At 46.8% G+C, this 115,343-nt stretch carries 90 protein-coding genes, 5 tRNA genes, 3 rRNA genes and 2 pseudogenes (1 of these 100 running past the window's edge); 38 read left to right on the top strand and 62 right to left on the bottom strand.

What is annotated here, in order from left to right; translation table 11 throughout:
- The 7 genes from MSMTP_RS00505 to MSMTP_RS18230 form a co-directional block, all read right to left on the bottom strand.
- Nucleotides 1-1,225: the 5' portion of a uroporphyrinogen decarboxylase family protein gene (locus MSMTP_RS00505; protein ID WP_048177073.1), read on the bottom strand. 716 nt of this gene lie to the left of the window's left edge; only the first 1,225 of its 1,941 coding nucleotides appear in the window; it begins with the start codon at nucleotides 1,223-1,225; the stop codon falls past the left edge of the window.
- A 786-nt stretch (nucleotides 1,226-2,011) separates the two neighbouring features.
- Nucleotides 2,012-3,160: a methylcobamide:CoM methyltransferase MtaA gene (gene mtaA, locus MSMTP_RS00500; RefSeq protein ID WP_048177071.1), complete on the bottom strand. Its 1,149-nt coding sequence runs from the start codon at nucleotides 3,158-3,160 to the stop codon at nucleotides 2,012-2,014.
- A 101-nt stretch (nucleotides 3,161-3,261) separates the two neighbouring features.
- Complete coding sequence (locus tag MSMTP_RS00495; protein WP_048177069.1) at nucleotides 3,262-4,053, bottom strand: winged helix-turn-helix domain-containing protein; 792 nt, start codon at nucleotides 4,051-4,053, stop codon at nucleotides 3,262-3,264.
- A gap of 262 nt (nucleotides 4,054-4,315) precedes the next feature.
- The gene (locus tag MSMTP_RS00490; protein WP_048177068.1) at nucleotides 4,316-7,258 is read right to left on the bottom strand and encodes a GAF domain-containing protein; all 2,943 of its coding nucleotides are present in this window, start codon (nucleotides 7,256-7,258) and stop codon (nucleotides 4,316-4,318) included.
- Between the two features lie 75 nt (nucleotides 7,259-7,333).
- The gene (locus MSMTP_RS00485) at nucleotides 7,334-9,289 is read right to left on the bottom strand and encodes a hydantoinase/oxoprolinase family protein (RefSeq protein WP_048182337.1); all 1,956 of its coding nucleotides are present in this window, start codon (nucleotides 9,287-9,289) and stop codon (nucleotides 7,334-7,336) included.
- A 244-nt stretch (nucleotides 9,290-9,533) separates the two neighbouring features.
- Nucleotides 9,534-11,489 (bottom strand): hydantoinase/oxoprolinase family protein, encoded by a 1,956-nt coding sequence (locus MSMTP_RS00480; protein WP_048182334.1) that lies wholly within the window; start codon nucleotides 11,487-11,489, stop codon nucleotides 9,534-9,536.
- Between the two features lie 203 nt (nucleotides 11,490-11,692).
- Entirely contained in the window at nucleotides 11,693-11,974 is a 282-nt protein-coding gene (locus MSMTP_RS18230; RefSeq protein WP_048177066.1) for a metallophosphoesterase, read from the bottom strand.
- A gap of 967 nt (nucleotides 11,975-12,941) precedes the next feature.
- Here MSMTP_RS18230 and MSMTP_RS00470 point away from each other — a divergent pair.
- Nucleotides 12,942-13,262: a pentapeptide repeat-containing protein gene (locus tag MSMTP_RS00470; RefSeq protein ID WP_048177064.1), complete on the top strand. Its 321-nt coding sequence runs from the start codon at nucleotides 12,942-12,944 to the stop codon at nucleotides 13,260-13,262.
- Here MSMTP_RS00470 and MSMTP_RS00465 read toward each other — a convergent pair.
- The 16 genes from MSMTP_RS00465 to MSMTP_RS00390 all read right to left on the bottom strand — a co-directional run bounded on the left by MSMTP_RS00465 (nucleotide 13,250) and on the right by MSMTP_RS00390 (nucleotide 30,972).
- Nucleotides 13,250-13,522, bottom strand: coding sequence for a hypothetical protein (locus MSMTP_RS00465; protein ID WP_048177062.1), 273 nt, complete (start codon nucleotides 13,520-13,522; stop codon nucleotides 13,250-13,252). The two genes, MSMTP_RS00470 and MSMTP_RS00465, sit on opposite strands and share 13 nt — an antisense overlap.
- Nucleotides 13,523-14,122: 600 nt before the next feature.
- Nucleotides 14,123-14,473: a monovalent cation/H(+) antiporter subunit G gene (mnhG, locus tag MSMTP_RS00460; protein WP_048177061.1), complete on the bottom strand. Its 351-nt coding sequence runs from the start codon at nucleotides 14,471-14,473 to the stop codon at nucleotides 14,123-14,125.
- Nucleotides 14,473-14,745 carry a cation:proton antiporter gene (locus MSMTP_RS00455; protein ID WP_048177060.1) on the bottom strand — a complete coding sequence of 91 codons (273 nt, stop codon included), beginning with the start codon at nucleotides 14,743-14,745 and terminating at the stop codon, nucleotides 14,473-14,475. The genes mnhG and MSMTP_RS00455 overlap by 1 nt, the downstream gene beginning before the upstream one ends.
- Complete coding sequence (locus MSMTP_RS00450) at nucleotides 14,742-15,239, bottom strand: Na+/H+ antiporter subunit E (protein WP_048177058.1); 498 nt, start codon at nucleotides 15,237-15,239, stop codon at nucleotides 14,742-14,744. Before MSMTP_RS00450 ends, MSMTP_RS00455 begins: the two co-directional genes overlap by 4 nt.
- The gene (locus MSMTP_RS00445) at nucleotides 15,236-16,804 is read right to left on the bottom strand and encodes a proton-conducting transporter membrane subunit (protein ID WP_048177056.1); all 1,569 of its coding nucleotides are present in this window, start codon (nucleotides 16,802-16,804) and stop codon (nucleotides 15,236-15,238) included. Before MSMTP_RS00445 ends, MSMTP_RS00450 begins: the two co-directional genes overlap by 4 nt.
- A complete protein-coding gene (locus MSMTP_RS00440; RefSeq protein ID WP_048177054.1) occupies nucleotides 16,801-17,226 on the bottom strand; it encodes an NADH-quinone oxidoreductase subunit K in 426 nt (141 codons plus the stop codon). Before MSMTP_RS00440 ends, MSMTP_RS00445 begins: the two co-directional genes overlap by 4 nt.
- A complete protein-coding gene (locus MSMTP_RS00435) occupies nucleotides 17,223-17,675 on the bottom strand; it encodes a monovalent cation/H+ antiporter subunit B (protein WP_048177052.1) in 453 nt (150 codons plus the stop codon). The genes MSMTP_RS00440 and MSMTP_RS00435 overlap by 4 nt, the downstream gene beginning before the upstream one ends.
- Nucleotides 17,672-20,095 carry a hydrogen gas-evolving membrane-bound hydrogenase subunit E gene (gene mbhE, locus MSMTP_RS00430; protein WP_048177050.1) on the bottom strand — a complete coding sequence of 808 codons (2,424 nt, stop codon included), beginning with the start codon at nucleotides 20,093-20,095 and terminating at the stop codon, nucleotides 17,672-17,674. The genes MSMTP_RS00435 and mbhE overlap by 4 nt, the downstream gene beginning before the upstream one ends.
- 1,338 nt (nucleotides 20,096-21,433) lie before the next feature.
- Nucleotides 21,434-21,934, bottom strand: coding sequence for an archaeal heat shock protein Hsp20 (gene hsp20, locus MSMTP_RS00425; protein ID WP_048177049.1), 501 nt, complete (start codon nucleotides 21,932-21,934; stop codon nucleotides 21,434-21,436).
- A gap of 49 nt (nucleotides 21,935-21,983) precedes the next feature.
- On the bottom strand, nucleotides 21,984-22,523 hold the full coding sequence (gene hsp20, locus MSMTP_RS00420; protein WP_082090690.1) for an archaeal heat shock protein Hsp20: 540 nt from the start codon (nucleotides 22,521-22,523) through the stop codon (nucleotides 21,984-21,986).
- A 303-nt stretch (nucleotides 22,524-22,826) separates the two neighbouring features.
- The gene (locus MSMTP_RS00415) at nucleotides 22,827-25,049 is read right to left on the bottom strand and encodes a CDC48 family AAA ATPase (protein WP_048177045.1); all 2,223 of its coding nucleotides are present in this window, start codon (nucleotides 25,047-25,049) and stop codon (nucleotides 22,827-22,829) included.
- Nucleotides 25,046-25,804: an ArsR family transcriptional regulator gene (locus tag MSMTP_RS00410; protein WP_048177044.1), complete on the bottom strand. Its 759-nt coding sequence runs from the start codon at nucleotides 25,802-25,804 to the stop codon at nucleotides 25,046-25,048. The genes MSMTP_RS00415 and MSMTP_RS00410 overlap by 4 nt, the downstream gene beginning before the upstream one ends.
- Nucleotides 25,805-26,388: 584 nt before the next feature.
- Nucleotides 26,389-28,101, bottom strand: a complete 1,713-nt coding sequence (locus tag MSMTP_RS17765) for a nitrous oxide reductase family maturation protein NosD (RefSeq protein WP_052718231.1) — start codon at nucleotides 28,099-28,101, stop codon at nucleotides 26,389-26,391.
- Between the two features lie 130 nt (nucleotides 28,102-28,231).
- Entirely contained in the window at nucleotides 28,232-29,212 is a 981-nt protein-coding gene (locus MSMTP_RS00400) for a hypothetical protein (protein WP_048177042.1), read from the bottom strand.
- 384 nt (nucleotides 29,213-29,596) lie between these two features.
- Entirely contained in the window at nucleotides 29,597-30,061 is a 465-nt protein-coding gene (locus tag MSMTP_RS00395) for a Zn-ribbon domain-containing protein (RefSeq protein WP_048177040.1), read from the bottom strand.
- A gap of 236 nt (nucleotides 30,062-30,297) precedes the next feature.
- Nucleotides 30,298-30,972, bottom strand: a complete 675-nt coding sequence (locus tag MSMTP_RS00390) for a phosphoribosyltransferase (RefSeq protein ID WP_048177037.1) — start codon at nucleotides 30,970-30,972, stop codon at nucleotides 30,298-30,300.
- Between the two features lie 512 nt (nucleotides 30,973-31,484).
- On the opposite strand from MSMTP_RS00390, the gene MSMTP_RS00385 reads away from it, so the two are divergent.
- Nucleotides 31,485-32,300: a winged helix-turn-helix domain-containing protein gene (locus MSMTP_RS00385; protein ID WP_048177034.1), complete on the top strand. Its 816-nt coding sequence runs from the start codon at nucleotides 31,485-31,487 to the stop codon at nucleotides 32,298-32,300.
- Between the two features lie 91 nt (nucleotides 32,301-32,391).
- A complete protein-coding gene (locus MSMTP_RS00380; protein WP_231582853.1) occupies nucleotides 32,392-33,258 on the top strand; it encodes a protease inhibitor I42 family protein in 867 nt (288 codons plus the stop codon).
- Nucleotides 33,259-33,413: 155 nt separating this feature from the next.
- On the opposite strand, the gene MSMTP_RS00375 is transcribed toward MSMTP_RS00380, so the two are convergent.
- Complete coding sequence (locus MSMTP_RS00375; protein ID WP_048182326.1) at nucleotides 33,414-33,605, bottom strand: hypothetical protein; 192 nt, start codon at nucleotides 33,603-33,605, stop codon at nucleotides 33,414-33,416.
- Nucleotides 33,606-33,851: 246 nt separating this feature from the next.
- Between MSMTP_RS00375 and MSMTP_RS00370 the strand changes: the two genes are divergently transcribed.
- From MSMTP_RS00370 to MSMTP_RS00360, 3 genes are all read left to right on the top strand, one after another.
- A tRNA-Met gene (locus MSMTP_RS00370) sits at nucleotides 33,852-33,926 on the top strand.
- A 308-nt stretch (nucleotides 33,927-34,234) separates the two neighbouring features.
- Nucleotides 34,235-34,309 (top strand) — tRNA-Met (locus tag MSMTP_RS00365).
- Between the two features lie 325 nt (nucleotides 34,310-34,634).
- Complete coding sequence (locus MSMTP_RS00360) at nucleotides 34,635-35,957, top strand: signal recognition particle protein Srp54 (protein WP_048177031.1); 1,323 nt, start codon at nucleotides 34,635-34,637, stop codon at nucleotides 35,955-35,957.
- 68 nt (nucleotides 35,958-36,025) lie between these two features.
- Here the strand turns inward: MSMTP_RS00360 and MSMTP_RS00355 are convergent, their stop codons facing one another.
- Nucleotides 36,026-36,595, bottom strand: coding sequence for a GMP synthase subunit A (locus tag MSMTP_RS00355; RefSeq protein ID WP_048182323.1), 570 nt, complete (start codon nucleotides 36,593-36,595; stop codon nucleotides 36,026-36,028).
- A 646-nt stretch (nucleotides 36,596-37,241) separates the two neighbouring features.
- Here MSMTP_RS00355 and MSMTP_RS00350 point away from each other — a divergent pair.
- The 6 genes from MSMTP_RS00350 to MSMTP_RS00325 all read left to right on the top strand — a co-directional run bounded on the left by MSMTP_RS00350 (nucleotide 37,242) and on the right by MSMTP_RS00325 (nucleotide 43,988).
- Entirely contained in the window at nucleotides 37,242-38,039 is a 798-nt protein-coding gene (locus tag MSMTP_RS00350; RefSeq protein ID WP_048177029.1) for a 2-amino-3,7-dideoxy-D-threo-hept-6-ulosonate synthase, read from the top strand.
- 108 nt (nucleotides 38,040-38,147) lie between these two features.
- On the top strand, nucleotides 38,148-39,290 hold the full coding sequence (locus tag MSMTP_RS00345) for a 3-dehydroquinate synthase II (protein WP_048177027.1): 1,143 nt from the start codon (nucleotides 38,148-38,150) through the stop codon (nucleotides 39,288-39,290).
- Between the two features lie 81 nt (nucleotides 39,291-39,371).
- A complete protein-coding gene (aroD, locus tag MSMTP_RS00340) occupies nucleotides 39,372-40,118 on the top strand; it encodes a type I 3-dehydroquinate dehydratase (protein ID WP_048177026.1) in 747 nt (248 codons plus the stop codon).
- Complete coding sequence (locus MSMTP_RS00335; RefSeq protein ID WP_048177024.1) at nucleotides 40,115-40,954, top strand: shikimate dehydrogenase; 840 nt, start codon at nucleotides 40,115-40,117, stop codon at nucleotides 40,952-40,954. The genes aroD and MSMTP_RS00335 overlap by 4 nt, the downstream gene beginning before the upstream one ends.
- Nucleotides 40,951-42,378: a prephenate dehydrogenase gene (locus tag MSMTP_RS00330; protein WP_255350994.1), complete on the top strand. Its 1,428-nt coding sequence runs from the start codon at nucleotides 40,951-40,953 to the stop codon at nucleotides 42,376-42,378. Before MSMTP_RS00335 ends, MSMTP_RS00330 begins: the two co-directional genes overlap by 4 nt.
- Before the next feature lie 62 nt (nucleotides 42,379-42,440).
- Nucleotides 42,441-43,988, top strand: coding sequence for a HEAT repeat domain-containing protein (locus tag MSMTP_RS00325; protein WP_231582852.1), 1,548 nt, complete (start codon nucleotides 42,441-42,443; stop codon nucleotides 43,986-43,988).
- Nucleotides 43,989-44,104: 116 nt separating this feature from the next.
- Here the strand turns inward: MSMTP_RS00325 and MSMTP_RS00320 are convergent, their stop codons facing one another.
- From MSMTP_RS00320 to MSMTP_RS17760, 8 genes are all read right to left on the bottom strand, one after another.
- Nucleotides 44,105-44,887, bottom strand: coding sequence for an ABC transporter ATP-binding protein (locus tag MSMTP_RS00320; protein WP_048177023.1), 783 nt, complete (start codon nucleotides 44,885-44,887; stop codon nucleotides 44,105-44,107).
- Nucleotides 44,880-45,815 carry an ABC transporter ATP-binding protein gene (locus tag MSMTP_RS00315; RefSeq protein WP_048177020.1) on the bottom strand — a complete coding sequence of 312 codons (936 nt, stop codon included), beginning with the start codon at nucleotides 45,813-45,815 and terminating at the stop codon, nucleotides 44,880-44,882. Before MSMTP_RS00315 ends, MSMTP_RS00320 begins: the two co-directional genes overlap by 8 nt.
- A 26-nt stretch (nucleotides 45,816-45,841) precedes the next feature.
- Nucleotides 45,842-46,678 (bottom strand): ABC transporter permease, encoded by an 837-nt coding sequence (locus tag MSMTP_RS00310; protein ID WP_048182315.1) that lies wholly within the window; start codon nucleotides 46,676-46,678, stop codon nucleotides 45,842-45,844.
- Between the two features lie 69 nt (nucleotides 46,679-46,747).
- Complete coding sequence (locus MSMTP_RS00305; RefSeq protein WP_048177019.1) at nucleotides 46,748-47,716, bottom strand: ABC transporter permease; 969 nt, start codon at nucleotides 47,714-47,716, stop codon at nucleotides 46,748-46,750.
- Between the two features lie 72 nt (nucleotides 47,717-47,788).
- Nucleotides 47,789-48,826: a methyltransferase gene (locus MSMTP_RS00300; RefSeq protein ID WP_048177017.1), complete on the bottom strand. Its 1,038-nt coding sequence runs from the start codon at nucleotides 48,824-48,826 to the stop codon at nucleotides 47,789-47,791.
- Nucleotides 48,827-49,591 carry a P-loop NTPase gene (locus tag MSMTP_RS00295; protein WP_048182313.1) on the bottom strand — a complete coding sequence of 255 codons (765 nt, stop codon included), beginning with the start codon at nucleotides 49,589-49,591 and terminating at the stop codon, nucleotides 48,827-48,829.
- Nucleotides 49,592-49,762: 171 nt separating this feature from the next.
- Entirely contained in the window at nucleotides 49,763-51,535 is a 1,773-nt protein-coding gene (locus tag MSMTP_RS00290; protein WP_048177015.1) for an ABC transporter substrate-binding protein, read from the bottom strand.
- On the bottom strand, nucleotides 51,532-52,203 hold the full coding sequence (locus tag MSMTP_RS17760; protein WP_156153617.1) for a hypothetical protein: 672 nt from the start codon (nucleotides 52,201-52,203) through the stop codon (nucleotides 51,532-51,534). Before MSMTP_RS17760 ends, MSMTP_RS00290 begins: the two co-directional genes overlap by 4 nt.
- Before the next feature lie 244 nt (nucleotides 52,204-52,447).
- Between MSMTP_RS17760 and MSMTP_RS00280 the strand changes: the two genes are divergently transcribed.
- From MSMTP_RS00280 to MSMTP_RS00260, 6 genes are all read left to right on the top strand, one after another.
- Entirely contained in the window at nucleotides 52,448-53,497 is a 1,050-nt protein-coding gene (locus MSMTP_RS00280) for a class I SAM-dependent methyltransferase (RefSeq protein ID WP_082090438.1), read from the top strand.
- Nucleotides 53,460-53,642 (top strand): hypothetical protein, encoded by a 183-nt coding sequence (locus MSMTP_RS18770; RefSeq protein WP_156153616.1) that lies wholly within the window; start codon nucleotides 53,460-53,462, stop codon nucleotides 53,640-53,642. Before MSMTP_RS00280 ends, MSMTP_RS18770 begins: the two co-directional genes overlap by 38 nt.
- A 276-nt stretch (nucleotides 53,643-53,918) precedes the next feature.
- Nucleotides 53,919-56,195, top strand: a complete 2,277-nt coding sequence (locus MSMTP_RS18225; RefSeq protein WP_156153615.1) for an ABC transporter substrate-binding protein — start codon at nucleotides 53,919-53,921, stop codon at nucleotides 56,193-56,195.
- 6 nt (nucleotides 56,196-56,201) lie between these two features.
- Nucleotides 56,202-57,272 carry an iron ABC transporter permease gene (locus tag MSMTP_RS00270; protein ID WP_048177011.1) on the top strand — a complete coding sequence of 357 codons (1,071 nt, stop codon included), beginning with the start codon at nucleotides 56,202-56,204 and terminating at the stop codon, nucleotides 57,270-57,272.
- Nucleotides 57,269-58,156 (top strand): ABC transporter ATP-binding protein, encoded by an 888-nt coding sequence (locus MSMTP_RS00265; protein WP_048177009.1) that lies wholly within the window; start codon nucleotides 57,269-57,271, stop codon nucleotides 58,154-58,156. Before MSMTP_RS00270 ends, MSMTP_RS00265 begins: the two co-directional genes overlap by 4 nt.
- A 55-nt stretch (nucleotides 58,157-58,211) precedes the next feature.
- Complete coding sequence (locus tag MSMTP_RS00260) at nucleotides 58,212-60,992, top strand: HEAT repeat domain-containing protein (protein WP_082090435.1); 2,781 nt, start codon at nucleotides 58,212-58,214, stop codon at nucleotides 60,990-60,992.
- A 28-nt stretch (nucleotides 60,993-61,020) separates the two neighbouring features.
- Here the strand turns inward: MSMTP_RS00260 and tpiA are convergent, their stop codons facing one another.
- From tpiA to MSMTP_RS00210, 10 genes are all read right to left on the bottom strand, one after another.
- The gene (gene tpiA, locus MSMTP_RS00255; RefSeq protein ID WP_048177005.1) at nucleotides 61,021-61,689 is read right to left on the bottom strand and encodes a triose-phosphate isomerase; all 669 of its coding nucleotides are present in this window, start codon (nucleotides 61,687-61,689) and stop codon (nucleotides 61,021-61,023) included.
- Nucleotides 61,690-61,800: 111 nt separating this feature from the next.
- Nucleotides 61,801-62,979, bottom strand: coding sequence for a bifunctional 5,6,7,8-tetrahydromethanopterin hydro-lyase/3-hexulose-6-phosphate synthase (locus tag MSMTP_RS00250; RefSeq protein WP_048177003.1), 1,179 nt, complete (start codon nucleotides 62,977-62,979; stop codon nucleotides 61,801-61,803).
- Nucleotides 62,980-63,275: 296 nt separating this feature from the next.
- Nucleotides 63,276-63,890, bottom strand: a complete 615-nt coding sequence (gene nth / locus MSMTP_RS00245) for an endonuclease III (RefSeq protein WP_048177002.1) — start codon at nucleotides 63,888-63,890, stop codon at nucleotides 63,276-63,278.
- A gap of 139 nt (nucleotides 63,891-64,029) precedes the next feature.
- Nucleotides 64,030-64,101, bottom strand: a tRNA-Cys gene (locus tag MSMTP_RS00240).
- Nucleotides 64,102-64,184: 83 nt separating this feature from the next.
- Nucleotides 64,185-64,256: transfer RNA gene (locus MSMTP_RS00235), tRNA-Cys, on the bottom strand.
- A gap of 144 nt (nucleotides 64,257-64,400) precedes the next feature.
- On the bottom strand, nucleotides 64,401-64,940 hold the full coding sequence (locus tag MSMTP_RS00230; RefSeq protein ID WP_048177001.1) for a YIP1 family protein: 540 nt from the start codon (nucleotides 64,938-64,940) through the stop codon (nucleotides 64,401-64,403).
- 504 nt (nucleotides 64,941-65,444) lie between these two features.
- Nucleotides 65,445-65,566 (bottom strand): 5S ribosomal RNA (gene rrf, locus MSMTP_RS00225).
- Between the two features lie 87 nt (nucleotides 65,567-65,653).
- Nucleotides 65,654-68,566, bottom strand: a 23S ribosomal RNA gene (locus tag MSMTP_RS00220).
- A gap of 124 nt (nucleotides 68,567-68,690) precedes the next feature.
- Nucleotides 68,691-68,762 (bottom strand) — tRNA-Ala (locus MSMTP_RS00215).
- Nucleotides 68,763-68,848: 86 nt separating this feature from the next.
- A 16S ribosomal RNA gene (locus tag MSMTP_RS00210) occupies nucleotides 68,849-70,323 on the bottom strand.
- The 16S, 23S and 5S rRNA genes sit together here with 1 tRNA gene alongside, the layout of an rRNA operon.
- 665 nt (nucleotides 70,324-70,988) lie before the next feature.
- Here MSMTP_RS00210 and MSMTP_RS00205 point away from each other — a divergent pair.
- The 4 genes from MSMTP_RS00205 to MSMTP_RS00190 all read left to right on the top strand — a co-directional run bounded on the left by MSMTP_RS00205 (nucleotide 70,989) and on the right by MSMTP_RS00190 (nucleotide 76,282).
- On the top strand, nucleotides 70,989-72,491 hold the full coding sequence (locus tag MSMTP_RS00205) for a 2-isopropylmalate synthase (RefSeq protein ID WP_048177000.1): 1,503 nt from the start codon (nucleotides 70,989-70,991) through the stop codon (nucleotides 72,489-72,491).
- Nucleotides 72,492-72,671: 180 nt separating this feature from the next.
- Nucleotides 72,672-73,430 (top strand): TatD family hydrolase, encoded by a 759-nt coding sequence (locus tag MSMTP_RS00200; RefSeq protein WP_048176998.1) that lies wholly within the window; start codon nucleotides 72,672-72,674, stop codon nucleotides 73,428-73,430.
- A 39-nt stretch (nucleotides 73,431-73,469) separates the two neighbouring features.
- Nucleotides 73,470-74,114, top strand: coding sequence for an MBL fold metallo-hydrolase (locus tag MSMTP_RS00195; RefSeq protein WP_048176996.1), 645 nt, complete (start codon nucleotides 73,470-73,472; stop codon nucleotides 74,112-74,114).
- 239 nt (nucleotides 74,115-74,353) lie between these two features.
- On the top strand, nucleotides 74,354-76,282 hold the full coding sequence (locus MSMTP_RS00190; protein ID WP_048182304.1) for a YgiQ family radical SAM protein: 1,929 nt from the start codon (nucleotides 74,354-74,356) through the stop codon (nucleotides 76,280-76,282).
- A gap of 52 nt (nucleotides 76,283-76,334) precedes the next feature.
- Here the strand turns inward: MSMTP_RS00190 and MSMTP_RS20280 are convergent.
- The 9 genes and pseudogenes from MSMTP_RS20280 to MSMTP_RS00135 form a co-directional block, all read right to left on the bottom strand.
- A pseudogene (locus MSMTP_RS20280) lies at nucleotides 76,335-76,472 on the bottom strand (hypothetical protein); the annotation flags it as partial.
- A gap of 81 nt (nucleotides 76,473-76,553) precedes the next feature.
- On the bottom strand, nucleotides 76,554-76,769 hold the full coding sequence (locus tag MSMTP_RS00185) for a type II toxin-antitoxin system HicB family antitoxin (protein ID WP_048176995.1): 216 nt from the start codon (nucleotides 76,767-76,769) through the stop codon (nucleotides 76,554-76,556).
- A 123-nt stretch (nucleotides 76,770-76,892) separates the two neighbouring features.
- Entirely contained in the window at nucleotides 76,893-77,174 is a 282-nt protein-coding gene (locus tag MSMTP_RS00180; protein WP_048176993.1) for a hypothetical protein, read from the bottom strand.
- Between the two features lie 334 nt (nucleotides 77,175-77,508).
- Nucleotides 77,509-78,096, bottom strand: coding sequence for a hypothetical protein (locus MSMTP_RS00175; protein WP_048176992.1), 588 nt, complete (start codon nucleotides 78,094-78,096; stop codon nucleotides 77,509-77,511).
- A gap of 1,012 nt (nucleotides 78,097-79,108) precedes the next feature.
- Entirely contained in the window at nucleotides 79,109-79,735 is a 627-nt protein-coding gene (locus tag MSMTP_RS00160; RefSeq protein ID WP_156153614.1) for a hypothetical protein, read from the bottom strand.
- 420 nt (nucleotides 79,736-80,155) lie between these two features.
- On the bottom strand, nucleotides 80,156-80,413 hold the full coding sequence (locus MSMTP_RS00155) for a hypothetical protein (protein ID WP_048176985.1): 258 nt from the start codon (nucleotides 80,411-80,413) through the stop codon (nucleotides 80,156-80,158).
- 433 nt (nucleotides 80,414-80,846) lie between these two features.
- The gene (locus MSMTP_RS00145; protein ID WP_048176982.1) at nucleotides 80,847-81,104 is read right to left on the bottom strand and encodes a hypothetical protein; all 258 of its coding nucleotides are present in this window, start codon (nucleotides 81,102-81,104) and stop codon (nucleotides 80,847-80,849) included.
- A 290-nt stretch (nucleotides 81,105-81,394) separates the two neighbouring features.
- A complete protein-coding gene (locus tag MSMTP_RS00140) occupies nucleotides 81,395-82,609 on the bottom strand; it encodes a (Fe-S)-binding protein (protein WP_231582851.1) in 1,215 nt (404 codons plus the stop codon).
- Between the two features lie 5 nt (nucleotides 82,610-82,614).
- A complete protein-coding gene (locus tag MSMTP_RS00135) occupies nucleotides 82,615-83,985 on the bottom strand; it encodes an FAD-binding oxidoreductase (protein ID WP_048176980.1) in 1,371 nt (456 codons plus the stop codon).
- Nucleotides 83,986-84,399: 414 nt separating this feature from the next.
- Here MSMTP_RS00135 and arcS point away from each other — a divergent pair, with 414 nt between their 5' ends.
- A complete protein-coding gene (arcS, locus tag MSMTP_RS00130) occupies nucleotides 84,400-86,298 on the top strand; it encodes an archaeosine synthase subunit alpha (protein WP_048176978.1) in 1,899 nt (632 codons plus the stop codon).
- 352 nt (nucleotides 86,299-86,650) lie between these two features.
- The gene (rimI, locus tag MSMTP_RS00125) at nucleotides 86,651-87,145 is read left to right on the top strand and encodes a ribosomal protein S18-alanine N-acetyltransferase (RefSeq protein WP_231582850.1); all 495 of its coding nucleotides are present in this window, start codon (nucleotides 86,651-86,653) and stop codon (nucleotides 87,143-87,145) included.
- Here the strand turns inward: rimI and MSMTP_RS00120 are convergent.
- Both MSMTP_RS00120 and dnaG read right to left on the bottom strand, forming a co-directional pair.
- The gene (locus MSMTP_RS00120; RefSeq protein WP_048176974.1) at nucleotides 87,129-87,404 is read right to left on the bottom strand and encodes a UPF0058 family protein; all 276 of its coding nucleotides are present in this window, start codon (nucleotides 87,402-87,404) and stop codon (nucleotides 87,129-87,131) included. The genes rimI and MSMTP_RS00120 overlap by 17 nt on opposite strands.
- Before the next feature lie 399 nt (nucleotides 87,405-87,803).
- Entirely contained in the window at nucleotides 87,804-89,282 is a 1,479-nt protein-coding gene (dnaG, locus tag MSMTP_RS00115) for a DNA primase DnaG (RefSeq protein ID WP_048176972.1), read from the bottom strand.
- Between the two features lie 1,897 nt (nucleotides 89,283-91,179).
- Here dnaG and MSMTP_RS00110 point away from each other — a divergent pair.
- Genes MSMTP_RS00110 through rtcA form a run of 3 tightly spaced genes read left to right on the top strand, consistent with a single transcriptional unit; the run spans nucleotide 91,180 to nucleotide 93,869 of the window.
- A complete protein-coding gene (locus MSMTP_RS00110) occupies nucleotides 91,180-92,568 on the top strand; it encodes an FAD-dependent oxidoreductase (RefSeq protein WP_048176969.1) in 1,389 nt (462 codons plus the stop codon).
- 43 nt (nucleotides 92,569-92,611) lie between these two features.
- The gene (locus MSMTP_RS00105) at nucleotides 92,612-92,839 is read left to right on the top strand and encodes a hypothetical protein (RefSeq protein ID WP_048176967.1); all 228 of its coding nucleotides are present in this window, start codon (nucleotides 92,612-92,614) and stop codon (nucleotides 92,837-92,839) included.
- Between the two features lie 22 nt (nucleotides 92,840-92,861).
- The gene (gene rtcA / locus MSMTP_RS00100) at nucleotides 92,862-93,869 is read left to right on the top strand and encodes an RNA 3'-terminal phosphate cyclase (protein ID WP_048182299.1); all 1,008 of its coding nucleotides are present in this window, start codon (nucleotides 92,862-92,864) and stop codon (nucleotides 93,867-93,869) included.
- Between the two features lie 165 nt (nucleotides 93,870-94,034).
- On the opposite strand, the gene MSMTP_RS00095 is transcribed toward rtcA, so the two are convergent.
- Together MSMTP_RS00095 and MSMTP_RS00090 are read right to left on the bottom strand one after the other, a co-directional pair.
- Entirely contained in the window at nucleotides 94,035-94,652 is a 618-nt protein-coding gene (locus MSMTP_RS00095) for an RNA 2'-phosphotransferase (RefSeq protein WP_048176964.1), read from the bottom strand.
- Between the two features lie 88 nt (nucleotides 94,653-94,740).
- Nucleotides 94,741-95,814: an MFS transporter gene (locus MSMTP_RS00090; protein ID WP_052718459.1), complete on the bottom strand. Its 1,074-nt coding sequence runs from the start codon at nucleotides 95,812-95,814 to the stop codon at nucleotides 94,741-94,743.
- A 636-nt stretch (nucleotides 95,815-96,450) separates the two neighbouring features.
- Here MSMTP_RS00090 and MSMTP_RS00085 point away from each other — a divergent pair.
- The 7 genes from MSMTP_RS00085 to MSMTP_RS00060 all read left to right on the top strand — a co-directional run bounded on the left by MSMTP_RS00085 (nucleotide 96,451) and on the right by MSMTP_RS00060 (nucleotide 104,272).
- Nucleotides 96,451-97,905 carry an OB-fold nucleic acid binding domain-containing protein gene (locus MSMTP_RS00085; RefSeq protein WP_048176963.1) on the top strand — a complete coding sequence of 485 codons (1,455 nt, stop codon included), beginning with the start codon at nucleotides 96,451-96,453 and terminating at the stop codon, nucleotides 97,903-97,905.
- A gap of 594 nt (nucleotides 97,906-98,499) precedes the next feature.
- A complete protein-coding gene (locus tag MSMTP_RS18755; RefSeq protein ID WP_156153611.1) occupies nucleotides 98,500-98,715 on the top strand; it encodes a hypothetical protein in 216 nt (71 codons plus the stop codon).
- A 103-nt stretch (nucleotides 98,716-98,818) separates the two neighbouring features.
- Nucleotides 98,819-99,442: a cyclic nucleotide-binding/CBS domain-containing protein gene (locus tag MSMTP_RS00080; protein WP_048176961.1), complete on the top strand. Its 624-nt coding sequence runs from the start codon at nucleotides 98,819-98,821 to the stop codon at nucleotides 99,440-99,442.
- Nucleotides 99,443-99,815: 373 nt separating this feature from the next.
- Complete coding sequence (locus MSMTP_RS00075) at nucleotides 99,816-100,607, top strand: HPP family protein (protein WP_048176959.1); 792 nt, start codon at nucleotides 99,816-99,818, stop codon at nucleotides 100,605-100,607.
- Between the two features lie 356 nt (nucleotides 100,608-100,963).
- Nucleotides 100,964-101,857, top strand: coding sequence for a CBS domain-containing protein (locus MSMTP_RS00070; protein ID WP_231582849.1), 894 nt, complete (start codon nucleotides 100,964-100,966; stop codon nucleotides 101,855-101,857).
- Nucleotides 101,858-102,433: 576 nt separating this feature from the next.
- On the top strand, nucleotides 102,434-103,279 hold the full coding sequence (locus tag MSMTP_RS00065) for a CBS domain-containing protein (protein WP_048176955.1): 846 nt from the start codon (nucleotides 102,434-102,436) through the stop codon (nucleotides 103,277-103,279).
- 216 nt (nucleotides 103,280-103,495) lie between these two features.
- On the top strand, nucleotides 103,496-104,272 hold the full coding sequence (locus MSMTP_RS00060) for a CBS domain-containing protein (RefSeq protein ID WP_197076113.1): 777 nt from the start codon (nucleotides 103,496-103,498) through the stop codon (nucleotides 104,270-104,272).
- Nucleotides 104,273-104,482: 210 nt separating this feature from the next.
- Here the strand turns inward: MSMTP_RS00060 and MSMTP_RS00055 are convergent, their stop codons facing one another.
- Nucleotides 104,483-105,280: a TIGR00266 family protein gene (locus MSMTP_RS00055; RefSeq protein WP_082090433.1), complete on the bottom strand. Its 798-nt coding sequence runs from the start codon at nucleotides 105,278-105,280 to the stop codon at nucleotides 104,483-104,485.
- 508 nt (nucleotides 105,281-105,788) lie between these two features.
- On the opposite strand from MSMTP_RS00055, the gene MSMTP_RS00050 reads away from it, so the two are divergent.
- The 3 genes from MSMTP_RS00050 (at nucleotide 105,789) to MSMTP_RS00040 (ending at nucleotide 108,827) form a co-directional block, all read left to right on the top strand.
- Complete coding sequence (locus MSMTP_RS00050; RefSeq protein ID WP_048176951.1) at nucleotides 105,789-106,964, top strand: RNA ligase; 1,176 nt, start codon at nucleotides 105,789-105,791, stop codon at nucleotides 106,962-106,964.
- Nucleotides 106,965-107,240: 276 nt separating this feature from the next.
- Nucleotides 107,241-108,293, top strand: a complete 1,053-nt coding sequence (locus tag MSMTP_RS00045; protein ID WP_048176949.1) for an elongation factor Tu — start codon at nucleotides 107,241-107,243, stop codon at nucleotides 108,291-108,293.
- A 30-nt stretch (nucleotides 108,294-108,323) separates the two neighbouring features.
- Nucleotides 108,324-108,827 carry a gamma-glutamylcyclotransferase gene (locus MSMTP_RS00040; RefSeq protein WP_048176947.1) on the top strand — a complete coding sequence of 168 codons (504 nt, stop codon included), beginning with the start codon at nucleotides 108,324-108,326 and terminating at the stop codon, nucleotides 108,825-108,827.
- A gap of 82 nt (nucleotides 108,828-108,909) precedes the next feature.
- Here the strand turns inward: MSMTP_RS00040 and MSMTP_RS00035 are convergent, their stop codons facing one another.
- The 5 genes and pseudogenes from MSMTP_RS00035 to MSMTP_RS00005 all read right to left on the bottom strand — a co-directional run bounded on the left by MSMTP_RS00035 (nucleotide 108,910) and on the right by MSMTP_RS00005 (nucleotide 114,384).
- Nucleotides 108,910-109,683: a sugar phosphate isomerase/epimerase family protein gene (locus tag MSMTP_RS00035; protein ID WP_048176945.1), complete on the bottom strand. Its 774-nt coding sequence runs from the start codon at nucleotides 109,681-109,683 to the stop codon at nucleotides 108,910-108,912.
- A gap of 190 nt (nucleotides 109,684-109,873) precedes the next feature.
- Complete coding sequence (locus tag MSMTP_RS00030) at nucleotides 109,874-110,362, bottom strand: RNA-binding domain-containing protein (protein ID WP_048176943.1); 489 nt, start codon at nucleotides 110,360-110,362, stop codon at nucleotides 109,874-109,876.
- A 128-nt stretch (nucleotides 110,363-110,490) separates the two neighbouring features.
- Nucleotides 110,491-111,051: a dephospho-CoA kinase gene (locus tag MSMTP_RS00025; protein WP_048176942.1), complete on the bottom strand. Its 561-nt coding sequence runs from the start codon at nucleotides 111,049-111,051 to the stop codon at nucleotides 110,491-110,493.
- Nucleotides 111,052-111,372: 321 nt separating this feature from the next.
- Nucleotides 111,373-112,965 (bottom strand): annotated as a pseudogene (gene tnpC, locus MSMTP_RS18215) (IS66 family transposase).
- Between the two features lie 174 nt (nucleotides 112,966-113,139).
- Nucleotides 113,140-114,384: an ORC1-type DNA replication protein gene (locus MSMTP_RS00005; protein WP_048176934.1), complete on the bottom strand. Its 1,245-nt coding sequence runs from the start codon at nucleotides 114,382-114,384 to the stop codon at nucleotides 113,140-113,142.
- Nucleotides 114,385-114,605: 221 nt separating this feature from the next.
- Here MSMTP_RS00005 and MSMTP_RS18750 point away from each other — a divergent pair, with 221 nt between their 5' ends.
- Nucleotides 114,606-114,764 carry a hypothetical protein gene (locus MSMTP_RS18750; protein WP_156153610.1) on the top strand — a complete coding sequence of 53 codons (159 nt, stop codon included), beginning with the start codon at nucleotides 114,606-114,608 and terminating at the stop codon, nucleotides 114,762-114,764.
- Nucleotides 114,765-115,343: the final 579 nt, after the last annotated feature.

The following is a 115,343-nucleotide window of genomic DNA, read 5'->3' as shown; positions in this document are numbered from 1 at the left end:
TCAGTTTGGCTTTTCCAAGCTTTGTTGCTTGAATCAGTTCGTAGGCCCGGGTCCCTTCTTTGACTTCGGGGACCTCGATCTTTTCATAGTCTTCAAGGTGGCCCTCGGAGGAAGGAGTATCTTCTTCAGGGAACTTGATCCCGCATCCCAGGTCCGCCGAGGTGATGGAAAGGTCGACCAGCCCAACAAACATATCGAGGTCCAGGTACTTTGATCCAAGGTAAGCGCTCTGGACGAAAGCCTCCTCGTTTGTGGCATACTCCTTGTAGGTCACGGGAGCAAACTTCCTCAGGACTCCGCATGCCAGAGGATAGACAGGCAGACGGTCCACCTTTTTATCAGCAAGGGCAGCGAGAGACCTGTCGGTGTGCGTCATGGATTCCTTTGTCTTTACGCCCACACTCTCGAACTCTTCGATGATAGCCTTTGCAGATTCGAGCCCTATATCCACGGCTTCGACCGTGACCTTCTTTGCAAGCTCTTCCTTGTACTTTACTTTGTTAAGGCTGATCTGTTTCTCACTCCATCTCAGATCAGCATCTGGAAGTTCGGCAATAGCTCCTGTTAACCATTCGGTAGCTTGACTTGCGTCATTTTTTGTTGCGTCAGCCCCTATTTTTTCCGCATAGTCCGCATTGATGGGAGCACCGCCAACCATGACCAGAAGAGAGTCCCTTAACCCTTCTTCCTTGAGCTGTTCAATGACCTTTTCCATGCCGGGCATGGTTGTTGTCATGAGTGTGCTCATGGAAATAGCATCGGCTTGTTGGTCCCTTGCGCTGCTTACAAAACTGCTGAGGGTCACGTCCGAACCCAGGTCGACCATGTCAAAACCAGCTGCGGTCATCATTGTCTTGACAAGGTTCTTGCCGATGTCGTGCACGTCGCCTTCGACTGTCCCGATAATGATCTTCGAAGGCTTGTTTGTTGAATCAGTCTTCAAGTAGGGAGAGAGGATATCCAGCCCTTCGTACATCGCACCTGCGGAAACCATGAGGTTCGGGACGAAGGCTTCCCCGTTCTCATACATGTCACTTACAACGGACATGCCTTTGGTAAGCCCTTCAACGATTGCGGTATATGGGTCAATGTTAAGCTCAAGTACCTTGTTTGCAAGTTCTTCTATGATATCGTCGTCTCCATCAACAACTGCTTCAGCCATCTGCCGGAATATATCTTCTTCAGAGATAGCGTCCGCTCCTTGATTCTCATTTCCGATTGCCATATTAAACCTCCTATATTCAGGAAAAAACGGGCTTTTATAGTTCTTCAGGCAAAAATGCCCTTCAAAGCCACCTGTTTGCGCCCGTCAAACAAAGTCTGAGATTCTATCAGACACCGCGGTTAACAGTAACACACATCCTGTAAAACCGCACTTGCAATTTTTAATATATAATGGCTAATATATAGCATAAGCGATGGCGTTTTTCCCCTAGATCTGATTTTTCCGGGCCTTTTGATAGAAACCTATTTCCCGATATTTTCAAAGCTTTTGATGTTGACAGGACTTCAAGGATTCAAGGGGGTCTCGATATTGACAGCCTGCCAGAATATCTCCTGACCCCTGACACCGACAGGACCACGAGTATAGGAAGAATCCCGGAAATTATCAAACACTTTGATAATATCAATGCCATATTCCGGAACATAATGTTCTCAAAAAGATCTCAAAAAAGGCTCAAACCCCCCTCAAAAATATCAAAAATATCAAAAAAGTCTCAAAAATACAGGAAAACCTCAGCTCCTTTTAAAAGGGAAAATATCTGATTAAGAAGATATTACATCGATGAGGTTATATCAATGAGAAATTCAAATTCAGGTTAAGAAATTAAATTCAAATCATAAACCCACATTTCTAATTATGACATTTTTGTACAAAAGCATGGTACAAATGTGTTACTTTATTGATAATATATTATGTAATTGGCCAATATACATGAATTATGTTCCCCACTTGGCAGGGGGTAGAAATGTGGGATAAAGGAGGATTTAAAGTTAATTAAGTCGGTTATCAGTATTCGGGTTCGTAACATTTAGATTCATAAGATTCAGATTCACGATATTTGGATTCATGACATCCCGACCCATAAGATTTAGATTCGTAACATTTGGACTTGCAGTCTTCAAAACAGGAAAAAACAGAACCGTAATACTCATCTCTGGCTTCTACCAGTGCCTTCATATTTTCAAGAGGAGTCATGGGCGCAATTCCACAGCCCGGAGCAAGGATATCAACCCCTCCTTCCAGGGCTTTTCTTGCTTCCTCTTTTACATCTTCACGGCTGCCGCAAAGGAGAGTCGAAGAACTGGAAACGTTTCCTATAAGGCAGATCCCATTTCCGAGATTTTTCTTTGCACTTTTCAGGTCCCGGACCTTTTCTTCAACACTAATGCCCTCGAAACCGCATTCAGAGAGGGTCCCAAGAAAAGGTGAAGCATCTCCACACATATGCAGTATTTTGGGCCCTTTTACCTTCTTACAAAAACGCCTGTAAGCAGGTTTTATTAAAAGGTCGAAAATCTCCAGGTTCAAAAGGTCAGGGCCCGATATGCCGTCCGGGACACAAACTGCATCCACCCCCTCCTCAAAAAGGGCATTTGCATACTCAATGCAGGCATCAGTATTGATTTCCAGGCATTCCCTGATATAGTCAGGGGATTTAAGAAGCTGTCTCAGGTAGTTGCCCGCCCCCAGAAGCCTGGAACAAAGAGCAGCCGGACTTTCTATTCCCACGATCAGGGGAAGAGTCCCTTCAGTTTTATTCTTCAGGAGAGCAGTTGCTTCCAGAACCGTAGGGATCCTGCCCTTTTCCAGCAAGGAATACGGAATTTCCGGCAATTCCCCTGAGTTTCCAAGGGGAGGAAATGTTACATAGGGCTGGGTCTCCTTTGTTCCCCTGCTAACCTTACACCCCATCGCTTCTGAGAGTACTGTTACGCAGTAAGGATACCTTACAGCCTCCAGTCTCGTAATTTCATGGGCAGCCAGAGAGAGAGCTGCCATTTTTTCAGGGTTGCTGTGGGCTTCAGGCCAGAAAGCCCCGCATTTTTCCATAAGAGAAACAGTTCCTGTCTGGGTAACGGAAAGTACCGGCGCCCTATCCACGGCTTTCCCCTTCAACACATTCAGGAAACGATCTCTTAAATTGTAATCAGTCATGTGTCTCTATAATTTTTTATTGAATTTTTTTTAAATTGCATTATTTTATTGGATTTTTTATTGCATTATTTTTCAATTGTAATTATGTTTCTAATTGGATTTTAGAGTTCCGATTTAGTAATTTGCCGTGAGTTTTTTCTGTAATGAAGAAAAAGGCTCTCCCCCCAGCTTATCGAGCCTTTTTCAACGCTCATCAGTGCATGATTGTGGTATATTCCGTTTTTATAAAAAAAGGAAAGGGCAAGAAAGCGGTCGGTAACAGTGCTCGAGGCAAGCCCTATATTGCAAGCACATACGAACAAATTCGCATTTTCCTTATTGAGGTACTCTTCCAGGAGTTCAACGTATTCATTCCTGAACCTTTCAAAGACAGGCTCGGTAATAATTAAGGAAACGTTGATCCCCTTTCTTATTAGTTTGAGATACAGGGAAGGAAGGGCAGGACTGAAATAAGAGGAAACTTCCATCAGGTACGTTGATTTAAAGAGTTCGGCTTCGATTCGCTTTGGGAGATCGTACATCCGGTCCAGTTCAGGCTCGACAAGTTCGCAGTGCCCCAGAACTTCGATCTGGTTCAGGAGGGAGGAAGGGATGGAATTTACGTTATGGTTTTGCCAGTAATCCCTGTTTTCTTCGTATACGTTCAGGGTGTTCAGGAGGGGCTCCATCTTGTTTACGATCACTTCCCCCATGCTTGAAAGTTTGTACATGTCCCCCTCATGAACGATCAGTCCCTGCCCTATCAGGATCTTGATCTGGGTCATAATCGCACTCGAGCTCCCATTAAGAGTATTCTTGATCTCTTCGATTTCCCTGGGCCTTTCGATCAACAGTAGCAGAAGATCTTTTCTCTTATCAGATAGGAATAAAGTTCCCAACAATTCCAGTTTCATTCCAACTCACTCGCAATTTTCTACACTGAGTTATCCTGCATCCAGTACATGAAATTTTTATATTGACAAAAAGCCCCCCTCCCAGAACTAAATAAGCTATTTTTAATCCTGCTTCTATCCTGTTTGCCTTAATTCCTCCTTCTTTCTAATTACTCACTTCTAATTACTCACTTCTAATTACTCACTTCTAATTCCGGATTTTTTAATTCAAGGCGTTGAAATTCTGGGATTTACCATTAAAGGATTACCATTCAAAGAGTTATCACTTTGGGAGTTTCACATGCATAAGGGTACCCGAAACGTCCTCACTTTCGAACCAGATCTCTCCTTTATGGGCATCGACAATGTCTTTACAGATATAGAGCCCCGATTCAAGCCCCTGGTACCTGCGACTTACGGAGTCGTTGACCTGGTAAAGCCGGTCAAAGAGATAGGGTATAAGTTCTTTACTTATGCCCTTTCCACTGTCCACGATCACTATGTGGACATTATCTGCCTCTTCTTTTACTTCCAATGCCAGCTTTCCTCCCTGCGGAATGAATTTTATGGCATAGTCGACAAGAGCAGTAAAAAGGACTGTCAATTTTTCCCTGTCACCTTTAATTTCAGGCAAACTGGCAGGGACTTCTTTTTCAACCTCCAGGCCTTTTTCATCGATCAGGAAAATATTGTTTAAGAAAGCATCAGAGAGGACGTCCCTTAGCTGTGTCTCTTCAAAGAAATATTCGATCTTTCCTGCCTTTTCCAGGCTCTGGTACAGAAGGGAATCAACAAGGCGGCGCAGCTTTTCTGAATAATGGATAAAGGTGTTAACCGCCTTTTGCTGCTGGCTGTCAATAGCATAAAGCGTCTCAAAATCCATAATTTCCTCATATTCCACTTTTTCCGGGAACATCACTTCTTCCATGAATTCGGTTTTCATCATGTTCATGGAACTGAGTGCCTCATTCGCCCTGGATAGTTCCCCGGAATATGCCCTGAGGGCTTCTTCGAGCTGTTTTCTCTGGATCAGCTGCCACATACCCTGCATTAGCAGAGTTAGCTGCCGAACATCCGATTCGTCATAGTCTTCCCCTTTGTTTCCCACCCCTGCAACGGCAACTATCCGCTTTCCGTCAAAGACCGGGATATTCAGATGCCTGGTCAGATGCACATGGTTTTTCGGACACCCTTTCTTGAGGGGGTTAGGGGCGGGATAATTATTGGTAATGATTGGTTTTCGCTGTCTTGCAGCCTCTCCCCAAAGCCCCATACTCTTTACCGGGTAGATGAACTGCTTATCTTCAATCGAACACTCTTCCATCACACTGTCAGACCAGGAATGCATTACAAGGGTGCTTTCGTATGCGTCCATAAAAGCCAGGTACCCGAGTTTGCTGCCGGTCAGCCGGACCGCTTCTTCCCTGGCAAAGTCCGTGATCTCTTTCAGGGAGGCACCCGCCATCTGTTCAAGTTTTACAAGGGTTTCAAGCCTGGATTCGTTGAGCCTCTGTGCAGCTTCGGCTTTTTTGCGTTCAGTGATGTCCCTGGAGACGGAAAGGATGGTCTTTTTGCCTCCGTAATCAATGATCCTGGCACTCACCTCAAGCGGGATAACGGTCCCGTCTTTGCAAACTGCTCCTGCTTCAAAAATCCTGGAACCTTCGGCCTTTATCTTCTGCATGTTTTCCCTGACCGAAGCCCAGTAATTAGAAGGAATGATCTCTTCGGCTTCCATGTTCAGGATTTCTTCCTTGCTGTAGCCGAGCCTGTTCACAACAGCCTGGTTCACATCCATGTAACTTATTCCATCCGGCTCCCGGATGTAAAGCTGGTCATTGATATTGTCAAAGATTGTCCTGAACCTTTTTTCCGATTCCTTTAGAGCTTCTGCGTCCTGAGCATGTTCGATTGCGATGCCTGCAAGGTATGCATTTGTCCTGATAAACTCAAGTTCCTCTTCGCGGGGCTTCCTTGTTTCACGCAGATAAATCGTGAATACCCCAAGCACCTCACCCCCCGAAGAAAATATGGGTTCTGCCCAGCAGGCCTTCAAGCCTACTTTTTGTGCAATTTCCCGGCACTCCTCACAGAAGGGGTCTTTCATGATGTTTCCTACGATTACACGCTTTCCGGTCCTTGCAGCAGTCCCGGCAGCGGTTCCGGCAGCCCCGTTATTAACCTTTATCTTCATCCCGTTGATAGCCTTAGAATAAAGTTTCGGAAGGCTTGGACATGCCCCGTAGAAAAGACGTTTTTGCTCCCTGTCCAGAAGCATTACCGTGCACAAGAGCCCTGGTTTCATTTCTTCGGCGTAGTTGACAAGGAGCAGGAGCACTTCATCAAGGGAAGCTCCCGAAGCTATCCTTTCAAGTACCCGGTTCTGGCTCAAGATAAGCTCCTCAGCCTGTTTACGTTTGGTAATATCCAGGAGTATACCCTGGTAACAGGTAACTTCGCCTTTTTCATTTCTCCGGATCAGGGTCCTTTCGTCCATATAACGGACCTTTCCGGATTTCATCAGGACCCGGTATTCCTTGCTAAAGTAGTCCCGGCCCTCTTTGGAATTCTTTGAAACTTCTACCTTAACCTTTTCCAGGTCCTCGGGGTGTATAATATCGGTATAAACGATATTCCTTGAGGTGAAATCTTCAGGCGTATATCCGAGTCCAGATACGTTTTCAGAGACAAAATCGACCGGCCAGCCCGGTTCTGCTCTCCAGAGGAAGACAATTGCATGCCCACTGTTAATGATTCTTTTAAATTCTTTTTCCGTATCAAGGGCATTGAGCATTGATTTTTCAGTCTGTTTCCACCGGGAGATGTCAAAGACAGTGATCTGGAAAGAACCTGCATTTCCAACCTCTTTCTTCAAAACCTGAATTTCAGCTTCGACCCATAGCACGTCTCCGGATTTGTTCAGGAGCCTGTATTGCTGGGTAAAGGTGCCGTGCCCTCTGTCTTCCTCTTTGTGTTCTCTGTCCTCACCATTGTACTCTTTTTCTGCATAAGCGGAAAACTGAGAAACAGCCATTTCCAGGTCTGCAGGGTATATAATATCAGCATACCCCAGGCTTCCTTCAACAAAATCTTCCAGGGAATACCCTAACCTGGAAACGTTTTCAGTAACCATTTCCACAGGCCAGCCAGTTTCTGCCCTGCAGAGAAAAATAACTGCAGGGCCGTTATTAACAAGAGTTTCCAGTTTCATATCAATCCGTGTCATTTATTCTTTATCCCTGGGTTTTGATTCTCCTGATAAGGAAAGCCAGGTCCGAAAAAACAAAAAAGAATTTACCCTTCATTTCAGTTTCAAGGGGCTTCCGATTCCAATCCCTAGCAACTTTGTTTCCAGAGGGGATCCCGCTCCTTTCCGGGTATCCTTTCTTTCCAGGTTGAAAAAAACCTGTTCCCGGTCAAGCCCGTAAACCCCCATGTGCTCGGAGATCAGGCGTTCGCTCAGCTCAAGCCCGTAAGCCAGAGCTTCCTGGTAATTCCCGGATATTTTTCTTTCTTTTTCCGAAAATACCAGGTATTTCTCATTTCCGGGCCCTGCCGGGCGGATCAGGACCTCACTTCGCTTGATTATGTTCCCTACAAGGGCTCCAACGGCATTTCCGACCTCATGGTATTCCGGAATCCGGATATCCGCATCAACAAACTCAAGCAATTCATCAACATAAGCCCTGACCGGAGCCCCTATCAGCACCACAGGGACGGTTATCTTAAATTTGGTACAATCCGAACTGTCCATAACTTTTTCAAGATCGCTTTTCCTGAGGTCCCTTACAAAAAAAGCAATTAATTCCAGAGCAATATTCTTTGCAAACTTTTGTTTAATAGCCCTGCAAAAGTCCTCTTCCCCCTGTCCGAGAGCCCTGCCGAGAATTTTTGCACCCAGGCGGGATGCTGCCCCTTCCCAGGCTTCATACTCCCCGAGCACGTGAAGGGCATCGGTAGGGGTAAACCCTATCTGGCTTATGCAGCGTTTCTGGACAAGGGAACGCAGGGTTTTTGTAAAGAGGAGGGGGTGGTCCCCTGTTTTTTCGGAAAGCTCGGCTACAGAGACCGGTTCATCCCCAACAACTCCAAAGATTTTCCTTTCGTACCTGTCCATTTCGAATTCAACCGCGTAATTAGAGGTCGAATAATCTTCGTAAGTTTCGACCAGGTGGCTCCTGACAAAGAAACTTGTAGGCTGCAGGATGTCGTCCATGACCCTTTCACGGAGTTTCCCGGGTCTGGAAAGCTTATCAATAAGGTTCGGGAAACGCTCTGCTGCCAGACAGAGGGGAATAACCCTGTTAGGTCCTATAAAAAACTTATTCCGCATCCAGACATGGCTGTCCCCACCCACTGCCGAGGTCCTCATCCTGATCGCCCGGACCATTGTTTTCCAGTCCCCGACAACCGCCCCGGTCTCACTGATCTCCGGGACTCCGTTTTTGATAAAGGCAATATCGGTACTTGTGCCCCCTACGTCCACGGCTATGCAATCTTTTAGCCCGCTTATATGCGCAGCCCCAACAAGGCTTGCGGCAGGGCCCGAAAAAATGGATTCTACAGGCTTTTCCTCTGCTTCTTCCAGCCTGGCAAGAGAGCCGTCACATTTCATAACCATGAGAGGGGCATTGATATTTCTCGCACGCATTGCAGCCAGAACGGACCGGATAAACAGGGAATTAATAGGAATCAGACGAGAGTTCAGAGTGGCCGTAGCCGCCCTTTCGTAAGCCCCAAGATCCATGGAAAGTTCATGTCCGCATACGACCGGCCTTTCCGTCAGGTCCTGAATACACTGTTTTATGGAAAGTTCATGTTCAGGGTTCCGGGCGGCAAAGTATGAAGAGATTGCATATGAAAAAACCCTGCTTTTTGTAGCGTTAACAAAGTCCCTGACCGTATCCAGATCCAGCAGATCTGCCTCACCCCCGTTAGCATCATGGCCACCGCTAACGGAAACCATATGCTGGACAGGCAGTTCCCTATTAATCGAATACCCTGCAAGGATCAGGCCTGCAGGATGCCCTTTTCCTTCCAGGGTTGAGTTCGTTGCAAGGGTTGTTGAAACAGAAACCAGCCTGATATCTTTCAGGTACCCGGGGTTCAGACCGGAGATTACCCCTTCTATTCCCTGAATGAGGTCCGAATGAGTAGTCAGGGTCTTGTTCGTTTCAAGGACTCTTCCGTCTGAAAGGTCCATTATAACGGCATCAGTGTATGTGCCACCCGTATCGATCCCTAAACCAAACTTCATATTACTCATCATATATTTCGGAGATCTGAATATATAACATAGCTGATGGCGTTTTTTTCCGGGTTTTGATTGAATCAGCCGGTTTCACCTCGACAGAGCCCCCGGGAGAATCAAATGGAAGAAACTAAGCAAAGGGTTTGAGATTATCAAAGCCCGTGACAAAATCAGACCCGGAAACTTCATGAAGAATTAACCGGGGAGGGTAAAAAGAAATGATTTTAAAAAGAAAGTTTTTGCCTGGGGTTTATTTGAGTTTCAGTGGACTTCCTACCCCAAGACCTGACAGGCGGGTCTCTTTCGAGGCTCCGTATCCCGGATTGAAGTCTTTCCTTTCAAGATCGAATCGGACCTGCTCCTTCAGGAGCCCGTGACCGTCCATATGCTCGAAAATAAGCTGTTCCATGAGTTCAAACCCGTAATCCAGGGCTTCCGTGTAGCTGTCCGCGACTTTCCTTTCCTTTTCCGAAAAAACGTGGTATCGGTCAGACCCGGACCCCACCGGACGGACAAGAATTTCACTTCTTTTGATTATGTTTCCTACAAGAGCTCCAACGGCATTGCCCACCTCATGGAACTCGGGGACCCTGATGTCCGCATCGATAAACTCCCGGAGTTCGGACACGTAAGCTTTCACCGGGGCTCCGATCATCACTACAGGCGTCGTGATTTTGTACTTCATAAACCTGGAGCCTTCCATCAATTTTTCAAGGTTCTCCCGCTTGAAGTCCTTTGCAAGAAAGGTCAGCAGATCAAGAGCGACATTCTTTGCAAAGTTTTTCTTTATCTCCCTGGAAAACCCTTCCTCATCCAGGCCCAGATGACGGCCGAGGAGTTCCGCCCCAAGCAAAGAAGCCGCCCTGTCCCAGGCTTCGTAGTCCCCCAGCACATGGAGAGCATCCGTGGGAGTAAACCCAATATGACAGATGCAGTGCTTCTGGACCAGGGAACGCAGGGCTTTTGCAAAGTAAAGGGGATGCTTCCCGATTTTTTCCGAGATGTCATAAACCGAAATCGGCTCATATTCTATCAGGTCAAGGACCCGGCGTTCGTAATCGTTAAGTTCGAACTCGATTACGTAATTAAGAGAATGCAGGTCTTCTTCGGAATCCGGATGCCCGCTCCTGACAAAGAAGCTGGTTGGCTGGAGGATATCGTCCATTATCCTTTCAGAAGGTTTTTCCCCTTCCAGCAGCCGGTCCACAAGGGAAGGATAACGGGAAGCTGCAAGGCAGAGAGGGACGACCCTGTGAGGTCCTATGCAGAGTTTTTTCTGTACCCAGACGTGGCTGTCCCCACCCAGTGCCGAAGTCTGGATCCTGACTGCCCGGACCATTGTCCTCCAGTTCCCTACGATAGCACCGTTTTCACTGATTTCCGGGACCCCGTTCTCGATAAGGGCTATATCGGTACTGGTGCCCCCTATGTCCACTGCAACACAGTTTTTCAGTCCACTGATGTGCGCAGCCCCTACAAGACTTGCTGCAGGCCCTGAAAAAATGGACTCAACCGGCTTTTCAACGGCGTCCTCTATCCTGGCCAGGGAGCCGTCGCATTTCATGACCATCAGGGGAGCTCTGATGTTTCTCACTTCCATTACTGAGAGGACTGCCCGGATGAAATGGGAATTTATAGGGATCAGGCGGGCGTTCAAAGTAGCCGTAACCGCTCTTTCGTAGGCTCCCAGGTCCAGGGAAAGCTCATGCCCGCAGACCACGGGCTTGCTGGTAAGGCGCTCTACGGTTTCCTTTATTGCAAGCTCATGTTCGGGGTTGCGGATGGCAAAATAAGAAGATACTGCGTAGGAAGATAACCTGTTCTTGGTGTTGCTGACAAATTCCTCCACAGCTGCCAGATCCAGTCTACCTATTTCATTTCCTTTTGAATCATGCCCTCCATTTACGGTCACCATATCCCTGGCAGGGACTTCCCCGCTCACAGAGTAGCCGGAAAGGATCAAACCCGCATGGTGGCCTTTTCCTTCAAGCGTAGAGTTGGTGGCAAGAGTCGTAGAAACGGAAACAAGTTTGACGTGCTCCAGATATTCCTGGTCCAGACCTGCAATTACGTTTTCAATTCCTTCAATCAGGTTCGAATGCGTCGTTAATGCTTTATTGGAAGCAAGAACTTTCCCTTCCGAAAGATCCATAATAACGGCATCAGTATATGTGCCTCCGGTATCGATTCCCAGACCGAGTTTCATAGGATTAGGTTTATTTTCAAAAAGATATAACATAGCCCATACTATTTTTCCTGGAGATAGGAATTCCGAAGGAGAGTGCAATATTGGAAAGTGTGGAATATCGCAAGGTGTGAAATATCATAAGGTACGAAATATTAAAGGGGGAAAATATATATAAAAGAAGAGAAGGGAAAATTCCGAATTAGCACTGGAGAAGAGCAAATTCAAGAATACCGGTACATTCGATAGTCCCGCAACTTACTTAAATTATCGTATCCACAGCCAGTTCTTTTTCTCCCCTGCAAACACCCTTTGGACCCGGACATGGCGAAGAGCCCGTTTTCCGTCAGATCCCCCGTAATTACAACAATATCCGGAGAATACCGGTTTATACTTTCAATCATGGCATCCGCAATTTCCGGCAGATAATATGCTTCTGAAAAGTGAATGTCCGAAAGATGCACAATTAGCATGATATCTGATTCCTCTGTCTGGTTTATTTTCATATCATGCTATTTTCCAAAAAGAGGATTTAGGGTACCATATAGTTAGTTATTCGATTTATACTATATACCAACAAAAAAAGTGGAGAAGTCAATATTAAATAGATAGGTATGGGTTTTTGGAATATGAGAAAAAAAGAAGGTGTAGCCCTCATGAGTTATTTCCGGCTCCTGCACCTTTTGGAAAAACCAAAATTGTAGGGTTTGCACACACTTTTATCTGGAATGGCCGGATCACTGAAAGGAGACTCAGGAACCTTAAATAACCCATAAGGATGATTCAGAAGGATAGCTGTCAAAACTATCCTTTTTTACAGAAATAAAGTCCTGTGGAAGGGAACTAACGTTTTTCGAAGTAAATTCCCGAAGGAACTAACGTTTTTTCGGAAATAACTCCAAAAAGAGGCAAGCCGTTTTTTTTTAGATCTCCTCTTTTCAGAGACTGCCGTTTTTTATGGAAGCAAAGCCATTTAAAGGGTTTTCAACCGTTTTTATGGGAGCGGGCTTTGCAGAACCGCTGTTTTTAGGGGAAGAACTCCCATTGAAAAGGTTAATTAACATCCATAACCTGTCAATTTTCAAAGCCATGCATGGGATAAGGGTATGTCACCACGCAAGACACCGTTTTTTACATCCGAGCCGGCAGGACAGGAGCAGGCGGGCCTTCCATGTCCTTCTTGCCGAAAGACCAAATTCTTCCGGACCGACCAAGTAATAACTAAAATAATTCTAAAGTATATAGCATAAACTGTGTTGTTTTTCAACACGTCGTTGATATTCACAGGCCTTTTGATTCTAAACTTCTTCCTGATATATCCGGAAGTCCTGAGTTGACAACCCCCAGAATTAAGTATATTTTAGATAAAAACTGGAATCTGAGACATCAGGAAATTGGCAGAAACTTTGAGAGAATCAATTTCAGACTAAAAAGATTAAATCGGAAAAAGCTGAATTTCAAATTTTCATCCACATGAGTTATCTTCAAGGCTATGCATCTGTTGGGAAACTCAAGATTGCAGGTTCGCTTAATGAAGGTTCGCTTAATGAAGGTTCGCTTAATGAAGGTTCGCTTAATGAAGGTTCGCTTAATGAAGGTTCGCTTAATGTAGGTTCGCTTAATGAAGGTTCGCTTAATGAAGGTTCGCTTAATGAAGGTTCGCTTAATGTAGGTTCGCTTAATGCAGGTTCGCTTAATGAAGGTTCGCTTGCACTTTTTATATGGAAGATTGAACCCCCGCAAGAAGGCACAGAAATTTCCAGAGAACTCATGAGGATGATTCAAAAAGGATAGTCATCAAAGACTATCCTTTTTTTACCGGAATAAGCTTCCATGAAAGCGACTACGTTTTGGAAGTAAATTCCCGAGAGTGGACTATTCGGAAATAAAACCCCGCAAAAGGGGCAAAGCTTTTTTTGTGGAGATGCTTTCATTTCAGAGGCTAATATTTTCATGGAAGCAAAGTCCATTTCGCACTTCAAATTTTTTATGGGAGCGAACTTTGCAGAACCGACGTTTTTCAAAGAGAACTCCCTGAAGAGGTTCACATTCATAATCCGTCAATCCTCAAAGCTTTGCGTGGGATGAGGGATGCTTACCACGCTTGAAACCGTTTTTTCGTATCCAGGCCGGCAGGACAGGAGCAGTCGGGTCTTCCATGTCCTCCTTGCGAAAAACCCAAATTCTTCCGGGCCGTACTGGCAATAAATAATATAACTCAAAAATATATAGCATAACCGATGGTGTTTTTAAAATACAGCTCAATATTTTTCCTGATAGAAAAAAGAACCAACTTCCTGTTTTCAGGAGAAAACGATTTTTACTGAGCAGATAATTCCAGCCTGTAAGGAGAAATTATTTCCCTTCAAATATTTGATCTCAGCAAATTTTAAAGGGGATATATTAAAAAGGTGATTCCACGCAGGGCCCTAAAAATCTTTTCACAAAATCAAGAGAATCCTTCCAAAGAAGGCATGCATGAAATACTAAGTATACGCACCAGTTAAAGATTTACCTTAAAAAAACGGAGATGTTAAAATTATGAAAAAGCAGAGAATACATTGAAAGGATAATTAAGAAATCAGAAAAGAAAATGAAAAGAAAAGAAAACGAAAAAGGAATGAATGTGCTTGGAAAACACACCCATTTTGTCTTCAATCTTTTCTCTGTCCTGCGTACTCATCAATGCAGGTGCCATCACAGAACTTTACTCCCATCCTGTATGCCGCCCGGGCAATCATGTGTCCGGAAATCGGGGAAGTCAGGAGGATGAAAAGCCCTACTGTAAAGGCTTTGATGCCCATGGGGGTAATACCTTCCTGAAACAGGATGCTCAGGAGAACCCCGAAAGCCCCGAGGGTACCGACCTTGGTGGTTGCGTGCAGCCTGTTGTAAACATCAGGCAGACGCAGGAGACCGATCATGCCCACAGAGAGGAAGAAGATCCCTACAAGCAGGCTGATAATGCTAAGGATATCTGCCACGAGTGCCAGTTCAACTGCCATCAGATCACCTCCCCTTTATCGAGATACTTTGCAACCACAATTGTCCCCACAAAGGAGATGATTGCAAGGAGCATGGCGACGTCCATCAGGAAGATCGAGCTCGCCTGAAAAGCGTAGAGCGCGAATATCACCACAAGGGCATTACCCATGGCATCCTCAGCCGCAATCCTGTCCGGAAGGGTCGGACCGTAGAGCACCCTGTAGATACACGGTGCTGTTGCGGCTACCATAATTATCAGAGCCAGGAAGTCTGCTTGTTCCAGAGTAATCATTCGAATGCCTCCAGCACGTATTTTTCTAGGTCGTCACGGATGGATTCACGGAGACCCTGGGGATCTGACGCGTCGATCGAATGCACGAAGAGCGCAGTGTTGTCGTCGGAGATGTCCACCGTAAGCGTCCCGGGAGTCAGGGTAATCGTGTTTGCAATACCGGTAATCCCGATATTGGTCTTGGTTCTTATGGGAACCCTGATAATTCCGGGGTTGATGTCGATTTTTGGGCTAAGAACGATCTTTGCGACCACGATGTTCGCTTTTATGATCTCCTTGATCAGTACATAGAAGTACACCAGTTTCTTGGGGATCTTTGCAAGCCAATCTCCCGTAGGTGTTACAACTTCATCCAGCCGGTAGAGTTTACTGAAAGGCTGGACGACCACCATTCCGAAGATGAAGCCCAGGAAAAGGCTGCCTATGGTCACCTGGCCACTTACCAGACACCATATGACCGGGAGTCCCAGGTAAACAATAAGACGACGCTTCATCTTATCACCCTCACTAATACTGCATCAATATAAGGCTGTGGATCTATGACCTGTGCTGCAATTGTCTGTGCAATATCCAGGACAGGCTCTGCATATATTCCGAAAATCAGCACAAGTGCTGCCAGGAGCAGGATAGGGCCCACCATCAGGAAGGACAATTTGTGATGGGAATATTCCCCGTACTGCGGGTCCCTTTCTCCCCAGAAGATAAGCATCCAGCCTCTGAACATATAGAACAGAGTGAAGACTGCAAACAACAGGGCTATCAAAATCGGTATGTAGAACTCAGACCTGAGACCTGCGTCAAAGAGTGAGAACTTGGCAATGAACCCGCCCATCGGGGGCACCCCTCCAATGGACATTGCTCCCACAAGGAAAGCACCGGCCATTAAAGGATTGCTGTTAATCATGCCACCCATCTTGCGCATATCCCTTGTCCCCGCATGGTGGATGATTCCACCGGAAGTAAGGAACAACATGCTCTTTGCAAGAGCGTGGTTTACCAGATAGACAAAAGACGCTGCAATGATTAAAGTGGCTCCAGCCACCAAACCTTCTGAATATGCGACTGCACCCATTCCAAAACCCAGGAAGACGTATCCGATCTGAGAGACACTGGAATAAGCCAGTAGACGCTTAACATCATTTTGCCCTATGGCAGAGGTTGCTCCAAGTCCTATGGTAATCAGAGCCATCATGAGGAGAATCGGTCCAAAGACCCCTTGAAGGGGAGCAAAGATCACAAAGAGGACCCTAAGTATGCCATAAGCTCCGATCTTAATAATCACACCACTCAGCATTGCACTAATCGGGGACGGAGCTGTGGGGTGCACATCCGGAAGCCAGTAGTGCAGAGGGAAGACTGCTGCCTTTCCTCCGAATACGATGATGAAGAGCAGCCCGATAGCATACATGTGCCAGGGAAGGGTTCCTGCCTCGGCAAGAATCCTGACCTTAATGGCAATGTCAGCCATGTTCAGGGAACCGATGGAAGCGTAGAGAGAAGCTACGGCAATCAACATCACGTTTGACCCGAGCATGTTCAGGACAATGTACTTCATAGTGGCTTCCATCTTGTCCGAGATCTTCGTAACCGTTGAGGTTTCGTTTGCAACGATCAAAGCTCCCGAGGAGAGCAGCATGATCTCGAAGAAGACAAACAGGTTGAAGATATCCCCGGTCAGGAAGATACCGTTGATCCCGGCTAGCATCAGGTTGTACAGGGAATGGTAAGTCAGGTTCAAGGATTTACTTTCGATATAATCGTAGGAGTAAATCAGACCCATACAACCGATTAAGCAGTTGAGACCTACCATCGAAGCACTGAGGAGGTCGGCTACAAGCACGATCCCGTACTTCCCGAATTCTCCAACTTCATAAACCGTAATCCCGCCATTCCAGACCGAAGAGAGCAGGAGCCCGCTTAAAGCCAGCAACCCAACACTTGCCACCATATCCAGTGCCTTTTGCAGCCCCGGAGAAGATTTGGTCAGGATCGTGAGAGGAGCCATTAAAAGGGGAACGGCAATCAGGAGAATTGGAAGATGTTCCATTAAAAAGCTCATCCCCACAACCTCCTGAGTTCCTGAACATCAGTGGTACCGTATTCTTCATAGATACGGTATGCGAGGGTCAGGATAAAGGCAGTTGTCGCAAGCCCGATCACAATGGCTGTGAGCACAAGGGCCTGGACAAGAGGGTCCACAAACTCGGTAAACGGATTGGTCGTTATCGGCCCGATTACCCCGGCTGCCACGTCATCAGCTACGATCAGTCCCTGACCAAGGCCCTCAACCGCTTGATGGTGTTCCAGGATCGGTACGAGGGTACCTTCACTGAAAACCCCGCTTGCAACAATATAGAGGTTTATGGCATGGGAAACGATCCCGAAACCGATAATGACTTTCATCATTTCTCGTCTGAGGATCAGGAAAGTCCCGATTCCAAAGAGCAGAGAGATGGTTAGCGAAAGCATAACATTATTCATTTTCCACCCTCCGGGTCTTTTCCTTTGTCCATACCTACTTGCGTTACGATAAACAGTAGTCCACCAATCACAACAAAGTATACACCAAGGTCAAAGAACATCGATGAGACCAGTTCGAGCTCACCCAGGTGGAAACCTCCCACTATCAGCGGGGATAACTCAAACGCACTTCTGAAATAGTTGTGACCTGCAAGTAAGGGGGAAATGGCCGTTATGCTTGCAAAAAGCAAGCCGTAGCCGAACCAGGTATGCCAGTCCGGGTTCCAGATTTTTTTGATATCTTCGTACCCATATGCTACGTAGATGAGCGCGATTCCGCATGCACAGAGCACACCACCGATGAAACCTCCACCCGGCCGGTTTCCTCCAATCAGCAGAAGGTCGAGTGAGTAGAGCATGTCCACCATCAAACAGATCTTTGCGATTGTTTTGGTTATTATCGTGGTCATTCTTCCTCACCTCCTTCAGCCGCTGATCCGGATCTGCTGAGTATCAAGTTATAGACACCCAGAGCTGCGAGGGACAGCACTGAAATTTCTCCAATGGTATCATAACCTCTGAAGTCGACGACTATCACGTTTACCACATTGAGTCCACCCGTCAGTTGCAGGCTGTATTCCATGAAGTAGTGAGAGAAGGACTCGAAAGGTGCAAGGATCCCAATGCCTGCGTTTACCATAATTGCGAAGACTGAAAACGCAACTGCACCCGAAATTATCAGGTTCACCAGGACTTTGCCTGCTGGCATCGGCTCCTTGAATTTCTGAGGGATCTTGATGATCACCAGGATGAAAATAATGGTGGAAAGCGTTTCCACACAGACCTGGGTCATTGCAAGGTCTGGAGCCTTGAGGTACATGTAGAGCAAAGATACCAGGAAACCGACAGCCGAGAGGGATAGGACTGCAGGCAGGTATCTCGGGATTATCGCAGCACCCAAAGCTGACACAATTATCAGGGCATAGAGCACGATTTCATAGGGCTCCGAAGCGAAGTTCAACCCGCCAGGAAGTATGTCTGCGAAACCGTATCCTAACCCGAAATAAGCCAGGAACGGGGCCACTACCAGGAAGATCATGAAAAGCTGCACGATCTTAATATAGCCTCCCAGGGGACCTGGTTGAGTAACGATTGCAAACTTCTTGCATATACCCTTTGCATTGTTTACGGTTGCATCGTACCAGTAGTTCACGCTGACCCAGGGGAGCTTGGCGTTGAAACTGTTCTGCCAGGCAGCGAGCGGGTCATAGAACTTGTAAAGCACGATACCGATGGCAAAGGTTGCAATCGTCATCAAAAGCGGAGTTGTAACTCCATGCCATAGCGCTACGTGCAGGTGTTCGGCACCTGGAACCTGACCACTGTATGCAGGCTGGATCAGAGTCTCAATCGGGAACTTCGGATAGATACCGAAGAAAATGATCAGACCTACCAGGAAGAAGGCCGGAGTCAGCATAACCCAGGGAGCTTCATGCACATGGTGAGGGATGTCCGGGTCTTTGGTCCTTTCTCCAAGGAAAATCCCATCTATCAACCTGATGGAATACATAAGGGTGAACACACCACCCATCACTGCAACCACCGGGAAGATGATGTTCCAGGGCCCTCCGTAGGTTTCCGTAACCAGCGCACCGATCTCAAGAGATGTTTCATAGAACATTTCCTTGCTCAGGAAACCGTTGAGTGGGGGCACACCTGCCATGGAAGCTGCTGCAATCACGCCGATGATAAATGTTTTTGGCATCTCCTTTCGCAAACCACCCAGTTTTCGTATGTCTCGGGTGGCAGTCTCATGAGCCACAATACCCGCCATCAGGAAGAGCGTAGCTTTAAAGGTAGAGTGGTTTAGCATGTGGAAAGTCGCTGCAGCGAATCCCAGGCCCGGATGTTCGGCCGTACTGTAGCCGTACATGGTCATCAGGTAAGCCAACTGGCTGATTGTCGAATAAGCCAGAATACCTTTGATGTCCGTCTGCCGGAAGGCCATGAAACCCGCCATCACCATGGTGATCATCCCTGTTCCTGAAACAATGATCAGCCATTCGGGAGTTCCCGAAAAGATGGGGTGTAGCCTTGCAACAAGGTAAACACCAGCCTTGACCATTGTAGCCGAGTGCAGGAATGCACTTACAGGAGTCGGAGCTTCCATAGCATTGGGCAGCCAAATATAGAAGGGTCCCTGTGCCGATTTGGAAGCAGCCCCGATAAAGATCAGGATGAGGGTTACAAGGTAAAGCTCACTTCCATGAACTGCCGAGAGCAGTTCAGCACTCTGGGCAACCTCCGATATCCCGTAGGTACCTGAAGCAACCCGAAGCAGCAGGAAACCTAAGAACATGAAAAGTCCGCCACCAGCCGTCACCAGTAGGGCTTTGGTTGCGCCGTATACGGATTCTGGTCTTTCTCTCCAGTATCCGATAAGCATGAACGATGTGATACTAGTCAGTTCCCAAAAAATAAACATCTGGATCGTGTTATCCGTGTAGGCCACGCCCAGCATGGCGCCCATAAAGAGTAAGAGCCACTGGTAGTACCTTGGCAGGTCTTCTTTTGTGGACATATAACCGTTTGAATAGGACATGATGATAACACCAATACCCGAAACGATTAGCGCCAGGAGAACGGCAAGACCGTCCCCATAAATGTCAAAAGAAAGACCCGCTGTCGGCAACCATACCCACGAACCCTTTACGGGAGTACCCGCCATAGCGTAAGGGATAACCTGGACACTCAGTACAAAGCAGACAAACGCAATGCCTGCTGCAATCCAGCCTATCCTTTGCTTAAATACACTATATAATGCGGGTAATGTCCATGCAAGTATAAATGGTAAAAAGACAGCTATTACTATTGCATTAAATGGATCCATGAATCATCAACCCAACCTCTGAAATTGTTTATAGATTCAATTAGTGTTAATAGTCAGGCATAAAAATTTCAATCCAAAATTCAATCCACGTAGAAAATAAAGAGATGTAGTTAGCCTCTATTTTCCTCAGCCTATACTCTTTTGTCATATAGTAAAAATGTTTCGGTTTTTGTTTTAGGCCTCTTCAATATCAAGCAAACTATTTTTTGTCCAAACCTTCATAAGAAACCCTACCCACATATTCCCAAATAACGGTGTGATATCCTCCCATCAAACCCACAAATTTTCCTTAATTCCAATTTAATTGAAATTTTTTAGATATTGTGAAAAGAATTTTAGTTGCGTAATAAAGGAAGTAAATAAATGAGCCCCTCCGACATCAGTAAAAATTATAGCATTCTGTAAATAGATATTTTTTTGAAGGAAAATTTCAAAAACAAAAAGCTAAACATTAAAAATATAAATTTTTTACAATATATTTAAATAACACAATAAAAATAGAATTATGCAATTCGTATGAAAAAATTATATAAATATAATCAAATATAACAAAAAATATTTTGTATATTTCAAAAGGAAAACTCAGAGATATTTTTATGAAATTATAGAAGTTGCCTGGAAAAATTGGTCGAAAAAACGAATATTTATGCAAAAAAAGGAAAAAAAAAGGAAAAATGTTTATTAGACAAAATTTCCAAAAAACCGGAGTAGTTAGAAAACAGATCAGACAGAAAAAAGGAAAAACTATTCGCAATAGTAAATAGTCAGACAAAAAAAATCAAAAGCAAATAAAAAATCTGCCTAAGATGTTTATAAAAAATATGAAAAAAAATCCCAATATGACAGAATTCCTATCAAACAATTCAAATCAAACAATTCAAATCAAACAATTCAAATCAAACAATTCAAATCAAACATAAACGATTTTTATTTTGGGGTACAGACGGAAAAAATATCTGGTCAGCAAGTTAAAAGGCCACTTCAGAAAAGCAAAACGCAAAAGAAAGTTTGCACCTTCTTCTGCTTATTCTCATTTGTTCCCCTGATATAATTTTCTCAATATCTCTTTCACCGGCTCCAGAAGAACCTTCCAGAAGTTTCAAGTATTTTCAGAAAGTTCCCAGAATTTTTAGACTTTTTTGGAGGGGTTGTTATTATTCGAAACCCTTTTGATGGATTTATTTAAGCTTCATTAAAGCACCATTCAAATTTGACAGGGTCTCAATTATCAGGGTTTCTTTCGGGTTTCTGTTCGGATTTTCACTCGGGTTTTTTCAGATTATTTTGTTGATTTCTTTTGGGTTTCTTCAGGTCCATTCGGGATTTCTCTAAATCCCTTTACTCAATATCAATTGTTATGGGGCCTTCTTCCAGATAGCGCCTGAAGGTCACTTCAAGTACACCGTTTTTGTAACTTGCCTTCGCACTCTTAGGGTCTACCGGAACCGGAAGCTCCACATTTTCCGAGTAACTGCCGGAAAGTCCTGAAACCATGATTTCAAGGGAACTGGCTGTTGCCCGCAGGCAGACATCTTCTTTTTCGGCTTCTGGAAACTCTGCAAGTACCTGAACCGTTTCATCAGTTTCGAATACATCGATCAAAGGTTCTTTAGCTTCAGGGGAAACGAAATCCCCTTCCTCCTGGGAAGATTCAGAAACGTTTCCGAACTCCCGGATCTCCGGGTCTTCGCCCGGGCGGTGGATGATGGAAAATCCATAAACAAAGGGAGAGGATTCCCCCATCTCATCCAGGAGGGCATCTATCATCTCTTCTAGATTGTCAAAAAGTTCGGATCCAAAGTCTTCAAAGAAATCTTTTCTTTTTCTTGCGCCCACCATTATTACCTCTGCTTTTCCTTGCGCTCCGGAAAACTTTACTCGGAAAACTTCACTCGATATCGATAGAAGTCCGGGAACTGGATTCCAGCCGCTTAAAGATAACTTCCAGCACACCGTTTTTGTATGTGGCTTTTGCGCTCTGGGGGTCCACCTTTACGGGCAGTTCCACACGTTCGGAATATTTTGGATTCCCATTTACTGTTTCGATTTCAAGTATTAAATCAGTTGCGTTCAACCGGATATTTTCTTTTTTGATTCCCGGCATCTCCGCAATCACATGCACAGTCTCCTCGTCTTCCAGAACATCGATCAGGGGTCTTCGCATGTCAGAGTAGTGCTGCCCCTCGGTTTCATCCCGCCGTTCAAAGGCGGACGGGATATTCCCGAACTCCCGGACCTCAGGTTCTTCCCCCGGCTGCCGGGTTATGGAAAAGCCGTAGACGAAGGGATGTTTCTCGAAATCGTTCATGTTCATGTCCATTCCCATGGCCCTGCTGATACGATCGAACATCTCTTCTATGTCCTGCAGGGGATCGATCCCGAACATTTCATCAAAGAAACTTCTCCTTTTTCTCCAGTCTCTGTCCACCATATTCATCACTCCATATATTAATATCCGGTAGGCATCTATTTTTTCGGATAGTCATCTATGTCAGAAGTCATCATTTTAGCCGGTAGGCATCCATTAGTCGTGAAATCATCTTTAAGTCGTGAAATCAATAAGTCAAAAAGTCATAAGCCGGTTTAATAAAAACCAGCTTTAATCAACATTCAATGGCCCGGAAATGCCCCGGCAGAGAATGTGTCTCCAAACAGCCTTAATGTCTCCAAACAGCCATATCTTCCCCGGAGTCAGGACTGTGTCTGCCTCTTCCACGACTTAAGGTTCCGGTTATTCATTACTAATTTCGCAAACTCCTTCGTCAATCTCGGTGGCATGTTTAGCAAAGAGTTCGGCACTTTGTTCGTAAATCCCGAGCGTCTCCCTTGAGGTTGTGGGTTTCACCCGGCGGACTGCCTGTCCAAAGTGCTTCTTCGTAAGCTTGATGTTCCTTGCCCTTTCCATGAGCTCCTTTCTGCTGATCCCGGAGCAGATCACTTCCCGGAGGGCAAGCATTGCAGCTTCCCTGCAAATACCTTCGATATCGGCTCCCACATAACCCTCGGTTTTCTCTGCAAGTTCGCTAAAGCTTACATCTTCTGCAAGGGGTTTATCTTTCAGGTGGATCCCAAAGATTTTCTCCCTGCTAGCCTTATCGGGAGGCCTTATGTATATGAGCCTGTCGAAACGTCCCGGACGAAGGAGAGCCGGGTCTACCATATCCGGACGGTTCGTGGCAGCCACGATGATAACATCTTTAAGCTCCTCGATCCCGTCAAGTTCGGTCAGGATCTGGCTTACAACCCTTTCGGAAACGTGGGTATCCGAAACGGCACTCCTCTGGGGAGCAATGGAATCGATCTCGTCAAAGAACACCACCGTTGGAGCAGCCTGCTTTGCCTTCCGGAAAGTCTCCCGGATCGCCCGCTCGGATTCCCCAACGTACTTGCTGAGAAGTTCGGGGCCCTTGATGCTGATAAAGTTAGCATCGCTTTCACTGGCAACGGCTTTTGCAAGCAGGGTCTTCCCCGTACCCGGCGGCCCGAAAAGCAGCACTCCCCTGGGAGGCTTTATTTTGACTAACCTGAACATTTCGGGGTACTTGAGAGGCCATTCCACGGCTTCGACAAGTTCCTGTTTTGCTTTTTCAAGCCCTCCGATGTCTCCCCATTCCACATGGGCCACTTCCACAAAGACTTCACGCATTGCAGAGGGTTCGATGTTCTTCAGGGCTTCTCTGAAGTCTTCCTTCTTGACCTCCAGGTTGTCCAGGACCTCCTGAGGGATCTCTTCATCGATATCAATATCGGGAGTGATCCGCCTGAGGGCGTGCATGGCAGCTTCCTTACAAAGGGAAGACAGGTCCGCGCCCACGAAACCGTGGGTCACGTCAGCAATCTCGGAAAGGTTTATGTCTTTTTCAAGAGGCATACCCCTGGTATGGATAAGGAGGACCTGCTTCCTGCCGTTCCGGTCAGGGATCCCAATCTCTATTTCCCGGTCGAACCTCCCGCCTCTCCGGAGGGCTTCGTCGATGGAGTTCGGACGGTTCGTGGCAGCAATCACCACAACCTCACCCCTGGACTGCAGCCCGTCCATCAGGGAAAGCAGCTGGGCAACGACCCTGCGTTCCATTTCCCCGGTGACTTCTTCACGCTTCGGGGCAATGGAATCGATCTCGTCTATGAAGATGATTGAAGGGGCGTCCCTTTCCGCTTCCTCAAAGATTTCCCTTAGTTTATGCTCACTTTCCCCGTAGTATTTTGAGACAATTTCCGGGCCGCTGATGGTAATGAAGTTAGAATCTGTTTCGCTGGCAACAGCTTTTGCAATCAGGGTCTTGCCGGTTCCGGGGGGCCCGTGCAAAAGCACACCTTTCGGAGGTTCGATCCCGAGTTTCTGGAAAAGCTCCGGGTGCCTGAGAGGAAGTTCGATCATTTCCCTGACAAGCTGGATTTCCCGCCTGAGCCCTCCGATATCCTCATAGGAGATACCTTCCGGAGTCTTGATCTCCTCAAGAGACTTTTCCTTGATGACGATCTCGGTATCTTTTGTAACCACAACCGGGCCTGCGGGCTTTGTAGACGTAACCACGAAAGTCAGGGGGTTGTTTACGGTCTCCACCCTGATCTGCTGCCCCTTGTTAAGAGGCCTCCCCTCAATGATCCTGAGGATGTAATGGGCACCCCCGACAAGCCTTACCGACTGGGAAGGAGTCAGGGTGACTCTCTGGGCGTGTTTTGCCCGGACTTTCTGGATCGTAACCTTATCGTCAATCCCTACTTTTGCATTGCTGCGCAGGTTTCCGTCTATCCGAATCCGGTTTTCCTGCCCGGGTCCGCGTTCCACGTTCGGCCAGACAATGGCGTAGGTATTGGCTTTGCCTGAGATCTCAATTATATCCCCGCTCACAAGTCCCATCTGCTGCATCAGGCGGGTGTCGATCCTTGCAATGCCCCTTCCAACATCCTTGTGATAAGCTTCGGCGACTCTCAAGTTTACGTCTTCAGTCATACCTTCTCTTCTCCCTTCTCACGTATTTTCCAGTACTGCTGGTTATTCCTGATCGCGTATTGGATAAAACCCCTCTCTGCAAGGTCAATGAGGTTAGCGTTAATGATGCTCGGGTGCAGGCGCAGGTTGTAGCAAAGTGCGGCTGCAGTGGTTTCGTTCTTCAAAAGCTCAAAGAGGATCTCACACTCCACAGGATTTTTTGCAACCCCCTCGATAGAATCCAGGCAGCTATCCATCAGCCGGGTATAGTCAGCCTGGAGCTGCTGCTGCATCCTCGCAAGCTCTGCATGTCTTGTTTTCAGTTCCCGGAGCCTTCCGCTCAGTTTCAGGAAAACAGCCAAAGGTTCGGGCCTGGAAGGAACTTCTTTCTTACCAGCAGCAGCAGGAGCGTCACCCTGGATCTCACCATTCACTTCCGGGACACTCTCGGCACTTCCTTTCCTCTCCTGACCTCCCCCTTTCCTTCCCTTTTCAAAAGAGATGTCCTGAAGCGACACCGTATAGGCATAAGGGGATACCGACACTTCCAGCCTCATGTTATTGGCGATGTTGAAATATTTCCGCCTCTGCTCGTCCACGCTACATTCTATCAGTCCAGCCTGCTCAAGCAAGCTCAGGTGGTTGATGATAGCCTTTGGCCCAACCCCAAGCCTGCCCGAGATCTCACTGACATAGCAGGGCCTGTTTGCAAGAAGCTGAATAATCTTCCTGCGGTTTTCATTCCCCAGGATGTCAAGTAATTTTGCTGGTTCCATTGTTTTTCCCTTCGATAATTTGTGTAATGGCTAAATGTTGAAAAGCGAGTTTCACCCTATTAGCAGGTAAATTTGTGACTTATGCATTATACATTGAATAAGGAGTTATTTGTGATACCTTAATTTGTGAATGATTTATGTACATTAATTCGCAATTTTCAGGTAAATTGTTACGACGATGTTAAAAACAAACTTTTACCCGGGATTTTAACAACCACTTATCGAGCTTCCTCCAGCTTTTTTTGGTTGCTGCTCCCTGGCTTTTCTGAAATTTTGTGTCCTTAACCCCATAAGTCGTTTTTCCTTTACGGAATTAACGTAAACATCCCCGAAGCAAGGTTTTTTCGTGGTAAATCCCTGTTCGGGATTTTTGAAATGAAATAGCAATGTAGAGAAGTAAAAGTTAGTAACCATTAGTTAGTATTAATAATATATAAAATTATCTTTGTTCAATTTATTTGTAGAGAAATGGAAGAAGTGGGAATTAAATAATCCATAATAAAATATAAAAATCAAAGTTGCGATGGCGCACCCCGCAGCAAGCTGTCGAGGTATTCGACTGAAATAAATAGGTCATTTAGAATTCAGCTTCCACTGTTGTTTTCACTGTAAGGGTCAGACCAGACTTTGACACCAAGCCCTGAAACAGCAATGTTACCTTTCAGGGTGTTATTGCGGGAATTTGCCAGCGTAATCCCGTATTTGTATACGTTTGAATCCACAGTGTTATCCAGAAGTTTATTATTATCGGAATCATCAAGACAGATGCTGAAATAATTCATTGAGATTACGTTTTTGCTCAGCTCGTTATCCGAAGAATTGCTGAGGGATACGGCACTCCAGCTGCTGGACACATCATTGTTGATCAACTTGTTTTTGCAGGAGTCCTCAACCCGAATTCCGTTTCTGTCAACCTCACTCCCCGGATTGGAGATGTTGTTACCAAGCAGCCGGTTATCATCGGAATTTCTTAGGAAAATTCCATACTTACCGTTTGAGTTTGCAAAATTGGATTCCAGGTTGTTGCTTCCGGAGTCTCTAAGATACATCCCATACCAGAAATTGTTGTTTGCTTTATTAGCAACCAGGGTATTCTTGCCGGAGTCACTAAGATAAATTCCGTATTTGCCGTTTGATACGGAATTATTTTTCAGTATCCAGTCCCCTGCATCCTTAAGAAAAATTCCATAATCATTGTACACCAGCCTGTTGTCGGTAATATTCCCATCGGAAGCGTGCAGATATATTCCGGCTTTTCCCCGGTCACCTGCACCGGTTATATTGAATCCGTTAATTGCCACATGGTCCGAACTTACATGGAAAACATGATTTTCTGGATCATCAGCCCGAATAACCGTATCATCCGGATTTCCTGACTGCGAGATTACGGTCAACGGTTTGTCCACAAAAAGGTTTTCCGCATAAGTCCCGGGATAGACAACAATTATGTCCCCGGAAGCAGCCCCGTTTATAGCCTTCTGTATCGAATCCCCGGGATAAACAGCAATCTCATTCCAGGAATCGGTATTGTTAAAGGAACATGGGATTTCTCCGGAACCGGTATAATTTACGGCCTGCTGCATCGAATCCCCTGAATGAACACGGACCCCTTCCCAGGAGAGTGAACCTGTCTTAATCATCAGCACCTCATCCCCATAGTTCGAGGTCAGAGCCGTGAGTTTCCAGGCAGGGTAATACGTGGTTTCCCCTTCGTATCCGTAAGGATAGGTCTCAAACCCATTGAAATAAACAAATTCAACACCTGTAATCCGGGTCCTTCCCAGGGGAGACATCGGGAAATTACCTTCCGGAGTGACAAAATCCCTTTTTCTTACCTGTTGAATCACGTACTTACCCGAAGAATTGACGTCTATCAGTTCTACAATCTGGAGGGAAGCTGCAGGCTGAATGTCAGTTGAATTATCAGTTGTATTGTTGGCTGTATTATCATCCTTGAATTTGCCTTTTACAATTTCATCATTTATGACAAGGAAACAGATGTCTTCAGTGCACTTATCGTAGGCTTCAATCGAGTTTGCAAAACTTACACTAAGCACCCTGGACGGCGATTTCCCCTTATATGCCGGAAGCCGGCAAACCGGCAGTTCGGGAACTTCAGTATCAAGGGCAACCCTTTGATTGGTCAAAATTGCCCACGTCTGTAAGACCCTTTTATAAGGCTGGTCCTCTTCCATTGCAGGGCAGTAATTGAAAGTTTCATAGAAGAGAGGAAGAGCGCAATAGGCTGCTGCCAGGGCAATGAGAACCGCAACTGCAATTTTTGCTTTATTTTGCATGGAAACCTCCTCAAGAAATTACAATTCGCGATTCAAGCTCTTGCATCCAGAACTCTCCCCTCGGGAAACTCTGATTCCTGATTCAATCCTCCGCATACGGAAACTTCCCCTCAAGCAACTTCAAGCAAGCTCAAGCAACCTCAATCCCGATTTCCATGGGATATTCAGGATGGTCTATAAGGTTGATATACAATTTTTCTGATGAACCCAGTTCAGTAGCATAATCAGCTCTTACTTTTTGTTCGAAAGGTGGTTGTCCGTCCAGGGTAATTTCATACCTGTAATTCCCCAGTTCCACATTTATTTCAGGGGAAGCGACCTCATCGCCCGGGTTTAACGAGTATGTTCCATTGAATACGGGCTCATTATGGAAATCAAGGAGCTCGATTCTTATTTCATGGCCTTCTTTATCGCTGTTGCTAAGGAAAAACTGCAGGGGATCTAACGAATATTCCTGCTCCAATTTTTCTTTCATATCCTCATGACGATACACCCACACGAGATGGACTACTTTTCCATCGTACATTTCATCGGTAGCCCTAATCCCGTATGATAATGTGTAGAAGTCCACGACAATAGACCCGGAAATCGAGTCCTCGCCTACTGAGAAAAATACGTTGCTCTGCGGTTTTCCGGTTATGTACCCTGCATAAGTTGTCTTCGAAGTGGGATAATCCGTTTCATGCAGTTTCAGTTCAAAGTCCTCTCCCATAAGGCTCAGGTTTACAGTGCCGTTTGCGGCGGATTTGTTGAATTTTACAGGATTTATGATTATGGCAGCTACATAATCGCAGGATTCGGGGATTTCAAGCAAGCTTTTATCGAACCCTATTACCGGAATTATTCCATCCCCGCCAGTTTCCGAAAGGTTCCCGGGGGAACTCTGGCCAAATCCCGTTTCGTTAAGCTCCGGGTTTGCCTCTAGCGACAAGTTTCCCCCTTCCCCATCTGCACCACCTTCATTTGCCACTCCTTTGTCTTCCGTTCCATTGTCCACATCCCCTACCAGATTTTCATTTCCCAGAGAGATACATCCTGAAAAGTAGACAGAACCGAAAATGACTGAGAGTAGTACAAATATACTGATTGCTGATAAGCTGCTGATCTTCATCCTTTCACATTCCAGAAATAATAAGTTACAGTGATATCGATAAAATAAATAATCACATATTCAATAGAAATATTTTCATATTGATACATAATACTTTCGAATAAAAATTACTTGTTACATAATAAAAAGAAAAGATGATAGAGAATAAGCAAGCGAATAAGCAGTAAATAAGCGAATACAGTGAATAAGCGAATAAACAGAAAAGGAATCAAAGACTAACAACATAAAAGGAGATCAAAGACCAACGGAAAAAACCAGGACAATCAGAAACAAAGAAAAAAGGGCGGAAATCTAAAAGAAAAAAAGTTTCCAGAAACTTTTCCTTAAATTCCATAAAAATTGTATTCCATAAAAGGTCCTAAATTCCATGAAAAGGAATTATTTTTACTTTTTCTTCCCTTTTCCTTTTCCTTTCTCTCTTGCTTTTTCTTCCTCTTTCTGAGAACTGAAGACCGAAGGCAGGTGCAGGGCGTAAGAGCCTTCCTCTTTGATAGCCATCACGAGTTCCTTGCGCCCGAAGAGAGAATCGAGGTTCAGTTCGTAGGAACCGGGCCCCAGGATCCTGACAGACTCCACCCTTTCTTTATCCTCTTTCTCTGCTTCCTTTTCTTTTTCTTCACTTTCTTCTTCGGACGCCAGGGCTTCGTCAATATTCCTGACCACCTCATCAAAGGAGGATTCCAGATCCAGTTTCTGCTCTTCTTCAGCGGGTCTGTCCTGGTTTTCCCGGGTTTCCTCACCCTTTCTTACGTAGAGGAACTTGTTCCAGCCGCAATTAGGACAGCCGCTGAGGATGGCGCCATCACCGTTTTCGAAAACGGTTCCGCATCTGGTACATCTGTGGGGCATGGGTTCACCGATTATAGATAGTGTAAACGTAATTAATTCAAACGTAATTAATTTGAACATAAATTAATTTGAAAGTAAATTAATTTGAACGTAAATAATATGTACGGTGGTATTTACCGTTTGCTTTGTTTACTTCTTTGTTTACTTCTATTTCTTTTACTTCTTTTGACTTTCCAATGGAAAGCAGGGTTTTTAGCCATATCGGTTTGGATAAATTTATAATTAATGTTTCATTTTCATAGAAGTTTCCAGTACTTTTTCCCGTCGAGAAGCTCGGAACTGATTTTTCCTGTCCATTCCATTTCATAAAGGACTTCCGGAAGCCTTCCAGGCTGGGTTATTTCAAAAACTATCGGGTCGAGGGCATGGTTTACGTAAAGACTGTGCCTGAGAGCGGCAAGGTCCCAGCTTTTTCCAGGGTATTTTCTCATAATTTTTGTGATGAGGTTGAGCATAGCCTCCATAAAATTCCAGGGATAAACGATCCAGGCCCAGTCCTCAAGCCTTTCTCCTACATAATCGGGATCAAACTTCGAACTCTTGACGTACTGCAGGGAAGCAGTCCGGATATCCAGAGGTTTTCGCCCTTCCACGTAGGCTCTGGCTCTCAGCATGCTCTCCCCGCTGTCCACGATATCGTCCACAATGAGCACTTTTTTTCCCCTTATAACGTTGTCCGAGAGCGGATACCTGATGTGGGGTTCGCCCGTATCAATGGCAATCTCTCCCACATAGTGTTCAATTTTAAGGCTTGTCAGGTCGTCCAGACCCAGGAAATCACAGAGAACGCGCCCTGCAAACCAGCCTCCCCTGGCAAGTGCTATGATCACGTCCGGCTCGTAGCCCGAACGCTTTATTTCGTTTGACACGTTTCGGCACAGGTTGTAGATATAATCCCAGTTTGTAAGCACACATTTAAATGATTCCGTACAAAGCCCTCCCTGAGCCAGAGCCCGGCATAGGGCCAATCAGCACGTCCACTGCCTCCAAAGCCGGGATGTTTTAAGCTTCCTCCTGAAAACATATATAAATCAGAGCCATATCACTTTAAGGTTTCTTGTTGGGTCTTATCCTGAAGAATTATTAAAAGAAATATTAAGGGAAATATTAAGGGAAATATTAAGGGAAATATTAAGGGAAATATTAAAAGAAATATTAAGGGAAATGGAGATAAATGTTTTAATAGTTTACACTGCCTTTTCGCAAGTTTAATTAAGCGTAATTTCAAGAAACCTTTAAGGCAACTTCCCCAAAAAAATGATCTACAAATATTCTCTAGAAATAATTTGAAAAACCCTTCTCAAAAAATGATCTGAGAATTTCTTGAAGGATTTGTTCCCGAAAAAGGAAAAACGGATATCTTATTCTCCATTAGAAAACAATAAACATCCCCCAGAATGATAAAAAGGGAGAAGTGAGAACAATGGAAAAAACCCTGACTGACCTGCTCTTCATGTCCCAGAAAAGGAAAGACCTCCTGCTCCTTCTAAAAAAAGGAAGTAAAAATATAGATGAAATCGTGGACGAGCTTCACGTCAACCCTACAGGGATGCTGCCCCAGATCAAAAAACTGAAAGAAGAGTACCTGATAATCCAGAATGACAGAGACTACGTGCTTTCTCCCCTCGGAGAGATACTCGTAGAAAAAATGGAACCCTTGCTGGACATCCTGGAAGTGATTGAGGAAAACGAAGATTTCTGGCAGGAACGTGACCTTAGTGGGGTGCCAACTACTTTTCTCGAAAGACTTAACGAATTGAAACCCAGTTCCCTGATCAGACCCAACCCCGACAATATCTTTGAACCTCCAAAAAAATTTATGGAGAATATAAAAAAATCAAAGCATATACTCTCCCTAAGCTCGGTTTTTCATCCATTATACCTCAAAACATTTCTCGAAAAAAAGGATGAGGAAAACGAAATTACTCTAATCGTCACTGAAGGTGTTTTTACAAGATTTGAAAATGACTTCAAAGAAGAACTGGAGAATTTTCTAACTCAGGAGAAAAAAAAGTTGTTCGTGCTTTCAGATGAAATAAAAATAGCAATGCTCACGAAAACGGAATGTTTTATGATGGTCAACTTCCTGACCTATAAGGGCACCTTTGACCAGGAAAACGTCCTGTGTTTCGGACCTGCAGCCCTTCAGTGGGCTGAAGACCTGATCTTGCATTATAAAGAACAGGCAAGGGAAATAAGTGGAAACGAGTTAACTGAGCCGAGAAAACTTCGAACCTGACTGCAGTTTAAGCAAAGGATAAATCCAACCAGAGACATCTTTTCATTCATACGGCACCAGAAGAATCCTGAGGCGATTTAGAATGAAAAGAATGAAAAATAAAAAAAGTCCAAATTTTGTAAAAGCTGTTGCAGCTTTGCTCCTTATTGCCGCAGTCGTGGTTTCCGGCTGCGTGGACGGCGGGGAAGAGAATGATACGGACCTGGAACCAACAGGTCCCACGGCAGGGGTGAATAATACAGGGGGGAATAACACCGTGGACGAAGTCGACAGTGAGGAAGAATTCATCTACAAGACCGCAAATGTAGAGAACATAGAAATCATGACCCTGGAGTCCTTCCCGGTACAGGTAAAGGTATTGGCGTCAGGCAACCTGCCCGACGGCTGCACGGAAATAGATGAAATTCAAACCGAGAGGACAGGAAACACATTTAAGGTCAGCATCAGCACGAAAAGGCCCAGAGATGCGATCTGCACCCAGGCACTTGTGCCCTTTACGGAGACCATCCCCCTCAAAGTGCGGGGCCTGGAAGCCGGGACATATACCGTGGATGTAAACGGGGTTACCGGGACATTTGAACTTGCAACCGATAACGTAATAGAGGAACCTTTCCCGGAAGCAAGAGAAAAAACCTCATTCACCGAAGCCGACAACGGGACAACAGCGATCTTTGAAAACGGAACAGTCTTCTACCTGAAGCTTTCCGAAAACCCGACCACCGGCTATTCCTGGGAACTTGAACTGAGTGAAGGACTCAGCCTGCTTAATGACGAATTCATATCTCCGGAACCTCCGGAAGGAGCCGATGAGCCGCTTGTAGGGGCAGGTGGAGCCCATATATGGGAGATCAAAGCTGTGTCAGACGGAAACCAGCACCTGAAGGGGATTTACAAAAGGCCCTGGGAAAACGAAACAGGAGAAGAAGAAATCTTCGTGCTTGATATTGAAGTGGTCTGATTTCCCCATGAATCTACATAGATATTTTCTTTCATATCAGACCGGGGCAGGGTTTTCCGAAGAGAACCTAACGAAGAGAGCGTACGCTGCCGTAAATCCAGGTTTTCAGCCGATGGAACCAAAATCCAAATCCTCAGAAGGTTCTCAGAATGCCCTCAGGAAACCCCCAGGGCCTCTTTCAGATCTTTCAGGCAACTGTCACATATGTAGGAAGTACCTATCTGAGTACACCCGAGAATATCTGAACTCTCTTCCTCCTCTTTTTTCCCCGAGCTTCCCGGATAACCCTCGCAGTAGACCCCACACTTTACTTCACAATAAGCCCCACAGAACAGACATTTAGTCATAATATAATCTAGGTTTTTAGATTTCAAATAGATGCCCCTGGAAATCCCAGGAAGGGAAAAATAAAAAACAAATAAAAAAAAGCTCAAAAATTGGACATTTCCCGGGAAAAATATGCAATCTGAAGGAAAAATTCACGATTGAATTCCAAAAAAACTGTAAAAAAGGAGCAGTGACCGCAAACTATTTACGTGATCGCCAGTATGTTGTGGTTGCTGATTCAAAGTATATCCCATTAATAACCCAGAAGCGGGGTGGGGTAGCCAGGAGATCCCGACGGGCTCATAACCCGTAGACCGATGGTTCGAATCCATCCCCCGCTATCTACAAATAATCTTTTTTATGATGCTTTTTATATAGCTTTTTTATAAAATTTGTTCTGATTGATCACTGCCTTGTTTACTGATTGGTCACTGCTTTATTTACTGTATGATTTCATAAACGGATATTCGGAAGCTTATTAAGGAAAGATTGACCTTCTTATATAAGGTAGAATAAATTGTGAAGACATAATTTTAAAGCATACATACCTTAGTAATACACTTTAAAAGGACAGTGACCGTAAACTATTTACATGATTGCCAGCATGTTGTGGTTGCTGATTCAAAGTATATCCCATTAATAACCCAGAAGCGGGGTGGGGTAGCCAGGAGATCCCGACGGGCTCATAACCCGTAGACCGATGGTTCGAATCCATCCCCCGCTATCTACAAATAATCTTTTTTATGATGCTTTTTATTCTCAGTCGCGGTGCTATTCCGTAAACGGATATTCAAAAGCTTATTAAGGGAAGATTGCTTTTCTTACACAAGACCAAAAGAATTGTGAAGACATCTTTAAAGCGCACATTTAACGCTTAACCCTAAACACACTACTCTAACAATTCTCCAAACATATTACTTAATATGTTACTCTAAATACTACTCAATATGTTACTTTAAATAAACAAACTACTTAAACAAACTACTTAAACAACTACTTAAACACATTTTTTCATCCATCCTCAAAAAACCAGGCAGGACGATTTTCATATGGTAATGGATAAACTGGGAGACTCCTTACAGGGGGCGCTAAAGAAACTTATCGGTGCGGGACGCATTGACGAGCGCACGGTAAACGAAGTTGTAAAGGATATCCAGCGGGCTCTTCTCCAGGCCGATGTCAACGTAAAACTTGTCATGGGGATGTCCCAGAAGATAAAGGAGCGCGCGATGAAAGAAGACCCTCCTGCGGGTATGAACCCGAGGGAGCATGTAATCCGAATCGTGTATCAGGAACTGCTGGCAATCATCGGCGAGGGAGCTGACATCCAGCTCAAGCACCAGACAATTATGATGGTGGGACTCCAGGGAAGCGGGAAGACCACGAGTACTGCAAAACTCGCCCGCTATTTCCAGCGCAAAGGCCTCAAACCGGCAGTTATTGCTGCGGACACCTTCCGCCCCGGAGCTTACCAGCAGCTAAAGACTCTCTGTGACAACCTCAACGTGGCTTTCTACGGAGAGGACGGAAACCCCGACGCTGTCGAAATCGTTAAAAACGGGCTCATTCACCTGGAAAAATACGAGGTGAAAATCGTGGACACTGCGGGCAGGCACGCCCTCGAAGCGGAACTGATCGAAGAGATGGAGCAGATCCATGCAGTTGCAAAGCCCGACCACAAGTTCATGGTCCTGGACGCGGCCATAGGGCAGCAGGCAAGCCAGCAAGCCCATGCCTTCAATGATTCGGTAGGTATCACCGGAGTTATCATTACAAAACTGGACGGGACAGCAAAAGGTGGTGGAGCCCTTTCTGCAGTTTCCGAAACCAAAGCCCCGATCGCATTTATAGGGGTAGGGGAAACCCCGGAAGACTTCGAGAAGTTTGAAGCCGACAGGTTCATTTCCCGCCTCCTCGGGATGGGGGACATCAAGAGCCTCATGGAAAAAGCCGAGGAAACCCTTTCGGAAGAAGACGTGGACATCGAGTCCCTGATGCAGGGCCGCTTCACCCTGAAAGACATGTACAAACAGCTTGAAGCCATGAACAAGATGGGCCCCCTGAAGCAGATCATGTCAATGCTCCCCATGGGCATGGGCGGCATGAAGTTCTCGGATGACATGTTCGAGGCCACCAGCGGTAAAATGAAGCACTACAAAATCATCATGGATTCAATGACCGAGGACGAAATGGAGGACCCGAAGATGATAGGCAGCTCCAGGATCAAAAGGATTTCAAGGGGTTCCGGCTGCGGCCCGGAGGAAGTCAGGGAACTTCTTAAGTACCACAAGACCATGCAGACAGCCCTGAAAGGGTTCAGGGGTGGAAAATTCAATATCCAGAAAATGATGAAAAAGAAGCTCGGGATGTAAACATCCCGAAACCTGTTTTTAAAGGAAAGGTCCGGTGAAAAAGTTCGGTAAAATGAGCAGGGAAAAAATCAGTACTGCTCACAAACCTCAAAGAAATTCATTAGCAGTTCTTCGCCTTTTTCCGTATGCGAAACTTCAGGGTGCCACTGGACACCGTAGATCGGTTTTATGGGGTGGCGCATAGCCTCAATTTCACAAATATCGGAACGGGCAAGGTGAATAAAACCCTCGGGGAGAACGGAAACCTCATCGACATGGGATGCCCAGACGGTGGTTCTGGGACCAATGCCCCTGAGTATATCGTCTTCCTCGATAACTTCTATTTCTATCTCTGCATACCCGCCTTTTTTTCCGGAACTGACGGAACCTCCATAGGAAAGGGCAATTGCCTGGTGCCCAAGACAGATCCCCAGGATAGGGAGGTCGATTTCTTTTACATAGTCAAAGCATGAGCCTGCCCGGTCCATTTCCGGCCCGCCGCTCAGGATCAGGCCGTCTGGCTCTTCAGCAAGGATGTCCTCGATAGGGGTCGTGTTTGGGATGATACTGGTGTCCATATCAAGGTCTCGGACAGCCCTGTGGATGAGGTGGCAGAACTGCCCGTAGTTGTTTACAACAAGGATTTTCAATTCTCTCATGTTTCCTTCCATGTCATGTTTTACTGATTCTAACTGGTTCTTGAGTTCTGAGTTTACTTTATTAGCCTATGTTCTCCTATTTTAAATCTCGTATCCCTTTCATCCGATTTCAGGGTTTGTCCGACCTTTGGAAATCAGCTTCTTCCAAACCCTGAAGGATCTTTTGTTATCAGCTTCTTCCAAACCCTGAAGGATCTTTTGTTATCAGCTTCTTCCAAATCCCGAAGGATCTTTTGTTTGCAGAGTCATGTGCAGCCAATTATATATTTGACATAATCAGTTAAAATAAAGAGATGAGGCGTAGGGGATATTAAGGCACATAATTGTACAGAAAGGTTCAAGAATATTCATTGTGTAGAGATATATCACATGTATCACACAAAAGAGCTCTCCACATCAGGCATCTTTCTGGCATAACTATAAATACATGGATTGTGTTAGTATGTGACATAGTAGCACAGAGGATTTTCCGGAACCAATTTTTTTCAATAGGGAAGAGGATGACGAAAAATCAAACACCCTGTGAAAACCGAAAGCAACCCTTTGACGAAAATATTTCATTGAATTAAAATCATTGAATTAAATCATTGAATTAAAAAAGTTTGATACATGAAGAAAAAAATCCCACACCTAAAGGGGGATCATAATGTCCGAAATTGGCAAAAAGATACGCATAGAAAGGCTGATGAACCGGGAGAGCAGAAACATGGTCATCATTCCCATGGACCATGGAATCTCCGACGGGCCTATAGAGGGACTGATCAACGTAACTGACACTGTAAATAAGGTGGCGGAAGGGGGAGCCAACGCCGTCCTCATGCAGAAGGGCATGGTAAGGTACGGACACAGGGGATACGGGCATGACATTGGACTAATTGTCCATATCAGTGCATCTTCCTCCCTAAGCCCGGACCCGAACGCCAAGGTCCAGGTCTGCACCGTGGAAGAAGTTATGAAAATGGGAGCAGACGCCGTTTCCATGCACGTCAACATAGGGTCCGAAACCGAAACAGACCAGCTAGAACAGCTGGGAACTATTTCAAGGGACTGTGAAGAGTGGGGAATTCCCCTTCTTGCCATGATGTACCCCAGGGGTAAAAAGGTAACAAATCCACATGACCCTGAAAATGTGGCCCACGCGGCCCGAATAGGGGCCGAACTGGGAGCAGACCTGATAAAGACTGTGTACACGGGAGACATAGACAGTTTCAGGAACGTAGTCCGGGGCTGCCCTATACCGGTGGTAATTGCCGGAGGCCCGAAAACCTCAACAGATAAGGAATTCCTTGAAATGATCGACGGGGCAATGGAAGCAGGTGCTCGCGGGGTTGCAATCGGGAGAAATGTCTTCCAGCATAAGGACCCTATCAGGATTACCCGGGCGATTAGCGAGATCGTACACGGGAGAAGACCGGTTGAAGAAGCCCTGGAAAAGCTGAAATGAAATCCAGCTTAACGAAATAAAGCTTACAAAACCCGAAAATAACAAACCGGGGAAAAACAGAGAAAAAACAAAGAAAGAAAACAGGAAAAAAGACCGGGGTTGAAACTTTTGCAGAAGAAAAGTGTCTGGATAAAAGCCGATGAAGGCGGATGGGAAGAGCAGAAGAACAGGATAACGACCGGCCTGGAATCAGGAGCCGACTGCGTGCTCGTAAACGGAAGCGACGTGGATAAAGTCCGGGAACTTGGAAACATCCAGGTCGCAGCCTTTGCTCGCGATGGAAAAAACGGAGCTGACGTCGTTGTCGTAGGAAAGAGGGGGGAAGGCGACGGGTCAAAACCCCTTCCATCGGAAATTCAGGGTTCTTTTGATGTAAACGCAGCAACCCTGCTAACGGATAAAGGGCTCACTGTGGGGGGATACGTGCTGATAAAGGACAAGCACTACGAGCACTTTGCAACCGAACTCGGGAAGGTCTGCGACTACCTGCTCGTCACGGGCACCGACTGGAAGGTAATCCCTCTCGAAAATCTTATCGCCGACCTTCAGCAGCAGAAAGTAAAAATCATTTTCGGGGTAAAGAGTGCAGAAGAAGCAAGACTCGCTTTCCAGACCCTTGAAAGCGGGGCTGACGGCGTCATCCTGGACAGCGGGGATCCGAATGAGATCAAAGAGACGGTTAAAGCCGCAAGGGAAATAGAAAGCGGAAGCACCGAACTTGAACCCGCAACTATAACAAAAGTCGAGCCTCTCGGGATGGGAGACAGGGTCTGCGTGGACACATGCAACCTGATGCAGCCGGGAGAAGGAATGCTAATCGGCTCCCAGGCAAGCGGGATGTTCCTGGTAAACTCCGAATCCGAAGACAGCCCCTACGTGGCAGCCAGGCCTTTCAGGGTAAACGCAGGTGCCGTACACTCCTACCTCAAGATAGGAGAAAAGACCCGCTACCTCTCGGAACTAAAGGCAGGGGACCCGGTTACTATCGTGAACTCGAAAGGAGAACAGCGGGAAGGCATCGTTGGCAGGGTCAAAATCGAAAGCCGTCCCATGATGCTTATCGAAGCGAAAGCCAGGGACAGAACCCTGAGCGCAATTCTGCAAAATGCCGAGACCATCAAGCTGGTCGGAAAGGACGGAACCCCGATTTCCGTTGCCAAACTTAAAGAAGGCGATGAAGTCCTGGTCCGCCTGGAAGAAGGAGCCAGACATTTCGGGAAGAAAATCGAAGAAACGATTATTGAAAAGTAAAAATTCCGGTTCTCAAATCATCCCGTTATTAAATCATTTCGATCCCCGAAAGCCGTATTACCTATAATTCAAAATTTATCCATGACACGCATAGGAAACTTCGACCTGGAAAAAAAAGCCGCAGTTGTAGCGGTAATCAACGATAGCCTCTCCCCTCTCGAAAGTTCCAGGAAGGCAGCTGAAATGGGAGCCGATGTCCTGGAGATAAGGCTGGATCTCCTGGGAATCCGGGATTCCGGACTTGCAGTGGAAATAACCGGAAAAATCAAAGCCGAAAACGGCCTGCCCCTGATACTTACAAACCGTTCCAGTGCCGAGGGAGGAAAATGGGAAGGAAGCGAAAAAGAAAGGATTGAAATCCTGAAAGAACTTCTTACCTCTTTTTCCAGGGAAGGCGGCGTAGATACCGCAGATGCCGTAGATATCGAACTTTCTGCCGGGGAAAAGGAAAGATCAGAGCTTATAAGCACTGCAAAAAAGCAGGGAAAAACCGTAATAGTTTCCTTTCACGACTTCTCAAAAACTCCTTCTTTTCAGGAAATGGAGAAAATCATTGAAGAGGCATTCCGGGCAGGTGCAGACATTGCCAAACTGGCAGTCATGCCCGGGTCCCTGCAGGACATACTTGACCTGCTCCGGCTTACCCTGAACGCCAGGGAAGCAAGGAGGCCTGTGTGTACAATTGCAATGGGAAAGCTCGGGAAACACACAAGGGTCATTGCTCCCCTCTACGGTTCGGTCCTCAGTTACGCCTCTGTGGAAAGCAGCGCAGCCCCGGGACAGCTACAGGCGAATGAAGTAAAGAAAATGATGGAGCTGCTCGAATGAAAAAGGTATTCGGCGTATTCGGAGACCCTATCGAACATTCCCTTTCCCCTGCCATGCACAACGCCGCCTTTTCCGCTCTCGGGATGGACTGCATTTACCATGCCTTCAGGGTGAAGCCGGAAAAGCTGGAAAAGGCTATCCTCGGGGCCGAAGCCATGGGTTTCGGAGGCCTCAACCTGACCGTGCCCCTGAAAGAGGCAGCCCTGAAACTGAACTGCGTCAAACCGGACCCCCTTGCAGCAGGAATAGGAGCCTTGAACACAATGGTGTTCAGGAACGGGGAAATCCTGGGCTACAACACCGACGGGCTCGGGGCCAGACAGGCACTCCTTGAAACTGCAGTGGAAATAAAGGGGTATAAAGTCTTAATCACAGGAGCCGGGGGCGCAGCAAGGGCCATAGCCTTCCAGCTTGCAGCCGACGGAGCAGAAGTCCTAATCGCAAACCGGACCGAAGCCAGGGCAGTTGAACTTGCGGAGGACATCTCGGCAGCGAAACTTCCGGGAAAAGTTAAAGGTACTGGGCTGCTTGAGCTGGGAACCCTCATCCGGGAAACAGATATCCTGATTAACACCACAACCCTCGGGATGCACCCCCACAGGGATGCGAGCATCGTGGAAGCAGAAGATCTCCATCCGGACCTTACCGTTTTTGATATCGTTTACAACCCCCTGGAGACAAAGCTTCTGAAGGAGGCAAAAGCCGCCGGAGCAAAAACCGTTAGCGGAGCCCTGATGCTCGTGTACCAGGGTGCTGAGGCTTTCAGGCTCTGGACAGGAACGGAACCACCGGTGGAACTTATGAAAAAGACGGTCATGGAGGCTCTGAAGGTTTGAAACGGGAGCAGGAAGTAAAACCGGAAAAAACAAAGATCCTGATCCTCGGCGGGACAGGGGAAATGGGACAATGGTTTACCCGCTTTTTCAGGGAAAGAGGGTACGAGCTTACTGTCTGGGGCAAAGGGGGCAAGGTGGAAATTGCCAGGAAAATGGGAGTTCCTTTTGCAACTGACCTGGATTCCGCAATTTCCGAGAGCGACATAGTGATCGTGTCCGTGCCTATCAACGTAACGGAAGAGACGATCGCGGAAACCGCCCCGAAGATGAAAGCAGGAAGCCTCCTCATGGACTTCACCTCCACCAAGGTTAAACCCGTGGAAGCCATGAAGAAATTCGCCCCTCCGGATGTTGAAGTCCTGGGGACTCACCCGATGTTCGGGCCGACAATTCCAGGCCTCAGAGGGCAAACCGTGATTCTGGTACCTGTGGAAGGACGCTCGAAGAAATGGTTCCCGGTCATCAGGGAACTCTTTGAAGAAGGTGGAGCCCATGTGGAGGTCACAACGGCAGCGGAACACGACCGGCTGGTCTCCGTAGTGCAGGGCCTTACCCATTTTGCATATATCAGTATCGGAACTACCATTGACAGGCTTGATTTCGATGTCAGGAAGTCCAGGAAATTCGTCAGTCCCGTCTACGACATCATGCTGGACTTCGTGGGCAGGATCCTGGGCCAGAACCCTTACCTCTACGCCCTGATCCAGATGGAAAACCCTAGTGTGATCGAGGTGCACGACGCGTTCCTGGAGGAATGCAAAAACCTTTCGGAAATGGTAAGGAAACACGACGAAGAAGGTTTTGTCAGGAAAATGAAAGCAGCCTCCCTGAAATACGGAGACACCTCTCATGCCCTGCGCAGGTCCGACAAATTGATCAACTCCCGGATAGCGGAATACGAGACAATCCTGAACTCCATCGGAAAAGTCTGCGGCTTTTACCATGTCTACTCCGGAAAGACCCATGTAGGCCTGCTCGAAAAAGTCAGGCCTGACGAAGTGGTCCTCTCAAAACTGGTCTCAAAAGGGACTTCCCCACACATCAAAAACAAATACATCCGGCTCAAGCTTGAAAACCTTCACCTCCTTTCCGAAATGGAACTTAGGGAATGGAGAAAAGAAAACCTGGAACACCCGGTAAGGGACATTGCAGTCCTCATCCCCGCAGGAGCAAAACCTGAAATTATCCTCGGTGTGATTTGCACAAACGAACACCTTGCAGTTTGCGAAATAAGCGACATCTATACCGGGACCAGGGAAGCGGAAATAGAAAAAGAAGGACAGGGGACGGAAAGAACCGGCGTGACCTACAGGATAACTATTTTTGGTGATTGCAATGCCGATGAAGTAGAAAAAGAGACCACGAAACGGCTGCGTGGACTGGGCTGCCTGATCAGGGAGAAAAACCTGAAGCTCAAAAAATAAAAGGAACTGACCCCTTACATCTTTAAAGGAATAAATCAATATAAACAGTAAAGAAGAGGGGTATGATGCCTGAAGATAGATGGATAATTTATCTTATGTTTGCCCTTCTCACCCTCATTATCTCTGTTTCATTTTTTTCAGATGGGGATAAGTTTGCGGAGGGGAGTGCAAACGAAATATACAACCAGACAGGAACTAATGTTTCAAACGAAGGGCCGATTGTAAATCTCATAAGCAGGCTGGAAACCGGCAGCCATGAAAGCCAACTGGACGCCGCGGCCGAGCTGGGACAGATGGGGCAGCCTGCAGCCGATACCCTTATTGAAAAAATTGAAAACAAAGCTGCAGGACCGGGGAAAATAAACAATTACATGCTTCTCGCACTCCTTGAAACCGGCGACAAAAGAGCAGAAGATGTCCTTTTGAGGAGCCTTCAAGAAAAAGAGGCTGGCTGGAAGGCAGTCAACAGTAAGGCTAAAGAAGATGAACGTGGAGAAATTTCGGAAGATATGCTGCAGGCCATAGAGGCAAAGGATAAAGCCCTGAGAAAGCACATTGCCAGTTCCCTTAATATCGATTACAGGGAAAAAACCGATGAGCTTGAAGAGGCCCTGACCTCCGAAGAACAGGACTACAATGCTTATGCTTCTATCGCCCTTTCGGAATCCGGAGCTCAGGAACCAGGAAATGAAACCGAGAAACTTCTAAAGGCTCTTAAAAGCAAAGACGGAAACATAAGGCTGGCAGCTATAATGGCCCTTGGGGAGGGAGGAGAAGAAGCTGCAGTCGAACCCATTAACCAGATCCTGACCCGGGATTATCCACTTATCAGAAAAAGTGCAGCCTTTGCCCTCGGAAAAATAGGAAGTGACCGTGCAGTAGAAGTGCTGCTGAAAGAAATGAAATCCAGTGAAGAGGAGAAGATCAGGAGCAGCGCTGCAATCTCTCTTGGGAAAATGGGATCTGAAGAATCCGTACCCTACCTGATCGAGAGGCTCAGGGAAGGGAAAGTGGATGTAAGGAGCAGCGCAGCCCTTGCCCTGGGAATGGTCGGAGACGAAACGGCAGTGGAACCACTGATAGAAGTCCTTGAAAGCGGAAAAGCCGAAGACGGAAGGCTAAAGAGTGCTCTGAATACAAAACCGGAAGTCCGAAAAAGTGTCGTCCTGGCCCTGGGAGAAATCGGAAGCAAGGAAGCCACAGAGACACTTATCGACGTACTTCTAGATGAAGAAGAAGATCAGGAAGTTAGAAAAGCCGCAGCCGCAGCCCTGGGGAAAATAGGAGATCCGGAAGTAGTTGATACCCTTTCAAGAGTGCTTAACGACGCAGAAACGCCTTTGAGCATTAAAACCGAAGTCATTCCAGCCCTTGGGAAGATAGAGGATAGAAAAGCTGCAGAAACCCTGATCGTAAGGCTGGATGATGAGAAATTCGCAAGTTCTGCCAGAAATGCCCTTGCAGGCATGGGAGAAGCGGCAGTGGAACCACTGATTGAATGCCTCTCATGCAGGGATGAGACGCTCAAAACCGAAGCAGCACTGCTTCTGATTGAAATAGGGGATGAGAGAGCTGTTGAGCCTCTAATCCAGGCATATCGGCAACTCTAAAAATGCGGTTAAGAAAAAAACCGCATTCTTTATTTTTTCTTTTACAGAAGCTTTCAAGTTATCCATTAGCAAGATCTGTAAGTATCAAGACTTTGCCAATTACCGATACCAGTTTATTAAAAATAGGGCTGCTGGAAATCTTCACCCTCAGGGAAAAGCAGAGTTTTTGTGTACGGATTTTCCGGTTTTTCAAATACATCGTCTGCAGTCCCGATTTCCACAATCTTTCCCTGATGCATAACAGCTATTCTGTCGCTCATGTGCCGGACAACCTCAAGGTCGTGGGAGATGAAAAGTAAAGTTAGCGAGTATTCCTTTTTCAGTTCTTTTAACAAATTTAAGATTTGAGCCTGAACGGAAATATCCAGAGCTGATGTGGGTTCATCAGCTACAATAAACTCGGGTTCAAGAGCAAGTACCCTTGAAAGAACAATTCTCTGGTTCTGCCCGCCGCTAAGCTGGTAAGGATAACGGTCCAGCAGTTCGGAATTTAAACCAACTGTGGACAAAAGGTCCTGAATTTTGATTGAACGTTCTCTTTTATCAGCATAGCCCCGAACCTTCAAGGATTCTTCAATGCTTTTCCTGACTTTCATCCTGGGATCGAGTGAGGACTGAGGATCCTGAAAGATCATTTGCATTCTGGGACGCATCTGTTTCAGTTCTCCTCTTTTTAACTTCGTGAGCTCAGTACCCTTGAAGCATATAGTCCCGGCACTCGGCCTGACGAGTTGCAAAAGAGCTTTTCCCAAGGTAGTTTTCCCTGAGCCACTTTCTCCCACAAGTCCGAATGTTTCCCCTTTTCTAATTTGAAAGCTTACGTCATCTACTGCCCTTGTACAGCTTTTCTTCACCATTCCCCTAGAAAAGGATACTTCCAGATTTTTTACCTCAAGCATAAAGCAAACACCTCACAGAATGTGTATTCTCAAGATTAACCATATCAGGGTGCTCACACCTGCACCTCTCCTCAACAAATTCACATCTGGGATGGAACCTGCATCCTGAAGGCAGTTCAATGAGGGAAGGGCTCATGCCTGGAATAGGCTTCAGACCCCTTCCTGGAAGCGAATCCAGAAAAGCCCTTGTATAGGGATGAAGAGGATTTTCAAAGACATCTTCAGTTCTTCCGGACTCTACAATTTCTCCTGCGTACATAACCGCAACCCTTCCGCAAAGTTCAAAAGCAGCATCAAGATCGTGTGTTATAAAAAGCATAGCCTTATCTTCAGAAACAGTCTTCAGGAGCTTTATAATTGTTCTTTTTACGGACAGATCCAGCCCCTTTGTCGGCTCGTCGGCAATGATCAGGGAAGGACTACAGGCAAGGGCCATTGCGATCATTGCTCTTTCTTTCATTCCCCCGCTAAACTCGTGGGGATACGAATCCACTGCCTTTTCAGGAAAGGGGAACCTGAGTTCGTTGAGAAGTTCCCTTGACATATCTCTGGCTTTCCTTTTATCCAATCCCCTGTGCAACCTGAAAGATTCTCCGATCTGTATTCCGATTTTAAGCACCGGATTTAAGGAAGCTGTAGGATTCTGGAGGATCATAGCAATTTCTCCCCCTCTTATTCGCCGCATTTCCGAATCAGAAAGTTCAAGAATGTTTTTTCCATTGTAAAGAATCTCCCCTTCAAGTTCTGCTCCAGGAGGCAAAAGTCGGGTAATGGAACTTCCGAGGATCGATTTTCCACATCCTGTCTCCCCAATGAGCCCAAGGGATTCTCCAGGCTCAATTTCAAGGTATACCGTATTAACTGCCTTTACAAAACCCATCCCTGTAGGTAGCCATGTCTTCAGATTCCGGATAGCAAGCAGACTCATCTAAACAACCTTTTAAAGAAAGATAATTAGAGGAACACACCCTCCAATCTTGGATTTATTTTCTCTTCAAAACTATACCCGAAAAGTGCAAAGGATACGGAAAGCACTGTAACCGACAAACCCGGAGGGAGAAGCCACCACCAGAGCCCCAGGGCGAATCCTCCACTGGAATAAGCCCTGTTAATCATCTGTCCCCAGTCAATGACTGAAGGGTCAACAATTCCGAGAAAACCGAGACCAACTCCCATCAGCATGTATTTCTGGGCCGAAAATACCAGTTGAACAAGAACAAGAGGTAGAATATTCGGGAAGACATGCACCAGTATTATGTAAAAATCCCCTACCCCAAGCGCCCGGGTACCATAGATGAAATTAGACTCTGATAGGGAAAGCACCTGAGACCTTATTACCCGGATGCCATGAGTCCCCCCGAGGACTCCCATTAAAAAGCTCAGCGTATATATCCCCGGGTTAAGGAAAATGCTTAAAACAAGCAGAAGTGGGAAGGTAGGAACCGTCATAATTACATCAATAAACCGGCAGATACACTCATCAAGAAAACCCCCATAATATCCTGCAAGCATCCCGATACCTGTCGCAATGACGCCTGAAACCAGAGCTCCCAGAAAACCGATTATTAGAGTTGCTCTTGTACCATATACAAGCCTGCTGAACAGATCCTGCCCAAGGTCATTTGTCCCGAGCAGATGAGTAGCCCCCGGTCTTTCAAGGGGAGATCCCGAAAACTCATCAGGAGGATAGAAAGCAATCCAGGGAGCAAAAAAAGCCGCAAGAAAGGAAATGGAGAGTATGCTAAGGCTGATAATCAGAGTAATTTTTCGAAAATTTATTCTGCGAGTCATTTTACTATTTTTTTCAGAGGATTCCAAGGCTTCATCTCCTTCCCGGTTTAAATCATTCTGACATCGTTTTTAGCCCAGCTCGATCCTGGGGTCCACCCAGGAATAAAGAACATCTGCCGTAAAATTAGCAAATATCACCATGAGGGCATCCATCAAAAAAATCCCCTGTAGCAGTGGGAGATCCCGGGCTTCCAGGGCCTCAAAAGTTAAAAGCCCGAGCCCGGGCCAGGAAAACATACTTTCAATAAAGATGCTTCCCGTAAGCATGCCCGCACACTCGAGGGTGATCATGGTCAGCATTGGGAGCATTGCGTTTTTTAGGGCATGTCCAAAAAGGATATTTTTTTCAGACACACCTTTGGCTCTTGCTGCCCTGATATATTCCTCTCCTGCAGTCAGGAGCATGGAGTTCCTCATAAGGTAGTAGTTGCCCGGAAGAGAGCAGAGTGTAAGAGTGCAGATGGGAAGTAAGGCGTGGTGCATAACATCATAAAAATCGATACCGTTCTCAAGAGCATGTATTCCGATGAAGCCTCCTAACGGGAACATTTTTAGATAAAATCCGAAGATAAGTATACCTGTTATTGCCCACCAGTATGAAGGAATTGCTCCGATGAAGATCATAAAATTCAGCATGGAGAGATCCAGACTCGAACCCTGCTTCCAGCCGGAATAAGCTCCTATCAGAATTCCTATAGAAATGGACAGGAAGGTTGCAGGCAGCAAAAGAATCAACGTCCAGTAAAGTTTCTCTGCTATCAGTTCAAAGACCGGAGCACAATACTGGTACGAATGCCCCCAATTGCCCTGAAAAACATTTACCAGATAGAGGAAATACTGCTCGGAAAGAGATCTGTCCAGCCCGAACTGCTGCCTGAAAAGCGCGGAAAGTTCCGGATTCAGGTCTGCCACATATGGCATCAGGTGCTGTATATAATCCCCGGGCATCAACCTGAGAAGGGTAAAACTTATGCTCGCACTGGTAAGGAAAGCCAGAAAGCTGAAAGCAAACCTTCTGGCAAAGTATTCTGCTTTCATTTTCTGAACTTCCCCTTCACCGAATCATTATTCTACATCAGGTCTCGGATTTTTTTATATTGCTTGCACTTTTCAGGCACCCTTCCTTGCAACCACAAGCCGCATGGGCATTGTACAGCTTTCGGACATATCAATAACTTTTATCCCTGAGAGCCCTGCCCCGGCAAGGGTTTCAAAGAGTTCCGAGTTAGTCTTGAGGTGCATATGCCCGCTCCCGGTTATCTTCTCCTTTAAAGCCCAGATCAGGGAAGATAAAGGAGCTGTCCTGTCATCGTCAAGAGTGAACGTTTGTGTTATGAATAAACCGCCCTCATTCAGGGAATCTGCAACTCTCCTGTAAAAGTTTCTTGCCTGTTCGGTATTCCCTCCAAAAGAACAGGCTTCAAAAGCTATATCATACCCGGACCCGAGATCGTCCTTAAGGTAATCTCCGGTCATTGTCCGAACTCTTTCCTGTATCAGGTACTTATTGATATATTTCTCCGTAACGTCAGTTATTCCGGGCTGGTCAAAGATAAGAACCTCAAGTTCCGGGTTTTCCTGGGCAAAACCTATCCCGAAAAGCCCATGCCCACCTCCGAGATCGATTATCTTTTTTGCCTTTGCAAACTCCGGAAGCTCTCTTACTGCTTTAAGAGTCGCCTGCAGCCTGCCAAGCATCGTTCCACGTGCGATCCAGTCGATTGATTCTGGAGTGTAATCATGCTTGTGATGGCTCTCTTCCCCATTTCCCGAGGGCCCGTTTTTCAAAAAATTTCCAAGATTTGTCCAGGTGTCCCGGTCTTCCTTTGAAAATTTCAAATATTTGGCTGAATAAGGACCTTCATCCAGGAGGAAGGGAGCAAGTGACGGAGCCGTACAGTAAGTATCATCCTTTTTTACCAGGACATCGAGAGCTGTCAGCACGTCCAGAAAACGCGCTGTAAGTTCGGGGTTGGTCTCAAGCTCCTCTGCAAGGGTCTCTGCACTTTTTGGCTCCATTAATTTGGAAAAAATGTCAAGGTCCAGGGCAGTAAGAAAAATCTGCCCCTTTTCAAAGCCCATTGCAATTTCCCGGAGAAAACTTCCCCTATCTTCAAGAGGAGGAGCCATTTCTGCCAGTCGTTCCATTCAGTTCCCCCTGGCAGAAATCAAAAAATCAGACAGAAATTCGATTTCCGGTAGAGCAACATCAAACTCCTTACCGGCAAGGCCTGCCTGGAAAACCGTTTCATTAGGAGGAATGGATGTAAGAACACGGTCTGCTGCTACTGCATCAAGCATTGCGTTTCTGGCCATTTCATCCGCCCTGTTAAAAACAAAATAAATCTCCTTTCCGGCCTTTTCGGAAAGCTCTTTTATTTTTTCAGAAAGCCGGACAGATTCGTATGAGGGATCAAGCACCATCAAAACAAGGTCGCATCCTTCCTCAACTCCCCTGCCAAAGTGTTCCACACCTGCTTCGGTATCCACAATTACAAAATCCCTTTCTCCGACCTCAATGTTTTTCAGGAAGTATTTTGCGAGAGCTCCCATGGGACAGGCGCAACCTTCCCCGAAATCATGGATCTTTCCAATAGCCATCAGGCTTACACCTTCGTTCCGACCAACAAAAGCTTCAGGGACATCAGCAATTCCCCAGCTGTTTTCAAAGAGCCTGAACTCTTTCCCGTTAAGAAATGCCTCTCTCATCTTCTCTCCGAGCGCTCTTTTTCCTCCCATGAAATTCATGAAATCATCGGGCAGTTCAACCCCGAGCTGCCTGTGCAACCCAAAATTTGACTCGTCACTGTCGATCACAAGGACATTATAACCTTTCTTTGCCATGTACTTCGCGAGCAGAGCAGTAACTGTACTCTTGCCGCTTCCACCTTTTCCGCAAACCAGAACTTTCATTTTTTTCACCTCATTTTCAAATGTAAATTCATAGATTCATATTCCAGGTCAACGATTAACATTCCAATTCAATGATTCAAATTTCAAGTTAAGAATCGAATCTCAAGTTAAGAATCGAATCTCAAGTCAACAATCGAATCTCAAGTCAATCATTCAAATTCCAAATTAAGCTCATTCTCGTTCCTCAACATCTGGAGACACGGGTTTTATGTTCGATAGGAGTTTTATGTCCACAACATTCCAGTACATAGGAGCGACATCTTCCCAACCTGCAAAGCGGTCAGTACGGTATGCTATCAGGGTATTGGCACTGCAAATTGGAACAGTGGGGACGTCTTCTTCGAGGATTTCCTGCATTTCATACCCGATCTGTTTTCTTTCCTCCCTGTCCGGCGTATTTCGGATATCTTCAACGAGCTGGTCATATTCCGGATTACTGTAATCATACCAGTTTGCCTTCCCGAAAAAGGAACCAGAACCGAAATGGCACAGATCGTCGGCATCATCATGCATGAGGTACGGCATTGCAACAGTAAACATTGGATTTTCATGGACTTCTTTTTGCCACTGGTCGGACTTTATCTGGACATTGACGACCATACCCAGTTCATCCTCCCATTCCTGCTTCAAAACGGTAGCAAGGTTTGTTTCTGCCAGAGAATTACCTGCAAGGATTGTTACTGAAAGATCCTCTCCATCGGCATCTTCCAAAATCCCATCTCCATCAATATCTTCAAAACCTGCCTCAGCAAGCAGTTCTCTTGCTTTACCCAAGTTATACTCACATCCCCGGGCATCGGGATTTACGAAATCATGGGCTGAAGAAGGCATAAGGAAAGTTGTTTCAGTTGACCTTGCATGTCCGCTGAAAACGATACTGCAGATATTTTCCCTGTCAACGGAATGAGCAATTGCCTTTCTAAATTCCGGAATACTCGCAGGATAGGTATTTACATTGAATCCAAGCTCGTAACCCCGGGTATCCTCAACGGCATAGACCTTGATATCCTCGCTACCCTCCAGTCCTCTGGCAACTGCAGGCAGGATATCTCCGACAACATCGATTTCTCCAGATTGAAGAGCTACGACTTCGGAATCCTTGTTCTTGAATACCTTAAAAATCACATTTTCGGTATAAGGAATATTTCCGTGATATCCCGTGTTTGCCTCCATTTCAAAGTAGCCAGGAACCCTGTTTTTGAATTTGAAAGGCCCGGAGCCGACGAATTCTTCATCCACGTAGCCTGTCGGGGAATCTATATTTTCCCAGATGTGTTTGGGTATAATTGGAACGCCAGGGCAATGGGAAAGGCTGTCCGAAAAGAGAGCATATGCACTTGAAAGGTAAAAAACTGCAGTCGAATCATCCGGGCATTCCACATGATCCACTCTTGAAAGCTGAGAAGAAAGCCAAAGTTTCTTTCCCTTTATGTAGTCATGGGTAAACTTTACATCTTCCGAGCTTACGGGAACCCCGTCATGCCAGCACGCTCCATCCGCCATATGAAAAGTCCAGACATTTGCATCTTCGGACATTTCCCAGTCCCCTGCAAGCCAGCAGTCATAACAGTTCTCTCTGCTGTCCCGGGTGATAAGCCCCTCATACATGACAGAACTGGTAGGAGCTCCTCCACCGTTTAAGACGTTCCCGGACATTGGCTCGGATTCCACAGGAATTACAACCTTTCCGAAGGGAACGTGCAGGCAGTTGTGAGCCGCTACTTTCAGTTCAGTTTTTTGGAGATGGGACACATCCTCATCAAGGTATTCGGCTTCCATGTAGGCTAAAATTGCCTCTACAAGTTCTTCTTCCGAAACCAGAGTGTCTCCGTTTCCATCCGCAGGAACAAAACTCTGCGCAAAAGCCGGACCTGAAACTCCGAAAAGAAGGATGAGTACGGATAGTACAGATGCAGCAAAAAAGGCTCTATTAAATGTATTCATTGAGTCTCCCCCTTTTTATTTGTTAGCGCTATGCACGTAGCACCAAGGAAACTTACAGCCAGATGAAGAACCCCTACAGGGCTTTTTTCAGCATCCTGTCCTGCTTCCTGAGCCTCCGAACTTTCTTTTTCAGGCAGGCCTTTCGTATCTCCACTCCTGAGGCGGGAAGCGATTTCGGAATTTTCAACGTTTTGACTTTTTCCGATATCAGAGATCGCATCGTGTTCAGCTTCCTGGCTTCCCAAAGGCTTTTGCTCCTCTACAGGAATGACAATACTCGCACCTGCACTTTTTCCAGATTTTGATCCGACCGAAACCGAAGAATCATTGATTTCCCCATGACTTTCGGTTAAAAAATCTTCCCAGGACCCTTCAAAAATTCCGCTTCCCGAAGAAGGAGCTTCTACACGATAACGAATTGTTTCTGAATCCACAACCGCAAAAACAATTTCATTTCCTGAAAGATACACATGGTTTTCAGGGTAATCAGTCCTTACGAAGGTAAAACCCTCTGGAACTTTTTCAACTATACCGCCTGCTTCAAGCCCGCTAATCCTCAACGTCACGGTAAACTCCGAACCGGCGGAAGGGGACTCGGTTGAAAAAGTCCTCTGGACACCGAGCTCTTTTCCCGCCGAAGGAGATATAAGCAGGCATATAAAAATCAAAATGCAAAAATATCTTATGAGATTATATTTTTTAATCATATATTCTCCATATATACCACAATTATGAATAGAAATCATAATTAGTATTATTTATTTTTAATTTGTTATTAATAAGTAGAGAGAAAGTTACTCATATTGATAAAGATTTCGAAAAAAACTTAATCATGTGTGTATAAATAAATGCTATCTAAAAACAATAAGTTATGACAAAATGTTAAATTATTGAATAAAAATAGTAATAAACATGACCAGACTAATTGACCTTAACCCGCCGGTCAAATACATGGAAGAATTTCTCCGGGAAATTGCGATGGGGTTCGAAAGAGCTCAGGTCCTGTTTACCGCATTTGAACTGGGTATATTTACAAAACTGGAAAAGCCAATGACTTCAGAAGCTCTTATGAGGGAAATGGGGCTTAATTCGGAAATTACAGTCCGCTTCATGGACGTACTGACGGCGATGAACCTGCTTTGTAAAAAAGGCGAACACTACCAGACAGCCCCTGAACTTGTACCCTTTCTTGTTGAAAGCGAACCCTATTTCTCGCGTTATCTGAAATCTGCCGTAAGAGAGCGCAAAATCTGGATGAACCTGACAGAAGCGCTTGTAGAGGAGCCCCTTTCAAACCCGGAAAAAGAAAAATTCGCCTATACCCAGGATTCGCTTGAATGGACTGCAAGGGACTGCATGCACGGGAGACTTCAAAAAACCCTCAAACTGGTTTCTGACCTCCCCGAGTTTAAAAAAGCCAGAAGCCTGATCGATCTTGGGGGAGGACACGGACTTTTTGCCATTGGCTTTGCTCAGGAAAACTCCGATCTGGAGGCTTTTGTGTATGACCGGCCTGAAATCACCGAACTCACCCGGCAGTATGTCGAAAAATACGGCGTCCAGGAAAGGGTCAAAGTTCTCTCCGGCGACTATCTACATGAGGACTTCGGGAACGGATATGACATTGTCTTTGAAGCCCTTTCCCTGGAAGGAGGTCCCGAAGAAGCAAAAATCCTCTACCAGAAAGTTGCCGAAGCCCTGAAGCCGGGAGGACTTTTTATTACCCAGCTTTTCATCCTGGACAATTCCGAGACCTCTCCTCTTCCCACCCTCACCCTCGACCTCAGAGAAAAAATCACGGGACACAGGCGGTTGCACCTCATGACCAATGCCGCGCTTTTCGAGCTCTTCAACAAAGTGGGGCTTTCCGGGGAACAGGTTCTTGATATTTCCATGGGAGCTAACCTCCCAATGAGGATGGTAATTGCAAGAAAAATTCAGGAGAGAATGGAAAAAACCTGAGGGAAATTCACTTCTCTGGAGAAGTGAACATGGTTCGAAAGAAAAAAAACCGTTTTTTATGAACCTTATAACCGGTAAGCAGCATGAAAAATTATGCACTTATTTGAAAAATGCAAGACATGGTAATGATCGGGAAAAATGCTGAAAAAATAAGCGCGGGCGATAGAAACAGACGGTAGGATCTGAAACAGCATATAAATTTATTTATTTTAAGAAATTGCAACAAGCTTAAGTAAGTTAAATTATTATTTTTTTCTAAAAAAGTAACATTTAATTAGGTTTATTTTTTTTATTTTACAAATTAATATTACCTAATTAATTTTAGATATTATTAATTATTATTTTTTGTAAAAAAGATAATAAATAGAGCTGCGGAAAAGGGATCATATTCACAAGCAGCAAAAAAGGTGAAATGATGAACATGAAAATAAAAGTTCTCTTCATAACTATCATATTCATGGTCTCAGTCGTTTTAAGCGGCTGTGTGGATAATTCAGCAGATGAAGGAAATGCAGATGCTGACCAGATTACAGAAAAGGCTAATCCGGTCAATGAAAAGGAAGACGATAAGGATAAGAGTAAAAGGATAGTTCCAAAAGAAGTTAGAGAAGTGCGTGAAGAAACCCCTGAACAAACCGCTCCTGTGGAAAAGAAGGTCATTTCTGCCGGTAGTTCCGGAAGCGGTGGAAGTTCTTCCGAAAAAAAGAGTAGTGAACCCGATACAGTAACAATAACGGTTACTGATGACAGGGGCAGAGAGATAACGGTTCCCTACCCCTGTGAAAGAACAGTGTTTCTGGTTGAAAATGCTATGAACTCAATGTACGCCGTGGGTGGTGCTGATAATATTGTCGGGATCGGAGGAATCTGGAAAGAAGACCTGAAAGCTCCTTTCTTCAAGGCAGTGGACCCGGACTTTGACGACATGGTCCGGATCTCCCGGAACGAGGGAATGGTAGACCTTGAAGCCCTGGCAGTTGCAGACCCGGAGCTTGTGGTGCTCTGGTCAGCGGACCCTGAAGATGCCAACACAAAGGCAATCGAAGAAAGCCTTGGCGTGCCAGTCTACGGAGCCTTTATTGACAGCCTGGAAGACCTCAAAAGGCAGATGGAAGTCTTCGGAAAAATAATCGGCGAAGAAGAAAGAGGAGAGGAAGTAGTTGAAATCATGGAAGATAACATCGAAAAGGTCACTGACGTAACTGACCCGCTTCTCCCCGTCGAGAAACCCACTGTGTACTGGATGTGGGGAGATATCTACGGCACTGCAGGCGTGGATAGCACGGCCAACGACCTTATTGAAATGGGAGGAGGCGTAAATGTCCTGGACCAGTGGAATAACGAGACAAAGTACGTGGAACACCCCCTCCTGAACCTCGAGACCCTGCTCACGCTTGATCCCGAAGTCATATACATATGGTACAACGAAAACCTTGACCCTGAAGACATCCTCTCGGGAGAGACTGTCACCGTCGGCGGAAACCCCGTGAACTTTGAAGATTGGCAGGAACTCTCAGCAGTACAGAACGGGAGAGTATACGAGATCTCCGACCCCTTCGTGTACGACTTCCATTCCCCGAGGCTGCCCCTCACCCTTATGCATATTGCAAAGGACCTTCAACCGGAGAAATACGAAGACCTGGACCTTGCTGAAGAAACGGATGACTTTTTCGTGGATGTGTACGGGGTTCATTATCCGGGGTACGAATCGGCTGAAATAACTGTAACCGATGATAATGGTAGGGAAATCACCGTGCCGTACCCCTGTGAAAGGGCAGTGTTCCTGGTCGAAAACGCCATGAACTCCATGTACGCTGTTGGAGGAGCCGACAACATTGTAGGAATCGGCGCTGTCTGGTGGGAAGAGGAGAAAGCCCCATTCTTCAGGGCAATTGACCCGAACTACGACAAAAAAAGGCTTTCTGAAGGAAGTACCCAGCCTACCGACGAAACCATAGCAAGCGTGAACCCTGAACTCGTATTCCTCTGGATAGCAGACTGGGATGAAAGTGCCATAAGGTCAAAAGAAGAGACCCTCGGTGTGCCGGTCTACGGGGTATTTATTGACAGCCTGGATGACCTGCAAAGACAGATGGAGACCTTCAGCAAGCTCATAGGCAAAGAAGAGCATGGAGCAGAAGTCCTCACGATCATGGATGAAAACATGGAAAAGGTAACTGATGTGACAGGCTCTCTTCCTGCCGAAGAGAAGCCCACCGTGTACTGGATGTGGGGAGACATCTACGGTACTGCCGGCCTGGGAAGTACCGCAACTGACCTGATGGAAAGGGCAGGCGGAGTAAACGTCCTGAATAACTGGGAAGAAAGTACTGAGAATATAGAACACCCGAAACTGAACCTCGAGACCCTCCTGGAACTGAATCCTGATGTCATATACATGTGGTACAATGAAAAGATTGATCCGGAAGACATCATTGAAGGCAGGACCATTGATGACGTGAACTTTGCAGACTGGCAGGAAATAGAGGCGGTCAAAAACGGAAGAGTGTACGAGATCTCGGACCCCTTCGTATACGACTTCCACTCCCCGAGGCTGCCCCTTGCAATGATACACATCGCAAAGGACCTTCACCCGGACAGGTTCGCAGACCTGAACCTCACGGAAGAAACTGACCAGTTCTACGTTGACGTATACGAAGTCCACTATCCGGGCTTCGAACCTGCATCAGGGACATGATCGAGCATGACGCTATCGGAAACTGAAAAAAATCATGGGTACCCGGCCTGGAGGCCGGAAATCCCCTCCTTTTTAGAATGGAGAAATCTGGCATTTTTAGTCTTTTTACTCCTTCCGGTACCTGTGTTCTTCTTCTCGATGTTTCTCGGGACCTATCCATTAAGCCCCACGGAAATAATCAGGGTGATTCTGGCCCATTTTACAGCATATGAATATAGCTATCCGTCGGTTTATGATACGGTCATCTTCAATATCCGGTTCCCGAGAGTTCTCCTTGCCATGATGGTAGGAGCAGCACTTTCAACATCAGGAGCCACATTTCAGGGTATTTTCAGAAACCCCCTCGTAAGTCCTTACATCCTCGGGCTCTCTTCGGGAGCTGCTTTCGGGGCAGCACTTTCCATAGCCATTATCCCGGAAATCCCTGTCCAGGTAGGCGCTTTTGTATTCAGCCTTGTAGCACTCGGATTTTCCTACACAATGGCCCGGACCGGAAGGCAGACTTCAACTGTAGCCCTTGTGCTCGCAGGAGTGATTACGTCATCCATTTTCGGAGCGCTGCTTGCCATAATTCAGTTTACGGTTGATGAAAAAGCCCTGCAGAGCATCGTCTACTGGAATATGGGCTGCCTGAACACCTCCTGCTGGTCCAAGTTTTTTGACTCATTCCCGCTTGTTGCAGTCGGCTGCCTGGTCATCTTTCTTTTGCGCTGGAAACTCAACGTCCTTGCCCTGGGGGAAGAGGAGGCAAAAGCCGTGGGAATGAACGTCGAGCGGTACAAAGCAATATTTATAATAGCTTCATCCCTTGCCGCGTCGGCAGCTGTGGCTGTTGCAGGCATCATAGGGCTTGCAGGCCTGATTGTCCCCCACATGCTGAGAATGATTTTCGGACCGGACCATAAGAAACTCATACCCCTGTCAATAACTTTTGGAGCAACCTTCCTGGTCCTGGTAGACGACGTGGCAAGATCTGCATTCAGCTTTGAAATTCCGGTGGGAATCATTACTACTCTCCTTGGGGCACCCTTTTTCCTCTATCTTCTGAGAAGCACGAAAGCAGGAGGCTGGGAATGACTGAAAATGTTTTCCAGGAAAAAGGCGGCATCTCCATACAGGACATAAGCTTGAGCTATGAAAAGGAACTTGTATTGAACAGGATCAACTTTTCAATAAAAAAAGGGTCGGTAGTTACCCTGGTAGGCCCTAATGGCTGTGGCAAGACAACCCTCCTGAAGATCATAAACGGCTTTCTCAGGCAGAATGAAGGAACCGTCTACATCGACAGCCGAAATCTGGAAGAGATAGCAGACCGAGAACTTGCAAAGATTTTAGGTCACGTATCCCAGCTGCACAAATCTTCTTTTCCCTTCTCCGTGCTGGACGTTGTGCTCACAGGCCGGATGCCCTATATCTCCATGTTTTCAACACCCGGAAAAGAAGATATTGAAAAAGCCCACAGGGTCCTGGAATTCATGGGAATAGCACATTTTGCTCATAAACCCTATACCCAGATAAGCGGGGGAGAAAGGCAACTGGTTATGATTGCAAAAGCCCTTGCACAGGAACCGGACTTTCTTCTGCTTGACGAGCCAACCTCTTTCCTTGACCTGAAAAACCAGATACATGTCCTGAAAACCATCATCAACCTTTCCAGGACCAGGAACATTACCGTGCTTATGACCCTGCATGAGCCCAACCATGCCCTTTTGTTTTCGGATGAAATCATTTTGCTGAGAAAACTGGAAGCCACAGGAAAAGGGAAATTTTCCGGCTCCGGAGAATATAGCTACAAAGCTTCACCCGAAAAAGAGGTAGAAACTACCTTTTCGGTAGAGAATATAGTAGTTTCGGGAGCACCTGAAGCGGTAATGACTCCTGAAAAAATAAAAGAAGCATACGGAATACACGTGGATGTTCTGGAACATAAAGGGAAAAAGATGATCATCCCTGCTATTTGAAAATTGCATTAAAAATTAAGCTGGTCCCACTAACAGGAAAAATGGGTGACACTTTATGAATCACTCAATGCCAAAAATCGTAATTCTACTGGTCATGCTGCTGACCGCAGGAATTGCCGGCGCTCTGGTCGAAGGTGGCAAGGAAAACCCCGATAATCCGGCATCCGATGTTTTTGAATCTGAAAATCAAAAGGCAACAGAGTCTCTGATCCAAGCATTGGGAGACGACGACGCATATGATAGGAAGGAAGCAAGGCTTGCCCTGGAAGAAATGGGAGAAGAGGCTATTGGTCCTCTAATAGGCACCCTGGACTCCGGGACCCCAAAAGCAAGATCTGAGGCAGCCCTAGCTCTGGGAAACCTCGGCGGTCCGAAGGCAGAAAAAGCCCTTTTCAGACTTTTAAAGGACAAAAACCCGGAAGTCAGAAGCAATGCGGCCCTTGCACTGGGAAAATCCGGAAATGAAAAGGCAAAAAAGGAACTCTTAGAAGCCCTTTCAGATGAAGATCGTCTGGTACGTTCCAATGCAGCCTGGGCTCTCGGGGAAATCAAGAAAAAAAAACCTCCTCTTTCAACAGGAGAAAGCTGGGAACAAAACCTTGTTTCAGGGACCGTGGAAGACGAAAAAATTGTTGAAGCCCTCTGCCAGGCTCTCGAAGATGACAGCCGTGAAGTCAGGGCAAGCGCTGCAGGAGCTCTCGGGAACTTCAAAAATAAGAAGGTAGAAGAGGTTTTGATACGGGCTCTCTCCGATGAAGATAGAAAAGTCAGAATACGCGCTGTTGAAGCCCTTGGAGAGATTGAGAGCAAAGAAGCAACAGAAGTCTTTATACAGGCATTGGGTGACGAAGACAGGGAAGTGAGAAGGAGAGCTGCTGAGTCTCTCGGGGAAGCCCGGGAAGAAGAAGCAACAGAAGCCCTCATTAAGGCTCTTTCCGATGAAGACAGGGACCTGCGCTGCACTGCAGCCATGTCTCTGGGGGAAATAGGAGACGAAAGAGCCGAAGAAGCCCTAATAAAAGTCCTTTCCGACGAAGATGCGGATGTAAGAGGCTTTGCTGTAGAAGCTCTCGGGAAAATAGGAGGAGAAAAAGCGATAGAAGCCCTTATCCAGCAGTTAAAAGATCCAGATGAGGATGTAAGAGAACTTGTAATGGAGACACTTGTGGAAACAGGAGACCGGAGTGCAGAACCGCTTGTAATTGCGTTGAAAGATAAAAATAAAGATGTCAGGTGGTATGCCGGCGACATACTTGTTGAAATAGGAAACCCGGCAGTTGAATTCCTGATGGAAGCCCTTTCAGATAACGATGAATACGTACGCTGTACTGCAGCCTGGGCTCTCGGGCAAATTGGAGATGAAAGGGCAGCGGAACCTCTGGTCCGAACCCTATCGGATAAAAGTGAAGACGTCAGGATGAGCGGCGCCTGGGCTCTTGGAGAACTCGGGGAGCCTGCAGTCCCTGCTTTGATAGAAGCCCTCGAGAGTGAAGATAAAAATGTTAGAAAATATGCTGCGTTTTCTCTTGTTGATATAGGAGACGAAAGAGCAATTCCAGCACTTATTGAACTATTCCATGAAAATACCGATGAAACGGAGATGAGCTCTGAATCATTCAATGAAAATACCTGTGAAATGGTGACAGGCTCTGTCTTTGCCAGAATGGCAGTTGATGAAAACCGGGAAGAAGTCCCCCTGAAAGCAGTGGAATCAAAAGACCTGGAACTCCGGGAAGGGCTCGTAGAAGCCCTGGAAGAAATCGAAGATCCGGAGGCAAAAGACCTTATTGAGGTTCTGGAAGCCGAGGAGCAAGATTTGGAAAAATATGCTAAGATTACGGGAGTGGATATCAGGGACGAAAAAGCCGGAGAAAATCTTTTGCTGGCTCTGAAGCATGAAAATGGCTACGTGAGAGTCAGTGCAGTCCTCGTACTTGGAGAAATAGAAGAGGAAGGCGCTACAGGAGCCCTTATTGAAGTGTTGCACAAAGATTGCAACGAAATCAGAGCCTGTGCTGCTTTTGCTCTGGGAGAAATCGAAAGCAAAAGAGCCGTGGAGCCCCTGACCCTTGCCCTGAAAATGGACGATTATGATAGAGTGAAAGGATGCAGTGCAATTGCTCTTGGGAAAATAAGAGACAGGAGGACGGTGGAACCCCTGAGCCAGGCCCTCAATGAAAAAGATGGATACGTGAGGAGCTGTGCAGCCCTGGCTCTGGGAGAAATAGGAGATGGGAAAGCTGTAGAGCCTCTTCTCCAGAGCTTATCCGATGAAGATCCGGAAGTGAGAAGTTGTGCAGCCCTGGCTCTGGGAGAAATTGGGGATGAGAAAGCAGTAGAAGCTTTACTGCAAGCATTAAATGATGAAAATGAAGCTGTCAGGAGCTCTGCAGCCTGGGCTCTTGGAAGGATAGGAGAAAACGGTGCCCTTGAAGGACTTAGCCAGGCACTGGAAGATGAAAAAGAGGAAGTCCGATGTGCTGCTGCAGAAGCGCTTGGAGAAGTAGGCAGTGCAAAAGCAACAGAAGCTCTTAGCCTGGCGATGGATGATAAAAGTGAAGAAGTTCGGGCCTGTGCTGCTTCTGCCCTTGGAAAAATAGAGAATGAAAAAGCAAGGGAAACTCTTGTCCGGGCTTTGAGCGATGATAGCAAAAAAGTAAGAAACTGCGCCTCAAAGGCCCTGATTGAAGATGGGAAAGACTCCGTAGAACCCCTTATACGGGGCCTGAGCGATGAAAACCTGGATATTCAAACAAACTCTGCCCTGCTGTTAATTGAAATTGAGGATGAGAGGTCTTTAGAACCTCTCATCCATTCCCTTGGCGGGAAATACTGAAGACCGAAAAACGAGAATGTAAAAAAATTCAGACCAAGCTGATCAGGTCTTCAAGTGCAGCTTTCGGGTCTTTTGCTTTCACAATCCCGGAGGCCAGGAGTACCCCTTCAGAACCGAGATCAAGGGCCGCTTTGAGGTCCTCTCCTTTTGAGATCCCAGCGCCGCAAAGTACCTTTACCCCGGGTTTAAGGCCAGCCACCGCTTCAACGGAGCCGCTCACGACTTCAGGGTCAGCTTTTGAAACGGGGATCCCGGTCCCGATCAGTTCTGGGGGTTCGATTGCAACGTAATCCGGTTCGAGGACTGCAGCCGCGGCTGTGGTAGGGACGTTGTTGGTGCAGATCACGGTCCGGAGCCCGGACTCTTTTGCTGCCCTCAGGGAGGCTTCGATTTCCGCAAGGGTAAGGCGGCGCTCGGAGTGGTTGATAAGAGTGCCGACAGCTCCTGCTTCTTTTATGCAGTTCCCGAAAACATGCCCCGTAAAGCTCCCTGCCCCGATTCCGTCCAGATGCTGGGAAAAGACCGGAAGCTCAACTTCCGAGGCTACCCTGTATATATCCGGAAGCTGGGGAGCTACTGCTATTTCAATGCCTGATTCTTCGGACACGGCCCTGCAGGCTTTTGCAATTTCAACTGCACCCTGGCCTGTACCCTGAAGGTAGGTTTTGTAATTCAGTAAGATGAATGGAGAACCCAAGGAATATCCCCTCCTTAAAAATGAACAGAAAATGAAAAAGAAAAAGCGTGGAAACCCACGCTGTTTTTTTGTTTATGTACTCTGTAATATTCCATCCTGGAAAATCCGAACTCAGAAGTCCGTCATAACCCTGAACTGGTCGATTTCCGGCTTGTTAAGGGCGTTGATAAACTGTTCGGCTGCTTCCCTTATATCCCTTGCACCTGCAATGGCTCTTCCGACCACCAGGATATCGGCTCCCTGGTTCAGGGCTACCGGTACCTTGTCAAGGCGGACTCCACCTGCAACCGCAACCAGAGCCTTGGGAGCGACCTTCTTGATATCGGCAATGTTGCCCCAGGCGTGTTCGGTACCTTCGATGTCGATTCCGCGGTGAAGTTCGATTACATCAGGCATGACTTCAAGCTGCTTCAAGACGGATATCGGGTCAGGCTGGTTAAGGGTGTCCATGACCGCGTAGATGCCGGTCTTGTGGGCTTCCTCGATCAGTTTATTGATGGTGTTTATCGGGGCAAGGGCAGAAACAACAATGGCGTCCCCTGCAGCATCCGCAACCATCCTGGCTTCGAGGTTCCCGGTATCCAGGGTCTTTAAGTCAGCGACGATAAAGGCATCGGGCCTGACATCCCTGATCTTCGAGATAACGTCCACGCCGTAGCGTTTGATAAGGGGCGTGCCTGCCTCGATGATGACATGATCGCTCTTCGGGATCTGGGAAATTGCAGCCAGCACGAATTCGAGGTTCGGGTTGTCAAAGGCAACCTGCAGGTATGGCGGGTTCCAGAGCCTGGTAACCTTGAAGCCCATAATGGCGTGGGTGGACTTGTTAGCTTCCTCAAGCACGGTATCAATGTCCGGGAAGCCGGTCATTGCACGCTGGATTGCAAGCTTGGTGGCTCCGTAATTGTACCTGTAGATCTTGTTGTAGTCCGTAGCATCAGGGTGGATGAAAACGCTTGCCACGACGACAATATCTTCAGTCTGGTCCTTTGGAATTATGCCCTCTTCCACGGCGTCGGCAACTGCCTTGGCAACCGCTGCCTGGGCAGGCCCGAAAATCTTTGCTGCTTCATCCATATTCTTCACAGTGACCTTCGGAATGATCAGGGTCGAAGGTTTGGGAGGCAGGTTGGGACGGATAACGGACAGAAGCGGGGTGTGCCCGGCCGAAAGCTGGGTCAGACCTGTCGCAAATGCCTGCCCTACAGGGCCTGTCTTGTCTCCAATCATCAAGTCAACGTGGGCAAGTTCGGAACCCTGCCCTATAAGTGCTTCTCCTATCTGAAACATATTTGACCTCGTAAATGTGATAACCGTAATAGATGGGGTTTTAATCAAGTAATATTTTCTGAGAATGTAGTACTTTGATAATGAATTTGCCGCTGAATTCAGGAATTGGAATCAGCCTTTTGCCTGCTTGAATGCTAGCCTTTATATAAATAATCTCGTATCGCCTCTAATATTTTTTTCAGACCCCTCGCAGGCTCTCAGGAATCCGATTCCGTGTAATCTTTTACTCCGAAATTTCCGGAAACTTTTATACTGCAGGATAATTTTCCCTCTGTTGCAGGAGAATTTACCCGATATTACCGGAGGATCTTCGGGCAGATATCATTCAGGGTGCAGATTTCACACCTGGGAGAAATGGGCCGGCAGATATTTTGCCCTAACTTTACGAGCAAGAGATTTATATGTTTCCAGTACCACCGCGGAAAGACCTTTTTTAGCTCAATTTCGGTCTCCTCCGGGCTTTTTGTCCGGACCAGCCCCATCCTGTTAGAAAGCCGGTAGACATGGGTATCAACTGCCAGAGCGTCCTGGAAAAATGCATGAGCAAGCACACAGTTTGCTGTCTTTCTACCCACCCCCGGAAACTTCAAAAGAGATTCCATATCATCCGGAACCCGGCCTTCATACTCCTCAAGCAAGATCCGGGAAATCACCTTTATCCGACCGGCTTTGACCCTGTAAAAACCCACATCCCTGATCAGAGTCTCGATCTCCTCCACATCAGCCTCTGCCATCTCTTCAGGTGTTGAAAATGTTTCAAAAAGCTTAACAGCTGTCGGATAAGTAACCTCGTCCCGGGTCCGATGAGACATAACAGTTGAGATCAGTACGAAAAAAGGGTCTCTCGAACCGTTTGTATACCCTTCAGGGTAGAGTTCGAAAAGCCGCTTCATGAGTTCATCGATGTCCATGCCCCGAACTTAGCACCCTATTCGTAATAAACCCTCAGGGTCCGGCAAAAACTGAGACAAAAAATAAAGGTGAAAAAATATAATAAAACAAAGGCAAAACGACGATAAGAGCAAAGGTAAAAAGATAATAAAAAGGAAAAGCCAAGATCCGGATTCGAACCGGAATGGAATCGCTCTGCAGGCGATTGCGTAGCCGCTCCGCCATCTTGGCACTTTGTGGAAGTGCTTAAGGTACGTCATTATATATAAATATTCAGATTATAAATTTTTACATTGATCCGAAGAGAGAATAGAAGCCAAGGTCCGGATTCGAACCGGAATGGAATCGCTCTGCAGGCGATTGCGTAGCCGCTCCGCCACCTTGGCATATCGGTAATGCAGACTGCTTTAAGCACTCAATCATATATAAGTTTTTAGCTTGGGTAACCTGTTTTTTTTCAAGGAAATTAACGATGTCGAGACAGCTAAAAATTAAAAAGAAAAATCCCCTGAAAAGGAGACCGGCTTTCCTCAAATAAAAAACTGGGAAAAGGCTAACGCCCCCATCAGAATAACCAGCAGGATGAACAGGATGGTGGGCAAGATAACTGCTATTATAGACCTTCCCATACCGACATCATGGACGTACATACCTCCTACGATATACAGGTATATCCCGTAAAGCCCCACGAGCCAGCCGATGAAAGGGATCCAGGACAGGAGCAGTACGGCAGTTGCGTAAGATATGAACCGAACCGTACCCTCATAAGTTCCGCTTCCCCCTAACAACCTGTAAATGACGTAAAGAATCACCCCTTCAATAAAGATGGAAATGATCCCAAAGATAGGGGTCATGATCAAGGACCCGAACACAATGAAGAAGCCAAACTCTCTTCCACTGTAAATTCCGCCGTACATTCCACGGTTGAACAGTGCTGTCATAAGTCCGAATACTACAAAGTTTATTGCCGCAAAGATAAGAGGGTCAGCGTATCCTCCGGTTTTCGGCATTTTCCGATAAAATTCTGAAGGACTCTGCATGACACTTTTCCATGTATCGATATAATCCATAGGACAACCCCATATAGAGATAAGCCGGATTATTATTTAAGATAATTTATAAAAAGAAGATGGAAAGTTAGAGATTAACATCCAGCACATCCATTGAAAAACGCCTTGAATAAAGAATTTTAAGCCCAAGATAAAAAAGAATTTTCCAATTAAACAGGATGAGATTCAGTTCGAAATTCTTCATTTATTTATCTTTGGGGCATAGCCGCCCGCCTCGGCGGGCGGGGACGGACCTCCGGTAAATTTTCCAAGAGGCACGATTAAACCCGAGTCCGGAAAGAATCGAAGTGATTATCAAAAAAGCAGAGCAGTCTAGCTGCCTTCTATTAGCTTCACTGTCAAAAGCCGGACTAAAAAGTGAAAAAAAAGAGCAAACTAAGAAAACAAAGAAGCTTTGAAGTAAAGCATTAAGCTAAGAAAACAAACTGAGAAAAAACAAAGAGAGAATAAACTCTTCAAAAAAACATTAGAAAAACATTAGAAAAAGGGAGTAGATTAAGGTGAGCATGGCAGCGTGCCAGAGTTCCCGAAGGCTCGCGCACTTCAGTACAGTGTGGAACGCAGGCAGGCTTATCTTCTGTGTTCGGAAAGGGTACAGGAGTTGCCCTGCCGCTATGGCCGCCATACTCAACCTGTGAAATGGATTGGAAAATGTGAATGAATAGTCATGTATAACAGTGCTGCATACTGGATTTCGCCTGGATCTGGAAAATGGTAAACCGGAACGGATGGTTAGTGAACGCGGACTGAACACCTCGTTGCCTTGGTGCTTACATCCCGTTTCTATTAAACCGGTCTTGTACCGGGAACCTTAACGAAGTCTCTTATTTAGGCGGGATTTCGAGCTTAGATGCATTCAGCTCTTATTCCGTAGCGCGTAGCTGCCCGGCGCATGCCCTGTCGGACAACCGGTACACCAGTGGCGCCGCTGCTCTGTTCCTCTCGTACTAAAAGCAGCTTACCCTCAGACTTCAAACACCTCTAGTAGATAGTAACCGACCTGTCTCACGACGGTCTAAACCCAGCTCACGATCTCCTTTAATAGGCGAACAACCTCACCCTTGGCTGCTGCTGCACAGCCAGGATGGAAAGAACCGACATCGAGGTAGCAAGCTGCCGGGTCGATATGTACTCTTGCCGGCAACGACACAATTATCCCCAGGGTAACTTTTCTGTCATTTTTGGCCCGCACCAAGCAGGCTCAAAAGTTCGCTAGAACCGACTTTCGTCTCGTCAACCACTGCTGTGCTGATTAACGTCAGGCTGACTTATGCTCTTGCACTCTTCAGTGAGTTTCCGACCCACTTGAGTCAACCATTGCGCGCCCTTGATATCTTTTCAAGGGCGTCCCGCCCCAGGCAAACTGCCCACCTATCGGGGTCCTCCTCGCGGAGTTAGGGTCATAGTCTCAGAAGGGTAGTGTCCCAATGACGACTCCACGGATGCTGGCGCACCCGCTTCGATGTCTCCTACCTACACTGTACATCCAAAACCACAACACAACGACAGGCTGCAGTAAAGCTCCATGGGGTCTTCACTTCCCCCTAGAGGTCTCTAGACTTTGCACTAGAATGTAAGCTTCACCGGACTCCAGTTAGGGACAGTAGGGCTCTCATTGATCCATTCATGCAAGTCGCCAATTAAGCGACAAGGTACTACGCTACCTTAAGAGGGTCATAGTTACCCCCGCTGTTTACAGGCCCTTCTTCCCGTTGAACCGGGGTTTCAGGTACCTGCACTGAGCAGGATTCAGAGATCGTACTAGCCCTTACGGGTTTGCGATCTCCTATGTTGGTATTAGACAGTTAGAGCCCCCTGGTCACTGCGACCTGCTGTCTACACAGCAGGCACTCCTTCTCCCGAAGTTACGGAGCTAATTTGCCGAATTCCCTTAACTGAATTGATCCGACACGCCTTAGCCTTTTCAGCTAGGGGCACCTGTGTCAGTTCTCGGTACGGACATTTAACTGCCCTTTTCACGGGTTCCGGGGTGAAGCTGACTTGCGCCATAACACATTCGCCCGCTTCTCGCCATTACGGCTCTCCACGGGGTTAGGTGCTTAGACGGCGCGACGACGCCGCTCAACCTGCCCCAAAACGTCAGGCTTTAGTGTTAAATGGTACAGGAATATTAACCTGTTTCCCTTTCGGCGTACTCGAATTACGGTACGTCTTAGGACCGACTAACCCTCGGCTGACGAACATTGCCGAGGAAACCTGGCCCCTTCGGCGGCAAGGATTCTCACCTTGCTATGCTGCTACTATTACCAGGATTTTCGTTTGTGAACGGTCCACTGGACTTCACAGCCCAGCTTCCGCCCGAACACAACGCCTTCCTACGAGATTACCTTTCGGTACTCCGTGGTATCGGTGGTCGACTTGAGCCCCGTCAATTTTCGGGGCCCCAAACCTCGACTGGTGAGCTGTTACGCACTCTTTAAAGGGTAGCTGCTTCTGAGCTAACCTTCCAGCTGTCTGGGGCTTAGGACGCCCTTTAGCGTTAACACTTAGTCGACACTTGGGGACCTTAACCACGGGCTGGGTTGTCTCCCTTACGGACTACAAGCTTACCCCAGCAGTCCGGACTCCGATCGTCTACGATGACGGTGGGTTTGGAGTTTGACAAGCGGTTGAGGGATTTCTCCCCCGGGACCACCAATCAGTGCTCTACTCCACCGACGATCTCAGATCAGGTCATGCTACGACATGTTTCGGAAGGAACCAGCTGATGCCGGGCTAGATTAGCATTTCACTCCGAGACGCAGGTCACACGAATGATTTGCAGATCAATACCGCTTGCGGTCCTCCACGTAGCTTTCGCCACGCTTCAACCTGCCCACGCCTAGATCGCCCGGCTTCGGGTCGTAACCCGGTGACTCCACGCACTTGTATACGCCGTGCCTCACTCAGAAGAGTTGCGCACATGTTGCTTTCGCTTCGGCTGCCCAGATAAAAAGGTTAGCCATTGCCACCGAGATACACTCCCTGGCCCGTTCTTCAAAACGTAAGATACGACACCGGCAGTGATGCTCGTACTGCAGCCTCACGGCTGTTTCCTTCGCATCAGAGATCCTTGCGTGCCGTATCGTACTATCGCCACCAGGTTTCAGGCACTTTGCACCTCCCTTCTCGGGGTACTTTTCAGCTTTCGGTCACCCTACTATTTCGCTATCGGTCTCAAGGAGTATTTAGTTTTGGAGGTTGGTGCCCCCCAAATTCCCGCACGATATCCAACGCACGGTACTCAGGGACAGGTCCAAGTTCAGTGAGAGTACGTCTACGTGACTATCACACTCTATGGTCTGCCGTTTCAGACAAGTTTGACTTAATCACTGAACCGTGAGAACCGCCCTATAACACCACATGTCCCCGAAGGGATTCGGTTTGAACTGTGCCGGTTTCACTCGCCGTTACTTACGGCATCTCAATTGATTTCTTTTCCCGCCCCTACTAAGATGTTTCAATTCGGGGCGTTCCCGATCATTACTGATCACTAGGAGAGGTCTCATTCGGAAATCCCGGGTTCATAGGCTCCATGCGCCTAGCCCAGGCTTATCGCAGCTTGGCACGTCCTTCATCAGCTCTTGAGCCGAGCCATCCACCTGGCGGCATAACTCCAGTTATACCTAACCAGATCCAGTAAGCGTCCAGTATACAGCACCTATACATGACTTCACACGCCGGCTTCCAGCTACGGAAGCAGACAATCCATCCTTCCCCGGCGATATCATTCGACGGGTGCATTAAAAATGGACTTGCTGGGATTCGAACCCAGGGCCTCTGCCTTGCAAAGGCAGCGATCTTCCACTGATCTACAAGCCCGAGAGAGACGGGAGATCCATAAAATGGACCCCCTCTGAGGATCTGTCGGTTTTTCGGCCTCTGGCCGGTGGCAGTTTCTTTAGCTTAGGAGGTGATCCAGCCGCAGATTCCCCTACGGCTACCTTGTTACGACTTAACCCCCCTTGCGAAATTCAGGTTCGAACACGGCACGATGTCCGTGCCCTCACCCATACCTCACTCGGGTGGTTTGACGGGCGGTGTGTGCAAGGAGCAGGGACGTATTCACCGCGCTATATTGAAACGCGATTACTACGGATTCCAGCTTCACGAGGGCGAGTTACAGCCCTCGATCCGAACTAGGGACGGGTTTGTGAGATTGCCAACCCCTTTCGGGGAAGGGACCCATTGTCCCGACCATTGTAGCCCGCGTGTAGCCCGGGAGATTCGGGGCATACTGACCTACCGTAGCCCGCACCTTCCTCTGATTTGACATCAGCGGTCCCCACAGTGTACCCATCGTTCCGGAGAACATGCTGGTAACAGTGGGCACGGGTCTCGCTCGTTGCCTGACTTAACAGGATGCTTCACAGTACGAACTGGCGACGGCCATGCACCTCCTCTCAGCGATTCAGGCAAAGTCTTTAGCTTGGCCCACATATTGCTGTCGCCCCCGGTGAGTTTTCCGGCGTTGAGTCCAATTAAACCGCAGGCTCCACCCGTTGTTGTGCTCCCCCGCCAATTCCTTTAAGTTTCAGCCTTGCGGCCGTACTTCCCAGGTGGCTCGCTTCACGGCTTCCCTACGGCACCATACACGGTCGCACCATGCATGACACCTAGCGAGCATCGTTTACGGCTGGGACTACCCGGGTATCTAATCCGGTTCGTGCCCCCAGCTTTCGTCCCTCACCGTCGAACCCGTTCTGGTAAGACGCCTTCGCCACAGGTGGTCCCACAGGGATTACAAGATTTCACTCCTACCCCTGTAGTACCTCTTACCTCTCCCGGTTCCAAGTCTAGCAGTATCCCCCGATAGCCTATCAGTTGAGCTGACAGATTTCCCGGAAGACTGACCAAACCGGCTACGGACCCTTTAGACCCAATAATAACGATCACCACTCGGGCCGCCGGTGTTACCGCGGCGGCTGGCACCGGTCTTGCCCGGCCCTTGCTAACACGTGCATTTTACGCACGTGGACAGCCAACAAATGTTGCTGGCACTCGGTGTCCCCTTATCACGGTTTCCCGCATTGTAAAGTTTTCGCGCCTGCTGCGCCCCGTAGGGCCTGGATTCATGTCTCAGAATCCATCTCCGGGCTCTTGCTCTCACAACCCGTACCCGTCGTCGGCTAGCAGGTACATTACACCCGCTACTACCTGATAGGCCGCAGACCCATCCTCAGGCGGAGGACCTTTGACGCATAAAGCATTCCAGCACATATGCGTTATCCGGAATTATCCCCAGTTTCCCGGGGTTATGCCAGACCTGAGGGCAGGTTATCCACGTGTTACTGAGCAGTACGCCATGTTCACGAAGAACATTTGACTCGCATGGCTAAGGCAAACACCGATAGCAGTAACCTCTGGCAGGATCAACCAGAATTAATGTATCGCACACTTGTTCTAAAGAAATTGGTCGTTGAAACTGCACAAAAAGCCAATTCAGCTATTTCCAGAGTCTCGATAGTTTGTAAAAACCACCGACCAGAATTAACCGAACCGACAAATCCTCGTCAGACTGAAAAAAGCTTCAGTCTCCATTAAATGATAACAGAAATGTAATGAGCTCCACCCACACAACAGAGCCGTGTGAGGGAATTGATACAAGGCATTTCTGGTATATAAACTTTCCCTTTGAAGGGGAAAGTACATAAGATTGAACATAATTTTGAAGAGTGGTGAAAGAACCCAGCAAAACTGGCACTTTCTAAGTTACTCAATTGATCGTTTTTTTAGTATCGTTTTTAACAATTATTGTTTTTCAACAAGGCACCTTCAATACCGTTTTTCAACTTCCGTTTTTTTGGCACCTTAATAACCGTTTTTCCAATACCGTTTTTCGCTCCCTGTGAACGCATTGCGCCCTGAGAGCAACCCTAGAATAGCACACCTAGTATATATAAGTTTCGATTAAAATATAGAAAAAGTCAACATGAAAGAAATTTTCCGAGATAAACGTGGTATTTATATACCAGAAACGTACATCCATGTAATTGATTATCATGGACGTAAAAACTGAAAGAAGGGATCGATTTTTACATCGAACCCATGCAGAATAAAAAGATAAGCGTTTTTGACACTACACTGCGTGACGGAGAACAAACCCCGGGAGTTTCCCTGACTTCTTCTCAGAAGCTGGAAATTGCCCATCAACTGGATAAACTCGGGGTTGACATGATAGAAGCGGGATTCCCGATCTCCTCGGAAGGAGATAAAGAATCCGTAAAATCGATTTCTAATGCCGGACTTGATGCGGTAGTCTGCGGACTTTCCCGCGTGCTGACAAAAGATATCGATGCCTGTTTTGAAAGCGACGTTGGCCTTGTGCACACTTTCGTCCCGACATCGGATGTACAGCGAGTATACACCATAAAAAAGAGCCGGGAAGAAGTCGTTGAACTGGCCGTGAAAGCCGTCGAGTACATCAAGGACCACGGGCTGAAATGCATGTTTTCTGCCATGGATGCCACGAGAACCGAACCTGGTTATATGCTGGAGGTTTTCAAGGCGGTACAGGACGCAGGTTGCGACATCATCAACGTACCCGATACTGTCGGAGTGATGTCCCCATCCGCGATGTGCAGGATGATAAAAGACGTAGCAAAGGAAATCAGAATCCCCATCGACGTGCACTGCCATAACGACTTCGGGCTTGCGGTAGCAAACAGCCTGATGGCGGTAGAAGCAGGGGCATCCCAGGTACAGGTCACAATAAACGGAATCGGGGAGCGGGCAGGAAACGCCGACCTTTCTCAGACCGTGATGGGGCTGACGGCTATCTACGGCGCACAGACGAATATCAGGACTGAATACCTCGTTGAAACTTCAAAAATGATTGAGAACTACACCGGGGTCAGGCTCCCGCCAAATACACCTGTCGTCGGGCAAAACGCCTTTTCCCACGAATCCGGGATCCACAGCCACGGCGTCCTTGAAAAGTCCGATACCTTTGAACCGGGTATCATGACCCCGGAGATGGTAGGGCACAGGCGGCGTATTGTTCTCGGAAAGCATACAGGCACCCACGCAGTCAAGAAGTCCCTCGAGTCTGCCGGCATAAAAGCCAATGAAAAACAGCTTGAGGAGATCGTGTGCAAGATAAAGGAAATTGCAAATAAGGGCAAACAGATCACTGATGCCGACCTTTTTGCAGTTACTTCTGCCGTGCTTGGAAAAGCAAGCTCAGAAGAAGAGCTGATCAAACTCAAAGAAGTTTCCGTGATGACAGGGAACACCCTGACACCCACTGCCGTGGTCAAGGCAAGCATCGGCGGCAAAGAAGTCATTGCCGCAAACACAGGGCTTGGCCCGGTGGATGCCGCCCTTAAAGCTGTCAGGGATATCCTGGGAGAGCGCAACCGTTTCAAACTCCAGGAATTCAGGATCGATGCCATCTCAGGGGGAGCAGACGCCCTTGCTGACGTGTATATCGGCCTTGAAAACGAAAAAGGCAGGATTGTAACTGCCAGGGCCGCAAACCCGGATATAGTCATGGCATCCGTGGAAGCCCTCGTGAATGCCATGAACCTGCTGTATAAAGATAAAAGCTGAAAAAAATGAGCTGAAAAACAGCTGAAGAACAGTTGAAGAACTGAAAAACAGCAACTCATGACAAAACACCGGATAAGGCCGGGCATCCTGTGAGGTTTTAGGGTTTGCATTCCGGAACTGTTTATATTCTGGGACCGAATGCATAAAAAGTAAAATAAAATGAAATAGAATACAGGACCCATGCCTTATCCAATTATTGATTCTCACTGTCACCTTGATTTTCCAAAATTTAACCGCGACCGGCACGAAGCTATCGAAAGAGCCCGGGAAGCCGGGGTCGTGGGGATGGTCAACTCCGGGATTTCCCTGAAAGGCAACCGCATGAGCCTCGAACTTGCGGAAAAGTACGAGGACATCCACGCAACCCTCGGTTTAAGCCCTGATATCGGAAGGGAAGGAAGCGAAGAAGAAATCAATACTATCCTGGCACAGATCGAAGCAACCATCGAAAAGGCAGTAGGGATCGGGGAAGCCGGCCTGGATTACCAGGACTGCAAAACAGATGCCGAAAAAGAATACCAGGCTGCCTCTTTTGAGAAAGTTATCGAACTTGCAAAAAACTTCGAAAAACCCCTTGTTGTGCACGCCCGAGAAGCCGAAGCCGAAGCCCTTGAAATGGTCCGGGACGTGGACACCGTGGTTTACCACTGCTACAGCGGCCCACTAGAGACCATGAAAGAAATCGTGGACGCTGGATACTACATTTCCCTGGCAACCCTTGTCTGTTTTTCCGAACACCACCAGGCCCTGGCAGCCGAAGTTCCCCTTGAAAACCTGCTTCTGGAAACCGACAGCCCTTTCCTGTCCCCACGCAAGGGAAGAAACGAGCCAGCATTTATCGTGGACTCGGTTCCCGTAATCGCAAAAATCAGGGAAATAGAACCGGCGGAAGTTGCAAAAGCGGCCACTGAAAACGCACGCAGGGTTTTTAAGATCTAAGATTTTTTTATAGTTGAAAAGAGGAAAAGGAAGAAAACCATGGAAGTCCAGTATATCTGCCCCACAGCTTATGATTCCAGTGTCTACCTCGTTAACAGAAAGGTCCTGATCGATACGGGCATGAGCAGCGAGCTCATCATCAAGGAACTGGAAAGTTACATCAAAATCACCGACCTGGAACTAATTATCCTGACCCACTGCCACTACGACCATGCTGCCGCCGCTGCAACTATTGCGGAAAAGAGTGGGGCCAAAGTCGGCATCCACAAAGCCGACCTGGAAGGCATAAATGACGATTACCTGAGCGTGTCCATCCTTTTCGGAGAACGGGCACCTACGATCAAACCCACCGTCACCTATGAGGAAGGGGACAAGATCCCCATCGGGAATGGTGAATGCCTGGAAGTGATCCATACCCCGGGGCATTCAAGGGGGAGCATCTGCCTCTACGAACCCGTCTCAAAGAGCCTCTTTTCAGGAGATACCGTTTTTCCTGGAGGTGGGTTCGGGAGGACGGACTTTGAAGGCTGTGAGCCTGAAAAAATGGCAGGCTCCATAGAAAAACTCACGAAGCTTGACGTGAAAAACCTGTATTCTGGCCATGGGGAACCCACTAACAGGGACGGGAACAAGCAGATCATGACTTCGTACCGGATGTTGAAGATGATGCAGGGCGGCTTTTAAAGAAGTGATTTTAAAAGCCGGAAACACCTGAAAACAGAGTAATACAGATCATGAAAAATCCAGGGAAAAAATTCTACAGGAACCCGGAACCTTCCGCCGCAAAAAAAGCAGAATATGAAAGAAAAAAGAAGGGAAAAACCGGGACAAAAACCAGAGAAAAAACCGGGATAAAAGCGGCAAAAGGTGCCAAATCTCCTATGCCCAACATACACAATGTTCCCGTTTCAAAATTCCTCCCCATGAGCCTGGACGAGGCAAAAGTGCGGGGCTGGGAAGAACTTGACATAATCCTTGTCACCGGGGATGCCTACGTGGACCACTCCAGTTTCGGGACCGCAATTGTGGGCAGGGTGCTTGAAGACGCGGGATTCAGGGTAGGGATTATTGCCCAGCCCCGCTGGAACAGCCCCGAGGATTTCAAAAAACTGGGGAAGCCCAGGCTCTTTTTTTCCGTAAGCGCAGGGAACACGGATTCCATGGTCAGCAACCTGACCGCAGGGCTGAAACCGCGGGCAAAGGACGCATATTCCCCCGGGGGCAAGCCAGGGCTTCGCCCTAACCGCGCCGTGATTATCTACTCGAACAGGATAAAGGAAGCCTGCCCTGACGTCCCGATCGTGCTAGGGGGAATTGAGGCATCCCTCCGGCGCTTTGCCCACTACGATTATCTATCGGATAAGGTCAGGCAGTCAATTCTGGCAGATGCCCCCGCCGACCTGCTGGTCTACGGCATGGGGGAACTGCAGATCACCGAGATTGCGAGGAGGCTGCAGGCAGGGGAAAACGTCAGGGAGATCCGGGACATCCCCGGCACTGCCTGGAAAATGGAAGTTAAGGAATGGAAGGCAAAAAAAGCCGAAAATAATCCTTCCACTAAAGAATCCATTGAGGAACCCGCTGAAGAATCCACTGAAGGATCCACTGAAGGATCCATTGAGGAACCCGCTGAAGAATCCACTGAAGGATCCACTGAAGGATCCATTGAGGAACCCGCTGAAAAATTCACTGAAAAACACGTTGAAATACCTTCCTTTACCGAAGTTTCCCAGGAAAAAGCCGCCTTTGCAAAAGCTTTCCGTATGTACTTCCTGGAGCAGAACCCGGTCACGGGAAAAGGCGTTGTCCAGCCCCACCCCAAGACCGTGATCGTGCAGAACAGCCCCATGCGCCCCCTGAACGAAAAAGAACTGGACCACGTTTATGAATTGCCTTTCACAGGAGAAGCCCACCCCTCCTACAAAGAACCCGTCCCTGCCCTTGAGATGGTCGAGTTTTCCCTGACAACACACAGGGGCTGCTTCGGCGGCTGCTCCTTCTGTTCCATCACCCAGCACCAGGGACGCATGATAGCGAGCCGGAGCATCGAGTCAGTCCTCAGGGAGGCAAAAAAGCTTACGGAAAAGCCGGGCTTCAAGGGCATAATCAACGGGGTCGGCGGCCCCACTGCCAATATGTACGGCATGGACTGCAAAAGCTGGGAGAAAAAAGGCGCCTGCCTGGACAAAGCCTGCCTGCACCCCGGCATCTGCCCTGCCCTGGACACAAGCCATCAAAAACTGCTCGAACTCATGCGCTGCCTGCGGGAACTTCCCGGAGTTAAAAAAGTATTTACCGGCTACGGCGTTCGCTACGACCTTGCCCTTAAAAACGAGGAGTATCTGGAAGAACTCTGCGCCCACCACATCAGCGGGCAGCTAAGGGTCGCCCCCGAACATTTCTCAAAACGGGTCACGGATGCTATGTGCAAGCCTGACAGGGAAATCTACGAACGCTTTGCCGAAAAGTTCGAGACCCTCAACAAAAAATGCGGCAAAGAACAGTACATAGTTAACTATCTGATGTCCAGCCACCCGGGCTGCACCCTGGAAGACATGATCGAGATGGCCGAATACATGCGGGACCACGGCGGGTACACTGAACAGGTCCAGGACTTCACCCCCACCCCGATGACGGTATCCACCTGCATGTACTATACAGGGATCAACCCCTTCACCGGCAAAAAGGTCTACGTAGCGCGGGGCAAGAAAGAAAAAGCCATGCAGAGAGCCCTTATGCACTACAGGAACCCTGCAAACTACGACCTTGTATATGAGGCCCTGGAAAGAACGGGGAGACTGGACCTTGTGGGAAATGCCTGGAACTGTTTGATAAGGAGAAGAAAAAGGTAAAAGGAGAAAAGGTTAGGAAAAGATTAGGGAAAGATTAGGGAAAGATATAATTTTATAGCAACCTTTTCAGATCCTCTTTGTCCAAGCCGGTTTGATGAAGAATATCAAGAAGAGTGCCTTTAGCAAGTCTTTTGTGCAAAGGCACCACTGTTCGATATACCTTTTCGGGAGTGATTTTTTGAAGTGAGACATGACTTCCTTTCTATCTCACTATTACGAATCCTGCTTTTTGCAATGCAGTAACTAGTTTTTTCCAGAAACGACCGGTAGTTTAGGCATGGGCAACTTCCACAAAAGTGATATAAGGCTTGGACACTTTTTGCGGAAGATCGTCGACTCCAAAACTCTCGATGTAGAGCTCTATGGCTTCTTTGATATTTTTTTCTGCTTCTTCAAGGCTTTCTCCCTGAGAAGTAACATTAAGCTCGGGACATCTTGCGATAAAGAAGTCGTCTTCTTTTGTAATAGATACGAGGAATTGTCTCATAGCTGGCTCCAAACCCTAATAGTTATTAAAGCTTAGTTGGCGACCATTCTATTTTATTTTAGCGTAGATACGTATTCCACGGCACCGGAAAGCCAAAACCCGGATTTTTTCTGGATTTTTACTTCATCTCCCCTGGCACTCACGCATGAAAGCCCTCATTTGCCCACTCAATGCTCCGCAGTAGAGATGCCAGGGCTTTTCCTTGACCTCAATTACCAGATGTTCTTCCCCGTCCCAGGTAAAGTGGGCAACTATCTCTTTTCCTTCAAGTACACCGGAATTTCCGGGCGAGACCTCCAGCCCGTATTCCTCAAGTTTCTTCTTCATGCACTTAAATACGTCCGGAGTCACATTTTTAAACCTGATCCCCCGGCACCCTTCCTCTTCCAATCTCCTTCCGGTCATGTCCGGTTTCCTTCCTGTTTTCTCTTATTTTCCAGTATTCCAATCGACTATCCATAGGTAGCTGTGAATTCAGGGACGCATTAAAAACAAAATGAAGTTAAGTTTTCCACAAACTGTCCCGGTTTTTCTGCCGTTTACAACATAGTATAGAATTTTATTAACGTTTGGGACTATAAAAAATGACCTCAACCTGACCCTAAGCAGAATACAATAAAATCCAATGAAAAGAAAAAGAGAGCAGAAAAATAAGCAAATTATATAATTTCAGGGAAAGTGCCCCTCATCAATTATATATTTGCATTTTCCTGCCGGAATAAAAAATCCCTCTGATCCATCATTTTTTCGGCTTTTTCTCATTGTTTACTTCTTTGCAGTTTGCAGGCGTTTCTTTGCAGTTTGCAGGCACGAAACGGATACGGTCAAATGAGTTAAAGAGTTCCTTACCACAACCGTCGTATCCATAAACCCGGAAATTAACGGCTTCACACTGCTCATAATCAGCAGGATTAATACAGCCAAAGATATCCTGAGTCCTGAATTTCATGGTGAGATCCGGGCAACCGTCAGGACCGATGTAACTGCAATTTCCTCTGTCCCAGACATGACTTACATACCTTGTCACATCTTCAACATTGAGCTTTAAATCAAGATACGAGAAATTTTGATCAAATTCAGTATACCAGCAACTTCCATTCTTAACCTCAATTACAACTTTAATAGTACGAACATTTTCTTTATAGCACTCCGCCTCTAGGTCATCTTCACATGCATATGCTACAGGAAGTACCCCGTTGTTGCATACATTAATGGAATTCGGCCATGAACCCGGTTTGACGTCAACGTCACAGGCTGAGGCGCCTGGTATGACAATCAGTAAAGCTAGCAATAATGCTAAAGGTACAGCAAATTTTCTACCTTTCATATTTATACCCCCCTTTGGACATAGGAACCAGAATAAACATTTTTTACAGAATTCGTGGAAGAAATGTTCATCTGATTTGTTTTTTTATACCAGTCGTTTTATACACATAGTAAAATAATACCGGTATGTAAAAAAGGATATGAGAAACAGAATTAATAAAAAATACTACTAAACGTTGGTATTTTTTTTAAAGAAAAATATAAAATTCTTTGAATCTGTAGAGTTCAAAAAGCTGATTTTCTTTGGAACGAATTTTCGGGTACGATTTCAGGTGTTACATGCCTGGCTATCCCACACTTTCAGTTTCGTTCCGCATACCCTGATCATCCTGAATCAGAGGCAAAATAACTTCCCGAAAACCTTCCCCCCGGATCTGGAAGATGAGACGTTTTTAGAGAATCGTTCATTTTTTAAAAAGATATATTTTTAAGAGGCGAGGATGGGGGGACTCCATGTCCCGGATTTTCCATGTTGTTTTTTTGAAAACTTGGGAGGGTTGGATGTTTGCCGCGCAACTCAACGGAAAGGAATACTGCCGAAAAGAAAATTTGGGCATAACAAAAGTAGACTGGGGCCGGTCCTTTGCACATTCAAAAATACCAGAATTATTTAACACTTTACAGTATAAAAAATTAAGGGGTTTTTTGAGAACAATTCCAAAATTAACACCAAATTTTCGGAAAAACAGTATGATGGAATACGGGAAAATACATTTGCACCTTTTTCCTAGCTATATGAACCAAACTTAAGACATTAATCGAATCTATAACTTCTAAAAAATTCAAAAGCCTGGAATCAATCAAAACAGATTAAACAGATGAAAGAACAGCATTTTGAAGGAGATGCCTGAAAAATGTCCGGTGAAAAGAAAAAAGACAGGGCAGGAAAAGTAAGTAATTCCATGATATGAGGAAAGCATTGAAAGTCAATTCACACTTGTATTTTCCTGTCCGGAGTGACAATTTTCTGCCAAATTATCTTTTTTAGCTTTTCATTTTTTAGCTTCTCATTTTTAGCTTCTCATTTTTAGCTTCTCATGTTTTAGTTTCATAGGATTGTCAACTTTGTCGCAATTTGCCGGCACGAAGCGAATACGGTCAAATGAATTAAAGAGCAAATTGTCGTCACAGTCGTATCCCCACATCTCAAATTCAATGGCTTTGCCTTCCTCATAATCAGCGGGATTAATACCGCCAAAGATGTCGTGGGTCCTGAATTTCATTGTGAGGTCCGGGTAACCATCGGGACAATAATCGGGATCTCCTCTGTCCACGACATAACTCACATAGCTTGTCACATCTTCAATGTTGAGTTTTAAATCATCAGAGGAGAAGTTCTCACAAAACTCAACATCCCAGCCGCTTTCATTTTCAACTTTAATTGCAACCTGGATCTTACAGGTATCATTTATTAAATCCTCGGCCGTAAGACCCCTGTAGGGACATGCAAAAGCCACAGGAATGACTCCGTTATTGCACACGTTGATGGAATTGGGCCATGAGGCCGGTTTGACATCAACAGAGGACGCTGAGGCTCCTGGTATTGAAACCAGTAAAGCCAGCAATAATGCTAAAGGTACTGCAAACCTTATCTTTTTTATAAGTATACCCCCTTTGGATAAAAGATCCAGTAAAAACATTTTTCTTCAGATTTAATAAAAAAAATGTTCTTCTGGACTATATGTTTTATAATAGTCGTTTTATACACATAATAAAATAATACAAGTATGTAGAAAAGAATATGAGAAACAAAATTAAGTAAAAACGCTACTGAACATTGATATCTGTTTAAAGAAAAGATAACAAAATTCCTTAAATCTGTAGAGCTTAAAAAGTAGCTTTTCTTTGGAACAAATTTTCGAGTCAAGCGTATTCAGATTCCCCTTAATCATCCGGAATGACGACAGAATAAATACCCTGATTGCCCGGAATACGAGAAAAGAAAATTTCCGCATCCAGAACCCGGGATGAGACATTTTTTAGAAAACAATTCATTTTTAAAAAGATGTATTTTTAAAGAGGCGAGGACAGGGAAGATCCCCTGCCCTGGATTTTTCATTTTAATTCCCATGACACTGGTGTACGAAGTCCTGAATTTTTCCTGTTGCAGTGCCGCAGCTGATGAAGAAAGGTTTTTCCTTGACCGTGATGGTAAGATTTGAAGTACCATCCCAGTCAAAATCGGCTACCACACCGTGTCCCGAAAGTTCGCCCTTGTTTCCGGAGGGAACGTGGATACCGGCTTCTTCGAGTTTCTTTTTCATACAATTGAATACATCGGGTGTAACGTGGTGAAACGTTACAGGACTGCATGCCATATTCTTTTTCTCCTTCTGGTGTTTTAATAGGGTTGGATTTTCATTCTGGTTTTTTGAAATTGGGGGGTTGGATGTTTGCCGTGAACCCAACAGAAAGGAACACTGCCAAAAAGGAAATGGTACTAACAGCAGTGGACGGGGGTCCTGTCCTTTGCACAAGCAAACATAATCAAAATTATGTAACACTTGAGAGTATAAAAAATTTATGGAGTTCTTTAAAAAAATTCTAGAATTAAAGCCGGATTTCGCAAAAACAGTAAGATAGGATAGAGGAAGAGACTGCTGCATCTTTTTCCTCCATACATGAACCAAACTTAAGAATTAATTAAGCCCTCAACTTCTAAATATCCGAAAATTACTTAAGGAATAAAATTTTGAAGTTTGTCTCTTCTTCAATTTCCTCTCAACTTTCTTTAATTACCCTTCGCTTTCCTTACTTCCTCTGACATTCCTTCACGAAATTTTTTATTTTTCCTGCTACTGCATTACATCCGATAATGAATGGTTTCTCCGTGATCGTGACGGTAAGCTTTGAATCCCCGTCCCAGTCATAATCAGCTACAATACCACGCCCTGAAAGCTCTCCTTTCCTACCCGGCGGGACATGGATACCAGCTCCCTGAAGCTTTTTCTTCATACAGTTGAAAACCTCAGGAGTGACATCTTTAATTGTAACCGGTCTGCATCCCATATATCTTTCCTCCTTCCAGAAATATTTGAACAAATAATTCAAACCGATCTGGAAACCAGTTTAATTTCGAACCCCTTTTCATTTTGAAACCGATTTCCGGGCCGATTTCCCATTTTATTTTTCGCTTTCATTGTATAAGAGGGATACAGACAGGAGAAGAAAAACAATAAAAATGAAACAAATATGAAAATAAAAAAAGTATGCAGCTAAATTATAAAGTAAAAACGCCCGGAATGAAAGAAAAGCCACCCCGGAACAGTGAAATCAGCTGCTTAATAACCCGCCAAGGTTCATTCCAGCGCCATTGCCACAAGTTCGATGATATCGATGACCTCGATATCTCCGCCTCCGTCCCTGAGGTTGCGCACGCAGAGGGGGCAGGAGGTGACGATGTAATCCACGCCCTCGGGCACGTCCTCAAGCCGTTTTCTGGCAAGTTCAAGGGAGATGTCGGGATAGCCGATCCTGACTCCACCTCCGCCGCCGCAGCAGCGGGAGTTTTCCCGGATGTTTTTCATTTCTTTTAACTCACAGATAGCTTCGATGACCTCACGGGGGGCGTCATAGACGCCGTTATGCCTGCCAAGGTGGCAGGGGTCATGGTAGGTTACTTTAAGGTCGAGATGCTTGAGCTTCAGGTCGCCCAGGTGCTCGGCCAGGAACTCGGGAAGACTTATGACCCTGAGGTTTCCGGGGTAATTGTTCTTCAGGGTGGTGTAGCAGCCGGCACAGCCCGTGATGAGCGTGTGGGCGCCCACTTTCCTGATCTGCTCCAGGTTGTGCTCCATGATCTTTTCAGCGTCCGGCTTAAAACCGGTGCGGAGAAGAGGAGAGGCACAGCAGTGTTCGTCCGGGAGAAGGGTGACTCCGAAGTGCTGCAGGACTTCAAAGGTCTTCTTCGCAAATTCGGGATAGCGGTAGGAATCGAAACAGCCCACGAAGTAGACGTAATCTGATTTTTCAGGGAGCTTCGAGCGTTCGGCCTCAGGCAGCCAGTGCAGACGGTCCCTGCTTTCCCCAAAGGAGTTGCCTGTGCCGGTAATTGTTGAGCGGAGTTTTTCCTGACCTTCCGTTGTGATGCCCAGCCGCACGAGTTCGGAACGGGCCTCTTCCACGACTTCCGGAGGGTTTGCCCCGGCAGGGCATTTAGCAGCGCAGATCCCGCAGGTCGTACAGGTTGCAAGGCTCGGGAGGACGTCTTCGGAAGGCACCCTGCCCTCAAGGAGGCTCTTGATAATCAGCATGCGACCGCGGGTATTGGCAGACTCCCAGCCTACGGCTTCAAAGACCGGGCAGACCGAGCGGCAGGTCCCGCACTGCACGCACTTGTAAACCGACCTGCGATCAACCTCAAAAGGCTTTGTTTCGGTTTTTTCCTTTTCGGCTTCAGTTTTTGCCTCGGTTTTTGCCTCGGTTTTTGCTTCGGTTCCTTCTTCGGCTTTCATTTCTGCCTGTTTTTTTACCCCTGAAGCTTCATTTTCATTTTTTGTTTTTTCATTTTTCATTGCTCTCACAACCCAAGCTTTCCCGGATTCAGGATCCCTTTCGGGTCAAGGGCTTTTTTTATCGTCCGCATCACTTCAAACGCAGGGCCCCACTGGGCTTCCATGTACATTCCCCTGGCGGCACCCACGCCGTGCTCGGAACTGACCGTGCCTCCCAGCTCAATTGCAGTCCTGTGGACCTTATCCGCCGCTTTTTTCAGGCGGTCCCACTCATCCTGGTTCAGGACATCGATGAAAAGGGCAAGGTGGAGGTTTCCATCCCCGATGTGCCCGTACTTCATTGCAGGCAGGTCGAACTCCTCGGAGATTTCCTGCACGCGCCTGAGCAGTTTTGGGATCTGTTTCATGGGCACGCCTACATCTTCTCCCACATAGATCCGGGTCTTGGTCGGGTCCAGACGGGAAACCGCGGCGCCTACAAGTTTCCTGGCAGCCCAGATGTCAGCCATTTCTTTTTCGCTTTCCGCAAGCTTGATGGTCAGGGCCAGCGGGGAACAGACATCCATTACCTGCTCAGCGGCTTCACGCGCCGAAGTTTCCGTCCCGTCCACTTCAAAGAGAATGACATCCCCTTCCGCAGGGAGAACCAGGTTCGGGTCGTAGCGCTTCAAGACCTGCAGGGAAACCCTGTCCAGGATCTCGCAGGCCGAAGGGACGACTCCGTTTGAAAAGATCTTGATAACAGCTTTTCCGGCCAGTTCGGCATTTTCAAAGGCAGCTATGACCAGTTTCCGGGCTTTCGGAAGAGGGGCTATTTTCAGGCCCGCCTTCGTTACGATCCCGAGGGTGCCTTCCGACCCTATCATCAACTGGGTCAGGTCATACCCTGCCGCCGACTTCAACATTTTCGAGCCTGTGTGGATGACAGATCCGTCTGCCAGAACCACTTCCAGGTCCCGGACGTAATTCCGTGTGGTCCCGTACTTGACGCAGCGCATCCCGCTTGCGTTGTAAGCTATCATGCCCCCGATGGTACACATGGCAGAACTCCCAGGGTTCGGGGGGAAAAAGAAGCCGTGGGGTTTTAGCACATCATTGAGGGTATCCTGAATGACCCCTGGTTCCACAACGACCTGCAGGTTGTCCAGGTCGATTTCAAGGAGCCGGTTCATGCCTGACAGGTCGAGCACGATCCCTCCGTGTACCGGAACAGCTCCCCCCGCAAGCCCTGTTCCCGCACCCCTTGCGGTTACCGGGATTTCGTGCTCAAAGGCCAGTTTGACAATCCGACTGACCTCTTCCGTACTTTCAGGGCGTACAACGTAATCGGGCACCCCCTTGACCTGGGATGCATCGGAAGAATAACAGTAAAGTTCCGAAGACGAGACAGAGAGGCGGTCGCCAACGATCTCTAGAAGCTCTTCAGTGATATTCATTTATAGACCTCAAGTTTTTAAAATTCGGGTTTTTCAATTTTCAGAATTCGGATCTCAAAAAATAGGTGACTTTCGTAACATATGATGATCGGGTGAATAACTGCTTATGTGAGCAGCAAACTGCTTATGTGAGCAACAGATAATTTTTTGCAGCACACTATCAAGCTATTAATAATATATAAAAATATACCATCATCCTTCCCCTTTAAAGCATATAAGAATATACCATCATCCTTCCCTTTAAAGCACGTAAAATAATACAAATCACCCGCCCCCTTTAAAGCCCAAGTAGAATAATACCATCATTCTTCCCCTTTAAAGCCCAAGTAGAATGATATCAATCATCCATTCCCAAATATATCACATTTCTTTACATTCGGACAGACATAAAAGGAAAAAAATAAGAGGAAAACAATGACACGATACTTTGAGGTAGAACAAAGAGACGGAGCCGCAAGGATAGGAAAATTCCTGTTTTCCCCGGAACTTCGCACCCCGTGCGTCCTGCACACGGCAGAGCTCGGAAACCTTGAAACCCCGGGTTCCATCGTGGATGCGGGAAGCCTCTGGAGCTCGAAAGAGCCCGGGGGACCGGAAGCACACATAAAAGAAATCCGTGAAAAAGTGGGGGATGAAACCCTCATAATCCTGCCCCACCAGGCGTACCCTCCTGCCGTCCCTTCCGACGCTAGAAGAAACACCGGGACCTCCGCCGAAGGAACTGCCGGAACCGGGGACGAGGAGATGAAAGGAGAAGGTCCCACAGGTTCTCTCCTCAGGAAAGGAGAAATCCCCGGGAAAAGAGACCTCTACGTAATGGAAGGGGCAGGGAACCTAGAGAACAATGCCCGGAAGTTTCTGGAAACTGTCCTTGACCTGAAAAGCCGGATCCCCCCGGACAGCGCCCTCTATACCCCAAACCTCGCTCTCCCGGAAAATGTGGCAACTCTCGTCTACCTCGGCGTTGACGTTCTGGACGATACCCGAACGGAAATCTCAGCCTATTCGGATATCTACCTGACCGCAGCCGGCAGATTCCACCTGGATTCCTTGACCGAATTTCCCTGCAGGTGCAAAGTCTGCGCCTCCAACACCCCCGAAAAGCTGCTGGCACTCCCGAAAACCGATAGAGCCAGACTCCTGGCAGCCCACAACCGGGACGCCCTGGAAGCCGAACTGGCCCTTGTCAGGGAGAAGGTCCGGGGAGGCGCCCTTCGGGATTACCTGGAAGGACAGTGCCGGGTACGGCCCTGGTTAACGGCTCTGCTCCGCCTTGCCGACTTCGAATACACATATCTGGAAGAAAGAGTCCCCACATTCCGGAAAAACCAGCTTCTGGCAAATACCTCCGAATCCCTCTCAAGGGTAGAGGTGGTCAGGTTTGCCCGGCGCATACAGGAAAGGTATACCCCGCATGGACCCGGAATTCTCCTCCTGCTCCCCTGTGCCGCAAAAAAGCCTTACTCCATCTCCCAATCCCACCAGAAATTCGTCCATGCCCTGGGCAGGTACAAAAAATTTGTCCATGAGGTAATCATCACATCCCCACTGGGAATCGTCCCGAGGGAACTTGAACTGACTTACCCGGCCGCCCATTATGACACCGCGGTCACCGGCCACTGGGACGAGGAGGAAAAAGCCTGGGTTTCCGGCTGCCTGGAGGCTTACCTCTCAAAAAACAGGTATACAGCAGTCGTTGCCCACGTCGAAGGAGCCTACAGGGAAATCTGCGAACGGACAGCAGAGAAATTGGGGCTTGAGATCACCTACACTGCAAGCGCCGGAGAAAGCCTCACATCCCCGGCTGCTCTCCAGAAGCTCAGGAACACTGTTGAAACCCTTTGCAGTTCCGAAGATATCAACAGGAAAAGCCGGAACGCCGAAAAAGCAAAACTGGACCTCTTAAAGGGAATTGCAAACTATCAGTTCGGGGACGACGCAGGGCTCCTTTTCCAGAAAAAAGACGAAAAAGTGCAGGTAAAAGGCCGCTTTCCGAAACACCAGCTTTTTGCAGGAAAAAGACAGCTGGCTACCCTGGTTCCCCAGTACGGGACCCTGGCCCTCTCCCTTGAAGGGGCACAATTAATGGTAAACAGTAGCAAATCAGTGGTACAAATTGATGATTTTGTACCACGGGGTTCTATCCTTGCCCCCGGCGTAATTCGAGCAGACCCGGGGATTCGCCCGAATGATGAGGTGATAGTCCTCGGAGAGAGAGCTCTCTGCGTGGGAAGGGCTATGATGAGTGGTCCTGAGATGGAACAGGCGAGCAGGGGAATAGCCATTGCCCTCAGGCATGTTAAAAAACTCTGAGTTCTGAAAAGGAAAAAAAGTAAAATTTCAACAGGCTCGACAGTCAGTAAAAATATTTTATTATTTAGAAGGCCTCCGATTAGCAAAAAATTCAATAATAGGAGGCCTTCAAAGAGTGAAACTTCAACAAAAGAGGAACTTCAACAGGAAAAGTCGAAACTCCGTAGAAACAAAAAAGGCATTCATTTCAAAAAAAGATCTTCGTTTCGAAATAGCAAATAGGAACTGTTTAAGTGTTACCTTTAAGCTTTGAGTCTTTAGTTCAGAAATAGTTGACACGAAGAAGTAATTAAAAGGTAGCGATATATATTAGATTATGATAAGGCGCTTCACACCCGAAGATTTCCAGGAAATGATTGATATAGAGACTGAGGCTTTTTCGGAACATGACCCCCTTGTCTACATAAATTTTTACGAATTGGTGGGAGACGGGTTCCTTGTTGCAGAAGAAGACGGGAAAGTCGTGGGATATGCGGTAGGCTACCGTTCTGCGGAAAACGAGGGGCATATTTTTTCCCTGGGAGTCAAAAAGGAATACCAGGGAAGGGGAATAGGCACGGAGCTGATTTATGCTATTTGCGACCTTTTCATTGCAAACGGGCTTAAATACGCCAGGCTGGAAGTCAGAAACAGTAACTTAAAAGCGCAAAGACTTTACATATCCATAGGGTTCATACCCTGCTGGACCGAAAAAAAATATTATTCAGACGGAGAAGACGGAATGGTGATGAAAATGCACCTTCATCCTTACCGCCTGTTAATCTCAAAAAAAAGGCATATGGAACCTGGACTTTCGAGCAACGGGTTCCTTGCCACAATCCGGGGTCCGGTCAGTTATTACCCATGACCTTAACGGCGGAATTAACGGATTCTCTCATCTGGGGAGACTCCTCGAAGATGGAATCGTCCCTGGACATCAGGTTTGCGAGTTCTCCTCCTAGAATAAAGATTGCTCGCTTATGATCCGCCTTGCTCCGGTGAATGTGGACAGGACTTATCGATAAAGACTTGTACTCATCGAATTCCTGCGTTACTCCATGTCGTTCAAAATACCTTTTCATTTGGGCCATATATGTGTGCAGTTGTATGAGTTCTTCCTTGTGCATAGCGAACAGACCTACAATTTTACAAGATCAATTAAATATTACCTTGAATCAAATAAAAGAATTGCCCGAGGAAATCCCCTTCCTAGTCATTAATAATAACCTTTTCCATATATTGTATATGATAAATCATGATGAATCATGGATTATAGTGTGAATTTCGACTCTATAGTGTGAAAATATACCAAATCGTAGTGATTTTGCATGATTTATATAAATAGGTACACAATAAAACAAAGAACAGACATATAATTTACAATAAGGGGAAAAACAAAGAGGAAAAGTGAAGAGAACAGTGAAAAACAAAGAAAAAAAGTGAAGAGAACAATGAAAAAATGAGAAAACAAGTGAAGAGAACAATGAAAAAATGAGAAAACAAAAACTGTGAGGATTGGAAAAACCTCACAGCATGCTGGGGGTCAAAACCTCCATATCAGTAGGAACTTTTGCGAGGTTCCCGATTTTTACACCCACAAGCTTTTTAATGGAGTTGCTGGAAGCGATGTCAACCAGCCTCTGGGTGATCACACCGTCAAAAACAACGCTTTTTACATTGTTCCTGCAGGTCTTCAGCTTGCTGGCAAGGTCACGGACAGCGATTTCTTCAATTACCTTGTCCTCGGGATCCAGGATTCTGGCCGTCAGGGTGCCTTTCAGGGCATCTACATGGGGCTTGAACCTGAGGGCCTCTGCAGAAACAACAGGTGCCGGAGCTGGGACGGGCTTTGCCCTTTCCGCCGGAAAAACCCTTCTTGCGGCAGGCCTCTCCACAGGAGCTTTGACCCGGGTAGCTCTGGTCTGAACAGGTTTTGCAGCCGGAGCTTTGGACTCAACTTTCACTGCTACTGCAGGTTTTTCATGAACCGCCTTTTCCACTTTTTCTTCAGGAAGCTCTTTTTCCTCAAAAGAATCCTTCTTCGGGGAAACCCGGTGCACTTTAACTCTCTTATGCAACTTCTTTTCCGAAATGCGCGGGATAGCATCCGGAGATCTCAGGCTATTCCTTTTAGAGGGCCTTTCCACCCGCTCACAGCTGGTTCCACCCCTCTCCTGAAGCCCGTATTTCTCGATGATCTGTTCCACGGGTATCTTCCGGCGCAGAGTCCGGATAATTTCCTTCTGGACAAGGTCTTCCACACCCTTACCATCCGGTGCCCGGGCTACATAGTCAAGGTCTGCAACCTGCAAGAGTTCCCGGATAATGAGTTCTCCTCCCCGGTCTCCATCCGTGAATGCGGTTACTGTCTTCTTTTTAGTAAGCTCGGCCACCTCGGGAGGGATGTTGGTTCCACCCACGCAGATGGTGTTCTTGATACCGTAGCGGAGCAAGTTAAGGATATCCGCCCTGCCTTCCACAATAATGATGGCATCCGAGTTGACCACATTAGGGCCGCAGGGAATCCTGGACTTTCCGTAGTAGGTCAATTCGTCGATGCGCACCGACTGCCGGACTTCTTCGGCCAGTTCCTGGGACTCGGGAACGCTCTCGTCGAACATCCTTGTGAAAATGAGTTTTGCCCGGTCAATAATTTTCTTTCGCTTTACAGCCCGGACGTCCTCGATCTGGAAGACCTCAATCTTGGCACTGCAGGGCCCTACCCTGTCAATTGTTTCCAGCGAAGCGGCAAGAATTGATGTCTCGACCTTATCAAGGCTTGAAGGAACAAAGATGTTCCCTTTGGTTTTTCCCCCTTTGGCGGTAACCATTACCTCGATCCTTCCGATCCTGCCGGTTTTTTGCAGATCACGCAGATCAAGATCGGCCCCAAGCAACCCCTCGGTCTGGCCGAAAATCGCACCGACTATATCAGGCCTTTCGATGACCCCGTCGGCGTTAATTTTAGAATGAATGATATATTTCGTGGTATCTGTATTTTGCATGTGAATTCTCCTTGACTTATGTGAACGAATTCATAGTGAATGACGTTTAACTGAACGACTTTACCGGGAAAGAAATTGTATTGGATGATTTTGTTCATCGGATGACTTAACCGGGAAAGAAGTTTTACCGGACGATTTTATACCGGACGATTTTATCGGGAAATGTTTCAATACACCGAGCAATCCAGGTACAAACACCTGCAGGCTCAAGTCCCTGGTACAGAGTGGCATTTGGTGATAACACAACCTCCTACCAGACGATCCGCAAAGTGCCATGCAATGCAAAAATACAAAAATAGTAGAAATCAGATTCTTCAAACCCGGACAGACAAATACACCTTAGAACGGCAGATTTATAAAATTGAAGGTTTTTAAAGACCAGCGAAGATATTCCCGGACCTACCTGCAACTCTCTACTCTCGCCTATGCGAGCACGAAGTCCGGTCGACCTTTCCGGCCCTCTCCTGCTCGATGGAGTTCCTACCTTAACGTATAAACCAGAGAAGCGCCAATTCTGCTCCCTGATCTGGCTTATAATGGACGGTAAAGCTGTTACTCGCTCCGGCATGGTAATGGAAAGTTATTTATCCAGTGACTCTCCGCACCTGCCTTAAAGCTCTCACCCTGAGACAAGCCCTGTTAAGGAAACACAGGCTGTGTTCAAATCTGTGTTAATCTGTGTTCAAAGCCCCGAAGTTCAGTGTTTCAAAACCCCCGGGCCAGGTGTATATATGTATGCATATCATTCAATGCAAGCTAGCGCTGATTTTTTCAGAAATCCCCCTGAAGCCGGGGATTCTCCGGCACAGGCAGCCAAAAGGTGTCAGGCGTCTTACTCCCATTAATAAAGATTCCTATAGCGATAAGCGGCAAAGCAATAAATGAACATGTATGTCAGGCAAATTAAAACGCGCACCTGCTTGACTTTACCCTCTGCTTTAATGAAGCTGCAATGTCTGATTTCAGTTACATTGAATGATGGATTACTGCGAGTGGTGAATTTATGTAAATCTGTGATTTCTATTAAATTTGCATATTGCATTTAGCTGTGTTTGATTATCTTTACGAATGCGTGATGATGAATGGATGAACTCGTTAATTAATGATATGACCGAACAGAACGGTTTTCGCCCACCTCTAAAGCAACATCGGCGGACCTGGTTTCTGTTGTCATATATTTTTAAATTCATATGGTTATTGCTTGCAGCACTTAAGAACTTTGTGGTGATTAAAACTGCAGTGTCCAATTAGGACTTTTTCCCCATGCCCCATGAATCTGGAAATTAAAAACCAAAAACCCAGGAAAATTGAGGAAAAAGGAAACTTCAATCCGATTAATTTAGAAAGGTATAAATAAAACATGAGAGTTGTAAAAAATTGAACGGGCGAGACGTATAAACTATTTTTGTACACTAACCCCCCACTCCCAAACTCGCTCGTTCACCCCCTGCTTCTATAGAGTTTGAATGTCATTGGATCCTGATCTTACAGAGATGAAAATAATCTTTAAAATATTTTATATGTTATGACGCAATGACTTCGGAGAAATGTATATTTCTTTAAAATTATTTTAGTATAGTTTTTCATAAAATGAGGACCGAAAACCCTTTTATTATCTAAAAAACCTGTAAAATTCTAAATCTATAATAGACCTGAGTCCCATTCTAAAGGGATGTTTAAAGGGATGTTTAAAGGGATGTTTAAAGGGATGTTTAAAGGGATGTTTAAAGGTGTTAGAAGATTTGGGTTCTGAGTCCGGCACAAAATTCAGCACAAAAAATCGGTGAAAGGCAAACCGGTTAAAAAAATTTGAAGGTAAATCGATTAGAAAATTGATGAAAATATAGCGGGTGAAAAGGGAAGCTTCCGGACCGAAAAGGAACCCCGGGGAACAGACATGGCAAGAGTGATTATTATCGGAGGGGGAGCCTGCGGCATGGCAGCCGCAACCAAGATCCGTAGACAGAGCAATTTCGAAATCACAGTGCTTTCCAGGGATTCCCATACAGCTTACAGCCACTGCGGGATTCCTTTTGTTTTCGACCGGGAAATCGAGAGTTTTGAAAAACTGGTGGTAAAACCCCCGGATTTTTTCAGGAAAAACAGGATTAACGTACAGCTCAACACTGAAGTCCGGGAAATAGACCTGGAATCGGGAACTGTCCGGACCAGGGATGAGACCTATCCTTTTGATAAACTGGTTATCGCAACAGGCAGCCTGCCTTTCGTGCCGCGCAAAAGCCGTGCAAATGTCCTCCCCTACGGCATCCATACCCTGCGCAGCCTGGCTGATGGGATACACTTCGGAAAAGCCCTAGAAAAGACAGGAAAAGTATGCATCATAGGCGGCGGGACAATAGGAATCGAATGCGCAGCTGCCCTGGCAGGGAGAGGAATCGGTACTATACTTGTAAGCAGGAGCATAAACCTCCTTTCCAGACAGTTCGATCCCGATATGGCAGCAATCGTCCGGGAATACCTCGAAACCCTGGGAGTGGAAGTGATCTCAGGGCGAACTGTACTCTTCCCGGAAGGGTTCTGGAAGAAAAAAGCCGTGTACCTTGGGGACGCAGCAGACAAGGAAAGCGAAGAAGGGGAAAGTGGAAAGAAAAAAATCCCTGCCGACCTCGTGCTCCTGGCAAGCGGGGCAAAGCCCGAAATTGACATCGCCCGAGCAGCCGGAATTGATATCGGAAAGGCTGGTGGAATAATCGTAAACAAACGGCTTCAGGTCAGGGCAGGCGGAAAATTCCTTCCCGGGGTGTATGCAGGAGGGGAATGTGCTGAAGTGACGGACTTCATAACAGGAAAGCCCAGGCTGAGCCAGCTCGGTACCACAGCCCGCAGGATGGCAGACGTAATCGGGGACAACGTATCCGGTACAGAAGCCAGTTTCGGCCCCCTGACAGACCCCTGGGTAGCCGTTACCGGCGGGCTGCAGTTCGGCGGAGTAGGCCTTAGCTCAAAACAGGCTGAAAAGCAGGGAATAAAGGTTGTAACAGGCTTTTCCAGAGGGCGTACCAGGGCATCCTACTACCCCGGGAGAAAAGACCTTTACATCAAACTCCTTTTCAGGGACGAACAGCTGATCGGAGCCCAGCTTGTGGGAGGGGAGGGAGTGAAAGAACGCGTAGATGCCCTTGCCCTTGCAATCAGGAAAAAGACGACAATTCAGGAACTTCTGGACCTGGAGACCTGTTATGCCCCTCCTGTCTCCATGCTCGTGGACCCCCTGCATCCGGCAGTAAAAGCTGCTTTCAAAAAGATGCAGGAAAATGAAGCTTAAGTAAAGCCTATAAGTTTCGAGAGGACTCGAGTGGAAACCTCGAATGGAAAAGGCAGGCAGCTTTATCAGGAACGGCAGGAAGTTTAAAGGGGAGGCGGCAAATAATCTTATAACAAGCAACCTGAAGACAAATAACCTGAAAACAAATAATCTGATAACAAGCAACCTGAAGACAAATAACCTGAAAACAAATAATCTGATAACAAGCAACCTGAAGACAAATAACCTGAAGGTTGGTAAGCGGAGTGGAAACCAGGAACTAACAACTTAATGGAAGGGGCAGGGAAATGAAAATGATGGAAATCGATGGCTCCTATGGGGAGGGGGGAGGACAGCTTGTCAGGACTGCAGTGGCTCTTTCTGCGATCACAGGAAGGCCGGTAAAGATCACAAACATCAGGAAAAACCGCCCGAATCCCGGCCTGAAACCCCAGCACCTGAAGGCTCTTGAAACCGCGGCCATGGTCTGCAGCGCCCGGGTCTCGGGGCTTTCCCAGGGTTCAACCGAGTTTTCCTTTAGTCCAATGGAAATAAAGGGGGGAAAATATCGGATTGATATAGGAACCGCAGGGAGCATACCCCTTCTCCTGCAGTGCCTCATGCCCGCCCTCCCCTTTGCAGAAGAAAAAATCGAACTTACGGTAAAGGGAGGAACGGACGTTGCCTGGTCCCCTACCATTGATTACCTGCGGCATGTGACCCTCCAGGCCCTGGAAAAAATGGGCTATGCGGGCAGGGTAAAACTCCAGGAGCGCGGTTACTACCCGAAAGGAGGGGGAACGGTCCTGGCCACGTTTGAACCCTGCAAGCTCCGGGGATTCCATTTCAAACACCCAAAGAACAAATTAAATCTTGAAGTACGGGGAATCTCCCATGCCTCGAACCTGCCTTCCCATGTGGTTGCCCGACAGGCAGAAGCTGCAAAAACCCTGCTCCTGGAAGAGGGGTATTCCCCTGACATCGGGACTGAATGTTTTGAACTTTTTTCCACCGGAAGCGGGATAACCCTCTGGACGGGTTTTTTCGGGGGCAGTGCACTTGGAAAGAAGGGACTCCCTGCCGAAAAAGTTGGAAGGCAAGCCGCGGGGGAAATCCTTCCGGAACTCAGGTCCCTGGAAGCAGTGGATGTACACCTGGCAGACCAGCTGATTCCCTACATGGCCCTGGCAGGAAACAGTTCCTATACGGTCCGGGAACTTTCCATGCATACGAAAACCAATATCTGGGTCACGGAACAGTTTCTGGACGTTAAATTCCGGATCAGAGAAAAAGGCGAACTTTTTGAAGTTTCGGTGGACTGAAAAGGGCAAAAACGAAAAAACCTTCAAACCCGGAAAAAATGAAACCTAAACCTGGAAAGCTCGAAAAAAGATCTGAAAAATATGGAAAGGAAGGAAGAAATAAGTGAAAGAAAGGAAAGGAAAGGAAGGAAAAAATAAGCAAAAATAAGCAAAATATCAGAAAATTCACACAATAAGCAGATACCCTGGAGGTATTCTTTCTGCAAGCACAATGTAATCGGTTGCAACCTTTAAGGAAATTCCGTCTTTCCGGGCCTCTCTGGCATCAACTTGCAGGATTACAGGGCTTTCAGTATGTACGAGAGCCACTTCAGTTGCTTTTTCCAGAGAAGTGCTCAGGTGGACATAGCGCTGCTTGATCGGGAAAATCCCGTTTTCCATCAGGACATCAACCTCTTCGGGGCTTGCTCCATAGTAGACGTACGGAGAGTCACTTTCCTCATAATCCAGGTCAACATTAACGGAATGCCCGTAGCGAGCCCGGACCCAGCCCTCGCTGATCTCATACCGTCCCTTTTCATCGGATTCCACAAGGGCATAGAGGTGCTCTTTTTTCAGCCACCTGTACCGCCGCATCATAATTTCGTAGAGGGCGTTCAGGTTAACCCAGCCGCATTCATCCATTTCAACACCTGCCGATTCCGGGAAGTGCCGCAGAGCCCCCGAGACAAACCTTCCGAGCTTCTCTTCCCGCTTGTCGTCCATCAGGAACCTGCCAGGATGTTTACACTGCGGACATGTAGCTCCTCTGAAATAGCCGTGCTCAGTGCATTTCCGAATCATGGTATCCGGTACATTATGACACTTTAACATAAATATACTTTGTTAAAAGCATTCCCCGGAAGAAGACCTTTCAGGGGAAGAAGTTCTTTCAAGCACTTTGCCTTTCAAGCACTTTGAAGAGCAAGAAACCGGCAAGACAAAAGAAGACAGCAGCAAACATTGTTGACCTGAAACCGAAAACCTGGGAAAAAAGCCCTCCCAGGAGAGCCCCAACAACCCCGGCAGCCCCGATCATGGAGTTGATGAGCCCTGCGGATGTGGCCTTGTCAGGGTTCCTTTCGACAACCAGCCGCGTGGAACCCACATAGAGAAAAGACCAGGAACAGGCAATAATGATCATCCCGGGAATGATGTAGAGGTAGGAAGGGGCCAGGATGAGGCTTACAAAGCCGACAGCTGAGAGGGAGTAGCCGATATGGATCAACCTTTCGTTTCCAAGCCTGTCAAGCCTGCGCATGACCAGGAACTGGACCGCCGGATTGACGGCGTAGATAAGCCCAATCCAGAAATCAGTTGCCCCGAGCTGCAGGAGATAGAGGGGAAAAATCGTCCAGACCCCGACAGCCCCCGTATGCCTCAGGAAGAGGGCGAAATAGGGCCCTGCATTCTTCAGCAGGGTATCCAAGGAAAAGTAGGAAAGGTTCACCTGGGGTTTTTCAATATCCCGGAGCCTGAAGGCTAGCAGGAAACATATGAGGTAGAAAAAGGAAGAGAGCAGGAAAAGCCTGTTCATATTTTCCCCGATGAGCCCTGCCGCGAAAAAGCCCACCATCCAGCCCAAGGAGCCCAGGGAAATGAACCTTCCCAGGCTCTGCTTCCGGTAGTGCACGTAGGCTATCAGGGCTCCGGGGTAGATGCCTACGCTGAAACCTGCAAGGGCCCTTGCCAGCATGAGAGAAGAAGGGTCCCTGGCAAAAACCTGGAGGAAAAAGGAAGCTGCTGCGATTCCAAATCCGAAGAGGAGCACGCTGCGCAGGTGGTGAAGGTCAGCAACCCTCCCGAAAATAAAGGACGAGAGCAGGGTGGAAGCGGAAAAAATCCCCACGATAAACCCGATCTCCAGATAAGTTGCACCAAGGGACTCGGCAAATACTGGAATGAAAAGAAGAGAGAGAACATTTGCCATGTTCGCCAGGAACTGTATGTTATTGATTCGTATCAAGCCGATCCGCACCCAGAAAAGCATGGGCTTATTTAAATATATTTTTTCCGATATGCTATTTTGTTTGAGCAGAGTAAGAGAGTCAAGAGAGTTAGGAGAGTCAGGAGAGTTAGGAAAAGGGTCAGGAGATGCAAGAGGGGAAAAGAGAGTCTCAAAACAATCACAAGTAGTAGTTCTCCCAGGACAGTCTAAAGAATGACCGTGCCCAGGAATAGTTTCACCCAGCATGCGGTAATTTTTAGTAGGACATCCCGCATACCGTAGCAGGACTTCATGTCAAAAAAGGAGACTTACCAAATAATATTTAATTTACATGACCATTCATATTATACTATCAAAAAATACATTGATAATTTCATTCATATGCAGGTGCAGAAATTAGATAATTCCATGTATATGCAGGTGCATGAATTCCAAATTCCATGTATATGCAGGTGCATGAATTCCAAATTCCATTTATGTACAGGTGCATAAATTCCACATATTTCAGATCCATGTTAATCCATATTGATCCATAGTGATCTATATTATTCCATGAATTCCTGGAAGATGTACTGCATTTTCAGGGAATACGTGAATAGAAGTAAGGGTCAAATTAACAGCAAACATTAAAGGGAAACATTTGAAGGGAACACCATGACCGATATCGACGCGATCTATGAAAAGCTCAGCCACGTCATCAGCAAAGAGGATTTCCTGCAGCGCATCAAGGAAAAAGTTGAAAACATGGGAGGGCTCTGCGACGAAGCAATGGCTGCCATGCTCGTTGCCAACGAACTGGGCTTCTCGGATGTGGGCCGGGACAGCGTGAAAATTGCCGACATCACAGCCGAGAGCGGGACCGTGAATTTTGTTGCCAGAATCATTTCAGTCTTCGAGCCAAAGGAATTTACCCGAAACGACGGGACCATCGGGAGAGTCGGAAACCTGATAGTGGGAGATGAAACCGGGAGAATCAAGGTGACCCTCTGGGACAATATGGCGGACCTGCTAAAGACCGGGAAAGTACAGGCAGGGGAGAGCGTGCAGGTCAGCGGGTACACGAAGCAGGGCTATTCCGGGGTTGAGGTTAATATCGGGAACAACGGCGTCCTGGCCGAAAGCGACGAAGAGGTGGAAGTGGCTGCGAATGCCCAGCAGATCAAGGATATCAAGGACGGTATGGGCGATCTGAACCTCACCGGAAAAGTCCTGGAAACTTCCGATGTCAGGACCTTCCAGCGCAAAGACGGCACCGAAGGAAAGGTCGGGAACCTGATGATCGGGGACGGCACAGGGTCAATCCGCGTAACCCTCTGGGACGAAAAAACCGACTTTTTAAACGAAGTTGAATACGGAGATACCCTGGAGATCATAAACGCCTATGCCCGGGAAAACGCCTTCAGCCAGAAAGTTGAATTGCAGATCGGAAACCGCGGCCTCATTCGGAAAAGCGAGACGGAGATAGAGTACGAAGAGGAATTCATCCCCATAGGAAACATTGTTGCAGATGCTAGCGACGTGAACATCTCGGGAAGGGTCCTCGACATCTCGGAAGTCCGCACTTTTGAGAAAAGGGACGGGTCCCCCGGAAGGGTCGGAAACCTTCTGGTAGGGGACGAGACAGGAAAAATCAGGGTCACACTCTGGGACGAAAAAACCGATTTTCTGGATGAAGTGGAATTTGACGAAACCATCGAGGTCATCCATGCCTACGCCCGGGAAAACAACTTCAGCCAGCAGGTTGAACTGCAGATTGGAAACCACGGCCTCATTCGGAAAAGCGAGAAAACAGTCGAATATAGGGAGAAGTTCACGGATATTTCCGACATCATCCCGGGAGAGAGCTATTCCGTCCAGGGAAAGGTCTCGGACCTGGGGGAACTCCGCGAATTCGAACGGGAAGACGGGACCGAGAGTGTTGTGGCAGGCCTTGAACTCACGGACGAAACCGGAAGCATCCGCATAACCCTCTGGGGCGAACAGGCATACGTGCTTGAAGACCTGGACATCGACTCCGAACTCCAGATCATAGACGCATACGCAAGGTACGGCCTGAACGAAGAAATCGAACTGAGCGTTGGAAACCGGAGTAGGGCAATCATTCTGTGATTTTTCCCTTTTCTGTATCCTTTTTTCTTCCTTCCTTACCAATTCGCCAATTTTACCGGATTTTATTGATTACCAGATTGTTATAGATTACCGGGTTTTATCGATTAGACGATAATTTTCTTAGTTTCTGTCAATTATACTCGACGACTCGGTCTATTTTTTTCAAACATATTCAACACCCTATTCTACGTTTGTTAATTTTACTCGATGTTTTTTGTGATTGCTTGAAGTCGAATCACATTCAAAAAATGTTCGAAAAACATTCAAATTTCCGGAAAAAATATGTGAAAAATTTAAAGATCCATCGTTCCAGTGGAAACGTGGGGGTTCTGAAAATTTTCCTCCTAGAAAAAGCGCTGGCATAAGAAATATAATTGCTTCTTTTTCCTTGTTCCGGGGCTTTCTCCAAAACCTTTTACCTTCCCTTCGGCTCTCCCCCATAAACACTTTATATTTTTTCAGTCTTAGCAAAAATCTCCAGTCGAAATGGGGGGGTTCTAAAAAAATTATTTTCCGTATTTGTGAGAACTTTTACCCTGGAAAAACGGAATTATTTAATAAGAAATAAGGATACTGCAATGGATTTACGTAAACATGAGCCACCAACAAAGGAAAGAAATGCCGTTATCATTATGTACCAGTGACCCGTATATATTAAGTGTTATAAAAGCACTCGGGAAGTGCGGGAAGGATCTTCTCGGGGGTGAAGGATTGGGCATATCCGGGGAAAGATATTTTTCCATGGGCATGGCCCGGGTTTTGACCGATTGCAGAGAAAAACCTGAATTAAGGGGAACTGGAGGAATTTGACAGGTTTTTTTGAAAGGAAGCCTGAAAGCCGGTAGAATTGATTGGGAAACGAATTTTATCTGGTTTTTGCGATCCGGAGAAAGAAAAGGGGGAACGGCAATCAATGGTGTTTGACCGCAGAAAAGAAATTGAGACCGATATCCAGATCAAGGAAATTGAAAAGGAGATGTCGGTTTCGGAAGTCATGAACAAAACCGTGGTCACGCTGGACATCAACACGGATATCCCTGTTATTGCAAGGGAGATGGTCAGGTACAATGTCGGAAGTGTGATCATCACCGAGAATGAACAAGCAATGGGGATCATCACGGAAAGGGATCTTGTAAGGGACATCGTCACAAAGGATAAAAAGCCGAGCCGGATGCATGCAAGCAAAATCGTCTCTACTCCGCTGGTCACCGTGAAACCGACAACCAGTGTCATAGAAGCTTCGGAGATAATGCTCAAATCCGACATAAAAAGGCTTCCGATCATGGAAAACGGTGATATAGTGGGAATAGTTTCGAATACGGACATGCTCATGGTGACACCGGGACTCAGCACCATCCTCAAGGATCTCATCGAGATGAACCGCGAACCACTCTTGACCACGGGAGAAGGAGAAGGTCCTGAGTTCAACAGCGGGATCTGCGAGTCCTGCGGCTATTATTCCGAAGACGTGGAAATGGTAAACGGCCGACTGCTGTGCAGGGACTGCCGGGATGTCGAAGAAGACTATTACGATTGAGATCGACGATTGAGATCGACGATTGAGATCGTTACCTATCACGATTGAGATTGACGATTGAGATCGTTACCTATCACGATTGAGATTGTTACGATTGAGTTTGATGATTGGTTCTCGAATTTTACCACTTACCGGGCCTGAAGGTCCGAGAGTATCAAACCAATAGAAAAGATACCTAATTAACAGTACCTTAAGCCAACCATATCTTAAGTCAACCGTATCGAAAAGTATCAAAGCTGACGGTATTGGAGATACACGATCGAATTCACGATCAGATGTACGATATCTGCCGGATATACGATACCTATCGGACCGGGAATCTAGCCGGTGATGCTGAAAACGTAACACAAAAAAGCAGAGAAAGGGTAAACAGATGAAAGTCAGCGAAATTATGTCAGAAGGGCCTATCTGTGTGAAAGAGGGGGATTTTGTAACTCACGCCCGTCAGATGATGCGTGACTATTTTCTGCGCGGCCTTGTCGTCGTTGATGAAGGGAATAAACTTGTGGGGATGCTGACCGACCAGGACATCCTGAGGGTCACTTCAACACGTTCCAATGTCACGGTCCGGGGTTATGCCAGGGAATGCCCTACAGTCACTCCGGATATGGAGATCCAGAAAGCGGCAAAGCTTATGCTGGAAGCTAAAATGAACAGAGTACCTGTAGTTGCTTCTACCACGGACCGGACGGTGCTTGGAGTCCTGAGCAACTCCGATCTCCTGAAAAACATGAAGCTTCCGAAGGGAGCTCCCGAGAACGTTGGAAAGATCATGACCCGGAAGGTAGAAACCTGCCACCCCGATGAAAGGGTCACAAAAGTCTGGGCTCACATGCTCGAAGCCGGTTACACGGGAATTCCCGTAGTTTCGGAAAAGGGGGAAATCCAGGGGATGATCACGCGCAGGGATGTCCTGAAATCCGGAGCTGTCCGGATAGGGTCCGAAGACAGCCGGGGCACGAGGACGAGCGAGACGGCAAAGGTCGAGAAGATCATGTCCACTCCAGCTTATACCCTTGCCGAGGAGGACTCCATCGAAAGGACCAGGGAGATGATCATACACTATGACATCGGCAGGGTCACAGTGGTAAACGGAACCAAAGTGGTGGGGATAGTTGACAGGCAAGACCTCCTGGAAGCCTTCGTCAGTGGTGTTTCCGGATAACCATCGGAGCTTTTCACGCAAAAAGATTATAACGCTCAAAGATTATAATTAATAATGGTTATAGATTAAGAAAAGAGGAAGAGTTTTGGAGAGGTGTTTTCCAAAAAAATTGGCCAAAAATTTTTATTTTTGAAAAAAAGCCCGGGAAAACTGCTGAACCGGGAAAAATCGAATGTTTCAGGGGAAATCCTGCAAAAGTGCGGGAAGAGAAAAACGGTGTATGAAAAACCACTAACGGCAACTCGAATTCGGTGATCTAATTGAACAAAAATAAGACACTAGCGTCAGCCGAAAAAACGAAAGTTCAGGCCAGACTGAACAAAGTGGACAGAGGAGTACAGAGGAAAGATCCTAGAATGATTAGCAGCACAGGCACAATGGATACAGGGCCTGTGGATTTCAAATCCAGGATCTCGAAACATGAGGGGATAATCCTTGCCCTGGGGACAAAGGATGTAGTCACCCTTCCTCCCACCGCAACCATAATGGAAGCGGTCAAGATCATGACTGAAAAGAGATTCAGACGCATTCCAGTTACGGATCCCGGGACAGGGAGGATCGAAGGGATCGTCACTTCCGTGGATATCATCGATTTCCTGGGAGGCGGAAGCAGGAACCTGCTTGTTGAAAACCGCTACAAGGGCAACCTGCTGGCTGCAGTAAATGAGGAAGTAAGGCAGATCATGGAAACTGACGTTGCCTGCATCAATGAGCATGCAAACTTCGACGATGCCGTTTCAATGATGCTCGATAGAAAGACCGGAGGGCTCCCGGTTGTGGATAACGAGATGCGGGTCGTGGCAATTTTCACCGAACGAAACGCTGTAGAGCTGATGAGCGGACTTGTGACAAACATTGGTGTCCGGGAATACATGAGCAAAAAAGTAACAATGGTATCCACGGACACGCCCATCGGACAAGCGGCAAAGATCATGGTTGAAAACGAATTCCGAAGACTTCCTGTGGTCAAAGACGGGATCTTTGCGGGAATGGTCACAGCCTCGGACATTGTTCATTTCCTTGGAAGGGGAGATGCCTTCCACAAACTGGTAACCGGAAACATCCACGAAGCCCTCGACCAGCCTGTAGGCTCGATAGTTTCAAAGGAACTGATCTGGACAGGACCTGAGACGGACATGGGAAAAGCCCTGGAAATCATACTCGGGAAAAGAATAGGATCCCTTCCGATCCTGGAAGACGGACTCATCCGCGGCATCATTACGGAGCGCGATTTCCTGAGAGCTCTGTAAGTTTGAACTGGACTCTTAATTAAGACCAGGTGCCTGAACTCCAAAACAAATACCCAACTGAATAAATCCCAATCTTAACCTATAGAACCAGTGCCAAATCAGCACTGAATCAATACTACGCTGAAACTCCCGGGTCGGCACTTCCGGCCTGGATTCAGAATTATTGGCAGAAGGACTTTAGATAAAAAAGCCTTAAGAGGAACATTCAGAATCGGAAAGATAGGAGCATCAGGAATGTTCAGGGGTTGGTTCAGGAGTGCCGCTCAGGAGTTCCGCTCAGGAGTTCCGCTCAGGAGTTCCGCTCAGGAGTTGTTCAGGAGTTGTCTAAGGGTTGTTCAGGAGTGCCGCTCAGGAGTTGTTCAGGGGTTGTCCAAGGGTTGTTCAGGAGTGCCGCTCAGGGCGCAGCTGGTTCTAAATAATATAAACTTGATGCTATGCGAACTTTGCTTTTACAAAAATTAGACAAACCACGAATGAAAATTGAGAAGGTTACAACCAAAAATTAAAAAGTTCACATTTGACTCAAAAACTATAATTATTGATGCTTATACATTATAAAAATGAAGGAGGTATTTCATGAATGTGGCGGACATAATGAGTTCACCTGTATATGTTATAGAATCAGATGAACCCGTGTCTCATGCAAGAAATCTGATGTTAAGACACAAGATCAGTACGCTGCTTGTCCTGAATGAAGGCAAGATGGTGGGAATAGTCACTAAATCCGATATCAGCAACCGTCTGGCTCAGGCAGAACCGCTCTGGAGGAGAAGACCCATAGACCAGATCCCTATCAAGCTGATGATGACAGAATCGGTAATCACCATCTATCCCGAAGCCTCTATATCCCAGGCAGCCGCCCTGATGCTTGAAAATGGAGTCCATGATATACCCGTGGTAAAGAATGACGTTGTCGGAATTGTTACAAGGACCGACATCGTGCGCCAAGTTGCCAGAACAGAAGAAAACCTGGACACGAAGGTTTCCAGGCTGATGACAGAAGATGTTGTTTCTGTCCACAAGCATCACACCATCAACCACGTTCTCGATGAGATGAACAAGAACGAAATCGAAAGAGTGATTGTCAAGAACGACCTTGGAAAGCCTGCAGGGATCATTTCCCGAAGAAACCTTGCCTTAAACTATATCACCGACAGTGAAGGCAAACTTTCCACAAAAAATATCAAGATGGCCAGGAAATCCTCCCCGGCAGGCCAGAAAACCTACAGGTACATAAAAGAAGTACCCCTGACTGCGGAAGATATCATGTCCTCCCCGGTGGTTATGTTGGATGTAAATGAAAGCGCAAAAGAAGCCGCAAAAAAGATGATTGAAGAAGATGTTACAGCCCTACCCATTACAAACGGCGAGGAAATAGTGGGAATAATCAGCAGGACCGATATCATGAAAGCGGTGATGTAAAAGGCAATAAGAAGGCGACAAAAAAGCGATATGAGCTAAGCGTCGTGGCCTGAATAACCGGAACCATAACAGGCAACGGAAAACCGTGAAGCTGCCCACAGTGAAACAGGATGAAAAGAATAAGAACACTGAAAACGGCAGCAAGAAACGATGTAAAAACGCAAACTAGCAGAAAACAACAATTAAAAAATTCTGGATACGCATGAGGTGAATTGCATGCAAGTTAAAGATATAATGGTACAGCCACACAAGATCGATAAGTCAGACACCATATCCCACGCCCTTGATCTCATGGAGAAAAAGGACACAAAGCGTCTAATGGTAGTCCACAACGACCAGATGCTCGGTGTACTGACCATGAGAAGTCTGACCAAGGAGCTCGGAACTCGTAAGAAACTGAGCAAACCCGCATCCTCTCTGCATGTTGCAACAGCCGTATCCGACAACTTTGTAAAGGTCCTGCCGGACACCGACCTCAGCGACGCCCTCACCCTGATGAAGAAAAAAGGAGGAGTGATCGTCGTTACCAACAACGGGGACATCCTGGGCTGGGTCACCCCGAAAGAACTTATGGAAGCAAACCGCTTTACGGGCTACGCCGGGGAAATCATGGAAAGAAACCCGATCAATGTCAGCCCCTCCGACCGGGTCAGCCACGCCAGGCACCTGATCCTCGACAACAACGTGGGCAGACTGCCTGTGGTCGAAAATGGCAAACTCGTAGGGCTTGTCGCAGAAGAAGACATTGTCGCAGCAATGCGCGCCTTCAGGGATCTGGTGGCAGGCAACCAGCAAGATTCCAGAATCAAGAACCTCCTGGTAGGGGATATCATGACCCGTAGCGTGACCAGTGTCTATACCAACACTCTGCTTTCAGAAGTTGTCAAGACCATGCTGGAAAACGACTTCGGAGGAGTCCCGGTCCTCAACCTGGAAGAGGAACTTGTAGGTTTCCTTACACGAAGGAACGTTATAAACGCAATTGCAGAATGAGCACATTGCGAAAAGTTCAATGCGAAAAGTTCAATGCGAAAAGTTCAATGCGAAAAGAGAAGAAAACGGTGAAAAAAAGTCCTTTCCCCTCTGGGGCAGGACTTTTTCTGTTTTTAACTAAATTTCGAGGTTTAATTATTCTTATTTTTAACTAAATTTTCGATGTTTAATTGAATTTTCCTATTTTTTGAATTTTCCTAGTTTGTCGGCTCAGAAAGAACGGTCCCCTCCGAGCAACCCGCCAAGAAGATCGTCGCCGGCACCTGCAACCCCACGCCTTTCTCCCCTGTTCTGCTGGTAACTGGCTGCCGCAAAAATCCTGTCGGCAAGCCGGGAGAAAGGAAGGCTCTGCATGTACACGGTTCCTGGCCCTGTTAGAGTTGCAAGCACGACTCCTTCTCCACCGAAAAGGGCGTTTTTGAAGTCCCGAGACCAGGTGATGTCATAACTTACGTTTTCGGTAAAAGCTGCCACGCAACCTGTGTCCACATGGTAGGTTTCTCCGGGCGCAAGTTCCTTCTTGACAATCGTGCCGCCAACATGGATGAAGGCCATGCCATTACCCCGGAGCCTCTGCAGGATGAAACCTTCACCTCCGAAGAGCCCGGCCCCGAGTTTGCGGGTAAAGGCGACTTCCACTTCCACACCCCTTGCAGCACAGAGGAAGGCATCTTTCTGGCAAAGCATACTCCCTCCCATTGAGGCAAGATCCAGGGGGATAACCTTCCCCGGAAAAGGAGCCCCAAAAGCCACATGGCCTTTGCCCTGACCCTGGTGGGTAAAGTTTGTGATGAAAAAACTCTCTCCTGTAAGAGCCCGCTTCAGACCCTTTTTCAGGCCTCCCAGGAGCCCCTTGCTCTCACCACCCATACTGGTCTGCATCTGGACTCCGGGGCCCATGTACATCATTGCTCCGGCTTCTGCCTGGACAGCCTCTCCCGGGTCAAGTTCAACTTCCACAATCTGCAGGTCATCGCCTATGATCTGATAATCAATTTCATCTGCCATTTTGATGTCTCCTTTTTGCTATCTCTTTCTCCCAGCTATTTTTTCTTCTACTTTCACCAGATATTTTTTGCCACAGGTTTAAACTTCATTACTGTAAATTTAAATTTCGTTAAAAATTATAGTGTCAAGACTTAAAAAGATTCTTGACATATCTATTTATGCCACATAGTTACCCCAGAGAATACACATAGTCTCCAAAGAGAAAAAGCATAATTCCCTAGGGAAAACACATAGTTACCCCAGAGAATGCACATAGTCTCAAAGAAAAAGCATAATTCCCTAAGGGAAAACATATAGTCTCCAAAGAAAAAGCATAATTCCCTAGGGAAAACACATAGTTACCCCAGAGAATGCACATAGTCTCCAAAGAAAAAGCATAATTCCCTAAGGGAAAACACATAGTCTCCAAAGAAAAAGCATAATTCCCCCAGGAAAAACACATCGTTCCCCGAGAGAAACGATGCTAAGGGACAACATATTTCAAGCCCGAAAGCAGATAGATATACTTATGCACACTGCGGGGAGTAGTGAAACTGTTGATGCCGGGTTTGTCGGAAAGCTGGCCGGATATCTCGGGTTTGAAGAAGAAAAAATACGCCACCTTTTCGAAAAAAAATACCTTGCCCGGAACTGGGGAGAGCACGAGCACCTTTTTCGTTTCGACAAGGAGATTTCCCATATTGAGAGGGGCACATTGTTTTATGAGAAAGATGACAGTTTCGAAATGGTTCTGGGTTTCCCGAAAATACGGAGGGCTATGGTACTTTATCCAACCCTCGAAAAGCAGTTCGACGGTCTCCGGAGCGTTGTCGTGGAAGAGAAGATGAACGGTTACAACGTCCGTGTTACCGGAGTGAACGGAGAGGTCCTTGCAATTACCAGGAGCGGATATATCTGTCCCTATACAACGGAAAAGGCCAGGGCGAAATTAAACCCGGATTTCTTCAACGACTATCCGGACCTGGTGCTCTACGGGGAAATGGTGGGGCCGGACAACCCTTACGTCCCCAAAGAAATCTACGATGTCGAGTCCGTAGAGTTTTACATCTTCGACGTCCGGAAAAAAAATACTGGAGATCCCCTCCCTGCAGCCCGAAGGCGGGAAATCCTGGAAAAATATGGCTTTTTGCAGGTGAAGTCTTTCGGGGAAATTTCCCTGGAAACGGCTCCCGGGGAAATTGCAAAAATAATCCGGAACCTTGGCCAAATCGAGCACGAAGGAGTGGTTATTAAAGACCCGGCAATGGTCCTGCCCTCTGTGAAGTACACCTCTTCCCGGAGCAACTGCTCTGACCTCAGGCATGCCTTCAAGTTCTACAACGAGTCCGGAAGGGACTACATGCTTTCCCGGATCGTCAGGGAAGGATTCCAGGCAGTGGAATGGGGAGAAAGCGAAGCCGAGTTCAAGAAACGCTGCATGCAGCTTGGGGAAAGCATCCTGACCCCTCTCCGGGATTCCGTGCAAAGCGTCAAAGAACGGAAGCGCCTCTACGACGAGGTCCGGATCAGGGTAAAGGACCTGAAAACCGCCGTAGAATTCGAAGACTACCTGAAAAGGCTCGGAGTAGATTCCATCTTCGAGAACCCTGAGCCTGTAGGGGACGAGTACCGGATAACCATCAAAAAAGTAAACAAGAGCACGAACGACAAAACCGAGGCAATCTGGAAAGGGGAACTGTGGTAACTTTGTTAGGGGAAAATTACCCAAAATCCTTTTTTTCCGTGAATGCTAGCCATGATGACGTCCTGATGACTTTTCCCCGGAAAATTTCGCAAAGAAATATATTGCAGTATATTAATACCAGTGGCAGAAACAAAACCTTCTATTTACGTATCCCTACCTATTCACAGGATATTTACAGAGTTATCATTCACAGAAATCCATCCACAGAACTATCCAAGTTCACACAAATCCATTCACAGAACTATCTATTCACACAACACCTGAAAGGGACCCACCATGGCAAATATCGCAATTATCGGGACAGAACAGAGCGGAAGGACCACCCTTGCCGCAAACCTCGGGAAAAAAGGAACGCATTCGGACATCACCCTGTACAACAACGACAAAGAAACCCCTAAACTTGCCTTTATCGACCCCCACAGTTATCCGAAAACCCTGAAATCCCTGATCACGGCGCTGAACATTTCAGACATGGCAGTCCTCTGTATCCCCTCAACAGGCATGGACGCCCATACGGGAGAATGCATCATCGCCATGGACCTGCTGGGTTTCAAGCATGGGATCATTGCCCTGACAATGTCCGATACCACCCACATGTTCGCCATTGACGAACTCAAGGCAAAGATCAAACAGATCACCGCAGGTACCGCACTGGAGGGCTGGGACTGCATCGCCATTAACACGAACAGGAGCGCAAAGAACCCCTTTGAAGGAGTGGACGAGCTCAAAGCCTTAATCAACTCCATGGCAACAGAAATTGAAGCAGAACAGGTAAAATTGAATGACCTGCCTGCCCGCGTATTCATAGACCACGCCTTTAATGTTACCGGGAAAGGCTGTGTAGTGCTCGGGGTTACCAAACAGGGCATCTCAAAGGACAAGGACAAAACCAAAATCTTCCCCCTGGACAGGGACATCGAAATCCGCTCCATCCAGAGCCACGACGTAGACATCACCGAAGCCCCCACCGGCACCAGAGTAGGGATGCGCCTGAAAAACGTCCAGGCAAAGGATATCGAGAGGGGCTTTATCATCTCGGATAAGGAGACCGTTACTACTGACTACATCCTGGAGTGCACCTTCTCGAAGTTCACCAAAAAAGTCGAACTCGCAAGCGTGCTTCACCTCTTCGTGGGCCTGCAGTCCGAACCCGTGCGCGTGGAAAAGATCCTAGTGGACGGGGAAGAAGCAAAAGAAGCCCTGCCCGGAAGTACCTGCGTTCTGGAACTCTCAGGAAACAAGAAGGTCGCCTACAGCAAAGAGGACCGCTTCCTGCTGGCAAACCTGGACCTGACCCAGCGCTTTGCAGGCTACGGTTTCTCAAAATGAGATAAGGGAATTCTTCAAAGGGAATTCTTCATGGAAAACGATTCAAGCCAGGAAAAAGCCCCGGAAAGGGAGAAGGGTCTCTTCGGAAACGTCTTTCATAAAAATATCTGCTGGCAGCGCTCCTACGAGAGGCCGGAAGAAAAAGAAATGATAATGGCCCTTTACGGCTCCCTCCGAGAAGGACTCTACAACAGCAGGCGCTTTGACCTGTCAGGCAGGTCGGAATTCCTGGGGACCGCCAGAATAAAAGGGTACGCTCTCTACTCCCTTGGCCCCTACCCTGCCGTCTACCCCTCGGAAGGAGACTCCGTACTCGCCGAAGTCCGGAAGTTTTCAGGAAAACAGCAGCTTGAAATTGCAAAATCCATTGATTACATGGAACTTTTCGGGGGCTACCACAGGGAATACGTGAGTCTGGAAATAGGGGGACAGAAATTAAGGGCCATCATTTACGTTTACGATGATAAAACCGGGACTGAAAAGGTTGAGAGCGGGGACTGGGTCGAGTACCTGAAAGGAAAAGAAGAAAGTTGAAGAAGAAAGAAGACGAGTGAGTAATTTACATTACAATTTCTTGATAATCTTGATAACCTTCTTCATAATCTTCTTCATTACCTTACAGATTCCTTAAAAATTCAAGGCTTTTGACCCCTTCTTCTACAGAAGCCATTTCCGTTACGAAGATCCCTTTATAATCCGAGAGTTTTTCCATGACTGATTTCCAGTCCACAGTGCCTTCCCCCAGGGGGAGGTGCTCGTCTTTTTCTCCCATGTTGTCGTGGATGTGCACGTGGGAAATCCGGCCCCCTAACTGGTCCAGGAACTCGTCTATAAGCCTCACGGTGTTGGCATGCCCCACGTCAAAGGTGAAACCCACGTTATGGCTTCCGACGGCATCGAGCATCTCGTGCATTTCATCCGGGTATTTCCCAAAGATTTTGGGGAAATCGGGCATGTTTTCAACGGCTACCAAGATCCCGAAATCCGCGGCAAAGTCACAGATCTCCGTAAGGGAGGCAAGGTTTGTCTGGTAGGCCTCGTACGGGACCTGTGCCCCGTAGGGAGAGAGGTAGCCGGGGTGGACCACTGCCAGGTTAACGTAGTTCGAGGCCAGGGTCAGGTAGTGCTTCATCTGACGGATGACCTCCCCCCGGATGGAATCGTTCAAACCTGCCAGGTTCATGTCCGAGAAGGGCAGGTGCAGGGTCAGCTCCAGGTTTGTGGTCTCATGAATGTTTTGCACGTTCTGGATGGTCTTACTGTTCAGGCACTGGGAACCTTCCTGCACTATCTCCCAGCCCGTATACCCGTGGTCTTCAAGCGTGTAGGCCCATTTGAAGGGGTCTTCAACAACCGACCGCGAAGAAAAACTGATTCGATGAAGCTGCATGACGACAATTCATTCCTTTTCCATTGATTTGCATAGAAGTGCGGGACGTAAAGATGTAGGACGTAAAGATGTAGGACGTAAAGATGTAGGACGTAAAGATGTAGGACGTAAAGATATGGGACGTAAAGATGTAGGACGTAAAGATATGGGACGTAAAGATGTTGGCGGGAAGTCAGATATAATTAACTTTTCAGTCCCTTTCCACGTAGTCCATTCCCACTTCAACAACCGGTTTCCCGTCTTCGGTAAGAGGCAGGAGCCACTCAAAAAGCCGCTCCATTTCCTCGGGAGAGTCTGCCCTGACGCTGACCTCAATTGACCCTATAGGCTCTTTTTCTGCAGGAACGCTGGGGACCCCCACAAAAGCCGCCTGCTTGTTGAGCAAAAAGTTAACAGAGAGGCCGTCAGAGGAGAGACCTTTATTGAAGGCTTTATTGCGCATGCTGTCTATGATAAATTCCCTGCGGATGAGCCCGTGCAGGGTAAACAGGAGGTCAAAACCTCCCTCCCCTAAGAGGTAAAAGGAAGGTAAAGACCCGGCATCTCCTGATTCGGATTTTTCGGCTTCGGAAGCTATCCTTTCAATTTCAATACCTGAAAAAAGCTTCAAGATTGCCCCGGAAACCTTTTCAGGATCTTCTGTGGGATATACGGCTGCTGAAACCTCGACGTGTATCATGAATTAACTCCTTAACTGATAGAATTACTCCGTGGATTTGGCTGATAGAATTACTACATGGATTTAGCTGATAGACCTGATCCGTGGGTTCATACTAATGGTTTACATGAGCAGGGTTATTAAATGAATTACTCTACCGGATTTTCTCCGGAATAGTTTTTCAGGACTGCAATAACTTTCTCTTTGAAGACTTCAAGAGTGGAATCGTTTTCGATTTCGGCATTGGAAGCTATGATGGCGTCTCCCATGCCCCAACCAAGTTCACGCTCGTCCCTGTTGCGGAGGCCATCAATACTGTCCATGTCATCACTTCTGCCCCGATTCTGAACCCTATCAAAACGGGTATCAAGGGGAGCGTAGATGGCAACCAGGACAAACTTTTTTCCAAATTCCCGCCTGAAGCATTCAAGTTCGGCAATCCCGCGAACCCCGTCCACGACCAGGAGTTCCGAGTCTGTCTCCTGGATCTGGGAAATGCAACGTTTGGCAACGGCGTCCATGCCTTCACATTTCCGGAGATCCGTTGCAACCATCCCGGTGTTGGCGTCACTGGGCTCAAGCCCCCGTCTCAGCACTTCCTTTCGGATCACGTCCCCCATGTTAACCACGGGAATGCCCATTTCAACGGCAGTCCTGGCAGCTTCGGATTTTCCTGAGGCAGGCATGCCTACGAACGCTATGATCTTCATTATAAATTATCCTTTAATTTGAACCTTTTAATTGAACCTTTTAATTGAACCTTTTAATTGAACCTTTTAATTGAACCTTTTAATTTGAATCGTGAAACGTAGAGGCCGATTTATAAAGTTTATAACATGATCGTAGTCAAACCACAGGATCATATATATTATTTCCTGAACGAACGAAAAAAAAGGTGAAAGCTAATAAAAAAATGAAGAAAAGAAGAAAACAACTCACAAAAATTCTAGCAGAGCCGGTAAAGGACTCTGGTGGGTTTTTCCTGAAGGGAAGTGAAAAAGGAAGGAAGAAAGGAAGGTAACAATTCACGTTTAAGAAGCTGAGGTATTTCTACTCCTTTCATTCGGAGGTATCTCAAATTTTTCCTTCAACATTTCCATAAATCTTTTCCCCCTCATCTTTGACGTCTCATAAATACTCAGAAGCACTTCAAATACTCCAGCACCGTACCATGTCCTTCTCCCACCACTAATTTTCCTATGCAATACTCCTTTACGCATCGCACGCTCTGCGTCATTATTGTGCCAGGGTACTCCCTCAAATTCCATGAACGTAAATAGCATGGACTGTCTCTTTCGAAGCTCTTTTGATATTCTGATGACATCCACATCAGTCCATTGTCTATTGAGTAGAGCCTTCATCTCTTTTTGGAACTCTTTACAAGCATTTTTACGTTTTTCCATTGATGGAGGCGGATCTTTCTGCGTGAACTCAATTGCTCTTTTCAGAATTGATCGAACACCATCAACGAATTCTATGAACTTTTTAGGTGGTCTTCCAGGTTTTGTCCTTTTTGCAGGCTTGGATGTTAAAAGACTTCGAGGTTCTATCTTGTGTTTAATTTCAGCTCTTTCCAACCACCTATTCACATGAAGAAGGTCAAGCTGATGTCCCGCACATTTTACTACATCATACGGTTTCCAGGCATCTCTTCCCAGAACACCTTTAAATCCTTCAAGTATTCTTTCCGGTACTATGTGACCACGAGTTGGAGAAACTTTATAGTAAGTACCTAATAAAGAAGTAAAACCCCATAACCAGCTATTCTTACCGTTTATCCTAAATCCCGTTTCGTCGCCATTGACAGCCTTTGATCTTACTATTTCTTTATGGAGTTTCTCATAGTCTTCCTGAAGTGTATCTGCCACCCATTTTTCCAGTTTAAGCACAGTGGCTCTACTAATCTTGATATTATATGTCTCATACAAGCTGGATTGAATCTTTTCTATACTCAATCCTAACATTCGCTGATAAGCAACCCATGAAGCTATAGAAGGTCCAAACTCCTGGTTTGGTGGTATCCATGAAACTTCTCCACGAACCATCTTTTTGCACTTTTTGCACCAATATCTTTGATAAATAATTTCAAAGATAGTAGGTTTTGGAACTGGGATTTCAGTGATGGTACGGGTTTCTTTGGCACCTTTAACAGGTTTGCCCAGAGGAGTGCCGCAACATGGACATTCTTCCGTTTTGATATATATAGGAGGAGAGTTGGGAATTGGTGTTTTTCGCCCGTGTCCAACATGTCCAGGCTGACCACCTCTGGCTTTTTTCGGCCCTTCCTGTCTATTTCGCCGGTAATAAGTTTTAGATGATGGAACACCACCTGCTTCAGAAGTCTTGTCAGATGATGCGAGAACAGGTGCAGAACCCTAAAATTGAGCAAGTTGTTTTTTGAGATATTTATTTTCATTTCTGAGGTTTTTTGCACGCTCTTTGAAGCGTTCAGTTTGCTTTGTGAGGTTGTCATTCTCTGTTTTGAGCTTTTCTACGTGCTGCAAACTGCTTTGCTTCTCGTTACGCTCTTTTTCGAGTTCTTCCTTTAATTGTGTGATTTTTTGTTCCAAATCACTTACTTGTTCCTTCATGTTTTTTGTTTCATCTTGAGGAACGTTCTTCATTGAATGGCTAATATATTTTTCAAAGTAAAAAAATGTTTTGAAAATATTATTTTTTAGTTGCGGACCTTTGAACAAAGTTTAAAAATTAATCTGGAAATCTTCTAAAACGTGAATTGTTACAAAGGAAGGAAGAAAGAACCCATCCCATGCCCAATTATAAATTATAAACCTCTTTCATGAGAACATCTTGTTAAAGACGGAGGTCTTGAAGTCAACAAGAGGCTTTAAGCGGTAGTCCTCAAGGAGCACCTTGCGAGTGTTTTCCACAGGAACGCTGAGGGAAATTTCCTTGGTCCGGCCGTAGCGGCCTTTGCTTACCACAACTGCGTTTACGATGCCCAGCATGTCGAGTTCGGACATGAGGTCCGTTACCCTGCGCTGAGTCAGGATATCCACGTCGATGTGGTGACAGAGCTGCCTGTAGACGTTATACATTTCCCCTGTGGTGATGTTCTTACCTTCCTTACCCCGGTTCCGGAGCAGGATGATGCTGTAGAGTACGAGCTTGGATTGGGTAGGAAGAGTCCTCACCACTTCCACCACGCGGTCGACTTCGATCTTTTCCTGGGCGCGGCGCACGTGCTCTTCAAGGACCTGGGGATGATTTTCCCGCTCGGTAATTTCCCCTGAAACTCTCAGGAGGTCAAGAGCTCTCCGGGCATCCCCGTGTTCCTGAGCAGCAAAGGCAGAACATAGAGGGATTACCATCTCGCCCAGGACCCCGTCGTTATAGGCCATCTTAGCCCTCTGCTTCAGGATATCGCTGATCTGCTCGGCGTCGTAGGGCGGGAAGATCAGTTCTTCCTCTCCCAGGGAACTCTTGACTCTCGGGTCCAGAAACTCCGTAAACTTCAGGTCGTTGGACACCCCGATCATGCTGACCTTGGCCTTGCGCAGGTCCGTGTTGATCCGGGAGAGGTTGTAGAGGACATCGTCCCCTTTCTTGATCAGCTTATCAATCTCGTCCAGAATTATGATAATGACCTGGTCCCTGGAATCAATCGCCTCCTTGAACTTCATAAAGACCTGATCCGTGGGCCACCCGGTCATAGGGACCTCTTCCTCGAAATGCCGGGCAAGGTTTGCAAGAAGCCGGTACTGCGTGTCGATGACCTCACAGTTGATGTAGACCACCGAGCAAAAGATCGACTTGTCTTCACTCACCCTTTCCAGTTCTTTTCCCACATAGCGGGTCACGGCAGTTTTTCCAGTCCCTGTTTTTCCGTAGATCAGCACGTTGGAAGGAGTCTCACCCCTCAACGCAGAGACCAGAATGGTTGCAAGGCTATTGATCTGTTCATTCCGGTGGAGTAACAGGTCCGGAGTGTATGAAGGTCGAAGGACCTCTTTGTTTTTGAAAATTGACTGTCCGTCAAGTAATTTTTCGAACAGCCCGTCTAATGATTGAGCTTTCATCATGAATGACCCTCTTCTTGCAACAAATTAATCGCAAACAACTGGAATGTATTAGGAGTGAATTCGCACAATTTTAAACCACTACGAGCATTTTACAACTTCATTTTCAAACGATTTAATTTAGCAGCTTTAAACTTGAAACCTGCCGTTTAAATCTACAGCTTTCTGGATCCGGAGATCAAGTTAGTCGTTGGGGTTAATTTAGTCGTGAACGCAGGAATTACATGCAAATTTCGATGTATTATGATTCGATGTATTATGATTCGATGTATTATGATTCGATGTATTATGATTCGATGTATTATGATTCGATGTATTATGATATCCGGAAGCATCGGATTGCAGAATATGTCATCCCGGGATTCTGTAATTACGGGTTCTGAATCTTGAGGACCCCGGAAACGGAGCCCTTTGAATCAGGCAATCTTCATACCCTGGGAGTGACAGGTAAGTAGAGTTTTTTCACGGGGGGGTCATAAAAACCAGACCCGATGTAAGATCTAATTCATTTCCACGGTTTTTCCATGCCTGATCCCATCTCCTGCTCCTCCGAATTAACTTCCTTACCAATGGAATAGTGGAGAGAGATACCAAGCATTGTATTAAAGTGTTATTTGTAAGTTTTTTGAATCGGAAGATCCATTTTTTAACCATTCACTCCTGATTGAAATTTGGCAAAAAGGACCCTGTGAATGGAAATGAAGTTTCGATTATAGACAAAGACCTGGCAATCGGAGTTCAACAATAGGGATTCCGCAGTCTTTGCACCATAACCGATTTGGGGACATAAGTCTTCAGGAACCTCAAATCCTGATAACTTCCTGTACCCTTCCCTCCTCTTTGACCAAAATTTAAGGTGATATCGGTATATAAATAACCGACATAGGACCACATTTGCAGTAGATGCAATGGAAGTAAACCTTATTAATAGTTATGGTGAAGACCCCCCCGTTTCCAATGGA

It is taken from the genome of Methanosarcina sp. MTP4, assembly GCF_000970045.1.
GTDB lineage: Archaea > Halobacteriota > Methanosarcinia > Methanosarcinales > Methanosarcinaceae > MTP4.
This window is presented reverse-complemented; position numbering and strand designations above follow the sequence as displayed.

Excerpts from the sequence above, each read along its gene's own strand:
- MSMTP_RS00400 (WP_048177042.1), bottom strand. The coding sequence starts at position 29,212 with ATGAAGATCAGCAGCTTATCAGCAATCAGTATATTTGTACTACTCTCA.
- MSMTP_RS00175 (WP_048176992.1), bottom strand. The coding sequence starts at position 78,096 with ATGAAAGGTAGAAAATTTGCTGTACCTTTAGCATTATTGCTAGCTTTA.
- mnhG (WP_048177061.1), bottom strand. The coding sequence starts at position 14,473 with ATGGCAGTTGAACTGGCACTCGTGGCAGATATCCTTAGCATTATCAGC.
- MSMTP_RS17765 (WP_052718231.1), bottom strand. The coding sequence starts at position 28,101 with ATGCAAAATAAAGCAAAAATTGCAGTTGCGGTTCTCATTGCCCTGGCA.
- MSMTP_RS00480 (WP_048182334.1), bottom strand. The coding sequence starts at position 11,489 with ATGAAACTCGGTCTGGGAATCGATACCGGAGGCACATATACTGATGCC.
- MSMTP_RS00485 (WP_048182337.1), bottom strand. The coding sequence starts at position 9,289 with ATGAAGTTTGGTTTAGGGATCGATACGGGTGGCACATACACTGATGCC.
- MSMTP_RS00445 (WP_048177056.1), bottom strand. The coding sequence starts at position 16,804 with ATGAGCTTTTTAATGGAACATCTTCCAATTCTCCTGATTGCCGTTCCC.
- arcS (WP_048176978.1), top strand. The coding sequence starts at position 84,400 with ATGACACGATACTTTGAGGTAGAACAAAGAGACGGAGCCGCAAGGATA.
- MSMTP_RS00470 (WP_048177064.1), top strand. The coding sequence starts at position 12,942 with ATGAGTTATCTTCAAGGCTATGCATCTGTTGGGAAACTCAAGATTGCA.
- MSMTP_RS00205 (WP_048177000.1), top strand. The coding sequence starts at position 70,989 with ATGCAGAATAAAAAGATAAGCGTTTTTGACACTACACTGCGTGACGGA.
- aroD (WP_048177026.1), top strand. The coding sequence starts at position 39,372 with ATGACACGCATAGGAAACTTCGACCTGGAAAAAAAAGCCGCAGTTGTA.
- MSMTP_RS00490 (WP_048177068.1), bottom strand. The coding sequence starts at position 7,258 with ATGACACGGATTGATATGAAACTGGAAACTCTTGTTAATAACGGCCCT.
- MSMTP_RS18755 (WP_156153611.1), top strand. The coding sequence starts at position 98,500 with ATGAGCCACCAACAAAGGAAAGAAATGCCGTTATCATTATGTACCAGT.
- MSMTP_RS00440 (WP_048177054.1), bottom strand. The coding sequence starts at position 17,226 with ATGAATAATGTTATGCTTTCGCTAACCATCTCTCTGCTCTTTGGAATC.
- MSMTP_RS00195 (WP_048176996.1), top strand. The coding sequence starts at position 73,470 with ATGGAAGTCCAGTATATCTGCCCCACAGCTTATGATTCCAGTGTCTAC.
- MSMTP_RS00095 (WP_048176964.1), bottom strand. The coding sequence starts at position 94,652 with ATGATTCGGAAATGCACTGAGCACGGCTATTTCAGAGGAGCTACATGT.
- MSMTP_RS00155 (WP_048176985.1), bottom strand. The coding sequence starts at position 80,413 with ATGGCATGCAGTCCTGTAACGTTTCACCACGTTACACCCGATGTATTC.
- MSMTP_RS00385 (WP_048177034.1), top strand. The coding sequence starts at position 31,485 with ATGGAAAAAACCCTGACTGACCTGCTCTTCATGTCCCAGAAAAGGAAA.
- MSMTP_RS00355 (WP_048182323.1), bottom strand. The coding sequence starts at position 36,595 with ATGAGAGAATTGAAAATCCTTGTTGTAAACAACTACGGGCAGTTCTGC.
- MSMTP_RS00035 (WP_048176945.1), bottom strand. The coding sequence starts at position 109,683 with ATGCAGCTTCATCGAATCAGTTTTTCTTCGCGGTCGGTTGTTGAAGAC.
- MSMTP_RS00250 (WP_048177003.1), bottom strand. The coding sequence starts at position 62,979 with ATGTTTCAGATAGGAGAAGCACTTATAGGGCAGGGTTCCGAACTTGCC.
- MSMTP_RS00120 (WP_048176974.1), bottom strand. The coding sequence starts at position 87,404 with ATGCACAAGGAAGAACTCATACAACTGCACACATATATGGCCCAAATG.
- MSMTP_RS00040 (WP_048176947.1), top strand. The coding sequence starts at position 108,324 with ATGGAAAACGATTCAAGCCAGGAAAAAGCCCCGGAAAGGGAGAAGGGT.
- MSMTP_RS00455 (WP_048177060.1), bottom strand. The coding sequence starts at position 14,745 with ATGATTACTCTGGAACAAGCAGACTTCCTGGCTCTGATAATTATGGTA.
- MSMTP_RS00180 (WP_048176993.1), bottom strand. The coding sequence starts at position 77,174 with ATGACCGGAAGGAGATTGGAAGAGGAAGGGTGCCGGGGGATCAGGTTT.
- MSMTP_RS00300 (WP_048177017.1), bottom strand. The coding sequence starts at position 48,826 with ATGGAACGACTGGCAGAAATGGCTCCTCCTCTTGAAGATAGGGGAAGT.
- MSMTP_RS00335 (WP_048177024.1), top strand. The coding sequence starts at position 40,115 with ATGAAAAAGGTATTCGGCGTATTCGGAGACCCTATCGAACATTCCCTT.
- MSMTP_RS00105 (WP_048176967.1), top strand. The coding sequence starts at position 92,612 with ATGGAAAAGGCAGGCAGCTTTATCAGGAACGGCAGGAAGTTTAAAGGG.
- MSMTP_RS00410 (WP_048177044.1), bottom strand. The coding sequence starts at position 25,804 with ATGGAACCAGCAAAATTACTTGACATCCTGGGGAATGAAAACCGCAGG.
- MSMTP_RS00375 (WP_048182326.1), bottom strand. The coding sequence starts at position 33,605 with ATGACTAAATGTCTGTTCTGTGGGGCTTATTGTGAAGTAAAGTGTGGG.
- MSMTP_RS00310 (WP_048182315.1), bottom strand. The coding sequence starts at position 46,678 with ATGACTCGCAGAATAAATTTTCGAAAAATTACTCTGATTATCAGCCTT.
- MSMTP_RS00265 (WP_048177009.1), top strand. The coding sequence starts at position 57,269 with ATGACTGAAAATGTTTTCCAGGAAAAAGGCGGCATCTCCATACAGGAC.
- MSMTP_RS00435 (WP_048177052.1), bottom strand. The coding sequence starts at position 17,675 with ATGACCACGATAATAACCAAAACAATCGCAAAGATCTGTTTGATGGTG.
- MSMTP_RS00280 (WP_082090438.1), top strand. The coding sequence starts at position 52,448 with ATGACCAGACTAATTGACCTTAACCCGCCGGTCAAATACATGGAAGAA.
- MSMTP_RS00350 (WP_048177029.1), top strand. The coding sequence starts at position 37,242 with ATGTCCGAAATTGGCAAAAAGATACGCATAGAAAGGCTGATGAACCGG.
- MSMTP_RS00025 (WP_048176942.1), bottom strand. The coding sequence starts at position 111,051 with ATGAAGATCATAGCGTTCGTAGGCATGCCTGCCTCAGGAAAATCCGAA.
- MSMTP_RS00110 (WP_048176969.1), top strand. The coding sequence starts at position 91,180 with ATGGCAAGAGTGATTATTATCGGAGGGGGAGCCTGCGGCATGGCAGCC.
- dnaG (WP_048176972.1), bottom strand. The coding sequence starts at position 89,282 with ATGCAAAATACAGATACCACGAAATATATCATTCATTCTAAAATTAAC.
- MSMTP_RS00295 (WP_048182313.1), bottom strand. The coding sequence starts at position 49,591 with ATGAAAGTTCTGGTTTGCGGAAAAGGTGGAAGCGGCAAGAGTACAGTT.
- rtcA (WP_048182299.1), top strand. The coding sequence starts at position 92,862 with ATGATGGAAATCGATGGCTCCTATGGGGAGGGGGGAGGACAGCTTGTC.
- MSMTP_RS00415 (WP_048177045.1), bottom strand. The coding sequence starts at position 25,049 with ATGACTGAAGACGTAAACTTGAGAGTCGCCGAAGCTTATCACAAGGAT.
- MSMTP_RS00190 (WP_048182304.1), top strand. The coding sequence starts at position 74,354 with ATGAGCCTGGACGAGGCAAAAGTGCGGGGCTGGGAAGAACTTGACATA.
- MSMTP_RS00005 (WP_048176934.1), bottom strand. The coding sequence starts at position 114,384 with ATGATGAAAGCTCAATCATTAGACGGGCTGTTCGAAAAATTACTTGAC.
- mtaA (WP_048177071.1), bottom strand. The coding sequence starts at position 3,160 with ATGACTGATTACAATTTAAGAGATCGTTTCCTGAATGTGTTGAAGGGG.
- MSMTP_RS00160 (WP_156153614.1), bottom strand. The coding sequence starts at position 79,735 with ATGTTTTTACTGGATCTTTTATCCAAAGGGGGTATACTTATAAAAAAG.
- MSMTP_RS00140 (WP_231582851.1), bottom strand. The coding sequence starts at position 82,609 with ATGAAAAATGAAAAAACAAAAAATGAAAATGAAGCTTCAGGGGTAAAA.
- MSMTP_RS18225 (WP_156153615.1), top strand. The coding sequence starts at position 53,919 with ATGAAAATAAAAGTTCTCTTCATAACTATCATATTCATGGTCTCAGTC.
- MSMTP_RS00495 (WP_048177069.1), bottom strand. The coding sequence starts at position 4,053 with ATGAAACTGGAATTGTTGGGAACTTTATTCCTATCTGATAAGAGAAAA.
- MSMTP_RS00200 (WP_048176998.1), top strand. The coding sequence starts at position 72,672 with ATGCCTTATCCAATTATTGATTCTCACTGTCACCTTGATTTTCCAAAA.
- MSMTP_RS00450 (WP_048177058.1), bottom strand. The coding sequence starts at position 15,239 with ATGAAGCGTCGTCTTATTGTTTACCTGGGACTCCCGGTCATATGGTGT.
- MSMTP_RS00070 (WP_231582849.1), top strand. The coding sequence starts at position 100,964 with ATGATTAGCAGCACAGGCACAATGGATACAGGGCCTGTGGATTTCAAA.
- nth (WP_048177002.1), bottom strand. The coding sequence starts at position 63,890 with ATGGACATCGATGAACTCATGAAGCGGCTTTTCGAACTCTACCCTGAA.
- MSMTP_RS00030 (WP_048176943.1), bottom strand. The coding sequence starts at position 110,362 with ATGATACACGTCGAGGTTTCAGCAGCCGTATATCCCACAGAAGATCCT.
- MSMTP_RS00075 (WP_048176959.1), top strand. The coding sequence starts at position 99,816 with ATGAAAGTCAGCGAAATTATGTCAGAAGGGCCTATCTGTGTGAAAGAG.
- MSMTP_RS00270 (WP_048177011.1), top strand. The coding sequence starts at position 56,202 with ATGACGCTATCGGAAACTGAAAAAAATCATGGGTACCCGGCCTGGAGG.
- MSMTP_RS00305 (WP_048177019.1), bottom strand. The coding sequence starts at position 47,716 with ATGAAAGCAGAATACTTTGCCAGAAGGTTTGCTTTCAGCTTTCTGGCT.
- MSMTP_RS00260 (WP_082090435.1), top strand. The coding sequence starts at position 58,212 with ATGAATCACTCAATGCCAAAAATCGTAATTCTACTGGTCATGCTGCTG.
- MSMTP_RS00085 (WP_048176963.1), top strand. The coding sequence starts at position 96,451 with ATGACCGATATCGACGCGATCTATGAAAAGCTCAGCCACGTCATCAGC.
- MSMTP_RS00360 (WP_048177031.1), top strand. The coding sequence starts at position 34,635 with ATGGTAATGGATAAACTGGGAGACTCCTTACAGGGGGCGCTAAAGAAA.
- MSMTP_RS00395 (WP_048177040.1), bottom strand. The coding sequence starts at position 30,061 with ATGCCCCACAGATGTACCAGATGCGGAACCGTTTTCGAAAACGGTGAT.
- MSMTP_RS00080 (WP_048176961.1), top strand. The coding sequence starts at position 98,819 with ATGGTGTTTGACCGCAGAAAAGAAATTGAGACCGATATCCAGATCAAG.
- MSMTP_RS00325 (WP_231582852.1), top strand. The coding sequence starts at position 42,441 with ATGATGCCTGAAGATAGATGGATAATTTATCTTATGTTTGCCCTTCTC.
- MSMTP_RS00145 (WP_048176982.1), bottom strand. The coding sequence starts at position 81,104 with ATGGGATGCAGACCGGTTACAATTAAAGATGTCACTCCTGAGGTTTTC.
- MSMTP_RS00045 (WP_048176949.1), top strand. The coding sequence starts at position 107,241 with ATGGCAAATATCGCAATTATCGGGACAGAACAGAGCGGAAGGACCACC.
- MSMTP_RS00290 (WP_048177015.1), bottom strand. The coding sequence starts at position 51,535 with ATGAATACATTTAATAGAGCCTTTTTTGCTGCATCTGTACTATCCGTA.
- hsp20 (WP_048177049.1), bottom strand. The coding sequence starts at position 21,934 with ATGGTGGGCGCAAGAAAAAGAAAAGATTTCTTTGAAGACTTTGGATCC.
- MSMTP_RS00315 (WP_048177020.1), bottom strand. The coding sequence starts at position 45,815 with ATGAGTCTGCTTGCTATCCGGAATCTGAAGACATGGCTACCTACAGGG.
- rimI (WP_231582850.1), top strand. The coding sequence starts at position 86,651 with ATGATTGATATAGAGACTGAGGCTTTTTCGGAACATGACCCCCTTGTC.
- MSMTP_RS00055 (WP_082090433.1), bottom strand. The coding sequence starts at position 105,280 with ATGGCAGATGAAATTGATTATCAGATCATAGGCGATGACCTGCAGATT.
- MSMTP_RS00050 (WP_048176951.1), top strand. The coding sequence starts at position 105,789 with ATGCACACTGCGGGGAGTAGTGAAACTGTTGATGCCGGGTTTGTCGGA.
- MSMTP_RS00465 (WP_048177062.1), bottom strand. The coding sequence starts at position 13,522 with ATGAATGTGAACCTCTTCAGGGAGTTCTCTTTGAAAAACGTCGGTTCT.
- MSMTP_RS00380 (WP_231582853.1), top strand. The coding sequence starts at position 32,392 with ATGAAAAATAAAAAAAGTCCAAATTTTGTAAAAGCTGTTGCAGCTTTG.
- MSMTP_RS18230 (WP_048177066.1), bottom strand. The coding sequence starts at position 11,974 with ATGAAAATAAACCAGACAGAGGAATCAGATATCATGCTAATTGTGCAT.
- MSMTP_RS00185 (WP_048176995.1), bottom strand. The coding sequence starts at position 76,769 with ATGAGACAATTCCTCGTATCTATTACAAAAGAAGACGACTTCTTTATC.
- MSMTP_RS18750 (WP_156153610.1), top strand. The coding sequence starts at position 114,606 with ATGCAAATTTCGATGTATTATGATTCGATGTATTATGATTCGATGTAT.
- MSMTP_RS00230 (WP_048177001.1), bottom strand. The coding sequence starts at position 64,940 with ATGGATTATATCGATACATGGAAAAGTGTCATGCAGAGTCCTTCAGAA.
- MSMTP_RS00320 (WP_048177023.1), bottom strand. The coding sequence starts at position 44,887 with ATGCTTGAGGTAAAAAATCTGGAAGTATCCTTTTCTAGGGGAATGGTG.
- MSMTP_RS00135 (WP_048176980.1), bottom strand. The coding sequence starts at position 83,985 with ATGAATATCACTGAAGAGCTTCTAGAGATCGTTGGCGACCGCCTCTCT.
- MSMTP_RS00060 (WP_197076113.1), top strand. The coding sequence starts at position 103,496 with ATGCAAGTTAAAGATATAATGGTACAGCCACACAAGATCGATAAGTCA.
- mbhE (WP_048177050.1), bottom strand. The coding sequence starts at position 20,095 with ATGGATCCATTTAATGCAATAGTAATAGCTGTCTTTTTACCATTTATA.
- MSMTP_RS00065 (WP_048176955.1), top strand. The coding sequence starts at position 102,434 with ATGAATGTGGCGGACATAATGAGTTCACCTGTATATGTTATAGAATCA.